Source organism: Streptomyces sp. NPDC002669 (assembly GCF_042889165.1).
Classification (GTDB): Bacteria; Actinomycetota; Actinomycetes; order Streptomycetales; family Streptomycetaceae; genus Streptomyces.
Genome location: NZ_JBIAQQ010000014.1, coordinates 57,672 through 170,079 on the forward strand (window position 1 = coordinate 57,672; position 112,408 = coordinate 170,079).

99 protein-coding genes, 1 pseudogene and 1 riboswitch (1 of these 101 running past the window's edge) are annotated in these 112,408 nt (G+C 72.1%); of the genes and pseudogenes, 42 read left to right on the forward strand and 58 right to left on the reverse strand.

What is annotated here, in order from left to right:
- Positions 1-623: 623 nt before the first annotated feature.
- Positions 624-1,091, reverse strand: coding sequence for a MarR family winged helix-turn-helix transcriptional regulator (locus ACFYW1_RS21410; RefSeq protein ID WP_388995234.1), 468 nt, complete (start codon positions 1,089-1,091; stop codon positions 624-626).
- Positions 1,092-1,254: 163 nt separating this feature from the next.
- On the opposite strand from ACFYW1_RS21410, the gene ACFYW1_RS21415 reads away from it, so the two are divergent.
- The 4 genes from ACFYW1_RS21415 to ACFYW1_RS21430 all read left to right on the forward strand — a co-directional run bounded on the left by ACFYW1_RS21415 (position 1,255) and on the right by ACFYW1_RS21430 (position 4,770).
- Positions 1,255-2,463: an MFS transporter gene (locus ACFYW1_RS21415; protein WP_388995237.1), complete on the forward strand. Its 1,209-nt coding sequence runs from the start codon at positions 1,255-1,257 to the stop codon at positions 2,461-2,463.
- Positions 2,464-2,539: 76 nt separating this feature from the next.
- The gene (locus ACFYW1_RS21420) at positions 2,540-2,959 is read left to right on the forward strand and encodes a heme-binding protein (RefSeq protein WP_388995240.1); all 420 of its coding nucleotides are present in this window, start codon (positions 2,540-2,542) and stop codon (positions 2,957-2,959) included.
- A gap of 92 nt (positions 2,960-3,051) precedes the next feature.
- Entirely contained in the window at positions 3,052-3,876 is an 825-nt protein-coding gene (locus ACFYW1_RS21425) for an aldo/keto reductase (protein ID WP_388995243.1), read from the forward strand.
- A gap of 99 nt (positions 3,877-3,975) precedes the next feature.
- A complete protein-coding gene (locus ACFYW1_RS21430) occupies positions 3,976-4,770 on the forward strand; it encodes an SDR family NAD(P)-dependent oxidoreductase (protein WP_388995246.1) in 795 nt (264 codons plus the stop codon).
- 265 nt (positions 4,771-5,035) lie between these two features.
- Here ACFYW1_RS21430 and ACFYW1_RS21435 read toward each other — a convergent pair whose 3' ends face one another.
- From ACFYW1_RS21435 to ACFYW1_RS21460, 6 genes are all read right to left on the reverse strand, one after another.
- Positions 5,036-6,148 carry an aromatic acid exporter family protein gene (locus ACFYW1_RS21435; protein ID WP_388995249.1) on the reverse strand — a complete coding sequence of 371 codons (1,113 nt, stop codon included), beginning with the start codon at positions 6,146-6,148 and terminating at the stop codon, positions 5,036-5,038.
- Between the two features lie 396 nt (positions 6,149-6,544).
- Entirely contained in the window at positions 6,545-8,020 is a 1,476-nt protein-coding gene (zwf, locus tag ACFYW1_RS21440) for a glucose-6-phosphate dehydrogenase (protein ID WP_388995252.1), read from the reverse strand.
- A gap of 39 nt (positions 8,021-8,059) precedes the next feature.
- Positions 8,060-9,520: a sugar porter family MFS transporter gene (locus tag ACFYW1_RS21445; RefSeq protein WP_388995255.1), complete on the reverse strand. Its 1,461-nt coding sequence runs from the start codon at positions 9,518-9,520 to the stop codon at positions 8,060-8,062.
- Between the two features lie 119 nt (positions 9,521-9,639).
- Positions 9,640-9,936, reverse strand: coding sequence for a hypothetical protein (locus tag ACFYW1_RS21450; protein WP_388995258.1), 297 nt, complete (start codon positions 9,934-9,936; stop codon positions 9,640-9,642).
- Between the two features lie 132 nt (positions 9,937-10,068).
- Positions 10,069-10,356: a hypothetical protein gene (locus ACFYW1_RS21455; protein WP_388995261.1), complete on the reverse strand. Its 288-nt coding sequence runs from the start codon at positions 10,354-10,356 to the stop codon at positions 10,069-10,071.
- A gap of 419 nt (positions 10,357-10,775) precedes the next feature.
- Positions 10,776-11,591: a ribonuclease activity regulator RraA gene (locus tag ACFYW1_RS21460; RefSeq protein ID WP_388995264.1), complete on the reverse strand. Its 816-nt coding sequence runs from the start codon at positions 11,589-11,591 to the stop codon at positions 10,776-10,778.
- An 87-nt stretch (positions 11,592-11,678) separates the two neighbouring features.
- Between ACFYW1_RS21460 and ACFYW1_RS21465 the strand changes: the two are divergent.
- From ACFYW1_RS21465 to ACFYW1_RS21485, 5 genes and pseudogenes are all read left to right on the forward strand, one after another.
- Positions 11,679-12,944, forward strand: a pseudogene (locus tag ACFYW1_RS21465) (alpha-L-fucosidase); the annotation flags it as partial.
- Between the two features lie 355 nt (positions 12,945-13,299).
- On the forward strand, positions 13,300-14,544 hold the full coding sequence (locus ACFYW1_RS21470; RefSeq protein ID WP_388995267.1) for an ABC transporter substrate-binding protein: 1,245 nt from the start codon (positions 13,300-13,302) through the stop codon (positions 14,542-14,544).
- Positions 14,523-15,449 carry a carbohydrate ABC transporter permease gene (locus ACFYW1_RS21475; RefSeq protein ID WP_388995271.1) on the forward strand — a complete coding sequence of 309 codons (927 nt, stop codon included), beginning with the start codon at positions 14,523-14,525 and terminating at the stop codon, positions 15,447-15,449. The genes ACFYW1_RS21470 and ACFYW1_RS21475 overlap by 22 nt, the downstream gene beginning before the upstream one ends.
- A gap of 9 nt (positions 15,450-15,458) precedes the next feature.
- Positions 15,459-16,370: a carbohydrate ABC transporter permease gene (locus ACFYW1_RS21480; RefSeq protein WP_388995274.1), complete on the forward strand. Its 912-nt coding sequence runs from the start codon at positions 15,459-15,461 to the stop codon at positions 16,368-16,370.
- A gap of 103 nt (positions 16,371-16,473) precedes the next feature.
- A complete protein-coding gene (locus ACFYW1_RS21485; protein WP_388995277.1) occupies positions 16,474-18,405 on the forward strand; it encodes a right-handed parallel beta-helix repeat-containing protein in 1,932 nt (643 codons plus the stop codon).
- Between the two features lie 98 nt (positions 18,406-18,503).
- On the opposite strand, the gene ACFYW1_RS21490 is transcribed toward ACFYW1_RS21485, so the two are convergent.
- A complete protein-coding gene (locus ACFYW1_RS21490; RefSeq protein ID WP_388995281.1) occupies positions 18,504-19,238 on the reverse strand; it encodes a GntR family transcriptional regulator in 735 nt (244 codons plus the stop codon).
- Between the two features lie 297 nt (positions 19,239-19,535).
- The gene (locus tag ACFYW1_RS21495) at positions 19,536-20,360 is read right to left on the reverse strand and encodes an amidohydrolase family protein (protein WP_388995284.1); all 825 of its coding nucleotides are present in this window, start codon (positions 20,358-20,360) and stop codon (positions 19,536-19,538) included.
- 183 nt (positions 20,361-20,543) lie between these two features.
- On the opposite strand from ACFYW1_RS21495, the gene ACFYW1_RS21500 reads away from it, so the two are divergent.
- Complete coding sequence (locus ACFYW1_RS21500; protein ID WP_388995287.1) at positions 20,544-22,418, forward strand: hypothetical protein; 1,875 nt, start codon at positions 20,544-20,546, stop codon at positions 22,416-22,418.
- Positions 22,415-23,371 (forward strand): aldo/keto reductase, encoded by a 957-nt coding sequence (locus ACFYW1_RS21505; protein WP_388995290.1) that lies wholly within the window; start codon positions 22,415-22,417, stop codon positions 23,369-23,371. Before ACFYW1_RS21500 ends, ACFYW1_RS21505 begins: the two co-directional genes overlap by 4 nt.
- A 66-nt stretch (positions 23,372-23,437) precedes the next feature.
- On the opposite strand, the gene ACFYW1_RS21510 is transcribed toward ACFYW1_RS21505, so the two are convergent.
- The 3 genes from ACFYW1_RS21510 to ACFYW1_RS21520 form a co-directional block, all read right to left on the reverse strand.
- Positions 23,438-23,764 carry a hypothetical protein gene (locus tag ACFYW1_RS21510; RefSeq protein WP_388995293.1) on the reverse strand — a complete coding sequence of 109 codons (327 nt, stop codon included), beginning with the start codon at positions 23,762-23,764 and terminating at the stop codon, positions 23,438-23,440.
- A gap of 226 nt (positions 23,765-23,990) precedes the next feature.
- Positions 23,991-24,686 (reverse strand): response regulator, encoded by a 696-nt coding sequence (locus tag ACFYW1_RS21515; protein ID WP_388995296.1) that lies wholly within the window; start codon positions 24,684-24,686, stop codon positions 23,991-23,993.
- Positions 24,658-25,896 carry a sensor histidine kinase gene (locus ACFYW1_RS21520; RefSeq protein WP_388995300.1) on the reverse strand — a complete coding sequence of 413 codons (1,239 nt, stop codon included), beginning with the start codon at positions 25,894-25,896 and terminating at the stop codon, positions 24,658-24,660. The genes ACFYW1_RS21515 and ACFYW1_RS21520 overlap by 29 nt, the downstream gene beginning before the upstream one ends.
- A 301-nt stretch (positions 25,897-26,197) precedes the next feature.
- On the opposite strand from ACFYW1_RS21520, the gene ACFYW1_RS21525 reads away from it, so the two are divergent.
- Together ACFYW1_RS21525 and ACFYW1_RS21530 are read left to right on the forward strand one after the other, a co-directional pair.
- Positions 26,198-27,259 (forward strand): ATP-binding protein, encoded by a 1,062-nt coding sequence (locus ACFYW1_RS21525; RefSeq protein WP_388995303.1) that lies wholly within the window; start codon positions 26,198-26,200, stop codon positions 27,257-27,259.
- Positions 27,260-27,321: 62 nt separating this feature from the next.
- The gene (locus tag ACFYW1_RS21530; RefSeq protein WP_388995615.1) at positions 27,322-29,055 is read left to right on the forward strand and encodes a hypothetical protein; all 1,734 of its coding nucleotides are present in this window, start codon (positions 27,322-27,324) and stop codon (positions 29,053-29,055) included.
- Here ACFYW1_RS21530 and ACFYW1_RS21535 read toward each other — a convergent pair.
- Both ACFYW1_RS21535 and ACFYW1_RS21540 read right to left on the reverse strand, forming a co-directional pair.
- Complete coding sequence (locus ACFYW1_RS21535) at positions 29,021-30,307, reverse strand: MFS transporter (RefSeq protein ID WP_388995306.1); 1,287 nt, start codon at positions 30,305-30,307, stop codon at positions 29,021-29,023. The genes ACFYW1_RS21530 and ACFYW1_RS21535 overlap by 35 nt on opposite strands.
- 68 nt (positions 30,308-30,375) lie before the next feature.
- On the reverse strand, positions 30,376-30,516 hold the full coding sequence (locus ACFYW1_RS21540; protein WP_388995309.1) for a hypothetical protein: 141 nt from the start codon (positions 30,514-30,516) through the stop codon (positions 30,376-30,378).
- Positions 30,517-30,674: 158 nt separating this feature from the next.
- Here ACFYW1_RS21540 and ACFYW1_RS21545 point away from each other — a divergent pair, with 158 nt between their 5' ends.
- The 5 genes from ACFYW1_RS21545 (at position 30,675) to ACFYW1_RS21565 (ending at position 34,987) form a co-directional block, all read left to right on the forward strand.
- The gene (locus ACFYW1_RS21545; RefSeq protein ID WP_388995312.1) at positions 30,675-31,136 is read left to right on the forward strand and encodes an SUKH-4 family immunity protein; all 462 of its coding nucleotides are present in this window, start codon (positions 30,675-30,677) and stop codon (positions 31,134-31,136) included.
- Positions 31,137-31,343: 207 nt separating this feature from the next.
- The gene (locus tag ACFYW1_RS21550) at positions 31,344-32,444 is read left to right on the forward strand and encodes a sensor histidine kinase (protein WP_388995315.1); all 1,101 of its coding nucleotides are present in this window, start codon (positions 31,344-31,346) and stop codon (positions 32,442-32,444) included.
- A complete protein-coding gene (locus tag ACFYW1_RS21555; protein WP_388995318.1) occupies positions 32,441-33,109 on the forward strand; it encodes a response regulator in 669 nt (222 codons plus the stop codon). The genes ACFYW1_RS21550 and ACFYW1_RS21555 overlap by 4 nt, the downstream gene beginning before the upstream one ends.
- Positions 33,106-33,963 carry a hypothetical protein gene (locus ACFYW1_RS21560; RefSeq protein ID WP_388995320.1) on the forward strand — a complete coding sequence of 286 codons (858 nt, stop codon included), beginning with the start codon at positions 33,106-33,108 and terminating at the stop codon, positions 33,961-33,963. Before ACFYW1_RS21555 ends, ACFYW1_RS21560 begins: the two co-directional genes overlap by 4 nt.
- 502 nt (positions 33,964-34,465) lie before the next feature.
- Entirely contained in the window at positions 34,466-34,987 is a 522-nt protein-coding gene (locus ACFYW1_RS21565) for an HAD domain-containing protein (RefSeq protein ID WP_388995322.1), read from the forward strand.
- A 196-nt stretch (positions 34,988-35,183) separates the two neighbouring features.
- On the opposite strand, the gene ACFYW1_RS21570 is transcribed toward ACFYW1_RS21565, so the two are convergent.
- Both ACFYW1_RS21570 and ACFYW1_RS21575 read right to left on the reverse strand, forming a co-directional pair.
- On the reverse strand, positions 35,184-35,525 hold the full coding sequence (locus ACFYW1_RS21570; RefSeq protein WP_388995325.1) for a GNAT family N-acetyltransferase: 342 nt from the start codon (positions 35,523-35,525) through the stop codon (positions 35,184-35,186).
- Positions 35,526-35,535: 10 nt separating this feature from the next.
- Positions 35,536-36,516: a pirin family protein gene (locus ACFYW1_RS21575; RefSeq protein ID WP_388995328.1), complete on the reverse strand. Its 981-nt coding sequence runs from the start codon at positions 36,514-36,516 to the stop codon at positions 35,536-35,538.
- Between the two features lie 120 nt (positions 36,517-36,636).
- Here ACFYW1_RS21575 and ACFYW1_RS21580 point away from each other — a divergent pair, with 120 nt between their 5' ends.
- Positions 36,637-37,125: a carboxymuconolactone decarboxylase family protein gene (locus ACFYW1_RS21580; protein ID WP_388995331.1), complete on the forward strand. Its 489-nt coding sequence runs from the start codon at positions 36,637-36,639 to the stop codon at positions 37,123-37,125.
- A 190-nt stretch (positions 37,126-37,315) separates the two neighbouring features.
- Here ACFYW1_RS21580 and ACFYW1_RS21585 read toward each other — a convergent pair whose 3' ends face one another.
- Positions 37,316-37,942 (reverse strand): TetR/AcrR family transcriptional regulator, encoded by a 627-nt coding sequence (locus ACFYW1_RS21585; protein ID WP_388995334.1) that lies wholly within the window; start codon positions 37,940-37,942, stop codon positions 37,316-37,318.
- 119 nt (positions 37,943-38,061) lie between these two features.
- Here ACFYW1_RS21585 and ACFYW1_RS21590 point away from each other — a divergent pair, with 119 nt between their 5' ends.
- Complete coding sequence (locus ACFYW1_RS21590; protein WP_388995337.1) at positions 38,062-39,084, forward strand: hypothetical protein; 1,023 nt, start codon at positions 38,062-38,064, stop codon at positions 39,082-39,084.
- 31 nt (positions 39,085-39,115) lie between these two features.
- On the opposite strand, the gene grpE is transcribed toward ACFYW1_RS21590, so the two are convergent.
- From grpE to ACFYW1_RS21605, 3 genes are read right to left on the reverse strand one after another with little or no spacing between them, the layout of a single operon-like run.
- Positions 39,116-39,754 (reverse strand): nucleotide exchange factor GrpE, encoded by a 639-nt coding sequence (gene grpE, locus ACFYW1_RS21595; protein WP_388995340.1) that lies wholly within the window; start codon positions 39,752-39,754, stop codon positions 39,116-39,118.
- Positions 39,751-39,888 carry a hypothetical protein gene (locus tag ACFYW1_RS21600; protein ID WP_388995343.1) on the reverse strand — a complete coding sequence of 46 codons (138 nt, stop codon included), beginning with the start codon at positions 39,886-39,888 and terminating at the stop codon, positions 39,751-39,753. The genes grpE and ACFYW1_RS21600 overlap by 4 nt, the downstream gene beginning before the upstream one ends.
- Positions 39,885-40,259, reverse strand: a complete 375-nt coding sequence (locus ACFYW1_RS21605) for a hypothetical protein (RefSeq protein WP_388995346.1) — start codon at positions 40,257-40,259, stop codon at positions 39,885-39,887. Before ACFYW1_RS21605 ends, ACFYW1_RS21600 begins: the two co-directional genes overlap by 4 nt.
- Before the next feature lie 585 nt (positions 40,260-40,844).
- Here ACFYW1_RS21605 and ACFYW1_RS21610 point away from each other — a divergent pair.
- Positions 40,845-41,618 (forward strand): VOC family protein, encoded by a 774-nt coding sequence (locus ACFYW1_RS21610; RefSeq protein ID WP_388995349.1) that lies wholly within the window; start codon positions 40,845-40,847, stop codon positions 41,616-41,618.
- A 166-nt stretch (positions 41,619-41,784) separates the two neighbouring features.
- On the opposite strand, the gene ACFYW1_RS21615 is transcribed toward ACFYW1_RS21610, so the two are convergent.
- Together ACFYW1_RS21615 and ACFYW1_RS21620 are read right to left on the reverse strand one after the other, a co-directional pair.
- Entirely contained in the window at positions 41,785-42,228 is a 444-nt protein-coding gene (locus ACFYW1_RS21615) for a Crp/Fnr family transcriptional regulator (protein ID WP_388995352.1), read from the reverse strand.
- 473 nt (positions 42,229-42,701) lie between these two features.
- Positions 42,702-44,810, reverse strand: a complete 2,109-nt coding sequence (locus ACFYW1_RS21620) for a PBS lyase (protein ID WP_388995355.1) — start codon at positions 44,808-44,810, stop codon at positions 42,702-42,704.
- A gap of 176 nt (positions 44,811-44,986) precedes the next feature.
- Here ACFYW1_RS21620 and ACFYW1_RS21625 point away from each other — a divergent pair, with 176 nt between their 5' ends.
- From ACFYW1_RS21625 to ACFYW1_RS21635, 3 genes are all read left to right on the forward strand, one after another.
- Complete coding sequence (locus ACFYW1_RS21625; RefSeq protein WP_388995618.1) at positions 44,987-46,018, forward strand: ArsR/SmtB family transcription factor; 1,032 nt, start codon at positions 44,987-44,989, stop codon at positions 46,016-46,018.
- 289 nt (positions 46,019-46,307) lie between these two features.
- Positions 46,308-47,000: a peptidoglycan-binding domain-containing protein gene (locus tag ACFYW1_RS21630; RefSeq protein WP_388995358.1), complete on the forward strand. Its 693-nt coding sequence runs from the start codon at positions 46,308-46,310 to the stop codon at positions 46,998-47,000.
- Between the two features lie 109 nt (positions 47,001-47,109).
- Positions 47,110-47,820, forward strand: coding sequence for a C39 family peptidase (locus ACFYW1_RS21635; RefSeq protein ID WP_388995360.1), 711 nt, complete (start codon positions 47,110-47,112; stop codon positions 47,818-47,820).
- A 170-nt stretch (positions 47,821-47,990) separates the two neighbouring features.
- Here ACFYW1_RS21635 and ACFYW1_RS21640 read toward each other — a convergent pair whose 3' ends face one another.
- Positions 47,991-48,470, reverse strand: a complete 480-nt coding sequence (locus ACFYW1_RS21640) for a hypothetical protein (protein WP_388995363.1) — start codon at positions 48,468-48,470, stop codon at positions 47,991-47,993.
- Positions 48,471-48,796: 326 nt separating this feature from the next.
- Here ACFYW1_RS21640 and ACFYW1_RS21645 point away from each other — a divergent pair, with 326 nt between their 5' ends.
- On the forward strand, positions 48,797-50,407 hold the full coding sequence (locus ACFYW1_RS21645; RefSeq protein ID WP_388995366.1) for an oleate hydratase: 1,611 nt from the start codon (positions 48,797-48,799) through the stop codon (positions 50,405-50,407).
- Between the two features lie 106 nt (positions 50,408-50,513).
- On the opposite strand, the gene ACFYW1_RS21650 is transcribed toward ACFYW1_RS21645, so the two are convergent.
- Positions 50,514-51,152: a sigma-70 family RNA polymerase sigma factor gene (locus tag ACFYW1_RS21650; RefSeq protein ID WP_388995369.1), complete on the reverse strand. Its 639-nt coding sequence runs from the start codon at positions 51,150-51,152 to the stop codon at positions 50,514-50,516.
- A 75-nt stretch (positions 51,153-51,227) separates the two neighbouring features.
- On the opposite strand from ACFYW1_RS21650, the gene ACFYW1_RS21655 reads away from it, so the two are divergent.
- The gene (locus tag ACFYW1_RS21655; RefSeq protein ID WP_388995371.1) at positions 51,228-52,073 is read left to right on the forward strand and encodes an alpha/beta fold hydrolase; all 846 of its coding nucleotides are present in this window, start codon (positions 51,228-51,230) and stop codon (positions 52,071-52,073) included.
- A gap of 29 nt (positions 52,074-52,102) precedes the next feature.
- On the opposite strand, the gene ACFYW1_RS21660 is transcribed toward ACFYW1_RS21655, so the two are convergent.
- Positions 52,103-52,753, reverse strand: coding sequence for a maleylpyruvate isomerase family mycothiol-dependent enzyme (locus ACFYW1_RS21660; RefSeq protein WP_388995374.1), 651 nt, complete (start codon positions 52,751-52,753; stop codon positions 52,103-52,105).
- Between the two features lie 71 nt (positions 52,754-52,824).
- On the opposite strand from ACFYW1_RS21660, the gene ACFYW1_RS21665 reads away from it, so the two are divergent.
- Positions 52,825-53,748: a LysR family transcriptional regulator gene (locus ACFYW1_RS21665; RefSeq protein ID WP_388995377.1), complete on the forward strand. Its 924-nt coding sequence runs from the start codon at positions 52,825-52,827 to the stop codon at positions 53,746-53,748.
- Between the two features lie 39 nt (positions 53,749-53,787).
- Here ACFYW1_RS21665 and ACFYW1_RS21670 read toward each other — a convergent pair whose 3' ends face one another.
- The 4 genes from ACFYW1_RS21670 to ACFYW1_RS21685 all read right to left on the reverse strand — a co-directional run bounded on the left by ACFYW1_RS21670 (position 53,788) and on the right by ACFYW1_RS21685 (position 59,449).
- Positions 53,788-54,963, reverse strand: coding sequence for a macrolide family glycosyltransferase (locus tag ACFYW1_RS21670; protein ID WP_388995381.1), 1,176 nt, complete (start codon positions 54,961-54,963; stop codon positions 53,788-53,790).
- A 251-nt stretch (positions 54,964-55,214) separates the two neighbouring features.
- Positions 55,215-57,035, reverse strand: a complete 1,821-nt coding sequence (locus ACFYW1_RS21675; RefSeq protein WP_388995384.1) for a hypothetical protein — start codon at positions 57,033-57,035, stop codon at positions 55,215-55,217.
- 98 nt (positions 57,036-57,133) lie between these two features.
- Positions 57,134-58,297 carry an abortive phage infection protein gene (locus ACFYW1_RS21680; protein WP_388995387.1) on the reverse strand — a complete coding sequence of 388 codons (1,164 nt, stop codon included), beginning with the start codon at positions 58,295-58,297 and terminating at the stop codon, positions 57,134-57,136.
- Between the two features lie 402 nt (positions 58,298-58,699).
- Positions 58,700-59,449 carry a class I SAM-dependent methyltransferase gene (locus tag ACFYW1_RS21685; protein ID WP_388995390.1) on the reverse strand — a complete coding sequence of 250 codons (750 nt, stop codon included), beginning with the start codon at positions 59,447-59,449 and terminating at the stop codon, positions 58,700-58,702.
- An 83-nt stretch (positions 59,450-59,532) separates the two neighbouring features.
- Between ACFYW1_RS21685 and ACFYW1_RS21690 the strand changes: the two genes are divergently transcribed.
- Positions 59,533-60,075, forward strand: a complete 543-nt coding sequence (locus tag ACFYW1_RS21690; protein ID WP_388995393.1) for a hypothetical protein — start codon at positions 59,533-59,535, stop codon at positions 60,073-60,075.
- 135 nt (positions 60,076-60,210) lie between these two features.
- Here the strand turns inward: ACFYW1_RS21690 and ACFYW1_RS21695 are convergent, their stop codons facing one another.
- The 6 genes from ACFYW1_RS21695 to ACFYW1_RS21720 all read right to left on the reverse strand — a co-directional run bounded on the left by ACFYW1_RS21695 (position 60,211) and on the right by ACFYW1_RS21720 (position 68,055).
- The gene (locus ACFYW1_RS21695) at positions 60,211-63,006 is read right to left on the reverse strand and encodes a hypothetical protein (protein ID WP_388995396.1); all 2,796 of its coding nucleotides are present in this window, start codon (positions 63,004-63,006) and stop codon (positions 60,211-60,213) included.
- Positions 63,003-64,115 carry an AAA family ATPase gene (locus tag ACFYW1_RS21700; protein WP_388995399.1) on the reverse strand — a complete coding sequence of 371 codons (1,113 nt, stop codon included), beginning with the start codon at positions 64,113-64,115 and terminating at the stop codon, positions 63,003-63,005. The genes ACFYW1_RS21695 and ACFYW1_RS21700 overlap by 4 nt, the downstream gene beginning before the upstream one ends.
- Before the next feature lie 14 nt (positions 64,116-64,129).
- Entirely contained in the window at positions 64,130-65,584 is a 1,455-nt protein-coding gene (locus ACFYW1_RS21705) for a VWA domain-containing protein (RefSeq protein WP_388995403.1), read from the reverse strand.
- The gene (locus ACFYW1_RS21710; RefSeq protein ID WP_388995406.1) at positions 65,581-66,999 is read right to left on the reverse strand and encodes a hypothetical protein; all 1,419 of its coding nucleotides are present in this window, start codon (positions 66,997-66,999) and stop codon (positions 65,581-65,583) included. Before ACFYW1_RS21710 ends, ACFYW1_RS21705 begins: the two co-directional genes overlap by 4 nt.
- The gene (locus ACFYW1_RS21715; protein ID WP_356931887.1) at positions 66,969-67,472 is read right to left on the reverse strand and encodes a hypothetical protein; all 504 of its coding nucleotides are present in this window, start codon (positions 67,470-67,472) and stop codon (positions 66,969-66,971) included. Before ACFYW1_RS21715 ends, ACFYW1_RS21710 begins: the two co-directional genes overlap by 31 nt.
- 304 nt (positions 67,473-67,776) lie before the next feature.
- The gene (locus tag ACFYW1_RS21720) at positions 67,777-68,055 is read right to left on the reverse strand and encodes a hypothetical protein (RefSeq protein WP_388995410.1); all 279 of its coding nucleotides are present in this window, start codon (positions 68,053-68,055) and stop codon (positions 67,777-67,779) included.
- Positions 68,056-68,255: 200 nt separating this feature from the next.
- A riboswitch (cobalamin riboswitch) is annotated at positions 68,256-68,407 on the forward strand.
- A gap of 38 nt (positions 68,408-68,445) precedes the next feature.
- Here ACFYW1_RS21720 and ACFYW1_RS21725 point away from each other — a divergent pair.
- From ACFYW1_RS21725 to ACFYW1_RS21735, 3 genes are read left to right on the forward strand one after another with little or no spacing between them, the layout of a single operon-like run.
- Positions 68,446-69,432, forward strand: coding sequence for an ABC transporter substrate-binding protein (locus ACFYW1_RS21725; RefSeq protein WP_388995413.1), 987 nt, complete (start codon positions 68,446-68,448; stop codon positions 69,430-69,432).
- A complete protein-coding gene (locus ACFYW1_RS21730; protein WP_388995416.1) occupies positions 69,429-70,484 on the forward strand; it encodes a FecCD family ABC transporter permease in 1,056 nt (351 codons plus the stop codon). The genes ACFYW1_RS21725 and ACFYW1_RS21730 overlap by 4 nt, the downstream gene beginning before the upstream one ends.
- Positions 70,481-71,269 (forward strand): ABC transporter ATP-binding protein, encoded by a 789-nt coding sequence (locus ACFYW1_RS21735; protein ID WP_388995419.1) that lies wholly within the window; start codon positions 70,481-70,483, stop codon positions 71,267-71,269. The genes ACFYW1_RS21730 and ACFYW1_RS21735 overlap by 4 nt, the downstream gene beginning before the upstream one ends.
- 131 nt (positions 71,270-71,400) lie before the next feature.
- On the opposite strand, the gene ACFYW1_RS21740 is transcribed toward ACFYW1_RS21735, so the two are convergent.
- Positions 71,401-73,923 (reverse strand): ATP-dependent Clp protease ATP-binding subunit, encoded by a 2,523-nt coding sequence (locus tag ACFYW1_RS21740; RefSeq protein WP_388995422.1) that lies wholly within the window; start codon positions 73,921-73,923, stop codon positions 71,401-71,403.
- Between the two features lie 366 nt (positions 73,924-74,289).
- On the opposite strand from ACFYW1_RS21740, the gene ACFYW1_RS21745 reads away from it, so the two are divergent.
- Both ACFYW1_RS21745 and ACFYW1_RS21750 read left to right on the forward strand, forming a co-directional pair.
- Complete coding sequence (locus ACFYW1_RS21745) at positions 74,290-75,060, forward strand: hypothetical protein (RefSeq protein ID WP_388995424.1); 771 nt, start codon at positions 74,290-74,292, stop codon at positions 75,058-75,060.
- Between the two features lie 395 nt (positions 75,061-75,455).
- Positions 75,456-76,148: a hypothetical protein gene (locus ACFYW1_RS21750; RefSeq protein ID WP_388995426.1), complete on the forward strand. Its 693-nt coding sequence runs from the start codon at positions 75,456-75,458 to the stop codon at positions 76,146-76,148.
- A 41-nt stretch (positions 76,149-76,189) separates the two neighbouring features.
- On the opposite strand, the gene ACFYW1_RS21755 is transcribed toward ACFYW1_RS21750, so the two are convergent.
- From ACFYW1_RS21755 to rpmG, 4 genes are all read right to left on the reverse strand, one after another.
- Positions 76,190-76,705, reverse strand: a complete 516-nt coding sequence (locus ACFYW1_RS21755; protein WP_388995621.1) for a DinB family protein — start codon at positions 76,703-76,705, stop codon at positions 76,190-76,192.
- Positions 76,706-76,747: 42 nt separating this feature from the next.
- Positions 76,748-77,524, reverse strand: a complete 777-nt coding sequence (locus ACFYW1_RS21760) for a DUF4389 domain-containing protein (RefSeq protein WP_388995428.1) — start codon at positions 77,522-77,524, stop codon at positions 76,748-76,750.
- Positions 77,525-77,837: 313 nt separating this feature from the next.
- Complete coding sequence (locus ACFYW1_RS21765) at positions 77,838-78,098, reverse strand: type B 50S ribosomal protein L31 (RefSeq protein WP_388995624.1); 261 nt, start codon at positions 78,096-78,098, stop codon at positions 77,838-77,840.
- Positions 78,099-78,190: 92 nt separating this feature from the next.
- Positions 78,191-78,355, reverse strand: a complete 165-nt coding sequence (gene rpmG, locus ACFYW1_RS21770; RefSeq protein WP_388995431.1) for a 50S ribosomal protein L33 — start codon at positions 78,353-78,355, stop codon at positions 78,191-78,193.
- Between the two features lie 458 nt (positions 78,356-78,813).
- Here rpmG and ACFYW1_RS21775 point away from each other — a divergent pair, with 458 nt between their 5' ends.
- A complete protein-coding gene (locus ACFYW1_RS21775; protein WP_388995434.1) occupies positions 78,814-80,259 on the forward strand; it encodes a PP2C family protein-serine/threonine phosphatase in 1,446 nt (481 codons plus the stop codon).
- Between the two features lie 220 nt (positions 80,260-80,479).
- On the opposite strand, the gene ACFYW1_RS21780 is transcribed toward ACFYW1_RS21775, so the two are convergent.
- Complete coding sequence (locus tag ACFYW1_RS21780; RefSeq protein WP_388995437.1) at positions 80,480-81,976, reverse strand: hypothetical protein; 1,497 nt, start codon at positions 81,974-81,976, stop codon at positions 80,480-80,482.
- Between the two features lie 242 nt (positions 81,977-82,218).
- Between ACFYW1_RS21780 and ACFYW1_RS21785 the strand changes: the two genes are divergently transcribed.
- A complete protein-coding gene (locus tag ACFYW1_RS21785) occupies positions 82,219-83,355 on the forward strand; it encodes an aminoglycoside phosphotransferase family protein (RefSeq protein WP_388995440.1) in 1,137 nt (378 codons plus the stop codon).
- 65 nt (positions 83,356-83,420) lie between these two features.
- Here ACFYW1_RS21785 and ACFYW1_RS21790 read toward each other — a convergent pair whose 3' ends face one another.
- Entirely contained in the window at positions 83,421-84,752 is a 1,332-nt protein-coding gene (locus ACFYW1_RS21790; RefSeq protein ID WP_388995443.1) for an N-acetylmuramoyl-L-alanine amidase, read from the reverse strand.
- Positions 84,753-85,158: 406 nt separating this feature from the next.
- Here ACFYW1_RS21790 and ACFYW1_RS21795 point away from each other — a divergent pair, with 406 nt between their 5' ends.
- Complete coding sequence (locus ACFYW1_RS21795; protein ID WP_388995446.1) at positions 85,159-87,384, forward strand: germacradienol/geosmin synthase; 2,226 nt, start codon at positions 85,159-85,161, stop codon at positions 87,382-87,384.
- Positions 87,385-87,445: 61 nt separating this feature from the next.
- On the opposite strand, the gene ACFYW1_RS21800 is transcribed toward ACFYW1_RS21795, so the two are convergent.
- From ACFYW1_RS21800 to ACFYW1_RS21820, 5 genes are all read right to left on the reverse strand, one after another.
- A complete protein-coding gene (locus ACFYW1_RS21800; protein WP_073789562.1) occupies positions 87,446-87,946 on the reverse strand; it encodes a hypothetical protein in 501 nt (166 codons plus the stop codon).
- Positions 87,947-88,210: 264 nt separating this feature from the next.
- Positions 88,211-89,377, reverse strand: a complete 1,167-nt coding sequence (locus tag ACFYW1_RS21805) for a thiolase domain-containing protein (RefSeq protein WP_388995449.1) — start codon at positions 89,375-89,377, stop codon at positions 88,211-88,213.
- Positions 89,367-90,422 carry a thiolase domain-containing protein gene (locus ACFYW1_RS21810; protein WP_388995451.1) on the reverse strand — a complete coding sequence of 352 codons (1,056 nt, stop codon included), beginning with the start codon at positions 90,420-90,422 and terminating at the stop codon, positions 89,367-89,369. Before ACFYW1_RS21810 ends, ACFYW1_RS21805 begins: the two co-directional genes overlap by 11 nt.
- Positions 90,423-91,367, reverse strand: coding sequence for a Zn-ribbon domain-containing OB-fold protein (locus ACFYW1_RS21815; protein ID WP_388995454.1), 945 nt, complete (start codon positions 91,365-91,367; stop codon positions 90,423-90,425).
- Positions 91,368-91,428: 61 nt separating this feature from the next.
- A complete protein-coding gene (locus ACFYW1_RS21820; protein WP_388995457.1) occupies positions 91,429-92,229 on the reverse strand; it encodes a crotonase/enoyl-CoA hydratase family protein in 801 nt (266 codons plus the stop codon).
- Between the two features lie 202 nt (positions 92,230-92,431).
- On the opposite strand from ACFYW1_RS21820, the gene ACFYW1_RS21825 reads away from it, so the two are divergent.
- From ACFYW1_RS21825 to ACFYW1_RS21835, 3 genes are all read left to right on the forward strand, one after another.
- Complete coding sequence (locus ACFYW1_RS21825) at positions 92,432-94,060, forward strand: acyl-CoA synthetase (protein ID WP_388995460.1); 1,629 nt, start codon at positions 92,432-92,434, stop codon at positions 94,058-94,060.
- A 156-nt stretch (positions 94,061-94,216) separates the two neighbouring features.
- Positions 94,217-95,308: a nitrous oxide reductase family maturation protein NosD gene (locus ACFYW1_RS21830; RefSeq protein WP_388995463.1), complete on the forward strand. Its 1,092-nt coding sequence runs from the start codon at positions 94,217-94,219 to the stop codon at positions 95,306-95,308.
- A gap of 35 nt (positions 95,309-95,343) precedes the next feature.
- Positions 95,344-96,420, forward strand: a complete 1,077-nt coding sequence (locus ACFYW1_RS21835) for a methyltransferase (RefSeq protein WP_388995466.1) — start codon at positions 95,344-95,346, stop codon at positions 96,418-96,420.
- 74 nt (positions 96,421-96,494) lie between these two features.
- On the opposite strand, the gene ACFYW1_RS21840 is transcribed toward ACFYW1_RS21835, so the two are convergent.
- From ACFYW1_RS21840 to ACFYW1_RS21870, 7 genes are all read right to left on the reverse strand, one after another.
- The gene (locus ACFYW1_RS21840) at positions 96,495-96,827 is read right to left on the reverse strand and encodes a TcmI family type II polyketide cyclase (protein ID WP_388995469.1); all 333 of its coding nucleotides are present in this window, start codon (positions 96,825-96,827) and stop codon (positions 96,495-96,497) included.
- Positions 96,828-96,902: 75 nt separating this feature from the next.
- Positions 96,903-97,382 carry an SRPBCC family protein gene (locus ACFYW1_RS21845; protein ID WP_148835996.1) on the reverse strand — a complete coding sequence of 160 codons (480 nt, stop codon included), beginning with the start codon at positions 97,380-97,382 and terminating at the stop codon, positions 96,903-96,905.
- A 1-nt stretch (position 97,383) separates the two neighbouring features.
- Positions 97,384-97,641, reverse strand: a complete 258-nt coding sequence (locus tag ACFYW1_RS21850) for an acyl carrier protein (protein ID WP_384229140.1) — start codon at positions 97,639-97,641, stop codon at positions 97,384-97,386.
- 15 nt (positions 97,642-97,656) lie between these two features.
- On the reverse strand, positions 97,657-98,907 hold the full coding sequence (locus ACFYW1_RS21855; protein ID WP_388995471.1) for a ketosynthase chain-length factor: 1,251 nt from the start codon (positions 98,905-98,907) through the stop codon (positions 97,657-97,659).
- A complete protein-coding gene (locus tag ACFYW1_RS21860; protein WP_356931913.1) occupies positions 98,904-100,172 on the reverse strand; it encodes a beta-ketoacyl-[acyl-carrier-protein] synthase family protein in 1,269 nt (422 codons plus the stop codon). The genes ACFYW1_RS21855 and ACFYW1_RS21860 overlap by 4 nt, the downstream gene beginning before the upstream one ends.
- A complete protein-coding gene (locus tag ACFYW1_RS21865; RefSeq protein ID WP_356931914.1) occupies positions 100,169-100,603 on the reverse strand; it encodes a cupin domain-containing protein in 435 nt (144 codons plus the stop codon). The genes ACFYW1_RS21860 and ACFYW1_RS21865 overlap by 4 nt, the downstream gene beginning before the upstream one ends.
- Positions 100,604-100,677: 74 nt before the next feature.
- Positions 100,678-101,799 (reverse strand): TcmI family type II polyketide cyclase, encoded by a 1,122-nt coding sequence (locus ACFYW1_RS21870; protein WP_388995474.1) that lies wholly within the window; start codon positions 101,797-101,799, stop codon positions 100,678-100,680.
- Between the two features lie 265 nt (positions 101,800-102,064).
- Here ACFYW1_RS21870 and ACFYW1_RS21875 point away from each other — a divergent pair, with 265 nt between their 5' ends.
- Both ACFYW1_RS21875 and paaK read left to right on the forward strand, forming a co-directional pair.
- Positions 102,065-103,693 carry an FAD-dependent oxidoreductase gene (locus tag ACFYW1_RS21875; RefSeq protein WP_388995477.1) on the forward strand — a complete coding sequence of 543 codons (1,629 nt, stop codon included), beginning with the start codon at positions 102,065-102,067 and terminating at the stop codon, positions 103,691-103,693.
- Positions 103,694-103,853: 160 nt separating this feature from the next.
- On the forward strand, positions 103,854-105,143 hold the full coding sequence (gene paaK / locus ACFYW1_RS21880) for a phenylacetate--CoA ligase PaaK (protein WP_388995481.1): 1,290 nt from the start codon (positions 103,854-103,856) through the stop codon (positions 105,141-105,143).
- A 51-nt stretch (positions 105,144-105,194) separates the two neighbouring features.
- Here the strand turns inward: paaK and ACFYW1_RS21885 are convergent, their stop codons facing one another.
- The 4 genes from ACFYW1_RS21885 to ACFYW1_RS21900 form a co-directional block, all read right to left on the reverse strand.
- The gene (locus ACFYW1_RS21885; RefSeq protein WP_388995484.1) at positions 105,195-106,712 is read right to left on the reverse strand and encodes an acyl-CoA synthetase; all 1,518 of its coding nucleotides are present in this window, start codon (positions 106,710-106,712) and stop codon (positions 105,195-105,197) included.
- Positions 106,713-107,014: 302 nt separating this feature from the next.
- Entirely contained in the window at positions 107,015-108,121 is a 1,107-nt protein-coding gene (locus ACFYW1_RS21890) for a calcium:proton antiporter (protein ID WP_388995487.1), read from the reverse strand.
- Between the two features lie 60 nt (positions 108,122-108,181).
- Positions 108,182-109,732 carry an acyl-CoA synthetase gene (locus tag ACFYW1_RS21895; protein ID WP_388995490.1) on the reverse strand — a complete coding sequence of 517 codons (1,551 nt, stop codon included), beginning with the start codon at positions 109,730-109,732 and terminating at the stop codon, positions 108,182-108,184.
- Positions 109,729-110,838, reverse strand: a complete 1,110-nt coding sequence (locus tag ACFYW1_RS21900) for an NAD(P)H-dependent flavin oxidoreductase (RefSeq protein WP_388995493.1) — start codon at positions 110,836-110,838, stop codon at positions 109,729-109,731. The genes ACFYW1_RS21895 and ACFYW1_RS21900 overlap by 4 nt, the downstream gene beginning before the upstream one ends.
- Positions 110,839-111,020: 182 nt before the next feature.
- Between ACFYW1_RS21900 and ACFYW1_RS21905 the strand changes: the two genes are divergently transcribed.
- A protein-coding gene (locus ACFYW1_RS21905) for a serine hydrolase (RefSeq protein ID WP_388995496.1) crosses the window boundary here: on the forward strand, positions 111,021-112,408 show its 5' portion. Its footprint extends 463 nt past the window's final position; the window shows 1,388 of its 1,851 coding nt (coding positions 1-1,388); it begins with the start codon at positions 111,021-111,023; the stop codon falls past the right edge of the window.

A 112,408-nucleotide genomic window follows, 5' to 3' on the forward strand; every position in this document is an offset into this window, starting at 1 on the left:
CGATGCTTCCGGGCCCGGTGTGCCTCGCGCCCCCGGCCGTGACGGTGCTCTTGCCCGGTACGAGGCGGTGGCCGCCGAGCGTGGCCGCGCTCGTGGTGATGCCGATGGCCTCGCCCCGGTCGCTGCGGCCCCGCGCGACGAGCGGGTGCCCCCGCGGGGTACGGGCCGCGCCGAACGTCGAGGGCGGCTTCGACGACGGGCCGATGCGTTCGTCGGCCACGCCCGGCTCGCCCGCACCGCGCTCCGGTTCGTACTGGCGTACGCCTTGCTCACCGGCGTCGGCCTCGACGTGGCCGAGCGCAGCACCGTCGCCGGCTCGGTTCCCCCGGGGTGACCTCGATCGTCTTCGCGGTCCTCGCGTACACCCGGCTGACGTTCGCCTTCCAGGACGGCCGCGACCGTCCTGCTCAGTGCGGTCCCGCACGGTGTGACGGCGGAGCCCGTCGCCCACGGGTTCGCGCGCCGCGACCGGCCCGGTGCGCGGCATGCCGCGGAAGGATCCGCCCGGTGAGCGGCGCGGTGGCGTCCGGTCGGCCGGGGGCACGTACCGGGCCCGCCGCGCCGGAGGACCCGTACGGCCCCGTCGACCGGCCGGGCGCGGCCGTGGCCCCGTGCCGGGTGGGTCAGACCGGCCGGACCTCGCTCTGCAGGTGCTGGACGGCCTGGACCAGGGGCGCCAGCGCGGGGTCGGCGGCCGCCTGGTCGAGTGCCTCGCGCAGGGCGGTGTTGTGGGTGGGGCGGGCCTCCTCCAGCAGGCGCAGGCCGTCGTCGGTGACGTCGGTGTAGATGCCCCGGCGGTCGGTGGGGCACAGGTAGCGCGAGAGCAGTCCGCGGTCCTCCAACCGGGTCACCAGCCGGGTGGTGGCGCTCTGGCTGAGGACGACGGAGTCGGCGACCTGCCGCATCTGCAGGTGTCCGCCCTCACCGTCGTGCTGGCGGCTCAGCACGTCCAGCAGCGAGTACTCGCGTGCGCTCAGCCGGTGTCCGGCCTGGAGCGCGCGTTCCACTCTGCTCTCGATGCGACCGTGCAGCAGCGAGAGCGCCGACCAGTTGTGTGCCAGTGCGGTCATCGCCGGATCGGTGGCGGTCATGAGCGGCTCCTCGGTCGGGTCGGGCGGGCGGGGCTTCGGCGCCCCGACGGCATATCACACAGTTCACTATACCCGCGTTTGCCATTAGCCCTCGTGTGCAACTATTGTCGGAGCACGTAAAGCGCTCACGCAATCCCTCCTCAGCATGTCAAAGGACCCTGTCATGCCACTCGCACTGCTGGCCCTGGCCATAGGGGCCTTCGGAATCGGCACCACGGAATTCGTGATCATGGGGCTGTTGCCCCAGGTCGGGGCGGACCTCGGCGTCTCCGTGCCGACAGCCGGTTTCCTGGTCACCGGATACGCCCTCGGCGTCATGATCGGCGCACCGATCATGACCGTCCTCGGCACCAGGATCTCCCGCAAGAACATGCTCATGCTGCTCATGGGCCTGTTCATCCTCGGCAACCTGATCTCCGCCGTCGCCCCGGTCTTCGCCGTCATGCTGATCGGCCGGGTGGTGGCCTCGCTGGCCCACGGTGCCTTCTTCGGCATCGGCTCCGTCGTCGCCGCCGAACTGGTGGCGCCGGAGAAGAAGGCCGGTGCCATCTCCATGATGTTCACCGGCCTGACCGTGGCCAACGTCGTCGGGGTGCCCCTGGGTACCTTCGTGGGCCAGAGCGCCGGCTGGCGCGTGACCTTCCTGATCGTCGCCGGACTCGGCGTCCTGGGCCTGGTGGGGGTCGCCAAGCTCGTGCCCGACGTACCCGCGCCGGAAGGGGTGCGGCTGCGGGACGAGGTCGCCGCCTTCAGGAACACCCAGGTCATCCTGGCCATGGCCATGACGGTCCTCGGCTTCGGAGGCGTGTTCGCCGCGATCACCTACATCGCACCGATGATGACCGAGGTCAGCGGCTTCGCGGAGTCCTCCGTGACCTGGCTGATGGTGGTCTTCGGGCTGGGCATGGTGGCGGGCAACCTCCTCGGCGGCCGTTTCGCGGACCGCAAGCTCATGCCGATGCTCTACACCGCCCTGGGCGGCCTGGCGCTGGTCCTGCTGCTGTTCACCTTCCTGGCCTCCGGCAAGGCCGCGTCCGTCGTGGCCGTCTTCCTCATCGGGGCCCTCGGCTTCGCCACCGTCCCGCCGCTGCAGAAGCGCGTCCTGGACCACGCCCACGGCGCCCCGACGCTGGCCTCGGCGGTCAACATCGGCGCCTTCAACCTGGGCAACGCCCTGTCCGCCTGGCTCGGCGGCCTGGTGATCTCCGCCGGTCTCGGCTACACCGCGCCCAACGCCGTCGGGGCCGTCCTGGCCGCCGCCGCCCTGGTGCTGGCAGTCGTCTCGCACCGGCTCGAACTGAGGCCGGCCCGTACCGCCGCGGCCCCAGCCGCGGTCCCCGCCGCCGCCCCGGCGGAAGCCGTCCGCTCCTGATTCACCCATACCCGCGCCGTACCGGCCGCGTGTCCCTCACCGTTCTCCCCTCCTCCCATCGATACAAGGAATGCTCATGAGCACCATCGCCCCCGTGGCCCCGCTGACCGCCGACGACGCGGAGACCCTCGTCCGCGCCGCCCGCCACGCCGCCGACGCGGCAGGCGTCCCCGTCAGCATCACCGTCCTCGACGCCGGCGGGAACCTGCTGGCCTTCCGCCGCGACGAGCGCGCCGTGCTCATCTCCGGCGAGACCAGCACGGCCAAGGCCCGCACCGCCCTGCAGCTGAACGCGGCGACGGCCGACCTGGTCGACCTGGTCAAGCCGGACGGCCCCTTCCACTCCCTGCCCACCGCGCTGGACCGGCCCCTGCTGTTCATCGCCGGCGGGATACCGGTCCACCGCGACGGACAGCTCATCGGCGCCCTCGGTCTCGGCGGCGGCGCCCCCGAGCAGGACCACTCCTTCGCCCGGGCCGCCCTCCGGGCCCTCTGAAACCCACCCCCGGCCAACGGGGCGGCGGCGGCCGGCACCGACGGACCGCCGCCCACTCCGGCCCGACCCACTCACCACGTAAGGACCCCCCGATGACCTCCGTACCGAACGTGACGCTCAACAACGGTGTGACCATGCCGCAACTGGGCTTCGGCGTCTTCCAGGTCCCCGACGAGGAGACCACCGCCGCGGTAGCCAGTGCCCTGGAGGCCGGCTACCGCAGCATCGACACCGCCGCGATCTACGGCAACGAGCGCGGTGTCGGCAAGGCCCTCGCCGCCTCCGGCATCCCCCGCGAGGAGCTGTTCGTCACGACCAAACTGTGGAACGAGGACCAGGGCTACGACCGGGCGTCGGCCGCGTTCGACGCCTCCCTGGACAAGCTCGGCCTCGACCACGTCGACCTCTACCTCGTCCACTGGCCCGCCCCGGACCGTGACCTGTACGTGCAGACCTACAAGGCGCTGGAGAAGATCCTCGCCGACGGACGGGCCCGTGCCATCGGCGTCTCGAACTTCCAGGTCTCCCACCTTCAGCGGCTCATGGAGCACACCGGCATCACCCCGGCGGTCAACCAGGTGGAACTGCACCCCGGCCTCCAGCAGAAGGCGCTGCGCGCCTTCCACGCCGAGCACGGCATCGCCACCGAGGCATGGAGCCCCCTGGCCCAGGGCGCGGTCCTCGATGACCAGGCGATCGTGGGAGTCGCCGAGGCACATGGCGTAACCCCGGCACAGGTCGTGCTGCGCTGGCACCTGCAGAGCGGCAACATCGTGATCCCCAAGTCCGTCACCCCCGCCCGTATCCGGCAGAACCTCGACGTCTTCGGCTTCCGGCTCACCGACGCCGACATGACCGCCGTCGCGGGCCTCGACCGGGACCTGCGCACCGGCCCGGACCCCGACACCTTCAACTGACCCCGAACCGCCCCCGCGGTGCCCGTCCACGTCGGACGGGCACCGCGGGGCGCCGTCGTCACCGCAGCCGCTCCACCGCCCCGACGAGGAGAACGCCCCATGCAGATCGATCTCTCCGGCCGCACCGCCCTGGTCACCGGTTCCACCCAGGGCATCGGCCACGCCATCGCCACCGGCCTGGCCCGCGCGGGAGCCCGCGTCGTCGTCAACGGCCGCGGCGAGGAGCGCGTCGCGCAGGCCGTCCGCACGGTGCGCGAGGGCTCCGGCAGCGACGACGTCACCGGCGCCGTGGGCGACCTGGCGACGGAGGAGGGCGCCGCCGCCGTGCTGGGGACCGTGCCCGACGTCGACATCCTCGTCAACAACCTCGGGATCTTCGGCTCCGTCCCCCCGCTGGAGATCGACGACGCCGAGTGGCGCCGCTACTTCGAGGTCAACGTCCTCGCCTCCGTCCGGCTCATCCGCGCGTACCTGCCCGGCATGAAGGAACGGGGCTGGGGACGCGTCCTCAACCTCGCCAGCGACTCGGCCGTGGTCACCCCCGCCGAAATGATCCACTACGGCATGACGAAGACCTCGCTGCTCGCCGTCAGCCGCGGGTTCGCCAAGGACGCCGCCGGCACCGGTGTCACCGTCAACTCCGTCATCGCCGGGCCGACCCACACCGGCGGCGTCGAGACCTTCGTCCGCGAGCTCGTCGGCGACGAGCTGCCCTGGGACCGGGCGCAGCGCGAGTTCATGGTCGCCCACCGCCCCCAGTCCCTGCTCCAGCGCCTCATCGAGCCCGAGGAGATCGCCAACATGGTCGTCTACCTCGCCTCGCCCCAGGCGTCGGCCACCACCGGCGGCGCCGTGCGCGTCGACGGCGGCTACATCGATTCCATCCTGCCCTGATCCCGGCGCCGGGGCGCCCTTCGTCCGATCATGCGCTCCGACCAAGGTGCCCTGACCGAGACGAAGGCCGTGAGGGCGGGCCTGCTGCCCGAACATCGACGTGGGCACGGAGCGATGTACGACGGCCTGAAGCACGGCCGCATCGACGTCGGTCGGCTGCGGCCGGTGCCGGCCGGGAACGAACGGCCGGCCGGGCCCGGCCGCGAAGAAACTCGCCGCCGCCTCAAGATCTCATCGGCCCGCTCCAGCTCGGCAATTTCCTTCCTCAGCGCCTTGAGCCGGGCCGATTCCTCCGTCGTCGCTTCAGGGATGACCAGGCGAGCGTGGGCGGTTTGGCGAGGGGGACATCGGCGGCCCGGTCGCGTACGGCCCGGCCGGCCGTTTCGGCGTCCGCTCCGGCGGCGACGAGAATGTCCTCGCCGACCTGCAGGGCGCTCGCCCACACCGGGTCGGGAAGATGGTTCGGCCGGTCATGGACGACGCCGAGCACCCGCCGGGTCGCGTCCAGCCGGCTGACGGAGCTGCCGGGTCCACCCGCCAACGTGCTGAGCGCCCCGGAAAGGCCACGCACCGTGGGGGCCACGGCGTGGCGGCCTCGTGCGTCGAGGCCCACCGTGGCGCGGATCAAGGTGAGGCAGCTGTTGCCCAGTAGGCCCAGGCAGCCCGCAGCGACGGCCTCCTGGCGTACGGGGGCTTGTCGCCTGGACCAGTGCGGGGTGCGCCGGGCCGCCGCGAGTGCGTCGTCACGGATGCGGTTCAGGTCGTGGATCGAGGTGTACACGGGGCGCAGTGCGTCCCACAGCTGGGCCGTCCACCGGCCCTCGTCGTCATACGCCTTCTGCAGGGACCCCGCCGTCAGATCGAGGACCTGGCCGAGGGCCCGCAGAGTATCGGCTTCGGCACGGTGCAGCAGGGCGAGTGGGTGAGCGGGGAAGAGGAGCTGGCTGAACACCAGGGCGACACCGGCGCCGAAAAGTGCGTCTTCCACCCGGTCGATGCCTGCCTGTTGCCCCGAGGCGACGGAGATGACGGCGCCGATGGCCGCCTGAGCCATCGTGATGCGCTCGCCGTCGAGAACGAGCGCGACCACGAGCGAGCACAGCACGGCCACGCCGACGGAGAAGATGCCGTCGCCGAGGAGGCGGAAGGCAAGCGCGCCGACGATGACGCCGGCGATCACGCCGGATACGACGCGCACCGCGTTGGTGCCCCGGCCTCCGAGGGGGGTGTTGAGGGCGACCAGCGTGGCCATCGGGGCGAACAGCGGAGTGTGGTGGTCGAAGATCTGCCGGGCCAGCCACCACGACAGCGCGGCGGCCACGGACTGCTGAAGCACGGGCCAGAGACCGCCCCTGACCCGCTGCCATGCGTTGCGCATGCGGGCAGTCTCGCGGCGCCGCAACAGGGGTGCAGAGGGGGTGCGTCCACCTGCCCCAATGTGTTCACCCGGGCCGGTACATCTCCGCGGCACGGCCTGTCCGTTCACCACCGCGGGTCCATGAAGGCTCCGTGACCCGTGAACATCACCGGTGAGCAGTTCACGATCGAGGCAGGCGACTACCGTGCCACCGTCACGGAGTGCGGAGCCGGGCTGCGCGAGCTAGAGCCGACGGCCCGATACCAGTCGCCGGCGACGGCTGCGAGCACCGTGAAGCCTACGGCGGGCACGTCCGCATCCCATGCGCAAGCGTCGGGTGAGCGACTCCCGGCGCGGCACCGAGGAGGGCCATCACGTCGTCACTCAGGTGGCTTTCGCACAGCACCTTGAGCTGCGTCATGAGCGTTGTCCGATGGGAGGTCGGCCGTCGCCGAAGAGGCGGGGATTCGGCTGGTGCCAACCCTGGGCGCCCGGTAGGTGCGCGGCCGGAGCCGGGCCCCAGCTTCCGCGTTCGTAGACGAGCGGCGCCCCGGACGTCGCCAGGACGGGGTCCACGATGCGCCAGCACTCCAGGATGGCGGGGTAGAAGGCGAAGCACTCGGGGTCACCGGCGACGGCTCCATGGAGGATGTTCTCGTACGGGAGAGGCACGCGTCCGAGCACGTCTGCGAAGTCGACACCGACGGGAACGGTCACGGGCGGGGCTCCGGTGTCGCCGCCCCGTACGAGGAGGTCGGCGCGGATACCGATGTCGCCGTCGATGCGGAACCTGACGACGTTGGCCGGGGCACCGGCCTCCTGCGGCCGGCCTGCGGTGTCCGCGGAATCGCTGCGGAACAGCTCCAGCGGGGGCTTGCGCAGCTCGACGACGACCTCGGTGGCCGACACGGCCAGTGCCTTGCCGCTTCGCAGGTAGAAGGGAACGCCGGACCAGCGCCAGTTGTCGATGTAGAGGCGGGTGGCGAAGTACGTCTCGGTGGTGGAGCCCGGCTTGACGCCGTCCACGTCGCGATAGCCCTCGTACTGCCCACGGATGGTGTCGGCCGGGTCCATGGCACGGACGGCGTGGAGCACGCGCCACTTCTCCAGTCCTTGTGCCAGCGCGCTGTTGGAGCTCGGTGGGTCCATGGCCAGGTAGGCGAGAACCTGCAGCAGGTGGTTCTGGACGACGTCGCGCAGGCAGCCGACGGCATCGTAGAAGGAGCCGCGGTCGGCGACGTCGAAGTCCTCGGCCAAGGTGATCTGCACGTTGTCGACGTAGTCGCGGTGCCACAGGGGGGCCAGGAGCGTGTTGGCGAACCGGGAGACCATCAGGCTCTCCACGGCCGCGTTGCCGAGGAAGTGGTCGACGCGCAGCAGGTGGTCCGCGTCGAAGTACGCACTGAGGTCGTCCTGGAGGGCGCGGGCCGAGTCGAGGTCGTGGCCGAAGGGTTTCTCCACGACCAGGCGGGCGTTGCGGTTGAGTCCGGCCTTGGCCAGTGCGGCGGCCACGGTCGTGAACAACGCCGGCGGGATGGCCAGGTAGTGCGTGACGAATCCGAACTTGCCCACGGAATCGCGGAGTCGGGTGAACAGATCTCCGTCGGTGAAGTCGCCGGTGACGATGGACAGACCGGCGGCGAAGCGCGCGAAGACCTGCTCGTCGATGTCGGCACCGGTGGCCAGCACGGCCTGTCGTGCGTGCTCCCGCAATGCCGCGTCGTCCCAGTCCGTCGCGGCGACACCGATGACCGGCACGCCGAGCTTGCCTGCCTCGGTGAGGCGGTACAGGGCGGGCAGCAGCATCTTCTTGGCGAGGTCGCCGGAGATGCCGAACAGTACGAGCGCGTCGGAGCGTTCGAGTTCGGGCGGGGTGAGGGGGATGTCGCTCACGGCGGGCGTCCTTTCGTGAAGCTGCGGCAGTCGGTGCTGTCACCGGGTCCTGGCGTGCTCGGAGTGCGTGGTCTCGGGCGTGTTCCCGAAGCGGGACTGCAGGGCTTCCTGGATCTGTTCGGCGTCGCGGCCGCGGGTCTCGGGGACGTAGCGGCCGACGAAGAAGAACGCCACGACGCAGATCGCGGCGAAGACCCAGAAGGTCTCGCCCTGGCCGAGGAGGCCGGCCAGCGGCAGGAAGGCAAGACTGACGACGAAGTTGGAGATCCAGTTGACAGCCGTGGAGGCGCTGGACCCCTCGGCACGGACGGACGGCGGGAAGATCTCGCCGATGAGCGTCCAGAAGACCGGACCGAGACCGCCAGCGAACGCGGCGATGTAGACCACCATGAACAGCAGGGTCAGGACCGAGTTCATGCCGACCACGAAGGCCAGGCCGAGCATGAAGACGGATACCGCCATCAGTCCCAGCGAGACGAGGACCATGGGACGGCGGCCCACCCGGTCGACCAGTCTGATCGCCACCAGGGTCATGACCAGGTTGATGACACCGATCGCGACCGAGTAGAAGATCGAGTTGGAGGCGCTGAGACCGGTCTGCTGAATGATCGTCGGCGCGTAGTAGATGATCGTGTTGATTCCGCCGAACTGCTGCACCGCGGCCAGGGTCAGTCCGACGATCAGGGCGGGCCGCACATCGGGGGCCGTCAGCCGCTTGCGTGCGTTCCCCTGGTCCGCCGCCGTTCTCTGCTGCTTGGCGCGTTCGTCCGCGATACGCTGCTCGGCGCGCTGGACCAGCCGGTCGGCGGTTGCGTCGTCGGTCACCGATGCGATTCCCTCGTGGGCCCTTTGCTTGCGCCCATGAGTGATCAGCCACTGCGGTGATTCCGGCAGCAGCCACACGGAGGCGATCACGAGCAGGGCGGCCGGGATCGCTCCAACGGCGAACATCGAGCGCCAGCTGCCGCTGCTCGCGAAGACGAGGTTGACGAGGTAGGCGACGAGGATGCCGGTCGTGATCAACAGCTGATTCAAGGTGAGCAGCCGGCCGCGGATCGATGTCGGCGAGATCTCCGACAGGTACACCGGGACCAGGGCCGATGCTGCGCCGACGGCGAGGCCGAGGACGATCCGGCCCGCAAGGAGCATCGGGTAGCCGTTCGCGGCCGTCACGATGATCGTGCCGACGATGAACACCGCACCGATCAGCCCGAGGCTCGGCCGCCGTCCGATCCTCTCCGCCAGCTTGCCGGAGGTCATGGCGCCGATCACGGCACCGATGAGCAGGACGCTCACCACACTTCCCTGCTCGAAGGAGTTGAGGTCGAAGTCCTTCCGGATGTAGAGCAGAGCACCGGAGACCACGCCGGTGTCGAACCCGAACAGGAACCCGCCCATGGCGATGGCACCTGCCCACATCCTGATTTTCCGCAGGCCCGCCGGGGGCACCTCGATCAAGGGCCCGTGGGTTCCCGGCTCCCTGGAAAATCCTTGGACCATGTCGCGTCCTTCCCTGGTGACCCCCGGCACATCCTCGATGACCTGCGGAGACACGGACACCGGACAGGTACATTCGGGTGACGGACACCGCGGCCTCGGGTCGGAGTCAGGAAGGCATGTCAGGTCTTGGGCCGGAAGGCGAGCATGGCGGTGTCGTCACGGCCGTCCGAAAGGTCCTGAAGTCGGCAGTGGCTTCGTTCGCCTTCAAACGGCAGCGTTCGTTCAGCAGTCCGGTGGGCATTTGGTGATCGACTGGCCCGCTGATGTTCACGAGAAAAGAGTCGGTCCGAGGCCCAGGCGCCCGGGACCACGGCGTACCACTCGGTGCTGTCGGCCACCACCGCCCCGCACAGGTCGCACAGCTCGGGCAGGGCCTCGTCCTCGTCGCCGGCATCCGGCTCACCGCGGTCCGTCACAGCATCCGTCTGTCGCCCGAGGCGATCGTCGTCGTCCCGATGCTCCGGGCTTTCGCGGCTTCCGGCCGATCGGCCGGAAGCCGCGACTCGCCGACCTGCACCGACTCGCGGCCGACGTTCAAAAACACCGGCTCAAGTCAGCATCATGACCAGGGCCTGCATGACGAACAGCGCGCACGTGAGAACCGCGAGCACGCCGAAGGACATCTGAATCCAACCGCGGGCCCCGTAGAAGGTGACGAAGGAGCTGAGCACCCCGGCCGCGCCCAGGAGCACCCCGAGCCAGAACACCGGTCCCGCGGAGAAGCGGGACAGCACGCCCAGCGCGGCCATCACGGTCAATATGGTTCCGACCTGCCCCGAGGTCGGGGCACGGCGCGGCGTACGAGAGGCGGGCGTACGGGGCTGGTTCGAGCGCATGTGTCCTCCTCGGGGACGGAAGCGGAATCCTCACGGGCGTGCCGGTGCCAGGACACGTCTGCGGCAAGGACGGCGACCGGGCCGTGAGGGGTTCCGTCCGTTTCCGGCACGGGGTTCGACAGGCACCGCCGCCCCGGTGAGGAGGACCGGGCGCGCTCTCCGCCGCCTCGGGCCCGGCGGAAACGCCCGACCGGTGGTGACGGGCCAGCACCACGCTGCCCGCGTCGCCCCCGGCCCGGTGGCCGGGGACCCGGACCGGTGGACAGCCGTCGCGCCCGTCGGTTCGGGCCGGGGCACCCGGCCGGGGCGCGCCGCCGGTCCGGTGACCGCGGTGCCCGCGCGAACGGGCCGGGGCGGGGCGGGGAGGCCGTGGTCCGGCCCGGTCCGTTCGCGCGGGTGGTTCGCGGCGCTCCGGTGCCTCAGTCGGCGGAGCGGCTCGCCAGGTACTCGGCCATGCCCGCGCCGGTGAGCGGGTAGTAGTCGGACAACCGGGCGCCCTCGTCGAGGCGTTGCCGTGCGAACGCCTCGCGGTCCTGGTGCAGCAGGGCGTCCTCGGCCAGGGGGACGGCGCTGTGCTGCGGCACCACCACGGCGCCGTCCTCGTCGGCCACGATGAGGTCCCCGGGGGTGACCAGGGTGCCGCCGACACCGACCGGGACGTTGAACGCGGAGGGGAAGAGCTCCGTCTGCGAGGCGTAGTGCGGTGTCACGCCGGTGCACCACACGGGCACGCCCAGCGCGCGGATGCGTGCGGCGTCGCGCACCCTTCCGTCCACCACGATGCCCGCGCCGCCGCGCAGTTTGAAGTAACGCACCAGCATGTCCCCGAGGCAGCCCGTGAAGTGGCTCGCGTACGCCGAGACGACCAGCACGTCGCCGGGACGGATGGATTCCAGCACACCCCACAACGCGGTCTTGCGTTCGATGTCCTCCTGCTCCGCGCCGGAGAACACGTCCTCGCGCTGTGGCAGGAACTGCAGGGTCACGGCACCACCGGTGATCTTGACGTCCGGCTCCCGGTGCAGGGGCACGGGGCCGTCGATGAAGGTGCGGGTGATGCCCATCTGGTGCAGTTTCGCGCAGGCGGTGGCGGCGCTCACGTCCGCGAGTGCCTCCACCATGCGCGCGGTCGGCCGCACGAAGGACGAGGTGTGGACCGGAGCCCGCATCGATGCGTAGGTCTCGGCCTCCCCCGTCGACGCCGTTTCTCGGTCCCCGGTCGGGTTCATTCGCATGCCTCTCCGCGTACTCCGCCGCACGCAACGCCAGTGACATTATCGCCTATCGATGGTAGATAACAGCCGACCAATGAGAACTGTCAACAGCGGCAGGAGAGTTCAGTGCCCCCAGCATCCGTCGGTTGGTTCGACGCCGCGCGCTTCGGACTGTTCGTCCATTTCGGCCTGTACAGCCTCGCCGCGCGGCACGAGTGGGTCCGCGGCCGGGAGGCCATGTCCCAGTCGGAGTACGACCGTTACCTGCGGAAATTCGATCCGGACCTGTTCGACGCGAGGGAACTGGCCCGCGCGGCCCGGAAAGCCGGGATGCGTTACGCCGTACTGACCGCCAAACACCACGACGGGTTCTGCCTGTTCGACTCGGCCCTGACCGACTACACCTCGGTGCGTGCCGCGGGCCGGGACCTGGTGGCCGAGTTCGTGGAGGCCATGCGTGCCGAGGGGCTGCGGGTGGGGCTGTACTACTCGCTGCTCGACTGGCACCATCCGGACTTCACCGTCGACCAGCACCATCCGCTGCGCGGCATGGACGCGGCCGACGAGCCCCGGGACATGGCGCGCTACCGCACGTATCTGCACGGCCAGGTACGCGAGTTGCTGACCGGTTACGGCCCGGTCGACCTGCTCTTCCTCGACTTCGCCTATCCCGGCAAGGGGCCGGCCGAGTGGGGTGCGGAGGAACTGATGTCCATGGTCCGCGAGTTGCAGCCGGGCATCCTCGTCAACGACCGGCTCGGCGTCCCGGGCGACTACGTGACGCCCGAGCAGTACCAACCCGACCGCCCGCTGGAACGGGACGGTGCGCCGGTGCGGTGGGAGGCGTGCCACACGCTCAACGGCTCCTGGGGGTACGACCGGGACAACCACGAGTACAAGGACCCGGCGATGCTCGTGCGGATGCTGGTGCAGTCCGTCGCCTGCGGGGGCAATCTGCTGCTCAACGTCGGTCCCACCGGCCGGGGTTCGCTGGATCCTCGGGCCCGGGAGACGCTGCGGGCCGTCGGCCGGTGGATGGTTCCGCACGCGCGGGCCGTGCACGGCGCCGGACCGAGCAGCTTCGAGGCGCCGCCGAACACCCTCTGCACGCAGTCCGGCCGGAATCTCTATCTGCATCTGCTCTCGTGGCCCCTCAAGCACCTCCATCTGCCCGGTCTCGCCGGGCGGGTGCGTTACGCGCAACTGCTGCACGACGGTTCGGAGATCAGGTTCCACGAACTGGACGGGGCGCAGCACGAGCACGTCAACATGGCCCCGCCCGGCCGTGCTCCGGGCACGCTCACGCTGACGCTCCCGATCGTCCGGCCGGACGTGCTGCTCCCGGTGATCGAGCTCGAACTGGACGACGAGTGAGGGCGTCACGGCCTCTTCCCGCAGGTGGCCGACGCCGGTCGCCGGTCCGCGCACCGGCGACCGGCTCCGATCCGGGACCGTTCGGCGGGGCCGCGGGGATCCGGGCGGACGGATTGGCTGCAGCACCCTTGAACATGCCGGGGTGCCACCCATAGCATCAGTAATCGATAGACGATAGTTCTCCCGAGTGAGACCCCAAGGTGCCGGGCCATCCCCGGCCCCGCCCTCACCACGTGTCAGCGAGTCCCCGTGCCACCCCGGCAGCTCGCCCGCCCTCCCCTGCCTGCGGAGCCGCAAGCCGACAGGGAGAGCCGACTATCGATCACTTACGACTACGCAAGGGAGCGTGTCTCGAATGAGAACTACCTGGCGCCGGGCCTGTGCTTTCGCCGTGGCTCCGCTGGTGATGGCCTCCGCCGTCGCCTGCGGCGGCGGCTCCGGAGACGACGCGGAGGGCACGACCCTGCGCGTCATCGTGAACATCTCTCCGAACCTCACGGAGAAGTACTGGAACGACCTCTTCGCGCAGTACGAGAAGAAGCACCCCGGCGTGAAGGTGAAACTGGAGCTGACCGGCACGATATCGGCGAACGCCAAGCTGACCCAGGACCTGGCGGCGGGCGACCCGCCGGACGTCGCCCAGCAGATCACGCCGACGCCGGAGAACGCCTCCCTGTTCGCCGACCTGTCGGACCAGCCCTGGGCCGCCGACACCCCGCTGGCCGAGCAGTACGCCATCGACGGCAAGCGCTACGTGGTGGGGGTCGGCGAGCAGATCCAGTCGCTCGTCTTCTACAACAAGGCCGCCTTCACCAAGGCCGGGCTCGACGCGACGAAGATCCGGACCATCGATCAGTTCACCGATGCCATGGGGAAGCTGAAGTCCGCCGGCTACAAACCGTTGCAGACCTCCGGCCAGTGGGTGACGGGCGCCCAGTTCTCCATGATGGCGGACGCCGGTGTCCTCACCGAGGACCCGAAGTGGACGGCCAAGCGCAACGACGGCAAGGTCTCCTTCGCCGACAGCGGCTACCTGCCCTACCTGGAGCACTACAAGGAGTGGATCGACACCGGCCACCTCGACAAGAGCGCCCTCGGTCTCACCTACGCGGACGGCCAGACCGCCTTCCTGAACGGCAAGTCCGCGATGTACATCATGGGTTCGTACTTCGTGCCCGCCGCGGACGCCGCGAAGAAGAGCGACGACATCGGCGTGTTCACCATGCCGACCGACGGGGCCTACCCGTCGGGCCAGTTCGGCAACATGTCCAACCCGTACGTCGTGGTGAACAAGTCGCGGCACCGGGCCGAGGCGATCGACTTCGTGAAGTGGCTGGTCACCGACCCGGCCGCGATCAAGAGCCAGCTGGCCGCCGACGGCAATCTGCGGGAGGGGTTCAGCTACCCGATGTCCAGCCTCGGCACCTCGGTGCAGAAGATCCTGGACGGGGCGCCGTCGGTGATCGTCAAGTCGGGCCCCTCCCAGCCGATCGCCGGTTTCAGCGACGAACTCAACAAGCAGGTCCAGTCCCTGTACACGGGTGCCTCCGCCCAGGACGCCGCCGAAGGATTGGACCAGTGGTGGAACTCGCAGAGCTGACCCGGCGGGAGCACACCGCCGCCCGGCGGCGGGTGCGGCTGCGGGAGGCCGCCGTCTCCCTGGGCCTCATGGGGCCGGCCGTCCTGCTCTACACCGTGATGACCGTGATTCCGGTGGGCGTCGCGGTGTATCTCAGCCTGACGGACTGGGACGGCTTCTCGCCGTCCCGGTTCATCGGCCTCGACAACTACCGGCATCTGTTCGACGACCCGAGTTCGGGCGACGCCTGGTACGTGACCGCGCTCATCGCCGGGGCCGGCACCGTGCTCATGGTCGGCGCGGGCCTGCTGTACGCACTGGTGCTCAAGGGACGGTCGCGCGCGAACTCGTTCTTCCGGGCCGTGGCCTACTTCCCGCACGTGATCAGCGCGCTGATCCTCGGATACCTGTGGGCGGCGATCCTCGGCACCAACGGCGCCGTCAACAACACCCTCGCCAAGTTCGGCATGGAACCCGTCGGGTTCCTCTTCGACGAGAAGCTCGCGCTCATCACCCTGATCGGGGTCATCGTGTGGGCCGGGTTCGGGTTCAACGTCGTGCTGTTCGTGGCGGCGTTGCAGACGGTGCCGAAGGAACTGCTGGAGGCCGCCGCGATGGACGGCGCCACCCGGCGGCAGACCAATCTGCGCATCGTGGTCCCGATGATCGCGCCGGTGGTGACCGTGGCGACGGTGCTCAACCTGGTGGGCCTGATCCGGGCCTACGACATCGTGGTGAGCCTGACCGGCGGCGGCCCCGCCGGCTCCACGCAGACGTTCACCTATCTCATCCTCGCCCGTTCCTTCGAGGGCACCAAGGTCGGTTATGCAACAGCTCAGGCGGTTTTCCTGATGGTCGTGTCCGCCGCGCTCGCCCTCCTCGTGACGGCGCTGCGCAACCGTCAAGATCAAGCCGCGGCTGGTTAGGAGCAGGTGGTGGTCGTAACCGAGGCGAAGGTCCGCGAGGAGCGGACGGCACCGCCGGTGCCCGGCCCCCGGGCCGGGCACGAGCGGCGGCGCGAGCCCCGCTCGCCCCTGCGCCGGGTACTGCTGGGCGTGTTGTTCGTCGTCATGATCGTGCCGGTGTACCTGCTCGTCGTGAACGCGTTCAAGTCGCAGGAGGAGATCCTCGACAGCCCGTTCTCGCTGCCGCTCGGCGGTCTGACGCTGGAGCACCTCTCCGCGGCCGTCAGCAGTCCCCAGTACAACGTGATCGGCGGCTACGGGTTCACCCTCTTCCTGGTCGTGGTCGTGGACGTGCTGTGCATCCTGCTGGCCGGGCCGGCCGCGTACGCGATCGCGCGCAGTCTCAGGCGCCGTACCCGACTGGTGCTGCTGTACTTCCTGGCCGGCACCTTCATCCCCGGCGCCGCCGTGATCATTCCGGTGATCTACGTGCTGCGCGAGATCGGTCTCGCGAACACCGTGACCGGTCTGGTCGCGCACGACGTGGCGACGACCCTGCCGGTGAGCATCTTCCTGTTCGTCGGCTTCATCCGCACCATTCCGGTGGACATCGACCACGCGGCGACCATCGACGGGGCGGGCAGGTACCGGACCTTCTGGACCATCATCTTCCCGCTGATGCGTCCGGCGGTCGTGACGGTGCTGATCCTCAACTCCATAGGAATCTGGAACGACTTCGTCAGCCCGCAGATCCTGCTCAGCCCGTCGTCCGGGCACTACACCGTGACGACGGCGATCTACGCCGGGATCAGTCAGTACTCGACCGATCTGACCAAGGTGTTCCCCAATCTGCTGCTCGCGGTCGCGCCCGTGATCATCTTCTTCATCTACATGCAGCGCCACATCATCAGCGGCCTCACGGTCGGTGCGGTGAAGGGATGATCCGGGCCCGCCGTTCGCGGACCGTCCGTCGTAGGAGAAAGGACATGCTGTGCTGAGAAAATGGTGGTCACGGTCCCGTCGGGGCCCGTGGTCCGCGGGCGCCGTGCTCGCGTCCCTGTCCGTGGTGGCGGCCGCCGTACCGGCCACCGCCGTGCAGACCGAGGAGGGCCGGACCTACTACGTGGCGCCGTCGGGCCGGGACACGGCGGACGGCCGCACGGCCCGGACCCCGTTCCGGCACATCCAGCGGTGCGCCGACGTGATGGGGCCGGGCGACACCTGCCTGATCATGTCCGGCACCTACCAGGAGACGGTCGTGCCGGCCCGGTCGGGCACCCCCGGGCGGCCGATCACCTACCGTGCCGCCGAGGGCGCGCAGGTGACCATGAACGGCGCCGACCGTGTCCGGGGCTGGTCGAAGGTCACCGGCCGGGACGTCGCCGAGATCGCCCGGACCGACCCGTACGCGGCGGCCTCGCCGTTCGGCGAGGCCGTGAAGGCGGGGCGGATCCACAGCACCCGCGTGGACCTCGGCTCCGACGTGACCACCGTGCAGGTGTTCACGGACGGGAAGATGAACGTCGAGGCCCAGTGGCCCGACCCGGGCTCCGACCTGCTCGCCCCGACCCTCCAGTACGCCGGCGCGGGCAGCGCGGAAGCCACCATCGCCGACCCGGCGCTGACCCGGCCGGCCGGGTACTGGGACGGCGCGCGTGCGCTGACCGGCTACTGGTACGTGTCGGCGACGGGGAAGGTGAAGAGTTCCGCCGTCGGATCGGTGACGCTGGACGCGGCGCCGCCGTGCGTGCACAAGGTCGTGCCGAAGGAGACCCGCTACGCCCTGGCCGGGAAGATCGGTGAACTGGCCCACCCGGGCATGTGGTTCTACGACCCCGCGGCCAAGCGCCTGTACCTCTACAGCGAGGACGACCCCGGCCGGCACACGATCGAGGCGAAGTCGCGCACCCTGGCCTTCGACCTGACCGGCGCCAGTCACACCTCGGTCGTCGGGATCGGCCTGTTCGCCTCGACGATCACCACGGGCGACTCCAGCACGGGCATCACCCTGAACCGCATCACCGGCAAGTACCTGTCGCACTACACCGACATCACCCGGGGTGCGACGGACTGCGGCTCCACGGTGACCCGCGGCGTCGCCGACACCGGCATCGTCCTGAACGGCACCGGCAACAGGATCGTCGGCAGCGACCTGTCGTTCAGCGCCGGGAACGGGATCGCCCTGCGCGGCCAGAACAACACCGCGACCGACAACATCATCCACGACGTGGACTACATGGGGACGTACGCGGCGGGCATCGCGGTCCAGGGCAACAGCCAGACCGTCATGAACAACACCATCTCCCGGGTCGGCCGCAGCGGCATCAACCTGCAGTGGAACACCGTCGACGGCCTCGCCCCGGGCCCGGACCGGATCGCGTACAACGACATCTCCGGGTACGCCCGGCTGAGCCTGGACGTCGCCGCGATCTACACCTGCTGCAGCGCCTGGATGATGGGCTCATCCCTCGACCACAACGTGCTGCACGACCCCGCGCCGGCCACCACGCTCACCACGTTCGGGATCTCCGGCATCTACGCGGACAACGGCCAGAGCGACCTGGTCATCGCGAACAACGTGGGCTGGGGGAACCGCGAGGGCACGGTCATGCTCAACGGTCTGGGCACCGGCTCGCACGACAACGGCGTGTACAACAACACCGGCGGGATGACGATGTTCTACGTCAAGGAACCGGGGCAGTCCACCGGAACGAAGATCTACAACAACGTCGGCCCCATCCGCGGCCTGGACGGTGCCACGGACGGCGGGCTGGTGCTGTCCGCCAACCTGCCGGCCGAGGTCGATCCGCTGTTCGTCGACGCGGCGCGGCACGACTACCGCCTGTCGGAGGGGTCCCCCGCGCGCAACCGGGGGATCGCGCTGCCGGGCATCAACGACGGGTCCACGGACCCGGCCCCCAGCCTCGGCGCCTATCAGTACGGGGCGCCGAAGTGGACGGCGGGCGCCCGCCGTTAGACCGGGTACGAGAGGGGCCCGAGCCGGATCTCCGGCTCGGGCCCCTGCCGTCGCGCCATCGCCCTGCGGGGAGCACGACGGTCTCCGCAGGGCGCGCCCTAACTCTTCTTGGCCGCGGTGGACTTGCGCGGCTTCTTCGCCGCCCGCGCGTCCGGCACCGGGCCGCGCCCCGCGGCGTGGTCGGCGAACGCGGCGGCCGCCTTGTCGGCGTCGCCGTCGCGCAGCAGGTTGACCAGGCGGCCGTGCTCGTCGGCCATCGCCTGCCGGTCCCCCTCGAAAAGGGGGTCGGAGATGGCGCGCAGGGCGCGCAGGCTCGGTTCGAGGACTTCCCACATGCGGGTCAGGAAGGGGTTGCCCGAGATCCGGCCGACCGTGGTGTGGAACTCTATGTCGGCGTCCCGGAAACGGCTGACGTCGTTGTCGGCCGCCGCGGCGCGCATCCGCTCCACCAGGCCGTCCAGCTCGGCCAGGTGTTCCTCGGTGAGGTTCTCGGTGGCGAGCCGTGCGGCCAGCCGCTCCAGGGGTTCTCGTACCTGACGGGCGTACTCCGCGTCCTTCGAGGAGATCTCGACGACGAAGTGGCCGCGACGCGGGATGTGCATGAGCAGGCCCTCCCGGGCCAGCTGTTTCACCGCTTCCCGTACCGGGGCCTGACTCACCCCCAGACGCCGGGCGATTTCCGATTCGACCACTCGGTCGTTCGGCGCGAGGTCGCCCTCGACGATGGCCTGACGGAGCAGTTCGTAGACCTGGTCGGAGATCAGGGTTTTACGGAACCGGTCCTTGTTGGTGGCCAGCGTGGAGACGAACCCAGCCGACGCGTTCGATGCCATGAGATCCCAATCCTGCAATGTTGGGTAGCCGGTTGCGTCATGATACGCGGTCATCGTCTATCGATGACCGAATCCCGCAGATCGGCTGATTCGTTGACGGGGCCGCGCACGCCGCGCACCCCGGGATGCCTGTCCGGCCATGGGAAGGCGCCCCTCCGGCCCGCCCGGAGGGGGTGAGGAGGAAGGAGCCGCCCAGGGACTTCACGAGGGCCGGGACCGGCCCGGTCGAGCGACAGTATTTCATCCACCACCTATCGCCTATCGATCAATGATCGAAGCAGTGCGATCCGAGCACTGTCAACCGCGCAGCCCGTACACGCGCACGGCCGTCGTGTGCAGCACCTCTTGCCGCCCGCCCTCGGACAGATGGGCGATGCCCCGCCGGACCGTCGCCAGGGAGTCGGCCCGGGAGCCTCGGGGCAGGCAGATCGGCCAGTCCGAGCCGACGAGGCACCGGGCCGGGCCGAAGGCGTCGGTCACGTGCCGGACCAGGCGGTCGACCCGGTCGGCCGGGACACCGTGCTGCTGGGTGAGCAGGCCGGAGATCTTCACCACCACGTTCGGCGGCGCGGCGGCGCGTTCGGCGTCCCGGTACCAGTCGCCGGGATCCCCCGCCCGAAGGTTCGGCGGGTTGCCGAGGTGGTCGACGACCACGGTCAGCCCGGGGTGCCGGGCGGCGACCTCGGCGGCCGTCCGCAAGGCACCGACGCCGAGGTTGAGTTCGAGCACCACACCCGCTCCGGCCAGCACCGGAACGAGTGCGCGGGCCGATTCCGGGGTCTGTTCCCACGCCGGTCCGCTCAGCCGCATCCCGTTGGGCCGCGCGTCGCCCGACTCGTCCAGGAGGGCCCGCAGGCGATGTGGTCCGGCCTCCCCGTGGACCTGGAGATTCGCCACGTACCCGGCGACCGGACCGGGGTGGCGCAGGCGCAGTTCGCGCAGCGCGAGCGTCTCTCCGGCATCGCCACGGCCCGCCTCGACCAGGACGGTTCCGGCCGGTTCGCATCCGGCGCCGGACTCCGCCAGGTCATGGACCGAGAACGCCCGGTGGTGCGCCGAGTCCGGACGGATCCAGTCGAACCCCTCCCCCGGGTTCCACAGATGGGCATGGCAGTCGATCACGGACATCACCCTCCACGGGAGCGTCGCCGACGTATTGACACGTCGGCCCCTGCCCATGAGTCTAGCCATCGGTAATCGATGGGCGATTATGAAGGGCCGGGTGTTCTTGGTGCTCACGACCGGGCGAAGCGAAGGCAACTCCACGACGGGGGCGGGCCGGTGAGGGCCGGGGAAGCCGTGCGGATGCCGGAGCTGAGGGCGAGCCGCCGGGTCACCGACGTGCCGCGGTGGGCCGTGCTCGAACGGGAACTGTTCGCCGCCCAGGACAAGGCGTGGCGGACGTTCGCCGACCGTTACACCGAGCGGGACGGCCGACTGGTCTTCCGCGACTCGCTGGGACACGGCCTGGACGGCCGGGACGGCGTGGACGACTTCTACGAACCGTTCTTCAACTGGCCGACGCTGTACCTGCTGGGCGGCAGCGCGGACCTGCTGACCGCCTCCCGGCGGCACTGGCGCGGGGTCACCGCCCAGCTCACGGAGATGGGCATGCTGGAGAGCGGCCTGGAGCGCGGCTACGACTGGTTCCACCAGGGCGAGGGCATGCTGCTGTTCTACGGGCTGTGCCTCGCCGATCCGGGCGACGCGGAACTGCGGGAACTCGCCTGCCGGTTCGCCGACTTCTACCTGCCGGGCGGGCCCAACTACGACCCCGCGCACCGGGTGATCCGCGCGCCGCACAACGGCTCCGCGGGCCCCCGTCCGGGTTTCAGCGACCACGACACGTACTTCCCGTGGAGTGCCGCCCTTCGCCCCTACGGCCTGCCGCTCAGCTGGATCGACGCCGCCGCGCCCTTCGACGAGCTGGCCGCTTCCCCCGAGCGGGCCCGGGCCTACGGCCGGCAGATGTGGGGCCGGATGGGGCGCGGGGACACGATCGTCAACCTCGCCGCGACCGGTCTCGCCGTCAACGCCCATCTGATCGGCGGCGAGCAGCGCTACGCGGACTGGGTCGCCGAGTACGTCGGCGCGTGGCAGGAGCGGCTGGAGGGCCGCGACGTCGTGCCCGACAACGCCGGTCTGAACGGTGTGGTGGGCGAGTACCTGGACGGGCGCTGGTACGGCGGGCACTACGGGTGGACCTGGCCGCACGGGCTCTCCCCCGTGGGATCGGCCACGATCATCGGGGCGTCCAACGCGACGCTGCTCACCGGCGACCGGGGTTTCCTGGACCTGGCCCGCAACCCGCTGGACGCGGTGCTGCGGCACGCCGAGCGGCGCGGCGTCGAGGGGATGGGCACCCTCGGCAGGCGCTGGCAGCCGCACCTGCGCGCGACCCCCGGCGGGCGCACCCTCATGGTGCCCCAGCGGTACGACGACTCCGGCTGGTTCGACTACACCATCATGCCGACCCAACTCCCCGTGTCGCTCTGGCACTTCAGCCGGGACGCGGTGGACCTGGAACGCATCGAGCAGCTCCGTTCCACCTCGGAGTGGGACTGGGCGACGGTGCACACGCAGCGCATCAAGGACGAGGCCGGTCACGAGGAGCCGTGGTACGAGTACCTGGCCGGCCACAACCCGGACTTCCCCGAGCGGATGCTGCGCAGCGCCCTGGACGTCTGCGCCGAGCGGGTCGCCTCGATCGAGAACGACCCGGTGGACCCGGCCGTCGGCCCGGACGCCCTGGGGATCCATCACTGGCAGGACCGCAATCCGGTGCTCACCGAGGCGTTGTTGCAGCTGACCACCGGTTCCCCGCAGGTGCTCTACAACGGCGGTCTGGCGCAGCTGCACCTGCGCTACCACGACGCGGCCGGACGGCGGCCGGGACTGCCCGAGGACGTCGCCGCGCTCGTGTCCGACGTGCGGCCCGACCACACCGTGGTGGAGCTGGTGAACCTCGGCGACGCCCCGCGTTCGGTGGTCGTGCAGGCCGGTTCGTTCGCCGAGCACCTCGTGCACACCGTCCGGCTCGACGACGGCCCCGCGCACGACGTCGGGGGGCACTGCTGCACCGTCGAACTGCCCGGCCGGACACGGGCACGGCTCACCCTGACGATGACGCTGCGGGCGGGCCGGCCGAGCTACCGGTCCCCGTGGGAGGTGGCACGATGACCGGTTCGCCGACGTCCGGGGCGCCGCTGCGGCTGCCCTTCGACCTGCCCCGGCTCGGGATCGGCACCGCCCCGCTGGGCGGGCTGTTCCAGGAGGTGACCGAGCGGGAGGCGGCCGCGACGCTGGAGGCGGCGGCCCGTGCGGGCATCCGGTACTTCGACACGGCGCCGCGCTACGGCCACGGCCGGGCCGAGGAGCGGCTGGGCCGGCTGCTCGCCCCCGCCGGGGTCGACGGGCCGGTGATCTCCACGAAGACCGGGTGGCTGCTGCGGCCCGGGGCGGACGGGGCGCCGGGAGAGGTGGTGACCGACTGGACGGAGGCCGGTATCCGGGCGTCGCTGGAGTCGAGCCTGGAGCGGCTGGGGCGCTCGTCGGTCGACATCCTGTACCTGCACGACCCGGACGACTATCCGGAGGAGGTCCGGCGCACCGCGTATCCGGCAGTGCGCCGGCTCCGGGAGGAGGGGCTGGTCCGGGCGATCGGTTTCGGCATGAACCACAGTGGTCCGCTCGCCGCGTACGTGGCGGAGTTCGACGTGGACGTCGTGCTCGTGGCGGGCCGGTTCTCCCTGCTCGACCACGACGCGCTGGAGACCCTGCTGCCGCTGTGCGCGAGGACCGGCACGGCCGTGGTCGTGGGCGGGGTCTTCAACACCGGGCTGCTCGCCGATCCCTCCCCCGATGCCATGTTCAACTACCGACCGGTACCCGCTCGGGAGCTGGCCCGTGCGCGGCGGTGCGGTGAGATCTGCGCCGGGTTCGGGGTGCCGCTGTCCGCGGCCGCGATCCAGTTCCCGTTCCTGCATCCGGCGGTCACCTCGGTGGTCGTCGGCTGCCGGTCCGCGGCCGAGGTGACGTCGAACGCCGCCGCGTACCGGTTCCCGGTCCCGGAGCAGCTGTGGGTCCGGCTCGCGGAGGAGGGTTTCGTGCCCGAGGGGCTGGTGGCGGGGTGATCCGGGCGGTGCCCGGTCCGGACCGCCGGGTCCGGACCGGGCACCGATGCACCGTCTCGGGGGGGGTCAGCCGGTGGTCGTCCGCGCGTCGCCGGCCGCCCCGATCCGCGCGGTCCGGCCGACCCACTGGGCCAGGGTGAGCTGCCTGGAGCCGGACGGGCGCGGGGCCGTGGCCGCGGCCCGGTTCCGGCCGTCGGCGTTCCGGGCCAGGGCCTCGTGGAGGAGGGACAGGTGGGCGGGCAGGGCGGTACGGCGGTCGTTCCCGGGGCGGTGGGCGGGTTGCGTCGGGTGGATTCCCATCATGACCGCCTCCTCGGCTGCGGGGGACGTGCGGGCGTGGTCGTCGGCCGGTCGTGCACCGGTCGTGCTGCGCTGCGTGGTCGCGGTGAGCATGAGGCGGGTCCTTCCTGTGCTGCGGGGCCGGTCGCGGGGGCCGTGCCGGTGGGACGGGGACCTACGGGTCCGTGTGCCGCCCCGTTGCTCCCACCGGGCGCTTCTTCGGGGGCTCGATACCAGCTTTCCCCTGCGCGGCCCCTCGCACGTCGTCCCTCCGCAGCGTTTTCCGGCTACCACGGCTGCGGTATCCGCTGCCGCCCCCTGCGACCGGGCGGGCCGGCGGCTACACGGGGGTCCGCGACGGCCCCGGCTCGGCCGCCGGGCTGACCAGGCCGCACTGGTAGGCGATGACGACGAGCTGGGCCCGGTCCCGGGCCGCCAGCTTGGTCATGGCCCGGTTGACGTGGGTCTTGGCGGTCAGCGGGCTGACGACCAGCCGCTCCGCGATCTCGTCGTTCGACAGTCCGAGCGCCACCAGCCCCACCACGTCGCGTTCCCGCGGCGTCAGGCACTCCAGCCGCTCGTGCACGCCCGCCGCGCACGGTTCCGGCTGCGCGAGGAAGCGTTCGATCAGCACCCGGGTCGCCGACGGGGACAGCAGGGCCTCACCGGCCGCGACGGTGCGTACGGCGTCGAGGAGCTCATCGGGGCGGGCCCCCTTGCCCAGGAAGCCGCTCGCCCCGGCGCGCAGGGCCTCGGCGACGTGCTCGTCGTCCTCGAAGGTGGTCAGGACGAGCACCCTCACCCCGGCGAGGTCCTCGGACTCGCTGATGTGCCGGGTGGCGTCCAGGCCGTCCATCCCCGGCATCCGGATGTCCATCAGGACCACGTCGGGGCGCTGCTCGCGGGCCAGTTCCAGCGCTTCGCGCCCGTCGGCCGCCTCCCCCACCGTCTCCATGTCGTCCGTGGAGTCGAACAGCATCCTGAAGGTGCCCCGCAGCAGGGCCTGGTCATCGGCAAGCAGTACGCGGATCGTCATGCCCGTCTCTCCTCGGTGGTTCGGCCAGGGCCAGGCCGGGGCGCAGGGGCAGTTCGGCCGTCACGGTGAAGCCGCCCTCCGGGCGTGCTCCCGCGTACAGCCGGCCGCCGACCGTGGAGGCCCTTTCGCGCATCCCGATCAGTCCGTGCCCCGTCCCCGGGCCGGTGTGCCGTCCGCCGTGTCCGTCGTCCTCGACGGTGATCGTCAGCCGTTCGGGGTGGTAGTGCAGGAACAGCCGGGCGTGGTCGGCCCCGGCGTGCTTGTGCACGTTGGTCAGGGCTTCCTGCACGATGCGGTACGCGGCCAGGTCGATGGCCGGGGCCAGTGGTTCCGCGGTGCCCAGCCGGGTGTGGCTCACGGACAGACCGGCGTACTCGAACGAGGCCAGGAGCTCCGGTACCCGGGCGAGGCCGGGCATCGGATCGCGCGGCGCCACCGGATCGCCGGACTGCCGCAGCAGCCCCACGGTCACCCGTAGTTCGTCCAGGGCCGAGCGGCTGGTGTCCCGGATGTCCTCCAGCGCGGCCAGGATCCGTTCCGGGCGCCGTTCCACCAGGTGGGCGGCGACCCCGGCCTGGGCGTTGATCAGGGCGATGTGGTGCGCGACGATGTCGTGCAGTTCGCGGGCGATGCGCACCCGTTCGGCCGCCACCCGCTGCTGCGCCTCCTGCTCGCGCGTCCGCTCCGCGTGTTCCGCCCGTTCCTCCACCGCCGCGACGTAGGCGCGGCGCGAGCGCACGCCGTCCCCGACGGCCGCCGGCAGGGCGGTCCACGCCAGCATCGCCGCGTTGTCGGGGGCCAGCCACGAGTGGGGGTCGCAGAGCACGGCCGCGCCCACCAGGACGGCGGCCGAGACCGATGCCGCGGTCCAGGTGACGCGCCGGTCGGTGAGCACGCCGACGGTGTAGACCGACACCAGCACGGAGTTGATCACCAGTGGGCTCTCGCGGAAGCCGAGCACCTGGAAGGCCACTCCGCAGCCGACCGCGACGGCCAGTACGCCGACCGGGTGGCGGTACCGCCACAGCAGCGCCGAGCAGCCCACTGCCGCGAGCACCACGGCGGACCAGCGCAGGGAGAAGTGGCGCTCGTGCGGGACGATGGACGCGGCCCCGACCGACAGCACGAACAGGACCGTCACACCCAGCACGTCCAGCGCGCCGTTGCGGCCCCGGTCCCGTCGCCGCCATCCGCTGATCACCACCGCCATGCCACCACCGTAGGGTCGGCGGCCGGGTCGGGCATCGCGTCGAAGGGCGGCCGGCCCGCGTCCGGCGGCCCCGTGCCGCCCGCCCGGTGCGCGGACCGGCCCGGTACGCGCGAACGGCGATCCGGGCCGTTCGGGCGGCGGTTCGGGCCGTTCGGGTGCCGGGGCGGCGGTCCGGTGCACCGCCGGGACGCGGGAGGGGCCGGTTATTCGGATGCGTCGTCCGGCTCGCGGCGCCCACACTGTCCGCGTACGTCGAACGGTCCGTACGCCCCGGACCACGCCCGTCCCAGGAGTGTTCAGCTTGCAGGCAGCCGTCACCGTCACGCCCGCCCGTGTCCCCGAACTGCTGCTCGGCCTCGCCACCGTGCGCCCCGTCTTCCTGTGGGGTGCGCCCGGAATCGGCAAGTCGTCGCTGGTCCGGAACTTCGCCGAGTCGCTGGGGCTCGAATGCGTCAGTCTGCTCGGTACGCAGCTGGCGCCCGAGGACCTCATCGGGGTGCCGCAGATCCGTGACGGCAGGTCCGTGTTCTGCCCGCCCGAGGCCATCGCCAGGGACGAGCCGTACTGCCTCTTCCTCGACGAGCTGAACGCCGCGACGCCCGATGTGCAGAAGGCGTTCTACTCCCTGATCCTCGACCGGCGCATCGGTTCCTACGAGCTTCCCGCCGGGTCGATCGTCATCGGCGCCGGGAACCGTGCGACCGACAACGCGCTGGCCCGGCCGATCGCCTCCGCGCTGGTCAACCGCCTCACCCATGTCCACCTGCGCGCTTCCGCCACGGACTGGCTCGTGTGGGCGGGTGAGAACGGCATCCACCCGTGGGTCGTCGACCACCTCACCGACCGGCCCGACCACCTCTGGTCGCAGCCGCCCAAGACCGAGGAGCCGTTCTCCACCCCGCGTTCCTGGCACATGCTCTCCGACGCCCTGCACTCCTTCGGGCCGACGCTGGACGAGGAGACGCTCAAGGTGGTCGCGCACGGCACGCTCACTCCGGCGCACGCCGTCGCCTTCTGCGGCTACGTCAAGATCGTGCGGCATGCCCACGGCATCGACGCGATCATCAAGGGCGACGCGTCCTGGCCCCGCCGGATCGAGGACCGCGACCTGCTCTACTACCTGGCCGACGCGTTCCGGGGCCGGCTCGTCAAGGAACTGCCCGCCGCCAAGGAGCAGGTCTCGCCCGTCCTGCGGCAGACCGCCCACCGGGCCAAGTCGCTGCTCGTCCAGCTCGCCGAGATCTCCGTCGAGGTCGCCCAGACCGTGATCCGGGACGACGAGGACGGACAGCCCGTGCTGCCCGCCTGGTTCCTCGTCGAGGCCGCCCGCGACATGCCGCGCCTGGTCGAGGCCCGCCGGTGAGCCGTGCGTCGCACGGGAAGAAGGCCCGCAACGACGCGGCGGCCGAGGCGTTCCTCGCCGGCATGGCCGTCGTCGGGCGCAATCCGGCCCTCGCCTCGCTGGAGGCCGACGTCTGCCGAGGCCGCGACTGCGACCTGAGCCCGCGCCACGGTCTGGCCCGCGTCGACTCCAACGGCAGGATCCATGTCCACCCCGACCGCCGCGCCGAGCCGGCCGAGTGGGCCTGGGCCGTCGCCCACTGCCTCGTCCACCTCGGCTTCGGTCACGTCCCCGCGGACAAGGGCCCGCGCCCGCAGCCCGACCGGTTCGACCTCGCCGCCCGCTGCGTCGTCGTCAACCGTTTCCTGCTCACCTTTCCCGTCGGCCGCACCCCCGACCACCTGCCGGACTCCTATCCCGACGGCGACGAGGAGCAGATCGCCGCCCGGTGGCGCCGCGACGGCATTCCCGCCGCGTACGAGCACTGCGGTACGGGCGGGGACGCGGCCGACCAGGTCCTGGTGCCGTGGCCGCGGTGGCACACCGAGCCGGACTGGCAGCTCGCCTTCGCCCATGCCCTGACCCGCACCATGTCCGCCGCCATGGACCTCGCGGGCGGCCGGCGCGACACGCTCACCGGCGAACGGCTGCCCGAGCGGCCCTGGAACCGGGCGTTCAGCTGGTTCATCTCCTCCTATCCCCTGCTCGGCGGCATCGCGGCGGGCATGAAGGTCGTCGCCGACGCCGAACTCGCCCGTGCCCACGGCATCGCGATCGCCGCCGTGGACGCCTCGTTCGGGGAGATCTACGTCAACCCGCTGCGCCGGTACGACGACGAGGAATGGCGGTTCGTCCTCGCGCACGAGATGCTGCACGCCGCCCTGCGCCACGGCGACCGGTGCGGGGGCCGCGACCCGTACCTCTTCAACGTCGCCGCCGATTACGTGATCAACGGCTGGCTCGTCGAGATGGACGTCGGCACCATGCCCGAAGGGCTGCTGCACGACCCGGAGCTGAAGGGGCTGTCGACGGAGGAGGTGTACGACCGGATCGTCACCGACACGCGCCGCATGCGGCGGCTGGCGACCCTGCGGGGCAAAGGGGTCGGCGACATCCTCGGGGAATCGCTCGACGGCCTTCGCCACGACTGGGTCGATCTCGACGAGTTCTACCGGCGGGGCCTGGCCCAGGGGCTCGATCTGCACACCGGCGGCGACCGGGGGCTGCTGCCCGCCGGGCTCGTCCAGGAGATCCGGGCGCTGACCCATCCCCCGGTGCCGTGGGACGCCAGACTGGCCCGCTGGTTCGACGAGTTCGTGCCCCGGCCGGAGCCCGTGCGCAGCTACGCGCGGCCCGCCCGCCGACAGGCGTCCACCCCCGAAATTCCGCGGGCCGGGCGGTACTTTCCTCCCGAGGAGGTCGCCCGCTGCACCTTCGGCGTCGTCCTGGACACCTCCGGCTCCATGAACACGCGCCTGCTCGGCAAGGCGCTCGGTGCCATCGCCTCCTACGCCGAGGCCCGCGACGTCCCGGCCGCCCGGGTGGTGTTCTGCGACGCCGCCGCGTACGACGCGGGTTATCTCCCGCCGTCGGAGATCGCCGGCCGGGTCCGGGTCCGCGGACGCGGCGGCACCGTCCTCCAGCCGGGGATCGACCTGCTGCGGCGTGCGGAGGACTTCCCTCCGACGGCGCCCGTCCTCATCATCACGGACGGCGCCTGCGACGTGCTCCGCGTCCGTACCGAGCACGCCTATCTCGTCCCCGAGGGCGCTCCGCTCCCCTTCACTCCCCGGGGCCCGGTGTTCCGCCTGCGCTAGAGCCCGTCGTTCGGATCATGCCGGGCTCACCTGCCCCGGTACGGCGGCGGGGGATCGCCCATGCGACGCCGACGAGCGCGGTGACCAGGGCGAGGACGGCGTACGCGACCGCATAGGAGAAAGAGGCGGCGACCGCGCCGGCCGCGAGGGCGCCGAGCCCCGTGCCCGCGTCGAAGCCGACGTTCCACGCCGTGCCGACGGCCGGTCGTTCCTCCTCCCCCGCTACGGCGAAGGCGTGCACGAGGGTCAGGTTCTGCAGGCCGCCGTACGCGACGCCCACGACGAGCATGCCGCCGATCAGCAGGGCCCTGCCGGTCGTGCCGGGGCCGTCGGCCGCCCCCACGCCGATGGCGGCGAGGCCGGCGCCGCCGAGGAGGAGGAGCGGGGCGATCGCCGGGGCGGCGCCCCTGCGGTCCGCGAAGCCCCCGAAGGCCCAACGGCACAGGGCCGAGGTTCCGGTGAACACCAGGAGCGCCAGGTACACCGTGGTCGGGTCGGGGTCCAGCCCCGGTGTGAACGTGAGCACGGCGCCGCCGGCCGAGGTGATCGCGAGCAGCGCGGCGATCGGCCCGGTCAGGGCGCGGCGGAGGGCGGCGGTGTCGCGCCGCCCGGCGGCCCCGGCGGGGCCTTCGGCGGGCCGGTCGAAGGCGCGCAGGGCGCGGGCCACGGGCGGGGCGAGCGGGATCGCGAGCAGGGGGACGGCGGCGAGCACGAACACCGGTCCGTACCCGGCCCGTTCGGCGAGCCAGGGAGCGACGGGGACGAGCAGGAACTGCGGGGCGGCGATCGCCAGGCCGTAGGCCCCGACCGCGCGGCCGCGACGCGCGGGCTCGACGAGCACGGCGACTCCCATGGCGCCGCAGACGGTGATGATCCCGAAGCCGAGGCCGCGCACCGCCGCGAGCGCCGTCACCGCCCACACGTCGTCGGTGAGCAGGTGCACCGGCGCGGGGGCCCCGAGCAGGCACGCCCCGAGCATGAGCGTGCGGCGCCAGCCGAGGCGTTGGAGTGTTTTGCCCACGAGCAGTTGGGCGATCACCGTGCAGAGCATCATCACGGCGTTGACCGTGCCCGCGCCCAGTTCGTCGGCCCCGCCGTCGAGCACCCGGAGCGGGGCGACCGGCATCAGCAGGGCGACGCCCGCGAAACCGAGCGCGGTCGAACCGAGCAGGGCCGGCATGCCCGGCGCCCGCCAGACCGACGGGGCGCCGTCGGCGCGGCCCCGCGCATCGTTGGTCCGTCCATCCAGCATTCGGCAGATGGTATACCAGGGCGTCGGTGCGGTACGGACCCCTCGGCCGGGCACGGCCCGCCGCCGGATCAGCCGCCGGACGCGTCCGGGGAGTCGGACGACGACGGGGCGGCGGTGAGGGCTGCCGCGATCAGCGGTCCCAGCCGCTCGGGCAGACCGTCCGGCGGGGCGTGCTGGAGGTGCAGCAGGGCGAAGACCGGGCCGGTCACCAGGGCGTGGACGGTCGAGGCGTCCGTGCGGAACGACAGCTCGCCGCGGGCGCCGCCGGGGCCCCGGCCCGGTCGTCCCGTTCCTGAGGTGCCCGTCGGTGCCGGGCCCGTGGGAGCCGGGCGGGGCAGGTGTCAGTGGCACGGGCTAGGTTCTCGGCATGGACGACACCGAACTCGCCTCGCTCCTGGCCGGATGCACCCGCTTCCCCCACCCCGGCGCCTGGCAGGAACCTCCCTTCGTGGAACGCGCGGCCGACGGTGCGCGATATGCCCTGGTCGCGATCGATCCGGGAGCGGGCGCGCTCGGCCTGCGCCGCGACGACGGGTCGCTGTGGAGCCTGCCCGAGGGCGCCGATGCCCATCTGGTGAACTCCGGGGTGGCGGCGTTCGTCGCCTTCAACCGCGCCTACGAGGAGGCCGCCGACGAGGCCGCCGCGTACGAGGGGCCCGGCGAGGAAGTCGACGACGACAAGGCCGTGGAGCTGGCCGAGGAGGCCGCCGACGCGCTCGCCGACGCGCTGCTGGAGCGGTTCGAGGAGCTCGACGCCGACGCCGTCGCCGACGAGAACTCCTTCTGGTGCGTCGCCGCCGAGGAACTGGGCTACGGCATGAGCGTGTGACCGGGCGGAGCCCGCAGCACCGGGACGCACCCGGGCACGCTCCCGCGACGGCCGCCGGGTGGCGCCCTTCGGGTGAACGCCCCTCCTGTCGAAGGGAGTTGCGCGAAGGCATCGGGGCCGATGAGCACGGCGGCGAGGGCGGGCCCGCACCGGACGGCCCCGCCCTCGCCGAGGGACGGAACGACCACGGGGGAAACGAGACCGGCCATGACAAGCGTGATACTCGGCGGCCTTCCGGCGCTCGCGGCGGCGGCGACCGTCACCTGGGCCCTGATCCGTCGCCGCCCCTCCGGCCTGGCCCGCCCCACGGCGGTCTGCGCCTTGCTGTCCCTGACGACCACCGCGACCGCCACCACGGGCCCCGGCTCCTTCTGGAAGCTCCCCGAGGCCGCCCTGCTGATGCTCCTCATCGCGGCGGTGACGCGCTGGTCGCCCGTGCGGGAGCTGCGCGTCGCGGTCCCCCTCGCGGTCCTCGCGGTGGCCCTCTGGCCCGCGCCGCTGGTCGACGGCGGTTTCCTGGAACGTACGGGCGCGGCGTCGTTCTGGCTGCTCCCCGCGCTCGGTGCGGCGGCGATCGGGGCCTATCCGCGCCGCATGGACCTGCGTCGGCGCGCCGCGGTCGGGGAGGCGCGGCGCACCCAGCGCCTGCAGCTCTCGCGCGATCTGCACGACTTCGTGGCGCACGACGTCAGCGGCATCGTCGTGCAGGCCCAGGCGGCCCGCTTCGTGGCGGCGACCGATCCGGGCCAGGCGGTGGCGGCCCTGGAGCGGATCGAGAAGGCGGGCCTGAACGCCCTGGAGACGATGGACCGGACGATACGCATGCTGGACGAGGAGGAGCTGCCGGACGCATCGATCCAGCCGCCAGAGGTACACCAACTCGCCTCCCTGGTGGACGACTTCACGAAATCGAACGGCACCGCGACCCGGCTCCTCCTGCCGCCGGACGTCCTGGAGTCCTTCGCCCGCGCGCGGGAGGCGGGCGCGGTGGCGTACCGCATCGTGGTCGAGGCGCTCACGAACATCCGCAGGCACGCTCCCCGGGCCCCTCGCGCGGAGGTCCGCTTCGTCCCCGTCCCCGGGGGCGTGGAACTGCACGTGACCAACGAGGCGTCGCGCACGTCTCCCGGCCCCCGCACCGATCCGCTGGGCCGGGGCGGCGGGCGCGGTCTCCCCGCGCTCGCCGAACGCGCCGAGGCGCTGGGCGGCACGCTCAGCGCGGGCCTGTACGAGAAGGACGGCTGGCGCCTCGTGGCGGTCCTCCCGTTGCGAACGACCGGCACAACCCCTGCGAAGGAACCGAAGTGACCATTGCCCCGACGGGCGCGTGCGCGCCCACCCGCATCCTCCTGGCAGACGACCAGGAGGCCGTACGCGGCGGATTCCGGCTGATCCTCGACTCCCAACCGGACATGACGGTCGTGGGCGAGGCGGCGGACGGTGCCGCAGCCGTCGAGCTGGCCCGCGGGCTCCGCCCCGACCTGGTCGTCGCGGACATCCGCATGCCGGTCCTCGACGGTCTGGAGGTGACCCGGCAACTGGCGGGCCCGGACGTGCCCGACCCGCTCCGCGTCCTCGTGGTCACCACCTTCGACCACGACGACTACGTCCGCACGGCCCTGCGGGACGGCGCCTGCGGCTTCCTCCTCAAGCGCTCGGGCCCCGGCCTGCTGATCGAGGGGGTGCGGGCCGCCATGGCCGGCGACGTCCTCATCAGCCCCCAGATCACGGTCCGTCTCCTCCGGTCCATGGCGGCTCCCGTTCCTCCGGCCCCACGCGGGCCCTCACCCCTCACCTCCCGCGAGGAGGAGATCGCCCGCCTCGTCGCAAAGGGGCTGACGAACGCCGAGATAGGCGCGCGCCTGTTCATCTCCCCCGGCACGGCGAAGACCCACATCGCCAACATCCAGGCCAAGTTGAAGGTGCGCAACCGCGTGGGCATCGCGGCCTGGTCCTGGGAGGCGCTCTCGTGACCGGCAGCCCGACCTCCCCGGACCGCGCCCCGCGACGGATTCCGGACGGGGACGACCTGGAACCGTTGATGCGCTGCTACGGGTACCGCTTCACCCGGACCGGGACGGTCAAGGGAACCGAACCGTCCGGCGACCCCGCGGACCTCGGCGCGGCCCGTCGCGCGGGATGGCCGGTGCGCGAGCCCGAGCGGTGGAGCGCGGCCGAGATCGTCGAACGCGCCGTCGCCGCGGCCGCCGCGCTGCACGAGGACGCGGTGCTCGCGGCGTTCGTCGCCGGGCTGGGCAGCGCCCCGCGCGGCCGGCAGACGGTGATCTCCCACGGCTGGGCACGGTTCCTCGACACCGCTCCGCGGGACGGGGACGGGGTTCCCGACTGCGGTCTGGGGCCGGAGTCCGAGGTCGACGTCACCGAGAAGCTGTTGCGCCTCGCACTCGGCTGGGCGTGGAACGAGATCCCGGAGCATTACCTGCCGGACCTGGAGGCCGCGGTGGCGCAGGGGCTGCCCCGGCCGCAGGAGGAGGACCGCGAACGGCTGCGCGCGCTGCTCGACGTGATCCGTTCGGTACCGGCGGGGACCCGCCCGGGCGAACTGGAGAAGGCGGTCGCACGGGCGAGGATCGTGCCCGGCACCGACAAGTACCAGCGCTACGGCATCCTCATCGGGCTCGCCGAGACCGGGGTGCTCCCCTGTCCGGTCCTGCCGCCGATGTGGGACCGGTTCGTGCCCACCGCCGAGCGGCACGCCGCGTCCCGCGCGCTGCGCGGCGCACCTCGTTCGGACATCACCCTGCCGCTGGCGGGCTGGCGCGGCGGTCTCGACGAGCGGCGTGCCGCACGGCTGCTGGAGGTGTGACGGCGCCCGCCCCGGAGGATCACGCGCGGTGCGGGGCGCGGGCGTTCGGCCGCCGGGCGAGCAGACGGCGCGGCCGGGCCCAGGCGCCGCGAGGGGGCCGAGCCGTTTCACCTCGTCCGCCTCCAGCTCTCCGCGCCCCGCCGGGGCCGCCGTGGCGTCGAGGACCGCTCGCGGCACGGTGCGGTCCAGGCGGGGGTGTTCCGTCGGCGGCCGCAGGAGCCGGTTGTCGTTCCAGTCGCTGTCGCGGGCCGCGCTCAGCTCCAGGAGGGCGGGGTGTGGGGGCCGGCCGCCGACGTCTGCCGGACGAAGGGGTACGGGCTTCGCACGAGCCGGTGCGGGGCCGGGCCGTCGTCCCCGGTGCGCGCCGGTTCGAGACGGTCGGCGGGCGTGTGGACGCGAGATCGCCTCTCGGGATGGCCGGAGCGGGTGGGCACGGCTTCCGCGGTGCCTGCCGGGCAGTGGGCCGCGGGCGCGGCTCCGGGCCGGGCGTTATCGTGCCGCCGTGACCGACCCCGCGCAGCGTCCGCTGCTGTTCCTCGACGTCGACGGCCCGCTCATCCCGTTCGGCGCGCCGGCGCACCGCCACCCGACCCACCCGGTGGATCCCGCGCTCCTCCGTGCCGCCGCGAACCCGCTCCTGACCAGGATCGATCCCGGGCACGGCCCCCGGTTGGCCGCGCTCCCCCGCGAGATCGTCTGGGCCACGACGTGGATGGGCGACGCGAACGAGTACGTCGCTCCCCTGCTGGGTCTGCCACGGCTGGCCGTGGTGGACTGGCCGGAGCCGTCCGACGTCGACGCCCGGGACGAGCGCGACGGACTGCACTGGAAGACCCGGGCCCTCGTCGACCGCGCGGCGGGACGCCCGTTCGTCTGGGTCGACGACGAGATCACCGGCACCGACCGGTCCTGGGCAGCCGCCCATCATCCGGGCCGCGCCCTGCTCCATCGGGTCGACCCCCGCCGCGGTCTGGCCGACGGCGACTACGCGGCTCTCGACGCCTGGCTGCGGCAGCCGTCCTGACGCCCGGCGCGTTGGTACCGGGACGGTCGAAGCACTCCGTCCGGGATCCGCACCGGGTCTTCGAGGGCGAGGGAACGGCGGTCGGACCGCCGATTCAGCGGCGTCGTCCGGAGGGGTGCGCACGCGGGTCGGCCCGGGCGCCGTCCCGGCCGGACCCCGCCCGTGCGGGGCGGGCGGGCCGGGACGGCGGGAGCGGTCAGTGCGCCAGCACGCCCTTCAGCCACTTCAGGACCTCGGGGGTCACCGGGTCGGTGATGTCGGCGAACTCCTCGTTCTTCTTGAGGAACTTCGCCACATAGGGGCAGACCGGCACGACGCGCTTCCCCGAGGCGCGTACGTCCTCCAGCGCCTGCCGCACGAGTACCGAGGCCAGGCCCTGTCCCGCAAAGGCCTCGCCCGTCTCGGTGTGGTAGAAGACGCGCTGTTCGTCGCGGTCGCGGTACTCGGTGAGGCCGGCGGTCACGCCGTCGACCAGGATCTCGTAACGGTGCTCGGAGTCCACTCGCTGGACGACCGGAGCGGCGGCGGGCTGTGTCATCGTGGGCCTCTCAGTGATGCGCCGGGTTGCGGCGCGGTGCGATGCGGATGTTGGGAAGTACGGGTGCGGGCAGGCGGTCGCCGTCGTAGCCGTCGACCTCGCCGAAACGGTCGGACGCGTGCTGCCACGCCTCCCTGGCCTCGACGATGTCCTCGTGGCTCCGGCCGATGAAGTTCCACCACATGACGATCCGCTCCTCGAAGGGGGTTCCCCCGAGCAGGATGACCCGCGCGACGGAGTCCGTCCCGTTCGTCAGGGTCAGCGTGTCGTTCCCCGTGCCGAGGTATCCCAGCTCCGCCGGGCGCAGGGTGGTCCCGGCGACGTGCACGTCCCCGCGGTCGACGAGGACGCCGTGCTCGAAGCGGGTGTCGACGGCGAGTTCGGTCGTCGAGTGCGGATCGAGGAGGAGTTCGGCGCCGAGCAGCGGGGTGAAGGTGCGCACCGGGGAGGTGTCCCCCGCCAGTGTCCCCAGGAACACCCTGATCTCGGCCCCGCCGGCCCGGACCGGGGTGGGGACGTGGTGCTGGAAGTCGCGTCCGGTGTCGCGGTGTTCCTCGGGGAGCACCACCCACAGCTGGACGCCGTGCAGGGTCGTGGTGCGGGCGGTGGAGACCTCCGAGTGGCTGATGCCGTGGCCGCCCGTCATGAGGTTCAGCTCGCCGGGTCTCACGAAGGCGTGGTTGCCCATGCTGTCCCGGTGCTCGATCTCCCCGCTGAACAGCCAGCTCACCGTCTGCAGACCGATGTGGGGGTGGGGCGCGACGTCCATGCCGCCGGTGTCGGCGACGTCGTCGGGGCCGTAGTGGTCGGCGAAGCACCAGGCGCCGATCGTCGTCCGGGCCCGTTGCGGCAGTGTGCGCCGTACCGTCATCGCCCTCGGGCCGCCCAGCGGGACGTCCCTCGCTCCGAGCACCTCGATCACCGGCGGGTGTTCACCGTGGTCGATGGCCGCTCGGGGCGGTCCTGCGAGCCCCTTCTCGGCGTCGTTCATCACACGCCCCTCCCAAAAATGGTTTCATGTTCAATAATCATGCCTGATGGTAGGCCGCCGCTCCGTCGGGCGCACGGCGAAACGAGCGAGGATCGGGCAGGTCCGGTGAAGGAGTCCAGGGTGAGTGACACGGCGGCGGGCACCGCGAGCGAGCGGGTGTTCGTGGACAAGCAGAGTCCGAGCGCGTACCGCGCCCTGGTCGAGACGTCCGGCGCGGTCCGCGCGGTCGCCGCCGACGCGGGGCTGGACCGGGTACTGGTGGAGCTGGTCAACCTCCGCGTGTCGCAGATCAACAACTGCGCCTACTGCCTCGACGTGCACACCCGGGCCGCGCTGCGCGCGGGCGAGACCACCCGGCGCCTGGGCGTACTGGCCGCCTGGCGCGACACCGCACTGTTCACGGGGCGTGAGCGCGCGGCGCTCGCCCTGGCGGAGGCGACCACCGAGCCCGCGAACGCCCTCGCGCAGGAGAACGCCTACGCCGAGGCCCGCCGGGCGCTCACCGACGACGAGATCTCCGCGGTGATATGGGTGGCGATCACCATCAACGCCTTCAACCGGGTCTCCATCCTGAGCAAGCACCCGGTGCGCGAGGCCCCTCAGCGCTGAGCGGGGGCGCCCGCTCCGGAGCCGGGAGGGCGGTCCGGCTCACGCCCCGGGGCGCCGGGGGCCGAGAGCCGACGGGTGACCGCGTCGACCAGCCCGGTCACCACCGTCAGCGCCGGCATGAGCGGCGCCGGCGGGCCGTGCCGGTGGCGCGGCCCCGGCGGGCCGGAGCGCCCGGCCCGAACGGCGGCGCTCAGGCCGGTGGTTCACCCCGGCCGCGCACCAACGGCAGGTACACCTCGTCGACGATCTCGACGAGGACCTCGTCGGGTGCGGCGGGCACCGCGCGTACGACAAATTCGTTGCGCAGCAGGACCATGGCCACGGTGGCGACCCTGGGGTGGAGCGCCTCGGGGGGAGCCTCGCCGCGGGCGACGGCGCGGCCCAGGATGGTCAGCCAGGGGGCGGCCGCGGCGTCCGCGGAGTTCTCCTGGAGCCGTGCCAGGAGTTCCGGGGTCCCGCCGGCGGCGGCGAGCAGTTCGCGCAGGATCGCGCCGAGCGGGGAGCTCCAGTAGCGATTCGCCTGGCGCAGCCACTCCAGGACGTCGCCGCGGAGCGTGCCGGTGTCGGGTGGCTGGACCGTCGTGGCCAGGTGCTTGTAGGCGGCGACGCCGAGCGCGAGGCGGTTCGGCCAACGGCGGTAGAGGGCGTTCTTGTTGGTGCCGGCGCGGGCGGCGACCCGGTCCATCGTCAGCCCGGCGTACCCGGAGCCGGTGAGCTCGTCCGCGGCGGCGCGCAGGATGGCCTCCTCCAGGGCGGCCCCGCGTCGCCGCGTCCGCCCGGCCTCCGCCCGCACCCGCCCCTTCGGCTCCTCCGCCATGGCACCTTCCCGCGCTCGATACCGCCCGTACCTTCCCATTCTCGCCGCCGCCCACGCCCCATCAAAAATAAGGTACGGTCCGTACCGTAAAAGTTTCCGTGCGGAGAGGACCCGACGACATGCGTGCCAGAGGCATCAGTTACGACACCGGCTTCGTCCACGGCGGAACCGTCGGGCGCGGCGGCTTCGATCCGGAGCTGGTCGGGCGCGAGCTGCGCGTCATCCGCGACGACCTGCACTGCAACGCGGTCCGGATCATGGGCGGCGATCCGGACCGGATCGAGATCGCGGCGGAACTCGCCGCCGGTCTCGGCCTGGAGGTCTGGTTCTCCCCCTACCCGCTCGAACTGACCACCGACCAGATGCTGTCGCTGTTCGCCGACTGCGCCGGACGCGCGGAGCGGCTCAGGCGCCGGGGGGCCGAGGTCGTCCTCGTCACCGGCGCCGAACTGAGCCTGATGAACAAGGGGTTCCTGCCCGGCGACGGGGTGGACGAGCGGGTCGCACTGCTGGCCGACCCGCAGCACGTGCGCGAGCACGTCGCCCGGGCCGGTGCCCGGGTCAACGAGTTCCTCGCCGAGGCCGTCCCCCTCGTCCGCGAGCGCTTCGGCGGGAGGGTCACCTACGCCGCCGTACCGCTCGAAGGCGTCGACTGGTCCCTCTTCGACATCGTGTCCCTGGACCTCTACCGGTCGGCCGAGACCGCCGACCGGTTCGCCGAGGGCGTCCACGGCCTGGTCGCGCCGGGAAAACCGGTCGCGATCACCGAGTTCGGCTCGGCCTGCTACCGGGGCGCCGGTGACAGGGGCGCCCGCGGTCTGGAGATCGTCGAGCACGACGAGGACACCCGTGCGCCGCTTCGGCTGACCGGGGAGTACGAGCGTGACGAGGCCGGACAGGCCGCGTACATACGCGAGTCGCTCGAAGCGTTCGACGCCGGGGGCGTCGACAGCACCTTCGTGTTCACCTTCGCGCTCCGCGACTACCCGCACCGCCCCGACGGCGGCCCCGGCGAGGACCTGGACCTGGCCGGCTACGGCATCGTGAAGGTCTTCGAGGACCGTGCCGGGACCACCTACCCCGACATGCCGTGGGAGCCCAAGGCCGCGTTCACCGCCCTCGCCGACTTCTACCGCGGCTGAGCCGCGCGGAAGACCCCCGGCCCCGGGGCGTTCAGATGTCTCGTGGGGTGCGTACCCGTCCGGGGCCGGGAACCGTGTCGGCCGTGCCGTACGCGGCCCGCCGGGCGGGGGCGGGGCCTGTCACCTCCACCTGGGCGGGGCGCAGGAGATGGCCGCCGACCCGGTAGCCGTACCGCAGCACTTCGGTGCACACGGCCGCAGGGGCCGCGTCGGAGGCGCGGAAGGCAACCGCCTCGTGGGCACGGGGGTCGAAGGGCTCGCCCACCGCGCCGACGGTGCGCAGACCGAGTGCCGCCAACTGGTTCTCGATCACCCCGGCGAGGGCCGCCGCGCCACGGTCCTCGCCCCGTCGGCGGATCTCCTCCACGACGTCCAGGACCGGCAGCAGGCCGGTGAGGACGTTGGCCGCCGCGATCTCCCTGATCGCCAGGCGGTCGCGGCGCACCTGCTTGCGGTAGTTGTCGTACTCGGCCTTCACCCGTTGCAGGTCCTCGGTCAGTTCCGCGATCCGTTCGCGCGGTTCCGTCCCGTCCTTCGGCTCCGTCCGGCCGGCCCCCGCCGCGTTCCGGCGGTACCGGGGCGGGAGCCCGGCCGGGGCGGTCCCGCGCCAGTCGCGCACCGGTACGAGCGAGCGCTCGCCCTGTCGGCCGGGGTGCGGGTTCTCACTCATCCGGCCTCTCCCTTCCGCTCCTCGTCGACGATCTCCGTCCGGGCGCCTTCGTCGTCACCGGTGGCCGCGCCCCGCTCGTGTCGTTGCCGGCGTTCCCGCCGCTCCGGCCCGGGGCCGCGGAAGCGTTCGGTCACTTCACCCCCAGCCGGTCCCGCGGGGCCAGCGGCACCAGGGCGCCCCTCGTCTCCTCGGGGTCGGGGACGAAGACCGCCAGCCGGCTGTACGGGGAGCCCCGGCGCAGCTCCACGCACAGCACCGGCCTGCCCTCCCGTATCAGCACGAAGTCCCGCCCCTCCTGGAGCGGGCGGACACCCGCGTACAGCCGTCCGGGGATCCAGGTGCCCCGGCCGCGCTCGCCGCGCAGCGCCCGCCACCAGTCGGGCTCGACCCTGGGCAGTCGCAGTGCCGTGACCGGGACGCGTATGTCGCGGTGGCGTGCCATCGCCTTCTCCCACCAGGACAGGCGCACGACGATGTCGGCGCCCTCGACCACCACCCGTGCCATGTCCGCTCCCTCGTCGTCGCACCGGCGTGCCGGGCGCGGACCGGTCCGGGCGGGCCCGGGCCCGGGTCGCGGCCGGGCGGCCGGTGGAGGGCACAGCCGCGCGGGGAGGGGCCTTCGCCGAAGCCGCGGGAGTGCGGTCCTCCGGCGCACGGCGGCGTTCCCTCACTTCCATTGTCCTCGCCCGGCGGGCGGACCGGATCGCCCTCGGGGCTCCGGGCCGGAGCCGTGACCAGCACGGACACGGACGGACGCGGGACGGGGTGGTGCGGGATCGGGCGCGGGCGTCGTGGTGTTGATGTGCGGTGGGGTGTGATCGGCGCCAGGGTGGGGGCATGGGCCCGATACGGCGGTGGCGCGGCCATGACGCTCCCGGTCCGCCGCGGCACGCCGGATGAGCCGTCCGCGCCGGGCGCGGGCCGGCGCGAGCCCGCTCGTCGGGGCGCCCCGCCCGTATCCCGACGGCAGGTGGGCGCCCGCGCACGGTGCGGCGCCCATACCGGCACCGGAATCAGCGGTCCGGGCCGGCAACGGTCCGGACCCCGCTGCCCGGCACGTCCGGGCCCCACGCATCCGAAGGAGTTCCGCATGACGACCTCCGACAAGATCATGCCGGTGCTCGGCGCGCCCTGCTGGGTGAACCTGCTGACGCAGGACCTGCGTGCGGCGCAGACCTTCTACGCCGAGGTCATGGGGTGGAAGTTCAGGGACAGCGACCTGGGCGACGACTTCTCGGTGGCGCTGGCACGGGGCGAGCCGGTCGCCGGCATCGGGTGCTGTCCGGGTGGGAACCATCCGGCCGTCTGGACCCCGTACTTCGCCGTCGAGGACGCGGACCGGACGGCGGGCCGGATCAACGAGCGCGGTGCCACGCTCGCCGTCGGCCCCCTCCCGCTGGGCGACGGCCGGGCCGGGATCGCCGCCGACCGGGACGGGGCCGTGTTCGGGTTCTGGGAGGGCCCGGCCCTGTCCTGGCCGGTGGGGCGGTGCGGCGCCCCGGTCCGGCTGGACCTGCGGACCCGCGACGCGTTCGACGCCGCCATCTTCTACGCGGAGGTCTTCGACTGGGCCCGTCCGCCCGGCGGCTGCACGGTCGACTACGCCCAGGACCACATCCTCGTCCAGGCGTCGGGGCGCACCGTCGCCACCCTGCGCGGCGGGAGCGTCGAGGACGCTCCCGATCCGAAGGTCCGGCCCCGCTGGAACGTCGACTTCCATGTGCGGGACAGCGGGCGGGCAGCAGCGGCCGCCGTCGCGGCCGGGGGCGAATCATCACCGGTTCCCTCACTCACCGGTGCCCCGGAGGACGCCTGCGTCATCCGCGACTCCGACGGCGCCCTCTTCACCGTGTCCGGCGTCTGAATCACCGTGTCCGGCGTCCGACGGCAGCCACCTCGTCCAGGGTACTCATGTCGCCCGTGTGGGCCGGGCGGGTGCGTGCCCGTCCGCAAGCGGGCAGACGTGAGCCGCGCCGGTCGCCGGAGGGTCCGGCGACCGGGGCTCGGGCGGGGCGGCCCGGTGGGCGGTCTCAGGTCCGGGCGACGGATTCGTAGAGGTCGAGCAGCCGGCCACGGGTCGCGTGCAGCCGCCGGGTGAGCACCATGCCCACCCACTGGCTGATCTCGAATCCGAACTCGGGGTCCGACCGGCACAGGGCCCGTACCCGGGCCGCGTCGAATTCGTGGGCCCGGACGGGGCTCAGCGTCTCGGCGCCCAGTTCCCACTCGTAGGGCGGGAAGAGCCAGGACAGCCCGACCAGCTCGCCCGGACCCAGGGTCTCGATCTCCGCGCGGCGCCGGTTGGGCAGCTGTGAGTCGAGGGTCACCGCCCCGGTCTTCAGTACCCAGAAGCGGTCGGCGACGGTGTGTTCCTCGAAGAGCCGCCGTGCTGCGGGGAAACGGACGTCCTCGGCAAGGCTCAGGAGGTGGTCACGGCGTGCGGGTGGCAAAGACGTGATCTTGAGTGTGGTCATCGGAGTACTCCTGCGAGGAGCGGCTCTCCGCGGCGGGCAGGGCCCTCGGGTCACCCCACGGAGCCGTTCCGTCACCGCGGCGCCCGGCTCCCGGGAGATGGCGTACGAGGAGGTGCCCACGCGCGTCGCCCGTGCGGTCACGAGGTTCTGGCGACCTCTCGTAGAAGGGTTTTTCCCCGGTCGGGGCAGAAGTACGCAGCCGAGGACGTGCCTCCGTGTGCGATCACGCCCCGCCCGCGTGAGGATCGGAGCACGGGCGGTGGTCCGGTGGCACCCCGGTCCCTTCGTGGGACCGGCCCCCTTCCCCGGTGCTCCGGTCCGCTACCCCACCCGTGCCCCGCCCCCGCCGCGTCGCCCGCCGGAACCGGGTGCCCGGAACCGTTCCCGTTCCGCGGTCCGCCCCGGCCCGTGGCGGCGCCCGCCGCACCGTGCGGCGGACGGGGACGTGCCGTGTGCGGACCGTGCGGGACCGGTCAGGACTCGACCGCTGCGATCACCGCACGGCCGTGCCGCAGCAGTCGCTCGTCCTCGGCGCAGCGGTAGCGGTTCCGGCCCCGGCCGCCCGTGTTGTCGTGGCGCCGGGCGGAGGCGAGTTCCCGGCGGAGCAGCGGGACGGCGGGGGCCGCGGCGGACCCCATCCGCGCCCACGCCCCGGCCGCCTCGGGACGGTTGTCCCGGTGTTCCGACCACGCGTGCAGCAGGGCTGGCACGGATTCGTCCGGATCCCTTCCCACCTGCCACAACGCCACCGCGAGGGCGCCCGCGACCCAGCCGCCGCTCTTCTCGGACGACCGCCGCAGCCCGCGCAGGGCGGGCAGCAGCCCGGCCGCCCCGGGGCCCATGCGGGCGATCGTCCGCAGCGCGTCGTACCGCTGGAACCAGCGCTCGCCCGCGAGTCCCTCGGCCAGCACGGACAGCACGAGGTCCTGCTCGCCCCCGGCCGCCCACAGTGCCGCGGCCACGTCGACGCGGTGGCCCGGGTCCTTGTCCCGGGCCAGTCGCCGCAGCTCCGGCAGTGCCTCCCGGGCCGTCGCGCCGAGCCGTGCCAGGGCCTCCACCGCGGCGCCCCGCAGCCCGGGAACCCGCAGGAGGCGCAGGACCGGCTCCACCACCTCGTCCGGCCGGGCGGCGGCCACCGCCTCCAGCAGGAACCGGGTGCGCCCGGGCCGCTCCCGGGGGTCGATCGCGGACAGCCGCCGGAGCAGTACGGGCAGCAGCGCGGCAACCCCGTCCGGGTCCATCCGGTCGATCCAGCCGCCCAGGTCCTCCGGTACGTGCCCGAACCGCAGCACCTCGACGAGCCCGGGGACGGCGCGTGCGTCGCCCTGTGCCGCGAGCGCGCACAGGGCCGCCCCGTAGGAGGTCTCGTTCCACCGCGCCTGGGGAGCGGTGCCCGGTCCGGCCGCCACCCGTTCGGCCAGGGCCCCGGTCGCCGGGCCGCCGATGGCGTACAGCCGCTCCAGTTCCTTGGCCGCCCACCGGACGATGCGGGGGTCGGCCTCCCGGAGCTGCTCGCCCAGGAGCCGTACGGACTCCTCGTGCGGGCCCCGCCAGCCCGTCAGGAGCAGACCGCCCATGTCGATCGCCTCGCGCCGCTGGCCCCAGTCGGGGCTGCGCAACTGGTCCTCCAGCAGTGCGAAGCGTTCGGCGACCCGGTCGTCCAGGGCGTAGTGCAGTTCCACGAGCAGGTCGGTCGCCCAGGAGGCCCGCACCGTGCCCCGTTGCGACGCCCTGAGCCGACGCAGGTACGAGATCATCGTCGGTGTCCCGAGGGCGGATGCCGTCTCCGCACCCGCCGTATCCGCCGTGTCGCCCGCGTCCTCCGGGCCCTCCCTGGCCTCCCTGGCCTCCCGCATCGCGTCGACGGCCGTCTTCACGGTCCGCTCCGGCAGCCGGCCGGGGGCGCAGCGCGCGAGCTGTACCAGGGCCGCCAGCCGCAGTCCGGGCTCGGTCCGGCCGGTGGCGGGGAGGGCGAGGGCGGTCAGGGCCTCTTCGACCCGCCGTGCGAACTCCGGGTTGCGGACGCCCAGTTCGCCCAGTGCCGTGGCCGTCGCCCGCAGCACGCGTGCGTCCTGTTCCGTCGCGAGCCGTCGGCACAGCGCCGCGAGCACCGTCGCGGGGTCGTCGTGCAACTGCACCAGCGCGCCCGGAAGTTCCTGCCGCAGGCCGGCGTCCGGGTCGTCGAGGAGGTCCAGCAGCAGTCCGCCGCGGGCCCGGGTGGCCGACTCCGCACCGGCGAGGTTGCGGACCCAGGCGTCGTACTCCTCCTCGTCGTCGCACCCGAAGTCCATCTCCTCCACGTCGCGGCCGTCGCCGTCGATGCTGCGGAGCAGGCCGACGATCCCGCCCCGCCCCGGCAGACCGGCCGTCGCGACCAGCTCGAACAGGAACGGGATGCACGCGACCGTGCTGTCGTACACGTCCCCCTGGTGGTGCACCGCGCCGTGCATGCCGTCGAGCGCGGCCTCCCGTTCGTCCGGATCGGCGGACGCCAGCCCCCGCAGCAGCTCCGGCACGTCGGAGGCGTCGCCGTACGCATGGTGCATGGACGCCCAGTCGACGTCGTCGATCCCCGTGAACATGATCGGAAGTCTGCCGTACGCCACCGACAGGAGGCGGGCGGCCCCGGTCCGCCCCTTCCCGCAAGCGGGGCGGACGGGTGTCTTGACAGGAGCCGCCGGACGGGGATCGGCTGGGGCTCCGCTCCGTCCCGGTACGGAGTTCGTCCATGGAGTCGGGTAACGGGGGTCGACTGACCGTGCTGCGGGTGCACTTCACGTCCGAGGACCTGGGGCGGGTGCGCGTCGCCTCGGGGCCGGACCATCTGTGGGAGATCAGCAACAGCGTGCAGACCCTCCAACGGCGCGACGGGGAGGGGGTGTTCGGCGAATGGCGCCGGTGGGTGCGGCCGCGCCTCTCGGACAGTTGCAGATTCCTGTCGCCGCTGCTGCCGCCCCACGGCTGTTCCCCGGACTTCCTCACGCCCACCCGCGGCGGCGGCGAGACGTTCCAGGCGGCGGTGGACACCCTGGTGCGCACCCCCGGGCCGCGGCTGCGCAGGGATCTGGCGCGGGTGGCCGCCTCGCGCCGCCTCCCCGGCTGGACGGACGCGCTGGCGGGCGGGGACGGCGCCACCCTCCTGCGACTGGGGCACGCCCTGCACACGTACCACCAGGAGGCGCTGGCACCGTTCTGGCCGCGCATCCACGCCCACATCGACGCGGACCGCATCGCCCGGCTGCACAACCTCCTGGACGGCGGGACGGAAGGTCTGCTGGCCGCTCTCGGACCGCGGCTCCGCTGGCGGCCGCCGGTGCTGGAGGCCGACTATCCCGTGGACCACCACCTCCATCTCGACGGTCGCGGGCTGACTCTCCAGCCCTCGTTCTTCTGCTGGCCCACGCCCATCACGCTCGCCGACGGGGACCTTCCCCCCGTTCTGGTGTACCCGATCGACCACGCGCTGGACTGGGTCCGGCCCACGCCCCCGGAACGGACCGGCGGCGACGCGCTGGGGGCGCTGCTCGGGCACACGCGCGCCGCGGTCCTCCGGGCCGTTCGCACCGGCTCCTCCACCGTCGGCCTGGCCCGGCTCCTCGGGGTGACGCATCCGGCGATCAGCCAGCACATGAAGGTGCTGCGCGCGGCCGGTCTGGTGACCACGGTCCGCCGGGACGGGCGGTCGTTGCACGTCGCGACCGCGGAGGGGCGTGCGCTGCTGCGCAGTTGCGGGCGCGGGGAGGCGACCGGTCCGGCGGGGTGGGCGGCACCGCCCGGCGCCGCGCGGTAAGTCTGGGCTTTCGGAGCTTGCGCCTGTCATGGGCACGCAAGGATGCTGGGGGAACTGTCGCGCGCGCATCCCCCACCCCCCACAGTCCCTCCCCACCGCCTCTCCCCACGCCCTGTCACCACCGTCCGTACTCGGCCCGGTTGTCCCACGACGCGCCCCGAGCGCTTCTCGGGGCCCGGGCCGGAACGGGCATGCCGCGCGACGCGCACGACAGCAGGGCCACGGAAGCGACAGCCCCGTGCACGAGGCGGACGGGCGGGGTGACGTCCCGTACGAAGGAGATGAAGCAGTGGCATTACGCACTGCCCTCGCCCGCACCGCGGCCGCGGCCGCGTCGCTCGCCGTCGCCGGCACCCTGTTCGCCGCCCCCGGCGTGGCCCGGGCGTCCTCGTTCCGCACCCCGGCCGCCGACGCCGGAAGGACGGGCCCGGGCCACGGTGTGGCGTGGTTCCAGGAACGGCACGGGCTGCCCGCGACCGGCCGGGTCGACGGCGCGACCGCCGACGTCCTGCGGCACGCCTCCAATGCCGAGTTGCTCCGCACGTTCCGTACCGCGGCCGACCTCGGCCCCGAGGAACTCGCCAACGCACGCACCGTCATCGGTGTCGGCAAGGGGGCGGGCATTCCCGAACAGGGCCAGGTCATCGCACTGATGACGGCCATGCAGGAGTCGAAGTTCGTCAACTATCTGGTCCCGGTGGACCACGACTCGCTGGGCATCTTCCAGCAGCGTCCCAGCACCGGCTGGGGCACCCCCGAGCAGATCACCGACGTCGCCACGTCGTCGAAGTCCTTCTACGGCGTGGCCCCCTTCGGCAGCAATCCCGGGCTGATCCAGATCGACAACTGGCAGACGATGCCGCCGGGCGAGGTCTGCCAGGCCGTACAGGTCTCGGCGTACCCCGACCGCTACGCGCAGTGGGAGCCGTTCGCCCGCGACCTGCTCGCCCGGGAGAGCCCCACCGTGCCCCCGATCCCCTGATCCCGCACCGACCCGCATCCGCCCCGCGCCCACGTTCCGGGCCACACGCACCCGCACCGACGGTCGTGCCTTCTTCTCCATCTCTCCCCCACTTCACCCAGGAGCCCGTATGCGCAAGAGATTCCTTTCCGCGGCGGTCGTCGTGGCCGCCCTCGGCGCACTCGTCGCCCCGGCTTCGGCCCGGGCCGAAGCCGCCCGCCCCGGCCCGGTGTCGGTGCTCGCCCACGGCTCGAAGGCCGGAACCGCCGTCGTCAGCGGACACAACGAGCCGGGCACCCGGCTGCGGGTCGGCGGTGTGAACACGGCGAGCGCGCACACCCTGCAGATCGACTACCAGGTGCAGCAGACGGGTTACTGGTGCGGCCCCGCCGCGACCCGCATCGCACTGTCGGCACGCATCGCCCCGCCCGGCCAGGCGGACCTGGCCCGGCAGCTCGGCACGACCGAGGCCGGCACCGACCACATCAGCCAGGTCACCGGGGTCCTCAACGCGAACCTCGGCACCGGCTGGTACGAGACCAAGGAGATGCCGAACGATCCGCCCACCCAGGCCCAGCGGGACCTGTTGTGGAGGGACATCGTCCTGGACATCGACAACAACTACCCTCTGGTGGCGAACATCGTCGCCCCGCCGGGCAACCAGCCGCCCGGCTACCCGTCGGACCAGACGATCTACCACTACTTCACGGTCATCGGGTACGACGACGCGAACCGCACCGTCCTCATCGCCGACCCGGCCTCCTTCGGCGGCAACCAGATCTACTGGCTCTCCTTCGACCAACTCGCCACGCTGATACCCCCGAAGGGCTACTCCGCCTGACCCACGGGCGCCTCGGCGCACGAGGCGTACAAGGCACACAGAGCGGGCGACAGCGCGGACCGGCCGCCTGTCGCCCGTGTGCGGGGCGGTACGCCGGCACCGTGAGGCCGCCGCCGTACCGCCGGCGGTCCGTCGCCCCGCTCCCGCTCACCCGCTCCGCAGCACATGGGCTACGTCGGCCAGACGACCAGGCCGTCCTTCACTTCGAGCACGTCCGGCATCAAGTCCTCGTAGAACCTCAGGTACCCCAGCCGGACCGTCGTGTCGTCCGGGAGGCGGTGGCTGTCGTGCGCGCGGGCGGCGAGCCAGCCGAGCAGCTCGCCCAGCTTCTCGAATTCGTCCGGATGGACCTCCTGCCGGGAGGTCAGCGCCCAGCCCTTCCGGGGCGGCTCGTCGCGGACGACGAGTGCCGAGCAGAGCGCGCCGCCGATCCGCCAGGCACCGCCGTCCACGGCCAGCAGCGGGGACGGATCGTCCTCGACCACCCACTCCCCCGATTCGTCCTCGGTCATGAAGGGGAAGTCGGTCACGATGGACAGCTGCTCGGGCTGCGGCCCGGCTCCCACATGCCAGCGCAGCTCGGCGACTTCCTGCTCGGAGAGCTCGTCGCGCAGGTCGACCGCGAGCACCAGCTCGTAGATGTCACTCACGCGACGCACCCTACAGAAGGGGTCCGACAGGGCCTGCCGTCCCGTTGCCGCCGCTCCGGAGCCGGGGGAGCAGGGGGCGGGAGCCTCCCGCCCCGGGCCCGCACGCAGCCGGGCGACGGGTCTCCGGGGAGGCGGCAGCCACCGTGCGCCCTCGCACGGAACTGGGCCGATCGGGTGGAACGGGGCGGCGGGGCCCGGTGCCGACGGGCTTCCGTTCGCGGGGCGGGCGGGGCCGGGAGAGGCTCGGAAGGACCGGGGCGACCGGTGTGGTGGTCCGTCGGGCCTCCGGTCGCCCGCCAGCCCGGCCCGACGAACCGGAGGACCCCATGCCGGCATCGCCGAACTCCAAGGTCTACCTGGTGGGCGGAGGCATCGCCTCGCTCGCCGCCGCCGCTTTCCTGGTGCGCGACGCGGGACTGCCCGGGGAGAACGTGCACATCCTCGAACAGCTGCACATCGCGGGCGGTTCGATGGACGGCGCCCCCGCCCCCACCCCGGAGGGCGGCTACGTGACCCGCGGCGGGCGGATGTTCGAGGAGGAGCACTACGTCTGCCTCTGGAACCTGCTGGAGTCGATCCCGACCCTGGACGATCCGGCGGTCTCGGTCAGGCAGGAGTTCCTGGCGTTCAACATCGAGCACCCCACCCACGCCAGGGCGCGGATCATCAACGGCGACCGCTCGATCGCCGACGCCTCGCAACTGGGCCTGGACGCCCGCGACCGGGCGGACATGACCCGGCTGCTGGCCCTGCCCGAACGGGTCATCGGTGCCCGGCGCATCGACGACTTCTTCCAGCCGCACTTCTTCACCACCAACTTCTGGTGCATGTGGCGGACCACCTTCGCCTTCCAGACCTGGCACTCGGCGATCGAGCTGAAGCGGTACTTCCTCGCCTTCGTGCAGGAATTCGACCGCATCCACACGCTGTCCGGGGTGCGCCGGAGCAAGTACAACCAGTACGACTCGGTGATCCGGCCGATCCAGGAGTGGCTGACCGCCCAGGGGGTGCGGACCGAGTTCGGGGTGACCGTCGAGGGCGTCGACTTCTCCGGACCGGATGCCCGCCGGGTGTCACGGCTGCACGTGGCACGGCCGGCCTCCGATCCGGACTCCGGTGCCGGTACCGGCACCATCGAGCTGGGCCCCGACGACTTCGCCTTCCTGACCCTCGGCTCGATGACCGCGGACACCACGTACGGCGACCGCACCACGGTCCCCGAGCTGATCCGGGACAAGCGGGACGGTTCCTGGCGGCTGTGGGAGTCCATCGCCAGAAAGGCCCCGGACTTCGGCCGCCCCACGGCGTTCTGCGGCAACATCGACGAGACCAAGTGGGAGTCGTTCACGCTGACCATGAACGGGCGCGTCCTGCTCGACCGGATCCAGGCGTACACCGGCAACGTGCCCGGCGAGGGCGCGCTGATGACCTGGAAGGACTCCCGCTGGCTGCTGTCGATCGTGGTGCCGGCGCAACCGCACTTCCGGGACCAGCCGAAGGACATCCACACGCTGTGGGGCTACGCGCTGTTCGGCGACGTCCCGGGCGACCACGTGCCGAAGAAGATGGACGACTGCACGGGCGCCGAGATCCTGGACGAGCTGCTCGGGCACCTGGGGTTCGACGACATCGCGGACGAGGTCCGGGCCACCACCAAGGTCACCACGGTCCAGATGCCCTACATCGACGCCCAGTTCCAGCGGCGTGTGGTGGCCGACCGGCCGCTGGTCGTGCCGGACGGGGCGCAGAACTTCGCCTTCCTCGGGCAGTTCGTGGAAATCCCGGAGGACGTGGTCTTCACGGTCGAGTACTCGGTGCGGTCGGCCATGAAGGCGGTCTACCACCACTTCGGCGTGGAGAAGGCGATCCCGGCGGTCTACCACGGTCTCGCCGACCCCCGGATCGCCTGGTCCGCCCTCCGCACCGCCTTCTCCTGACCCGGGCCCCGCCGCCCGGACCCGCGTCCGCCCGAGCGCGGGTCCGGGCCGGGCTCCGGAGCGGCCAGGTCCCTGGGCCGGCGGGGTCCGCGACGGCCGGGCACGGTCAGTCCTCGTGCGGTGCGCGGGCGGGGGCGGGCGGCCGGGCGGCCGTCCCGAGCCGGTCGCGCTGGAGCCGGTGGGCGAGGGTGCGGCGCACGGAGGCCGACGCGGTGGCGGTGACCTCGGCGGGCACGTCGAGGCCCCGGCTGATCCGGTCGTACGCCTCCCGGTAACCGGCGGGCAGCTGTTCCCGGTGCGCCCCGAGGTCCTCCTCGACCAGGCGCCGCAGCTCGTCGACGTTCCGGGGGGTGAAGCGTTTCCGCCCCCGGGCCAGGGCGTTCACGCAGCGCGTGCAGCGGGCGGTGTCGGGAAATGCCTCGGAGATCTCCTCGGCCAGGCCCCACAGCCGCCCTTCGAGCCAGGGCGCGTCGCCCTGGTCGAGGGAGAGCTCCGTCATGGGCGGCGGTTCGTCCGCCCCGCCCTTCGCCACCTGTTTGGACACCGCGGGCTGACTCATGCCGGCGAGCCGGGCGATCCTGTCCTGGGTCCAGCCCAGGCCGACGAACAGTTTGATCATCTCGGCCCGCAGCTTCCGCATCTCCTCCCCCGCGCGGATGACCTCGTTCATGTCGGCGAGCATGCGCCCGGCCTGTTCTTCGGTCAGTTCCCCGAGGGGTCGGGGGGTGTCCTCTTCGCCTGCCACAGCTCGGTTATACACCCTGACGGACTCCCCATAACCTGGTTGTACAACTGGGTTATGAATGGCAGGCTTCGCGCCATGCCCACTTTCTCCGCACCTGACGGAACCCGGCTCGCCTACCACGTGCACGGCGACGGCCCCGCGCTCGTCTGCGTTCCGGGAGGCCCCGCCGACTCCCGCTACCTCGGCGATCTCGGCGGTCTGGCCGCGCATCGCCGGACGATCGTCCCCGACCTGCGCGGAACGGGCCGGTCCGCGATTCCCGCCGATGTCTCCTCCTACCGCTGCGACCGCCTGGTCGACGACATCGAGGCCCTGCGCGACCATCTCGGTCTCGCCCGGATCGATCTGCTCGGCCACTCCGCCGGTACGAACATCGCGGTGCGGTACGCCGCCGAGTACCCGGACCGGGTCGGCGGGCTCGTCCTGATCGGCCCCAGTGTCCGGGCCGTCGGCCTGACGGTGACCGGGCAGACGCGACGCGAGGCGGCGCTGCTGCGGAAGGACGAGCCGTGGTTCCCCCCGGCCTTCGCGGCCCTGGAGGCACTCCTCGCAGGAACGGGAACGGGAACGGGCGCGGGTGGCGATGGAGAGGCCATCGCCCCATTCCTCTACGGCCGTTGGGACGCCGCGGCGCGGCGCCATCACGCGGACGGGCGGCCGGACAACGAGGAGGCCGTCGCCCGCTTCGGGGCCGACGGCGCGTTCGACCCGGAGGCGACCCGCGCGGCTCTCGCCTCCTTCGGCGCGCCGGTCCTGCTGCTCACCGGCGAGTTCGACCTGAACAGCCCGCCCCGGTCGACGGCCGAGTACGCGGAACTGTTCCCCGCCGCCTCGTTCGTGGTGCAGCCGGGGGCGGGCCACTTCCCCTGGCTCGACGACGCCGACCGGTTCGTGGCGACCGTCACGGATTTCCTGGGCTGAGCCGCATGCCCGGCCCGGGGGCGCCGGCGTCAGACCCCGGTGAAGCGGCCGCTCGGCCCGCCCCGCAGCCGGCCGGCCGGGAGCTTGCGGCCGAACGTGACCAGCAGGAGGTCCTGGGCCGCGCCGTACACGGGCGTACCGGTCCCGAAGGACCAGTCCAGGTCGTCGGCGCACAGCCGCACCCCGTCGATGTCCGCCCCGAAGAACTTGAGGCCCCGGGGGCGGGTCGCGTCGAGCAGGACGCGCAGCCGGTCCTCGGGGACCCGCCGGTCGAGGCCGAGGGCGACGGTGACGTCCAGTCCGTGCACCACGTCGTGGCCGAGCGCCGCCGTGAGTCCGCCGACCGGCGGCTTCCACGGGTGGTGCGCGTTGTCCCGCAGGAAATCGGCGAGTTCGGCGGTGGAGTGGACACCCGCGTCGCGGCGGGCGAGCCGGTCGGTCATCCGGTGGAGCCCGCCGCGCGCCTTCACGAGTTCGGCGACGGTCGCGGGCAGCGAGTACCGGAATCCCATCGACATGTGGGCCGCGACCTCGCGCACCCGCCACCCCGCGCAGAGGCTCGGCTCGTCCCACCGGTCGGCCCGCAGATCGTCGAACAGGTCCGCCAGTTCCCGGCGTTCCGCCGCGATCATGGCCCTGATGTCGGTCCCGTTCCCCGTGTGTTCGGTCGTCTTCCCCATGTGTTCAAGGGTGCTGAGGGCTCATTCATAAGTCCAATACCTGGTTATGCTTCGATCTAGAATCATTGATTATGGAACTTCGGCAGCTCCGGTACTTCGTCGCCGTCGTGGAGGAGGGCGGTTTCACCCGTGCCGCCGCCCGGCTGCATCTCGCCCAGCCCGGGCTGAGCGCCCAGATCCGCAGTCTGGAAAGGGAGTTGGGGCAGTCGCTGCTGGACCGCTCCGGCCGGTCGGTGACGCCGACCGAGGTGGGAAGGGCCGTACTGCCGTACGCGCGGGCCGCCCTGGCCGCCACGGAAGGGGTGCGGCAGACGGCGGACGAGTTCGGCGGGCTGCTGCGCGGCCGGGTCGCGATCGGGCTCGTCTCCGGCGCCATCGGCCACTCCTTCGACGTGGCCTCGTTGTTCGCCGACTTCCACGACGCCCACCCCGGGGTGGAGATAGCGCTCAGCGAGGCCACCTCGGAGCAGATGCAGAGCTCGCTCCTGGCCGGGGAGCTGGACATCGCCCTCCTCGGGCGGACCGAGGAGGGCCCCTCGGCCGGCCTCTCCTTCCAGACCGTGATCGACGAGGTGCTGGTCGCCGCCGTCGCTCACGGCGACCCGCTCCTCGCCCGAGGCGACCGCTCAGAGGTTCCGCTGGCCGATCTCCGGGACCGGCCGCTGATCTGCCTGCCGCGCGGCACCGGGGTGCGCGCGGTCTTCGAACACGCCTGTTCCCGGGCCGGGTTCCGGCCCCGGATCTCCTTCGAGGCGGCGGCCCCGGCCATGCTCGCGCAGCTAGCCGCCCGGGGGCTCGGGGTCGCCGTGCTGCCCGCCGGTGAGGAGCCGGCCGACGGGCCGTTGCGCACGCTGCGGATCGTCCGGCCCGAGCTGCGCGGCCGGGTCGTCCTCGCCTGGCGGTCGCCCGGACCGGCGGGGCCTGCCGCCCGGGCGCTCCTCGCCCGGCTGCGCGAGGCACTTCCGGACCTGCCGGACCGCCCGCAGGGGTGGTGAAGGGCCGGGCTCCGGTTCACCACCCCGCGGCGGAACGGGTCAGCCCAGCGCCTCCTCGATGAGGTCTGCGGCCCGTGCGGTGCCGCCCTCGGCGCGCGCTGCGGACCGGAGCCCGGCCGAACGGCGCCGCACCTCCGGGTCGGTGACCAGCTCGTTCAGCGCGGTGCGCAGCGCCTCGGGGGTGGCCTCCTCGGTGTCGATGCGACGGGCCACACCGAGTTCCACGAGCCGGTCGGCGTTGAAGAACTGTTCGGCGCCCTGCGGGACGGCGATCATCGGCACACCGGCCATCAGCCCTTCCCCGCTGCTGCCCATGCCCGCGTGGGTGACGAAGGCGTCGGCCCGCTCCAGGATCGCCGGCTGGGGCACCCAGGAGTGGACCTCGACGTTGGCCGGGATGTCGCCGAGTTCCTCCGGGTCGGTGTACTTCCCGATCTGGAGCACCACGTGCCAGCCGGGCAGGTCGCCGTAGGCCGCCAGGCACCGGCGGTAGAACTCCGGCCGGCGGGTGTACGCCGATCCCAGGGAGATCAGCAGGACCTTCTCGGCCCCGGCGGGGCGGGTCCAGGTCCTCTCGTCCTCGCGGGGGCCGGGGCACAGTCCGACGAAGGTCACCGTGTTCGTGTCGACCCGGTCGGCGTACGGCTGCATCGCGCGGGGGATCAGGGCCAGGGCCCGCGAGGGGCGGCCGGAGAAGGTGTCCACGTCGGTGGTGGACGCCCCGCAGCCGGCGAGCCAGCGTGCGAACTTCGCCCGGTACGCGTCGGCGCCGGGCAGTTGCCACTGCTCCGTGCCGATCTCCTGCTCGTAACCCTGCCAGGCCACGAACGTCGGGGAGAGCTGCATCAGGGGGCGGCCCTGGATCTCGGCGAGGGCGCGGGCGGCGTAGGCGCCGATGTCGTACAGGTAGAGGTCCGCGGGGTCGTGGTCGTAAGCGGCGCGCAGTGGGCCGAGGGACTGGACGGCGTTGTCGAGGAAGAGCTCCATCGCGGCGACGGGGTCGTCCGGCCAGTTGTTGTCGGCGACCGGGAGGGTGGAGGCGCAGGGGACGAACTCGGCGCCGGTGGCCTCGATCCGTTCGGCCATGACGGGGTCGTTGGCGTAGGTCACCCGGTGGCCGCGGGCCACCAGTTCCCGGATGACGTGGATGCTGGGCAGGACGTGGCTGACGGCGGGGATACCGATCATCGCGACATGGGCGCGGCGACGGGACATGGGGGAATCACTCGTTTCAGGTCTGCGGCGAAAAGGGAACGGCGCATCGGTGCGCCGCGGTCGCAGGAAGAAGTCCTGGCCGTGGGGCGCACGGGGATGTGCCGGACGGGAACGGGGCGCTGCCCCGTCCGCGTCAGCCGTAGATCTGGTAGAGGTTCATGGCGAGACCATACCTTCGCGCCGTGCGGCGCGTTCCTGATTTTCCGGCGCCGAGGTACCCGCGGCGCCGGAGCGGGAAGGTGGCGGAGGGGTCAGTCGCCGGGGTCCTCTCCGTCGCGCGACGACCGCCACGCCTCGGTGAACAGCTCCGGCAGGGTGCCCGGCAGCCCGGGCAGGTGCACGACCTTTCCGTCCTCGCTGCCGCCGGTCAGCCGCGCCCCCAGCATCCGCGCCTTTCCGCACTCCATCGGCGGCAGCGGCTTCGCGGCGTGCGCCCACGGGCCGGGCAGGAAGACACCGCGGCCGGCGCGCGGTCGCTTGTCCTCCACCACCAGGCCGTGCTCCACCAGTTGGGCCGCGGCCTGCTTGTGGCGGGCCGGGGTCCATCCGTTCCAGCGGCGCACATTGCGGTCGGACGGGACGGCGAGCGTCAGCAGCTGGAGGTACAGCGCGGCCGGGTCCTCGGGCAGGCCCAGGGTCTGCGCCACCTCATCGACCAGTTCCGGTACGCAGGCGCGCGGATCGGACTCGTAGCGGCCGGGCGGCAGGTCGGCGGCGGTGATCCGGGCCATCATCCGGTCGCAGGTGCCGTCCGTCAGCCAGTCCCACCGCCACGAAACGGTCCGGCCCTCCAGCACCCTGGTCTCCAGCACACCGGTCCTCAGCACCCCGGCCGGGGAGTCGCCGCCGGCCAGCACCTTGCGCAGCACGCGGACGACCTCCGGCGCCCCGTCCCGCACCGGGTCCCCGGCCGGAAGGTCGGCGTACGCCCAGGGCAGGCCGGTGAAGACCGCGTCGACGAGGCTGTCGGCGTCGGGGAAGCCCATGACGTCCCAGATCGTGCGCAGTCTGCGGTACCGCTCCGGGCAGGGCCATGCCCGGAGGTAGAAGCCGGGCGGCAGGGGTGCCCGCTCCGGGTCCAGGAAGAGGTGGCACAGATCGGTCGCCGGTATCCGGGTGTCCAGCGCCAGAGCGGCCTGCCAGGTCCGCTCCGGCGGCCGGGGCCGTTTGCCGTGCTGGGTGTTCCATGCCTCGGCGGTGCGTGCCGCGACCCGGCCGAGGCCGCCGGGCTCCCACAGGTCGGCGGGGTCCTCGGGGAGCACGTCCGCGAGCAGAGCCATCCGGCCCATGTCCCGCAGAACACCCAACTCCGCGCGTCCGGCTTCGAGTTCAGCCGCCTTGAAACCGAGGGTCGTGCGCTCGTCGGCGTCGAGATAGGGAACGTAGTAGCTGCCGGCACCGGGGTTGCCCGCGAGGACGAGTGCGGCCGCCGGCCGGCTCGTCCCGGCGGCATCGCTCAGTTCGACGACCGCGGCCGGGTCCCAGGGCATCGGCCCGCGCTCGCGGATCAGGGAGACCAGGCGGCACAGTTGGTCCCGGCTGCCCCAGCCGCGGGGGCAGTCCTCGGCGTACCGCAGCTCATGGTGGGGCGGCCGGACGCACCCGGGCGGAAGGGCCTCCAGGTAGGGGCGGTCCTTCCGGGCCGGCAACCACCGGGCGAACGCGGAACCGTGTTCGTCGCGAACGGTGAACGAGCCCTCCCCCTCCAACCGCCCCAGGCGGAAGCGGTAGTCGGGATCGACGAAGGGGGTCTGCGCCCACATCTCCAGGAAATTCAGCAGCACCTCGCGCCGCTCCGGCAGGGTGACGGGCGAGGCGGCCCGCAGCGCGACCACTCCCACCTGCCCGATGAGGTGGATCCAGCTGGCGTCCCCGGCCAGTGCCGGTCCGCTCTCACCTTCCTCCGGCGACCAGGTCCCCGCGATGTAGCGGCCCACGCGCTCGATGCTCACCAACTCGTCGTCGTACCAGGATCCGCTGCCGCCGACGAGGCCCTGGAGGGCTGAGATGATTCTGACGCTCTTCCACTTCCGGGCGACCCACGGAGCGGTGTTCGAATCGGTGCTGTGCATGGTCACCATCATGTCCGGCCCCACTGACACACCCGCGGACCGGCCCCGCCCCCCGCGCGGGGCCGGTCCGGGCTTCTTCCGTCCGGCTCCGGCGGCGATCAGCGGCGCCGGGCCCGGCCGTAGCACTGGGCCAGTGCGTGAAATGCCTGCTTGGGTTCCCAGTGCCAGTCGGACTCCGGGTCGTCGAACCGGTCCTTGACGGGTTTGACGATCGCGTAGCCGACCATGTCCAGGTCGAGGTGGGGGTCGGTGGAGTACGGGGCGTCGGCGGTGACGAACTCGAAGGCCATCGCCGCGTAGAGGTCCAACGACTCGAAGACGCCGAGGAGTTCGGTGAGATAGGCGGCCTGGGTCCGTTCACTGCGTACCAGGTCCTCCTTGATCCGGGGCGGTTTCTGGGTGTAGTCGACCACGTCCCACCCCATCCCGCCCGCGTCGGGCGCCCCCACGTACGCGCACGTGCCGAACTCCGTGATGGCCAGCGGCTTTCCCCAGCGCAGGTACTTCCGCAGCTCACGGATGTGGTCCGCGCGGTTCGGGTAGGACGAGTAGTAGTCGATGCCCACGATGTCGAACAGGTTCCAGTCGACCTCGTCGTCCTGCGCGGCGGCGTACGACAGGCTGCCGCCGAAGACCGAGCGTCCGACCGCCGCCGCCCGTCGGGTGAAGGCGTCCAGGCGGCGCATCATCAGTTCGGGGTCGTAGGTGCCGGCCATGAGGTTGCGAATGCGTTCCTGCGCGTTGTCGCCGGGGACGATGCCCGGTACGAACAGCCAGAACTCGCATCCCACGCTCAGGTCCGCGCGGGCCCCCTGCCGGCGCAGCCGTTCCAGGTGACGGCCCGTCTCGGCGAGGTGGTCGAGGATCTCGTGGGCGGGCCGGTCGCCCAGGGTCGGCTGGAGCCAGACGTGCAGTCCCCGTTCCGCGGCCTCCGACGCGGTGGCGTTGAGCCGTTCGACGTCGTCGCCCGTGACCTCGATCGATGTGGCGTGCAGGTCCTCGGCGATGGCGCGGACGTCCGCGCGCATGCGGGTGGTGCTCCACGCGGTGGCCGGTGTCTCGCCCGCGCCGACCGTGTAGCACACCCCCCGGTGCCGCAGGCCGCGGCCGCCCTCGCGCTTCCCGCTCCGGCTGCCCGGTGCGGCCGCCCTCGCGGGTGCGCCGGCCAGGAGGCCCCCGGTCGCCGCCGCGGCCCCGATCGCCCCCGCCCCGGCCAGGAACCGGTTGCGGCTGATGCCTCGGCCGTGTTCGTCGCGATGCACTGTTTGCTCCCTCTCGGTGGGCGGTCCGTGTGTCGCTGTCAGTCTGTTCGGCGGGGCCGGTGGCACGGATCGGCCGAAAGTCTGCGGACGGCCGACCAAGGGATGAACCCATGGGGCCTCATGGCGACGAAAGGCTGCCCGGGGCAGGGGCTCGACGGGCCAGGAGGGCGGTTCCAGGGCCGTGCGTCCGTGGCACCGCGCCGTTTCCCCGGCGAAGGCACGGGGTGCGGTGCGCGGGCGAGCATGTGACGGAGCGGCGCATTCCGTCCGGTTGCCGGCAAACGGCACGCGCGGCTTGTTCGTCGTACGCGGCGCTCGCCCGGGTGCGGCGGAGGCGGACACCCGCACCGCTGCGGCAGCCGACGGGTCCCGCCCCCGGGCAGCCGTGGCGAGCCGTACCGGCTACGGGGCGGGCTCCCGGTCCGGGTCGGGGCGCCGGGCGAGGAAGACGAACTCGCGGCCCGGCCGGTCGGGGGCGTCGCGCACGTCCTCCACCACGTATCCCTGCGCGGTCAGGTCGGCCTCGATCTCCTGCCGTTCGCGGAAGCGCAACGTCGAGTCCGACGTCAGCACCCGCCCGTCCGCCGCGAACGCGTAAGTCCAGCGGAACGTCACCAACGGACCGCTGACATCGATGAGTTGGACCCAGGTCTCGACCTCGCCGATCCCCGGGACGTCCGTGACCCGATACGATTCCCGGCGGTTCCACTCCTCCCAGGCGCGCCGGGCCGGGTCCCGCGTCTCGAACACGAGGAGGCCGCCGGGCCGCAGCGCCTCGTGGGCCCCCCGCAGGGTCAGCCGCCACGCCTCGGGGCCGACGACGGCCTGGGCGACGTTCGCCGTCATCGTCGCGAGGTCGGCCGAAAGGGGCGGCAGCGCCGTCGCGTCGCCGTGGATCCAGCGCACCCGTTCGCTGCCGGGCTTGCCCCGGGCCACGTCGAGGGAGGCCCCGGCCGGATCGACGCCCACGACCTCGATCCCCCGGTCGGCCAGCAGGAGTGCGAACACCCCGGTCCCGCACCCGATGTCGAGCACGCTCCGCGCCCCGGACTCCTCCGCGATGCGCACATACGCGTCGAGATCGCCGCGGTCGGGGTCGAGCACGTCGTAGATCGCGGCGAGCCGCGGATTCCCGAAGCATTCGTCGGCCATGCGGCCCACCGTATGCCGGGAAGCGCGCGGACGGCCGGCGGATTGCGTTTCCGGGGTTCCTCCCCCGGCGGTAGTGTCTCGGCATGTACTCACCGATTCCCGAGCTGAACCTTCTCAAGGAGTTCGAGGAGGCCGTGTCCAGCTGGTACGCCCCCGGCTTCGAGCTGCAGACCTTCGGCGAGGACGACGGCGGATACCCCGGCACCGCCGACCGTCTTCGTACCTTCGCGCTCGCCACGGGTTCCGGCTCGGTCTACGCGATCTGGCTGCTCGACGAGCGTCCCGATCTCGCCGCGCTGCCCGTCGTGTTCCTGGGGGACGAGGGCGGCATCAACCTCGTCGCCCGCGACCTGCGGGAGTTCTTCCGCGTCCTGGCCTCCGGCTGGACCCCCATGGGCAGCTGGGAGAAGGTCGAGTACGCCGACGAGCGGGAGGAGGACGAGGACCACGACCCCTGCCCCGACAACGAACGGTTCCGGGCGTGGCTGCGCGAGCACTTCGGGCTGGAGGCCGTCGAGGACCCCAACGACGTCGTCGAGGCGACCGAGGCCGAGCTGTGGGACCGTTTCGCCGCGTGGATCGGCCCGCTCCACCCGGACGTGGTGAACTCGCGCACGACGCCCTGATGAGCCTGCCCGGTGCGTGACCGGTGCCGGGCGGTGGCGGTACGGGTGAGGGGGCCGGGCCCCCTCGTGGCGCCCGCTACGGACCCGGCCACCGTCGGCGGCCGGGTCCGTAGCGGGGCGCCTCACCCGCCGGGTTCACGCACCGGCCAGCAGCGCCTCCAGCGCCCGGGCCGTTTCCGGGTGGCGTCCGAGCAGTTCCGCGCCCGAGGGGCCGGGGTCCGTCGACTGCCACGTCCCTTCGCAGCCCAGCAGCTCCGCCACCGCGTCGCACGTCGCGGGGTGTGCGGCCAGCAGTGCGGAGCCCCGTCCGCCCCCCGCGGACCGGGCCGGCCGTGCGACCGGTTCCGGCTGTGCCAGCCACGGCGGTACCCACTCGTCCAGTGCCGCGAGCCTGCCGGGGAAGGTCCGGCCGGCCTCGCGGATCAGCAGGGGTGCCAGCTCGGAACCCGACCGCAGGGTGGTGATCAGGGTGGGCAGCCACGGCAGCAGCACCGGGTCCGGCAACCGGGCGAACGCGTTCGACACCGCTTCCACGACGAAGTCGGTGAGGCTCGGCACCGGGCCCAGCGCGTGCAGGAAGCCGCTGAGGTAACGCGGGTAGGAGGGAACCGTCAGCGGGTTGCCCAGCAGCTCGTCGCACCTCGCCCGCAGGTCCGCGCGGGAGAGGTTCCCGAGGTGGACCTGGGCCGCCCACAGCAGCGCCGTCCTCGACGACTCCTCGGGGTGGGACTGGGCGACCGCCAGTTCCAGCTGTGCCCGGTCGCAGCCCAGCGACAGTGCCAGGCCCTCCATGCCGAACAGGAAGCCCAGCATCGCCGCCACCTGGCGGACGGTGGCGTCCTCGTCGGTGAACGCCGTCGGCAGCAGGGTACAGTAGTGCGCGTAACCGGCCTTGACGAAGGATTCGATCCAGGACGGCAGCACCGGCTCGCTGGTGCGGTAGTACGCCAGCAGCCGCCGCACCCGGCGCAGCACCTCCGGTGCCCCGTCGACGCTGCGCTCGGCCGCCAGGACCTCCAGCGCGTGGGTGCCCAGCTCGTCCGCGAGACGGCGGCTGCGCAGGTACAGCGTCGCGTCCTCGACGGCCTCCAGGACGGTCGCCGCGGTGGCCTGCCGGTCGTACGCCCTGCGGCGCAGGCGCTGTTCGAGGACCTGTTCGATGCTGACGCCCTCGTAGCCGAGCTCGATGAGTGCCCGCTGGTGGGTGCCGAGGGACAGATCCCACGACTCCTGGATCGACCGCTCCCCCAGTTTCCGCTCGCCCATGATCGGCCGGACGGCCTGCTGCGGCATCAGTCTGCGCAGCATCCACAGCACGTCGGAGCAGCGTTCCAGCTCCGGCCGGCCGGCTATGTCCAGCAGGGCCCGCTGCACCCCCGACTGCTGGAGTTTCAGGTTCAGGGGCGCGAGCCGGTCGTGGACGTCGCGGGCCAGGGGCGGCAGTGCGTCGTAGCCGACCTGTCCGACGCGGTCACCGCCCATCATGATCTCCACGAGCCGGCGCACGTCGCGCCGGCCCGGGACGGTGTCCTTCTCGATGCAGGTGACGGCCGCGTCCTGGAAGTCGTACGGCGTGGGCTTGGCCCGGTCCCGCATCCCGGCCAGCAGGATCGACGACTCGAACACCGCGATGGCGTCGGCCGTGGAGGACAGGTAGCCGTTGCGGCGCGCGGCGCGCACGATCTCCACCGACCAGCCGAGCAGTTCGGCCTCGTCCAGCCGGTCCAGGACGGGCGGCTGTCGCAGGAAGCCGGTGAGCCTGTCCGAGGGCGGGAGCGCCGGTACGGGGGCCGGCGCGGCCGCGGTCTTCTTGGCTCTCGACTTCTTCGTCCCTGTCTGTCCCTCCAGGCGGTAGGGTTGCACACGGGTCCGCTTGAGGTTCTTCGCCCAGACGGTCGCGGCGATCGACACCGAGCCCGCGGCGAGGCCGAACTGCGCCTCGATCGCCGCGTGGCTGGACGGGATCAGGCCGTGCTGCCACTTGGTGGCGCTGCGCGGGGAGATCTCGAAGGTGTCGGTGCCGTGGACGCCGAACTCCGCGACGCGGCTGGCCGCGTGGAACGCCCCGCAGACGTAGAGGCAGTCCTCGGGGTCGGTGCCGGTCGCGGCCAGGTGCTCGCGCATCCTGGTCCACATGTAGCGTTCGCGGTCCTCGTCGACCCGTACCCGGTGGGGGTCGCCGGGGGCCAGGCGCCGGAAGAGGCTTCCGATCAGGAGCATCACCTGGCGGTAGGTGTCGTGGTCGCTGTCGCCGAGCGGCAGCTCGACGTACTGGTGCCACCACTCCGACCAGTGCCGCACCTTGCCGTGGCGCAGCAGGTGTTCCTCCAGCTCCGCGAAGCGGGGCCGCAGGTCCCCGATCTCCACGCCGACCGCGTCGCCGTGCAGGGCGGCCTCCTCCTCGGCGGGCGGCGCGTCCGGGTCGGCGGCCCCGTCGGTGTGTTCCCCGCGCGCGTCCCACTGGAAGACATGGTCCGAGGAACGGTCGACGAGGACGAGTTCGACGCCGGGGGTGTCGAGCGCGTAGGCGATCGCCTGGTACTCGGCCGACGCCTCGGTGATCGGGGCGACCACCGACAGCGGGGACCAGTCGGCGGGGAAGCCGTCGACCTCGGAGGCGAACGCCTGGACCGCCACCGGGAGCTTGCAGTTGCGCAGCTCGGTCAGCAGCGGCGCCATGTCCTCGCACAGTTCCAGGTACACGACCTTGGGCTGCTTCTGGCGCAGCCGGCGTGCCATCGCGGTGGCCGACGCGGGCGAGTGGTGGCAGACGGGGAAGATCTCCAGCGGCTCGCGCACCGCGTGGTCGACGTCGTCGACGATGCCGAGGAGGATGCCCTCCAGGGCGTCGGGTCCGTCCGCGAACTCCGCGGCGGCCTCCTGCAGTTGCGCGCGCAGTCCTTCGAAGGTCCCCTCGTGCGCGCCGCTCATGACAGGGTGGCGATCGCGTCGCGGCCGCCCTCCAGGAACTCCGGCCAGGAGCCGCCCTCCTCCTTGCTGCGCGGCTCGACGACGCCGTGCAGGTACTTGTTGAGTATGGCCAGGTCCTCGGGCTCGCGCCGGGCCAGGGAGCCGACGAGCGAGGACGCCAGGGTGCGCGCGGTCAGGGTGGACTCGCCGAAGAAGTTGCTGTGCAGGACCGCGTCCTCCAGCACGCCGATCTGTTCGGCCGTGGACAGCGCGGACTCCAGCTTCTCGTCGTCGCTGCCGGCCGCGGCCGCGGAGGCCCGCAGGTCGGCGAAGCTCTGCAGCAGCACGTCGAGCAGGGTCGGCGGCACGTCCAGGTCGATCTGGTGGCGGCGCAGCAGTTCCTCGGTGCGGAAGCGGACGATCTCGACCTCGCTCTTCTTGTTCGTCACCACCGGGATGCGGACGAAGTTGAAGCGGCGCTTGAGGGCCGAGGACAGGTCGTTGACGCCCCGGTCGCGGCTGTTGGCGGTGGCGATGACGGAGAAGCCGGGCTTGGCGAAGACGATGCCGTCGCTGTCCAGTTCGGGAACCGAGATGTATTTCTCGGACAGGATCGAGATCAGCGCGTCCTGGACGTCGCTGGTGGAGCGGGTGAGCTCCTCGAACCGGCCGATCGCGCCGGCCTCCATCGCCGTCATGATCGGTGAGGGGATCATCGACTCGCGGGACTGGCCCTTGGCGATGACCATCGACACGTTCCAGGAGTACTTGATGTGGTCCTCGGTGGTACCGGCCGTGCCCTGCACCACCAGGGTGGAGTTGCGGCAGATCGCGGCGGACAGCAGCTCGGCCAGCCAGCTCTTGCCGGTGCCGGGGTCACCGATGAGCAGCAGGCCGCGGTCGGAGGCCAGGGTGACGATCGAGCGCTCGACGAAACTGCGGTCGCCGTACCACTTCTGCGAGATCTCCCGGTCCAGGCCGTCGGAACGCTCGGAACCGAGGATGAACAGGCGGACCATCTTCGGGGACAGGCGCCAGGAGAAGGGCTTGGGGTTGTCGTCGATGGACTCCAGCCACTCCAGTTCCTCGGCGTACTTGATCTCGGCGGGGGCGCGCAACAGGTCGGACATTTTTCGGGGCCTTTCTAGGCGAGGAACGTCTTGAGCTCGTGGACGAGCTTGCGGATGTGACCGGAGAGCACCGGTGCGCCGAGGTCCTTGAAGCGCTCGCGGAACCACGGGTTGACACTGCCGCGGCCGGAGCTGGTGACCGATCCGACCGGGATGAACTTGGCTCCCGAGCGGTGGATGGCGGCCATGCTCTCGAACAGCGGCTCGGAACGCCATTCGTAGAAGTCGGAGATCCACACCACGACGGTGTTGCGGGGCTCGGCGATCTTCGGCTGGGCCAGTGCCATGGCGACCGTGCCGTCGGTGCCGCCCCCGAGGTTGGTGCGCAGCAGGGTCTCGAAGGGGTCGTGCACCCAGGGCGTGAGGTCGAGTGCCTGGGTGTCGTACGCGATCAGGTGGACGTCCACCTTCGGCAGTCCGGCGAAGATCGAGGCCAGGATGGTGCAGTTCACCATCGAGTCGACCATGGAGCCCGACTGGTCCACGACGACGATCAGCCGCTGGGGTGTCGTCTTGCGGACGGTGTGCCGGTAGTAGAGGCGGTCGACGTACAGCCGCTCCTCCTCCGGGCTCCAGTTGGTGAGGTTCTTCCAGATCGTGCGGTCGAGGTCGAGGTTGCGGAACACCCGCTTGGGCGGCACGGAGCGGTCCAGGGCCCCGACCGTTGCCTTCTCCACCTGGGTGCGGAGCACTTCGGCGACCTCGTCGACGAAGCGGCGGATCAGTGCCTTGGCGTTGGCCAGGGCCACGCCCGAGAGGTTGTCCTTGTCCCGCAGCAGCTGCTCGATCAGCGACATGCTCGGGGTCAGTTGCGCGGCGAGCTGGGGGTCGGCCAGCACTTCGCGCAGGTGCATCCGCTTGACGAGGTCGGCCTCGATGGCGCCGAGTTCGGGGCCGATCGCCGGAATCAGCCGGCTGAGGTCGGGGCTCGTGCCCCGGCCGCCGGTGCCGGTCGGGCTGACGCCCCGGCCCGCCGCCGCTCCCCCGGCCCGGCCGCCGCGCAGCTCGCCGGGCTTGCAGCCGAGCGCGCGTTCCAGCCAGCCGGCGTCGGACTGCCAGCGGGCCAGTTGTCCGGCGGTGACCGTGCCGGAGCCGGAGGCGAAGACGTTGAGCAGGACCTTCGAGACCAGTGCCGCGCGCCGTACCTCGGCGGCCCGGTCGCGTGCGGTGTCCTCGTCCTCGTCCTCGTCGGGGTCGGGTGCCATCAGGCCGTCGAACTCGGCGGCCAGTTCCGGGTGGCGCTGCACGATGGAGTCGACGGACGCCTGCGGGTCCAGCAGCGCGGTCGGCAGGCCGATGTCCTCGACGACGCCGAGGCTGGCGGATTCCAGGGCGGCCTGCTCCTCGGGGTCGAAGAGGCGGGCGAGCAGTCGCCAGTACAGGACCTGGCGGCGGTTGTCGTGGGGATCGGGCCCGGGGGTCGGTGAAGTCGTCTGTCCGGCGGGCCGGTCGGTCGTCCGGTCCGTCATTTCCGCAGCAGCTTTCCGGCGCGCTCCCGCAGCACCGCGACGGCGTCGGTGGCGGCCTTCTCCGCCTTGACACCGGCCTTGTCGGTGGTGCCCCCGGCCCATTCCCCGGCGTGGATCGCGACCGTCTTCTTCCGTACGGTCCTCTCGACGGCCAGGGGCTGGAGGCGATGGGCCCCGGCGTCCCAGCGGAGCAGTCCGATGCACGCCCCGGACGCCGCTACGGCCTCGGGGGTCAGCGGTCCGGCGGCCGGAGCGCGGTCGGCGTCGACGGCGAGCGGGTGTCCGGCGACGGTGAACGTCAGTGCGTCGTCGTCCTGCTGAACGGTGTAGCCCTCCAGGAACACCGGGACCGCGATGCGTGCCGGGTGCCGGTCCAGGGGGGCGGTCACCGCGTCGGCGGCGGTGGGCAGGGCGACCCGGGCGGTGACGAACGCGTCGGCGGGCTCACCGGAGCGGGCGTGGGCGTCGTCCCAGATCAGGTCGTTCTCGCAGGTGATCGGCATGTCGGTGAGTTCCATGGCGCGGCCCTCGCCGACGGCGGCCAGGAGCGACATGTGCGGGCGCAGCAGTTGCCAGAGGCCGGCGCCGACGACCGTGTCGGGCTTGGGCGCCGACACACCGGCGCGCACCAGGCGGGGCGCGGAGCCGTCCGCGGGCTCGAACACCGCGTGGACCTGGGCCTGTACGGCGGTCGCGTGTTCGTGCACGTCGATACCGAGGGGCAGGAGACGGCCGGTGGCCGTGCCGGTCGGGGGGACGTGGGCGGCGCCGGGCAGGGTCAGCAGCATCGCGCGTGACCAGAGGTCGGCCCAGCGGCGTGCCGGTACGCGTTCCATCGAGGCGCCGGGACAGGACGCGGCGAGTTCGGCGGCGAAGCCGTCGAGGAGCGTCGCCAGTCGGCGCAGCGCCGGGTCCGGGAGCATCGCGGAGACGACCTGCGCCGCTCCGGAGACCACGTCGTGGTCGATGCCCTGCCAGCCGGAGCGGGCCAGGTCGGACAGCCAGGAGCGGGCGGCGGCCAGGAGGTTCGCCGCTTGCTGCTCGCCGGGTTCGGCGGTGGCCGACTCGCCGTCGGGGCGGCCGACCGCTTCCCGTATGCGAGCCGTCAGCGCGTCGTGGACGGAGCCGAGCAGTGCGGTGCGGGCGGCGGCGAGGGCGACGAAGTGGTCCTCGTCCGCGGCTCCGCCCGCCGCCTTCTCCGCGGCCTCGGCGACCCGGTCCGCCAGGGGCGTGCCCGCGAGGGCCTCGGCGAACTCGGCCAGGTCCGCGGCCCGGTCGGGCCGGGGGCGGAGCAGTCCGGCCACCAGCGCCCGGTCGAAGGCGTCGACGGCCGACAGTGCCTCGTCGAGTCCGGCGACGGGTTCGTGGAGCAGGTCGGTGCGCATCACGCCACCGCCCTGGTCGGCGGGAACCACTGCATCTCCGGCAACGGGGCGGTGGTCGGGGCGAGTTCCAGGTAGGCGAGGTGGCGCAGGAACCGGCTGAAGACGGGCGCGGCGGCCGCGGTGTCCCCCTGCGGCGGGCGGGTGCCGGTCATCTGGGCGGTGATGACCGGTGCGCTCGACGCGCCCTCCGCGATGTCGACCTTCAGGTAGCGGGCGACGCGCTCGGCTCCGTACTGCAGCACCGCCTCGCCGATGAGGGCCTGGATGTGTTTGCAGAACGATCCCCGCGCGCCGCCGCAGGGCCGGTTGTTGTTGGTGCTGCAGGCGAAGGCGTAGGTGCCGACCGCGACCGACGAGACGTAGACCCGTCCGATGTCCGAGCCGCTGGACACCACTCCTTGCAGGCGCCCGTCGGCCAGTTCGACGAACGGTACTTTGGCGAGCTTCCGCGGCCGTGCGGGTGCCGTCACCCGTGCCGTGCTCGACCTCTCCCAATCCGACAACGCACCACTCCTATGCAACAAAAAGGGGACGTCCTCGCCACACCGGCTGGACACGAACCGAACATACCTGCGCCCACTGACAACGCCCCGAACACGGCGGGACTGCTCAGGATGTGGGCGCGGGGATCCGGTGTACGGACCGGGTGTTGTCGGTGGTGCGGGCGGTTTCCTGTGGTGTGGACGGTGCGGAGTGCGTGCCGTGGGAGATGTGCCGTGGAGTGAGCGGCGCGGTGGTGCCCGTGCCGGTGCCCCGCCGTGCGGTCACGGACGTGGCCGGACCGCGCGGCAGGGCACCGGAGTTGTGTCAGGGGGCTGGGTTCGGGCCCTGTGCGGCCATGACCTCCTCGTACGGGGTCAGCGGGTAGTACGGGAGGATGTGGAGCAGGTCGTACTGGGGGCACGGCGCCTTGATGCACTGCTTGGGCGACGGCACGCAGATCTGGCCGACGGGCACCACGACGGCGGCGCACGGGCTCACCTGCGGCACGAGGGGGCCCTCGTCCGCGAGTGCCGGGGCCGCCGGGGTGAGGGACAGGGCGGTGAGAGCGGCCACCGTGGCGGCACGCAGCAGGTTCTCGATCACAACCAGCAGAGATAGCCCCACTTCCGGGTGACGCCGCACCACCGTCGAGAACAATCACCCGTACGCGTCATGGAGTTCACTCCGTGAACGTTCGTTCCTTGCCGCGCTCCGGCGCGGGGCGACCGTGCGGGAGCGCGGAGCGGCAGCGGTTGGGGCCGGAAGTGGTGAACACCGGCCATCGGCCGCCGGTACCGGGGCCATGACCTGCCGGAATACGCGGTCTGCCAGAATGGCCCCGAGAATCAGGGCGACGCGCGTCAGGAAACCGGTGTGAATCCGGTACGGTCCCGCCACTGTGACCGGGCTGCGACGGCCCGGAAGCCAGATACTGGCCGCGCCGCCTTCCCAGACGACCCAGGGGACGAGGACATCCCCCGGAAAGGGCCGGCCATGCCACGGATCCGCCGTGTACCGCTCGTACTCATACCGCTGCTCCTGCTGCCGCTCACCGGCTGCGGCTCCGACACCGGCGGCAAGGACGGGGCGGGGGCCGCGCCGGCCGCCGAGGGCTTCCCCTACACGGTCACCAACTGCGGTGTGAAAACGACCTTCGACGCCCCGCCGGAACGGGTCGTCACCATGAACCAGCACGTCACCGAGATCATGCTGGCCCTCGGACTCCGGGACCGGCTGGTCGGGACGGCCTACCTGGACGACAGCGTCCTGCCGGAGTACCGCTCCGCGTACGACCGGACCAAGGTGCTCGCGAAGGAGTACCCCTCCAAGGAGGTGCTGCTCGGCGCCAACCCCGACTTCGTCTACGGCGGGTACGACAGCGCCTTCGACGGGGCCAGGGGCCAGGACCGGGCGGAGCTCCGGAAGAACGGCATCGACACCCGGCTGAACATCGAGAACTGCACCGAGGGCGGGGTCGGCCTCGATCAGCTGGCCACCGAGATCACCCAGGTCGCCAGGACCTTCGGCGTACCGGAGCGCGGCAGCAGGCTGATCGCCCGGGAACAGCGGAAGGTCGCGGCGGTCGGGGCGGGCCTCAAGGGCTCCTCGCCCCGCTCGGTGTTCGTGTACGACTCCGGCGACAGCTCCGCGTTCACGGCGGGCGGCAAGGGCATCGGCAACGAGATCGTCGAGCTCGCCGGTGGCAGGAACGTCTTCGCGGACCTCGACGCCACCTTCGGCGACGTGTCCTGGGAAGAGGTCATCAAGCGCAGGCCCGAGGTGGTCGTGATCTACGACTACGGAGGCACCACGGTCGCGGCCAAGAAGAAGCGGCTGCTGAACGATCCGGCACTCGCGGACGTGCCGGCGATCAGGAACGAGAGGTTCGCGGTGCTCCCGCTGTCCTCGGCCGTGCTCGGGGTCCGGGTCGCCGACGCCGTACAGGACCTGGCCGGGCAGCTCCACCCCGGCACCCCGTGAGCGCGGGGTCCGCCCGCCCCGGCCCGAAGTCCGCCCTGCGCTCGGCCCCCGTCGTGATCGGCGTGCTCACGGTGCTGCTGCTCGCGGCGGCGGTGGCCGGTCTGGCGCTCGGTCCGGTACGGATTCCGCCGGGCGAGGTGCTGGGTGCGCTCCTGGGCGGTGAACGCACCGGTGCGTATCCGACGATCGTGTGGGAGGTGCGGCTGCCCAGGGTGCTGCTCGGGGCGGTGGTCGGCGCCGGGCTGGCCCTGTCGGGCGCGGTGCTCCAGGCGCTGGTACGCAACCCGTTGGCCGATCCGTTCCTGCTGGGCGCCTCGTCCGGGGCGTCGGCGGGCGCCGCCTCGGTCGTCGTGCTGGGGGTCGGCGCCGGGGTGGCCACCGATGTGGCGCTGCCCGTCGCGGCGTTCGCCGGGTCCATGGCCGCGCTGGTCGCGGTCTACGCGATGGCCCGGCGCGGCGGCACCATGACGACGGGCCGGCTGGTCCTGTCCGGGGTGGCGATCCAGTACGTGCTGTCCGCGTTCACCAGTCTGATCCTGGTGCTGTCCTCCCGGGCCGAGCACGTGCGGGCGATCCTGTTCTGGACCCTGGGCGGTCTGGGGGGTGCCCGCTGGGACCAACTGGTGCTGCCCGCCGTGGTCCTGGGCGCCGGGGCCGTGCTCCTGATCTGTCTGGCCCGCCCGCTGGACCTGCTGCTGACCGGCGAGGAGGGGGCCCGCAGTCTCGGGCTGGACCCCGGGCGCTTCCGGGGCTGGGCCTTCGTGCTGGTGTCGCTGATCGTCGGCGTGCTGGTCGCCTACAGCGGGGCGATCGGCTTCGTCGGTCTGATGGTTCCGCACGCCGCCCGGCTGGTCGTGGGCGCGTCCCACCGCAGGCTGCTGCCGGTGACCGCGCTCGGCGGGGCCGTCTTCCTGCTGCTGGCCGATCTGCTGGCGCGGACCGTCGCGGCCCCGGAGGAGATTCCCGCCGGGGTGGTCACCGCCCTGGTCGGCGGCCCGTTCTTCCTCTGGCTGCTGCGCCGCTCCAGCCGTACCGAAGGGATCACCGGATGAACCCGGCACCGTCCCCGACGGCGCTCGTCGCCGACGGAATCGGCTACGGGGTGGCCGGCCGCACCCTGCTCGACGCGATCACACTGGACGCCGCCCCCGGGGAGACGGTCGGCCTGGTCGGGCCGAACGGCAGCGGCAAGACCACCTTCCTGCGCTGTGTGTACGGCGCCCTGCGTCCCGCGACGGGCCGGATCCTGCTGGACGGAGTGGACGCCGCGGCCCTCGGCGTGAAGGAACGGGCCCGCCGCGTCGCCGTCGTGCCGCAGGACAGTCCCGGCACCTTCGGCCTGACCGTGCGCCAGGTGGTGGCGATGGGCCGGAGCCCGCACAAACGGTTCTGGGAGCAGGACGACGCCGACGACGCCCGCCGCATCGACCGGGCCCTGCGGCGCGTCGGCGCGGCGTCCCTGGCCGACCGGCGGTTCGAGGAACTGTCCGGCGGGGAACGGCAGCGGGCCCTGATCGCCCGCGCCCTGGTCCAGGAACCGGGACTGCTGGCGCTCGACGAGCCCACGAACCATCTGGACATCCGCTACCAGTTGGAGATCCTCGGCCTGGTGCGGACGCTGGGCACCACCAACCTGCTGGTGCTGCACGACCTCAACCTGGCCGCCTCGTACTGCGACCGGCTGTTCGTCCTCGGCGCCGGACGGCTGGTGGCGTCCGGCACCCCGCACGAGGTGCTGACGGAGGAGCTGCTCGCCGAGGTCTACGGGATACGGACCCGGATCGGCGTCCATCCGGTCACCGGCTCCCCCAACGTCGTCTACCTCCCGCCCTCATGAGCGACGGCGCCTTCCCCACCGGGCACGGGCCCTGCGGAGCCCGGTTCCGGCCGTCGGGGCACAGGACGTGAACGGCTCCTGCCGCACGGCTTTCAGAACCGTGCGGCAGGGATCCGCGGGCCTCCCCGGGATCAACCGGCCCCGACGGCCTCGGCGACGGGTCCGCCGGAGGGTTCGGGACGGCTGATCGTGCAGACCAGGGCGTCGTCCCGGACGTCGGCGACGACGGTGTCGCCCGGCTCCGCCTCGCCGCTCAGCAGCAGGGACGCGATGCGGTTGTCGAGCTCGGTCTGGATGGTGCGGCGCAGCGGGCGGGCCCCGAACTCCGGCTGGTGGCCGTGCGCGACGAGGAGGGTCTTCGCCGCCTCGGTGATCTCCAGCTCCAGTCCCTGGGCGCGGACGCGGCGCCTGCTGCCGTCCAGCATGAGGTCGACGATCCGGCCGAGGTCGTCCCTGTCCAGGCCGTGGAAGATGATCGTCTCGTCGACGCGGTTGAGGAACTCCGGCGGGAAGTGGCCCCGCAGGTCTCCCATGAGGTCGTCCCGGATCTCGGAGACGTCCCCCTTGTGGGCGAGGATGCGCTGGGCCCCGATGTTGGAGGTCATGATGACGACGGTGTTGCGGAAGTCCACCGTCCGCCCCTGCCCGTCGGTGAGGCGTCCGTCGTCGAGGACCTGGAGCAGCGCGTTGAAGATGTCGGGGTGGGCCTTCTCCACCTCGTCGAAGAGGAGCACGCTGTACGGCTGGCGGCGCACCTTCTCCGTGAGCTGGCCGGCCTCCTCGTGGCCGACGTATCCGGGAGGCGCGCCGACGAGCCGCGAGATGGTGTGCTTCTCCTGGAACTCGCTCATGTCGAAGCGGACCATGCGGTTCTCGTCGCCGAACAGCAGGTCCGCCAGCGCCTTGGCGAGTTCGGTCTTGCCCACGCCGGTGGGGCCGAGGAAGAGGAAGGAGCCGACCGGCCGTTTCGGGTCGCCCATGCCCGCGCGGTTGCGGCGCACCGCCTCCGCGATCGCGGTGACCGCCTCGTCCTGGCCGACCACGCGGGAGTGCAGCGCGTCCTCCAGCTTGAGCAGCTTCTCCTTCTCGCTGGCGGTGAGCTGTGCGACCGGGATGCCGGTGCGGCGGGAGACGACATCGGCGATGTCGGCGGTGATGACGTCCATGACGCCCTCGCGCCGTTCCGCGATCCCGGCGAGTTCGGCCTCGGTCTCGGCGATCTCGTCCTTCAGCCCGGACGCCTTCTCGAAGTCCTCGGCCGCCACCGCCTCGTCCTTCTCCCGCCTCAGCTCGGCGAGCCGGTCCTCGCGGGAGACGACCTCGGTGGACTTGCCGAGCGACCGCAGCCGCACCCTGGCACCCGCCTGGTCCATGAGGTCGATGGCCTTGTCCGGCAGGAAGCGGTCGCTGATGTAGCGGTCGGAGAGCTCGGCCGCCGCAACCAGCGCGTCGTCGGCGAAGCGGACCTGGTGGTGGGCCTCGTAGGAGTCCCGCAGGCCCTCCAGGATCTGGATGGTCTCGTCGACCGTCGGCTCGGGCACCATGACGGGCTGGAAGCGGCGCTCCAGGGCGGCGTCCTTCTCCACGTACTTGCGGTACTCGTCGATGGTCGTCGCGCCGATGACGTGCAGTTCGCCCCGGGACAGGGCGGGCTTGAGGATGTTGCCCGCGTCCATCGCGCCCTCGCCGGACGCCCCCGCGCCGACCACCGTGTGCAGCTCGTCGATGAACAGGATCGTCGAGTCCGAGGCGGCCTTGACCTCGTCGATGACGTTCTTCAGCCGCTCCTCGAACTGGCCCCGGTACTGGGCCCCGGCCACCAGGCCGGAGAGGTCGAGGGTGATCACCCGCTTGTCCTTGAGCGTCCGGGGGACGTCCCCGGACACGATGCGCTGGGCGATGCCCTCGACGATCGCGGTCTTGCCGACACCGGGCTCGCCGATGAGCACCGGGTTGTTCTTCGAGCGCCGCGAGAGGACCTCCACGGTCTGCTCGATCTCGTCGGCCCGGCCGACCACGGGGTCGAGCTTCCCGGCCTTCGCCGCCTCGGTCAGGTCCCGTCCGTACTCGTCGAGCGTGGGGGTGTCGCTGGTGCCGGTCGCCGGGGTGCCCTCGGCCCTCGCCGCGCTGTCCGCCTCGCGACGCAGCCGGTCGGTGTCCGTGCCGTAGGCGCCGAGCAGTCTGGCCGCGCCGGACTCCCGGGTGTCCAGGAGCGCGCCGAGGATGTGCTCGGGCCCGATGTAGGAGACGCCGGCCGCCTGCGAGCGCTCGTACGCCTGGAGCAGCACGCGCTTGGCGGCGGGCGTCAGGCTCGGTTCCGCGGACGGTGTGGCGCTCTCCCCGGGCAGGACGTCCTCGATCTGTTTGGCCAGTTGTTCGGGGTCGGCCCCGGCCCGTGCGAGCAGGGTGCGGGCCGGTTCCACCTGGGTGGCGGCCCACAGCAGGTGCTCGGTGTCCAGGTCCCGGCTGCCGTCACCGGTCGCGCGCGTGGTCGCGCGGCCTATCAGCTCGCGGGCCGACTCCGTCAGCAGCCGCCCGATGGGGACCCGCTGCACCTGAGGGGGCGAGGAGGCGGGAGACATCCCGAAGAAGCGGTTGAGCAGTTCGGAGAACGGGTCCGGGCCGCCGAAGGAGCCGAAGGAGGACATGGTCATGATCACCGTCCGGGGTGTGCGGGGCGGGGAGAGGGCGCGAGGGGCCGCCGGCCCGGACCTCCGTGCGCCGGGTCCGGGGCTCATCGGTCGTCGAGGTCTCCTCGCGGCCCCCATGGGCAGGTGTTTTCACTAGACCAACGCGGACGGGGTCCCGCAACGGCGGGGAGGGCCGCCCGCCGCCCCCTGTTGGCGTTCGTCACCGCGTCATGGACGTTCCGGCCGGGTGGCGGGCCGGCCGGGACGCCGCCGATCGGGTGATGTGCGGCCGGTCTTTCGGCCATCCGCGCCGTCCCCGTACCGCCCGTCGCGCGCCGGGGGCCGCCCGCCGCCTGGCCGGGTTCCGGGCCCCCGCCAAGACTTGGGGTCATGAGCGACAGCGAAAAGTCGGAGGACCTGCACGGCGGCCCCGGACACCTCGTGCTGCTGGCGGTGGTCTTCGCCGTGCCCGTCCTCAAACTGGCCTGGACGCTGGGCAGCGGCGGCGCGGCGAGCGAGGCGCTCGTCGCCATGGAACCGGCCAACTGGCCCAACGTCCTGATCGGCATGCTCCTCAACGACGCGCCGCTCACCACGGTGCTCGCCGTCGTGGTCTCGCGCATCACGTACGCCTACTTCGTCGCCCGGAGCAGCGCCCGCGTACGGGCCGACGCCCCGCTCCTCCGGTCGTTGCTGTCGGCCGCCGTCGTCCCGGCAGCCTTCGCGCTGGTCGTCGGGGCGTTCCACGGGCTGTGGTGGGGGGCCGCCACCGGTCTCGCCTCGTACGCGCTGCGCCTCGGGGTGATCGCCGAGTACCGCACCGGCCGCCGCGAGCGCGGCAGCGGGCGGCGTGTCGGCACCGCTCCCTCCGGCTGGCGCGAACGCGCCGCGGACGCCTCGTGGGCGTTCGCCATGCTGCTGGCCGTGGGGGTGCTCCCGGCGCTCGCCCTGGCCGGGGCGCTGGACGGCCGGTCCTGGTCCGGCGTCGTGGAGTGCGACATCGACACCGGGCACGGGAACGAGCGGGCGCGTCTGGTGGAGCTGGGCCGTCAGGGCAACGGTGTCGTCGGCTGGGACATCGAGGCCGACGAGGTGGTCAACGGTCTCAACTGCGGGGCCTCCAGGAGCGATGTGGTCCGTGCGCCGTGGTGGCGCTCCTGAGGGATGTACCGCCGCTGTCCGAGGCGCTCCCAGGAGCGTTATCGGTGGTCGAAGCCATGAAGAACGTATGGTTTCGGACAGTCGAACGAGGGTCCCGGTGTCTCATGAAGCGGGCGTCCGCCCCCGTGCGCCGGCGCCGTCGCGGCGCGGGCCCGGCAGCCCGCACCCGGTGTCCTCGGGGTGGGTCGTACGCACTGCCGGTACGGCCTCGCACCGGTCGGCCCCGGTCGGTCGCCGACCGGTGCGGGGCCGTCGGCCGGCCTCCGCCGGGCCCTCCCGTCCGCCCTGCCGCGGCCCTCAGCTTTGGCGCATTCCATTTCCGGATTTCTACGTGCTTGTCGGTGCGGTACGCCACGCTGGTCCCATACCGCCCAACACCGGCTTGGAGGCCAGTAGTGGACGCCCAGGACCTCGCGCAGCTCGCCGACAAGGAGTTCGAGCAGATGCTCACCTCGAACATCCATCCGCCCACCCGTGACGCGACGACGTGGGAGGCGATCACCCACCCCGACAATCTGCCGCGGGCCCGGAAGATCCTCACCCACGTCCACGAGCGGACCGCGAGTGTCCTGCGCCGCCGCAAGACCGAGCGGGAGGAGTTCCACGCCCAGTGCCTCGCCCGGGGCGAGGCCGGCAAGCGCGAATGGTTCGCGACGCGCGCCGAGTTCGAGTCGCTGCGCCGCCGCACCGCCAACTTCCACCAGCGGGTCCAGCGGGCCATCTCCGAACTGGGCGAGGAGCAGCGGAACGTGAACCGCGCGCAGAGCCACAGCTCGGGCCAGCAGAGCCGGGAGACGCTCCGCGAACTGGCGCTGGCCGTCCAGCGCCACCAGGCGGCCCACGCCCGGGACGGCGGCGGTGCCGAGCAGACGGACCACGAGCTGTGGCGGCACCTCGACCGGCTGACCGTGCCCACGGGTCCCGCCCAGGAACCGACGACCCTGCGCACGATGCTCGACATCTACTGGACCGACGTGCGCCCGCCCCGGTCCCAGGAGCGGCACACCGCCCCCGACTCCCCGCCCCCGGGCCGTCCCGGTGTCCCGCAGGCCCGTCGCGCGCCCGCTCCGGACGGCCTCGCGACGTAGTGGGGTCCCGCGCGGGGGTCGTGGCCGCTCTCAGGGGCGCCTCACCCTCCCGTCACCCCGTCGAGACGCTCGCGCACCAGGTCGGCGTGGCCGATGTGGCGCGCGTACCCGGAGATCATGTGCAGGTGGATCACGCGCAGCGAGTACTCCTCGCCCGCGTGGATGAAGGTGTCGTCCAGCGAGGCACCGGCGACGGTCTCGTCCGCCAGCCGCCATTCCTCGACGAGGCGGGCGTGGTCCTCGGCGGCGCGGGCCGGGTCGAGGTCCTCGAAGTCCGCGTCCTTGCCCTTCTCCGGGGCATACATCGGATCGAATGTCCGGCCCGCGAACCGCTCCCGGAACCAGGTGCGTTCGGCCTTCGCCATGTGGCGGATCAGCCCCAGGAGCGTGAGGTTGGACGGCTCGACGGTCTGTTCGGCGAGTTGTTCCCCGGTCGGCCCCGCGCACTTGTGCAGGAGGGTGTTGCGGAACCACGCGAGATAGCCCGTGAGCATCTCCCGCTCATCGGCCACGAGCGAGCCGGACTTGCGTGTCACTTCGGGGGCTGTCCATGTCAGCGCATGATGATGCCCCGCACGCGAGGGAGCGGGCCAGGGATTTCACCTGCCGTCGTCGTCCTCGACCGTCCAGGTGCTCGTGGTGGAGCCGGTGAGGGAGGTGACCGCGCCGAGCACCAGGAACAGGGCGAGCAGCGCCTTGCCCGCGCCGCTCATGACGAGCGGCCGGGTGGCGGAACGCGCCTGCTGCGGCGGTACGGAGAGGTCGTCGTCGCCGAAGAAGCCCTTGGGGTACGCCGGGGTGAGCATCAGGAAGTACGCGTAGAAGCGCATCGTGTAGCGGAGCACGGCGGCCGTGGCCTCGAAGAGGGGGCGCGGCATGCGGCCCAGGATCAGGGTGATCAGCCACCACACGACCCCCACCGCCCACCAGCCGGACGCGGCGAGGCCCTGCACGATCGCCGCCGGGATCATCAGGATCAGGCGGAAGAGGACGGCCAGCCGGTTGAGCGTGGTGGGGACGACCTCGATGCGGGCCGGGTAGTCCGGTGCCGGACCGAGGGTGAACGGCGGGTAGCGGTCCACGAGCAGCAGGCTGCTCGCCCCGACCCGTACCTGGTAGCCGAGGTATCCGGCGAGGAAGCGGAAGAACGGTCCGGGCAGTCGCCCCAGGAACAGCGCGGCGAACCAGCCGAGGACGACCGTCACCACGGCGGCGATGTGCAGGAAGAACAGCACGACGAAGTGCGGGATCAGGAGCAGCAGCCGTACCAGGACGGTGAGTCGGCGCTGGCGCGGCGGCTCGATGACGTCCAGCAGGGGCAGCTGTTCCTCGGCGGTCCATGTCCTGGGGCGCGGACTCCACTGGACGTCAGCCATGTCGCTCCTCGTCGGGGGGTGGTCCGTACGCCATCGGCACACACGACGTCACCCCACGCTGGGGCGGACGGGGAGGTCCCGCAATCGGTCATGGGCCGATCGGGTGGCCCTGCCGGGCCCGGGGGCGTTCGGGCACGGACGGGGGTCGAGGAGAAGCCCCGGCCGGATCGGGGGAATCCAGCCGGGGTGGCTTTTGTGGGCGCGATACGCGGCATCCACATATAGGTGAACGATAAACCACCACGCTCCGTTCCCGGAAACCCGCCCCCGCACTGTGACTCACGGCACTGGGCGCGGGATCCGGCGAAGCGGCTCAGCCGGCGGCGGGCGCCTCGGAGCCGTAGCGGCGACGGAAGCGCTCGATACGGCCGGCCGTGTCGAACACCCGGCCGCTCCCGGTCCAGAACGGGTGGCTCGCCGACGAGGTCTCCACGTCGATCACCGGGTAAATCCGGCCGTCCTCCCAGGTCACCCGCTCGTCCGCGGTCGCGGTCGTACGGATCAGGAAGGCCGCTCCCGCGGCCCGGTCGCGGAAGACCACCGGACGGGAGACGGGGTGGATGCGGGACTTCATGCTCATTGCCTCCTCAGGCTGCTGCGGGAGCGCCGCTCCGTGAAGCGGCGCGGGACGGGCCGGCGCGGAACGGGGAGGACGACCCTCTCCGGTCAGCGCTCCTCCCGGAACGACACGTGCCGCCCCACGACGGGGTCGAACTTGCGCAGGACCAGCCGGTCGGGATCGTTCCGGCGGCTCTTGCGGGTCACGTAGCTCCACCCCGTTCCGGCCGTCGACCGGAGCGTCACTACGGGACGGGTCTCACTGCGGGCCATGGGCACCTCCGGGCTCCTTCTCCACCGAACCCCCTCCCCTCATGGGAATGGGTTTCGTTTTCGTTCTGGTGTCGTAACGCGACACCCCCCGGTCGCATTCCCGCCCGCGCACCCCGGGCGGGAACGAGACGGAACCTTGCGCTCCGGAGTCGCGCACACGCGGTCCGCGACAGCACGGAGTACCCCTCTTCGCATTCGCCACGTTCCGCCCCAGCGCACGAACCGCAGGAAGACGCGCGGGCGCGCGACCGTCCGCACGCGCCGGATCACTTGCGCCAACGTCCGCCGCCAGCAAGGCTGTTCGACGGATCGACGCAGCGCGCAGCCTGTGACATATGCCAGAAGCAACAACCCATCGAGTGTTGCCAAATCCCTTACGGGCTCCCCCGGCCTGTGCGACAGTCGTCTTCGGTCCACCATTCAGACCTGGTAGCGCCGCGCCTGTATCGGAGTACGAGATGCCGTCCCCGCTGTCCGCGGACCGCCCCGCCCCTCACCCGCCCGAGCACGATGCCGTGGCCACCCTGATCGACCGGACCCGGCGGCTGCGCGGCGACGTGAATGCCGTGCGGCGCGAAACGGTGCCGGTCGACGATGAGGACCCGCAGGCGCGGTGGCAGCGGGCGCTCTGCGACCTGGCGGTCAGCCATCTCGACAACCTCGGTGCGCATCTGGGACAGCTGAGGGACGGCCTGCGGCCGCAGGTGCCGGAGCAGCTCAGGGACACACCGCCGCAGGACACTGCGGCAAGGGCCGCCGAGGAGCCGCGGCAGGGGTCGCTGATCGGCCGGGTGGGCAGCGCGGAGTGGAATCTGCTCACCGACGAGGTCAGCTGGTCCGAGGAGCTGTTCCAGATCTTCGGCAGGTCCCCCGAGGCCGGTCCGCTCTCGCTGGACGAACTCCCCTCCGTACTCGTCCCGGAGGACCAGCCCCTGCTCACCGCGCTGGTGACGGGCTGCCTGGTGGACGGGAAGCCGATAGACGGCGAGTTCCGCATCGTACGGCCCGACCGCCGGACCCGCACGCTCCACATGATGGGCGAGCCCGTCCTCGACACGGACGGCTGCACCGCCTCCATGTGGGCCGTCCTGCGTGACGTCAGCGAACTGCGACGGAGCCAGCAGACGGTACGGCGGAGCCACGACACGCTCCGCCGCCGCCAGGACAGGGCACGGACCGAGCACCGCATGGCCGTCGAACTCCAGCAGGCCGTGCTCCCCCCGTGGCGGGGTTCGTCACGGTCCCCCTCGCGGGGAGCCGGCGCACTGGACGTGGCGGCCCACTACCTCCCTTCGGAGTCGAGTTCGCTCATCGGCGGCGACTGGTACGACGCACTGGACCTGCCGGACGGCAGGACCGTGCTCACGGTCGGTGACCTGACCGGCCACGGCATCCCGGCCACCTCGGCGATGGCGATGCTGCTGGGAGCGCTGCGCGGAATGGCCGTGGCAGGCATCGAGCCGGGCGCCCTCATGGGGCATCTCAACCAGTTGCTGGAGACCTCCGTCCAACCCGCTCTGGGCAGTGCGTTGTGCTGCCGTTTCGATCCGACGACCGGCGTCCTGGCCTGGGCCCAGGCGGGACACCCCGCGCCGCTGCTGTTCCGCGCCGGGAAGGGGCGCCCGCTGCCCCCACCGGACGGGGTCCTCCTCGGCGCGGCCTCCGGGGTCACGTACGAGCAGGACGAGGTGCACCTGCTGCCGGGCGACGTGCTGGTGCTGCACACCGACGGGCTGAACGGTCACGACGGCCGGGGTGCGGACCCGGACGCGCTGCTCGCTCTGGCACCGCGCTTCGCACGGGCCGGTTCGGCACAGGAGTGCCTGCGGACCGTCCTGACGGAGTTCGGTGGCACCGAGCGCCTGGACGACGCGTGCGTGCTCGTCGCCCGCCTCGAGGCGTAGAACGGCACGACGGCACCCGTGACGGAAGGCATGGACACCCGCGACACCGGGCACGGCGCGGGACACGGCAGCACGAAGCCGCCTGCCCACGGAGCAGTGCCCGAACGGCCGGTGGCCGGACGGTGACGGACCGGACCGCTGCGATCGGCCGGCACGAGGTCAGCCGGACCGTGGCGTCCGGACGATCGACGGGCGGCGCCCCTCGTCGTGGCGCCCCCGGTCAGATCTCCGCGGAACGCCTGGGCTGTTTGATGATGGACTGCGGCATGGAGAGCTTGATCTCCTCGCGCAGTTCCGCGATCTTCGCGTAGCCCGCGAACTGGCCGGTGAGCCGGTACATTTCGCGCAGCCGGTCCCAGGTGCGGTGCGAGGAGGTCTCCCCCATCGTCACCAGGGCGAGTCGCGCGTAGCGGTCCGCCTGTTCGGGATCGTCGGCGATGAAGCACGCCGAGGCGAGCGAGATGTAGTCGAAGATCTTGGACCGCTGGCGGCCGTTGACCCGGAGCTCCAGCGCCTGTTTGGCGTGGCGCTGGGCCACGATCGCCGCCGACGGATCGTGCTCGGCGAGGGTGCGGAACGCCAGGGCCTGCATGCCGTGCAGGTCCGCCTCGTCGAACATCTGCATCCAACTGGGCGGCGGCACATCGCTCTTGTCCGAGACGAAGAGCTCTTCGGCCTTGCCGAGCGTGCGTCGCATCGCCTGGCCCCGGCCCATGGAAGCCTGGGCCCACGCCTCGATGGTGTACAGCATCGCCCGGGTGCGGGGCAGCACCTCGTCCCCCGAACCGGACTTGGCGAGTTTCATCAGGTCCAGGGCGTCGTCGGGACGGCCGAGGTGGACCATCTGCCGGGCCGCTCTGGAGAGCGCCTCGCCCGCCCGCGGGCGGTCCCCGCCCTCGCGCGCCGCGTGGGCCGCGATGACGAAGTACTTCTGGGCGGTCGGTTCGAGTCCGATGTCGTGCGACATCCATCCCGCGAGCACCGCCAGGTTGGCCGCCACGCCCCACAGCCGGCGTTGCAGGTGTTCGGGGTGGCGGTAGGCGAGCATGCCGCCCACCTCGTTGAGCTGGCCCACCACGGCCTTGCGCTGGAGTCCGCCGCCCCGGGACGCGTCCCAGGCGCGGAACACCTCGACGGACCGTTCGAGCGCTTCGATCTCCTCCGACCCGATGGGCGCGGCCTCGTACCGGTCGAAACCGGCCTGCTCCGCGTGCAAGGAGTCGTTGATCCGTGGGACTTCGGCCGCCAGCACGGGGTCCGTGTGCAGCCAGTCGTGCATGGGGCCGGTGATGGTCGATCCTGCGGCGAGCGCGGCGCCCGCGCTCACCAAGCCGCGTCGGTTGAGCATGAGGTCCATTCCCGTGAATTCGGTGAGGACCGCTGCCGTCCGCTCGGGCGCCCACGGCAGCCCGTCGGGATTGTTCTGCGTCCCGACGCCCCGCCGTTTGCCTGCACGCCCGCGTCGGCCGAACCCGAGGTCCTCGATGGTCACGACACGACCGAGCCGCTCGGTGAACAGGGCAGCCAGCACCTCGGGCACGGGATCGCGGGGTGACTCCCCCATGTCGATCCAACGCCGCACCCGCGAGGTGTCGGTGGCCAGTTGCGGATGGCCCATGGCCGCCGCCTGCCTGTTCACCATTCTCGCGAGTTCGCCCTTGGACCAGCCGGCGAGGCCGAACAGGTCGGACAGGCGGGTGTTGGGTTCTCCGGTCACGTCAAGCCCCCAGGTTCTCGGCTGTGTTGACAGTAACCCCCTGAACCCCCTGTCAGATGCCCTGCGACTATTCGCCATGGTTCGCCAGGGCACGCCACATGGTCTGCCACCCGGAGTCCGGTGTCAGGTAGGAAAGCGCCACCCCCGCCCGGCAGCCCTAGGTACTCCCCAGGGTGCCGAACGGTCGCCGGGCCGGGGCGGCGCACGCAACTTGTCGGCGCACGAAGGGATCTGTCTCGCTCATGTACACAGCATCGTCCTCCGTGACCGCCCCGCCCCGGCCGCTCCGCCCCCTGGGGGCGGGCGGCGGACCGTATCTCACCCCGCACGCCGCTCCGTCGGTGCCCGGCACGGTCCGCCCGCGTCGGCCCGCGGTTCCCGGCGGTCCGGCGCTCAGCGGACGGCTGGACCTGTCCGGTCCGCAGGGCGCGCAGCTGAGGATGGTGATCACCTCGGTGCAGCGGATCTGTCCCGAGTTCAATCCCGTCCAGGTGCTGCGCCGCAGCGGCCGTTCGGTCCTGCTCGTCGGCTCCACCGGGCGGACGACCGCGGTGGCCAAGTGCTTACTGGACCACTCGCCCGCGTGGTCGGAGCGGTTCCGGCACGAAATAGCTGCATACCGTGCGTTCGTCCGGCACCGTCCCCCGGTGCGGGTGCCGCGTCTCATCGCGGCCGATCCGGAGAACTGCACGCTGGTGATCGAGCGGATGCCGGGACGGGTGGCGGCGCTGACCAGGCACCCGTCGGAGGCTCCGCCCCGCGCCGATGTGCGGGCCGTGCTCGGTGCGATCAGCCGGGTCAACGAGTGGCGGCCGGCCCCGGGGCTCTTCGACGCCCCGCTGGACTACGCCTCCCGGATCTCCCGCTACCACGAGCTGGGTCTGTTCACCGACCGGGACCTGGGCGACCTGCAGAAGCTGCTGCACGGTCTGGCGCACGCGGGCGGACGTCAGGGCATGGGGCAGTTCTGCCACGGTGACGCGCTGCTCTCCAACATCCTGCTGTCGCCCACGGGGCCGGTGCTGGTCGACTGGGAGCACGCGGGCTGGTACCTGCCGGGCTACGACCTGGCGACGCTCTGGACGGTCCTGGGGGACGCGCCCGCGGCGCGGCGCCAGATCAGCCAGCTCGCCCAGGCCAAGGGGCCCGCGGCGCGTGACGCGTTCCTGGTGAACCTCATGCTGGTCCTGACCCGGGAGATCCGCACGTACGAGACCGCCGTCCAGCGGGCCATGCGTGATCCGATGCCCGCCGGAGCCGGTCAGGACCGGCCCGGGGCCCTGTCGTCGAGCGAGGAGCAGCGACTGCTGCTGCGCCGGCTGCACGACGACTGCGCCATGGCCCGCAGAGCCGTACGAGCCGCGGTCGGCACTCGCTGACCTGCCCAGGGGGACGCGCCGCGGGCCCGGTGCCGACACACCGGGTCCGCGCGCGTCGTGGTGGTTCAGCGCGTGCGGACGATGTCCACGTCGGACGCCTTCACGAAGGCGATCCGGTGGCCGATCTGCACCGTCACGTACTTCTCCCCGCCACTGAAGTACGTGTGGTCGAAGGGGGCCGAGGAGTCGATCGTCGGCGCGTAGAAGTAACCCGTGGGCGCCTCGCCGCCGCCGGGGTACGACTGGCCCGCCCCGATCGTGTACGGGAGCGGCGAGCCCACCCGCTTGTCCCCGAAGTCCGCGGGGTACTCGGACTTCTCCGGATACGCCACCCCGTACACCGGGACGTCGGTGCGGCCGGCCTTCGCCCTGACCACGTAGCCGGAGGTGGGTGTGGTGCTCCGGGTGTGGGCCGGGGTCCGGAACCACGCCTTCTTGCCGTACCACCAGATCGCCGTCCAGCCGGGGGCGTGGTCCGCGACGACCGCCTGCTGGGTGGCGCTGATCTTGCTGCCCCAGTCGGCGGCGCAGTTCGTGCCGGGCGAGCCGTCGGGGTGCAGGCCGGGGTCGGAGAAGAGGGGCGCGTCGGCGGAGGGCGCGGTGTGCAGCGGGACGGCACTGGAGCCCTGGGCCGGCAGGTCCGCGCCCTTCTCGCAGTCGCGGAAGACCTGCTGGTTCTTCTTGAAGTCCGGGCTGATGGTGACGAGTTCGCTGCTGCGGGGTGCGGTCGGCACCGTGGGCTTGCCGAGCAGCTTCATGAAGCGGTTCCAGTCCCAGTACGGGCCCGGGTCCCAGTGCATGTTCCTGGTTCCGGCCGCGGTGGTGGGCGGCACCCCGTCGTGGCCGATGATGTGCTGGCGGTCGAGCGGGATGTCGTACTTGGCGGCGAGGTAGCGCACCAGCTTGGCGGTGGAGCGGTACATCTCGGGGGTGTACCACTTGGCGCCGTCGACGGCGACGCCCTCCTGCTCGATGCCGATGGAGTGGCTGTTGACGTACCAGTTGCCCGCCTGCCAGGCCACGTCCTTGTTCTTTACCATCTGGGTGACGTGGCCGTCGGCCGAACGCACCACGTAGTGGGCGGACGCCTGCTTCAGCGGGTTCTGGAAGATCTTCAGCGTGGTGTCGTAGTCCTCCTCGGTGTCGTGCAGGACGATGAAGCGGATCTTGTTGGTGTTCGGCCGGTCCGCGGTGTCGTAGTTCCCGTACGTCTCCTTGTCGGCGGGGTCGCCCGTCTGTCGGTAGGCCGCCGGAACCCAGTCGCACGCGAGGCCGCGCGGGCATTCCGGCCGCACCTCGTCCGCTCCGGCCTGGGTCACGGGACTGAGCAGTGCCATGCTCAGTGCGCCGACGCCGGTGAGCGCGAGTGCGAGTCCGGTCCTCTGCTTGGACGTCATGACAACCCTTCTTTGGAGCCGTGCGTGTCGAGCCGGGCGTGCTGAGCGGGCCGAGCCCGCGTGATCCGTTCCGCTGATCCGCTGTGCGCGCACACTCTCCGACCTGACATGACAACGAGTCAAGGGATCGGCCGAGGTCGCGGGCCGAGCCAGTGGCCCAGACCTCTGAAAGGGTCTTTGACCTGCACCCGGAAAGATTCAACCGGCCTTCGGCGACGGTCCGTTGCCGGGCTCCCGCGGAGCGGGCGCCCGGCATCGGGCACACCCCGGGCACCACCCACAGGCATGCTTTTTATCTGACTAATCCGGAATATGAGTACCTCGAACGGCCGAAGGGTAGTGCTCGCGCGGAAATGATCGAGGCCGCTCGACAGCCGTGCGGCGCCCCTGGAAAGGCCGAACGTACATGCCTCAGCCCTTCACCCTGCCGGATTTCTATGTTCCGCATCCGGCGCGGCTCAACGCCCATGTCGAGGAGGCCCGGGCGCACACCAAGGAATGGGCCCGCAGCATGGGGATGGTGGAGGGTTCGGGCATCTGGGACGAGAAGGACCTCGACTCCCACGACTACGCGCTGCTGTGCGCGTACACCCATCCCGACTGCTCGGCCGAGGCCCTCTCACTGGTCACCGACTGGTACGTGTGGGTCTTCTTCTTCGACGACCACTTCCTGGAACTGTTCAAGCGCACCCTGGACCGGGAGGGCGGCAAGCGGTATCTGGACCGGCTGCCCGCGTTCATGCCGATGGAGCGCGGGGCCCCGGTGCCGGAGCCCGTGAATCCGGTCGAGGCGGGGCTGGCCGACCTGTGGGCGCGGACGGTGCCGGGCATGTCCGACGCCTGGCGGGCCAGGTTCGCCGAGGCGACGGAGAACCTGCTCAACGAGTCGCTGTGGGAGCTGGCCAACATCGACGAGGGGCGCATCGCGAACCCCGTCGAGTACATCGAGATGCGCCGCAAGGTGGGCGGTGCGCCGTGGTCGGCGGGGCTCGTGGAGTACGCGGCCGGTGCGGAGGTGCCCGAACAGGTGGCCGGGGAGCGGGCGCTGCGGGTGCTGCGGGACGCCTTCTCCGACGCCGTGCATCTGCGCAACGACCTCTTCTCGTACCAGCGGGAGGTGGAGGAGGAGGGCGAGAACAGCAACGGCGTACTGGTCCTCGAACGCTTCCTCGGCTGTTCCACGCAGGAGGCCGCCGAGGCGGTGAACGATCTGCTGACGTCCCGGCTGCAGCAGTTCGAGAACACCGTCCTGACCGAACTCGGCCCGCTCTGCGCACAGAAGGGCCTGGATCCCGCGCGAACCGCGTCGGTCCTCGCGTACGTCAAGGGTCTGCAGGACTGGCAGTCCGGCGGTCACGAGTGGCACCTGCGTTCCAGCCGCTACATGAACGACGGCGCGGTCGAGGCGGGCACGGCCGAGGTGGGCTCGACCGGCTTCGGCATGGCCGCGGCCTCGCTCCGGTTCACCGCCCGCTCGGAGTCGGCCCGGCTGCGCAGCCACACCCATGTGCCCCACCGGCGGGTCGGCCCGTCCCTGCTGCCCGACTTCGAGCTGCCCTTCGGCACGACGCTCAGCCCCCATCTGGGCGGGGCGCGGCTGCGGGTCGTCGACTGGGCGGACCGCATGGGCCTCCTGAAGTCGCAGCCGGGGGTGCCCGGTTCACAGATCTGGGACGAGCAGCGGCTCGTCGCGATCGATCTGCCGCTGTGCGCGGCGGGGCTGTTCCCGGACGCGACGCCGGAGGAGCTCGATCTGGCGTCGCAGTGGCTGACCTGGGGGACGTACGGGGACGACTGGTTCCCGGTGGTGCACGGACGGCCCCGCGACCTGGCGGGGGCCGCGCTCGCCAACGAGCGGCTGTCGGCGTTCATGCCGCTGGACGGGGCCGCGACGCCCGAACCGGTCAACGCGCTGGAGCGGGGGCTCGCCGACCTCTGGGCGAGGACCTCGGCCCCGATGGACGCGGGCGGGCGGCGGACGTTCCGCAAGGCGGTCGAGGACATGACCGCGAGCTGGCTGTGGGAGCTGGCGAACCAGGCGCAGAACCGTATCCCCGATCCGGTGGACTACATCGAGATGCGGCGGATGACCTTCGGGTCCGACCTCACGATGAGTCTGTGCAGGCTGGGACACGGCAGGAAGGTTCCGCCGGAGATCTACCGCAGCGGGCCGATGCGTTCCCTGGAGAACGCGGCGGCGGACTACGCGTGTCTGCTCAACGACCTGTTCTCGTACCAGAAGGAGATCGAGTACGAGGGAGAGGTGCACAACGGTGTCCTGGTCGTGCAGAACTTCTTCGGGGTGGACTACCCGACCGGGGTGGCGATCGTGCACGATCTGATGGAGTCGCGGCTGCGGCAGTTCCTGCACGTCGCCGAGCGGGAACTCCCGGTGCTCTGCGACGACTTCGGGCTGGACGCGGAGGCGCGGGGGGTTCTGGCCGGGTACGTGCGGGAACTCGAGCAGTGGCTCGCGGGCATCCTGATCTGGCACCGGGGCTGCCGGCGCTACCGCGAGCAGGACCTCCGGCGGGACGGCGCGCCGTGGCACATCGGCGGTCCCACCGGGATCGGCGTCTCGGCGGCGCGGGTGACCTCGCGGTTCGCACGGACCTCGGCGAGCGGCGGGTAGCGGGCGGGGCCGGCATGCGTGTGGCCGCCCGCGGGAAGCGGGCGGCCACCGGAGAGACGTTTCAGCCCTGCTGGAACAGCTCGGCGGGCAGCGGCTTCAGGAGGGTGTACAGGTCGTCGGTGATCGGCCGGTCCCAGCTGGCGATGGTGACGAGCACACCGTCGCTGCGGTCGAACTGCACGCAGGAGATGCGGCTTTCGGAGAGCTTGATCCGGCGGACGATCAGCAGGTTGTCGCCCTGCATGACGGGCATGTCCTCGGTGCCGGTGACCTCGACCGGCTCGTCGTTCTCCAGCGCGAGCAGCAGCTGGGCGACCTCGAACGGGACCTGGCCCTCCTCGGTCTCGCGGGCGGGCGATCCCTCCGGGAGGTTGCCGATGATCATCGCGGGGCCGCGGCCGCCGAACAGGTCGTAGCGCAGGAAGACGCCCTGGCAGCTCCCGTCGGGGGCGGGCAGCAGGCCGGCGCCGAGATTTCCGGGCCAGTCCCCCGGGTCCATGGCCAGGACGTCGAAGTCGGGGCCCGCGGGTGTGGCGGCGCTACGGCGGCGGAGGAAGGACATGCAGACATGGTACGTGTCCGGGCTCACGTTGCAGAGTCGGGTCCGTGCAGGCCGGGGCGCCGACGGGCCCGCCGGCCGGTCCCCGGCGGGTCCCGTGGGCGGACCCCGGCGGGTCCCGTGGGCGGACCCCGGCGGGTCCCGTGGGCGGACCCGGCCGGGGCCATGGCGAGGGGGCCGGTCACATCCGGTGTCCGGGGGACACGGAGGGTGATCCGACCCCCCGGCGCGGTCGCGGTCCGGCCCCCTCCCGCGCGGGGGCCGGGGTCAGCCGGTGGGGGGTTCGGATCCGACCAGCCACATGGAGAAGAACTGCGCCCCGCCGCCGTACGCGTGGCCGAGCGCCTTTCGGGCCCCCGCCACCTGGTGCTCGCCCGCCCGGCCCCGTACCTGGAGGGCCGCCTCGGCGAAGCGGATCATGCCGGAGGCCCCGATGGGGTTGGTGGAGAGCACTCCGCCCGAGGGGTTCACGGGCAGGCCGCCGTCGATCTCGGTGACGCCGGATTCGGTGAGCTTCCAGCCCTCGCCCTCCTCGGCGAAGCCGAGGTTCTCCAGCCACATCGGCTCGTACCAGGAGAACGGCACGTACAGCTCGGCGGCGTCGATCTCCCGTCGCGGGTCGCTGATCCCCGCCTGCCGGTACACGTCGGCCGCGCAGTCCCGGCCCGCCCGGGGGGAGACGAAGTCCTTGCCGGCGAAGAGCGTCGGCTCGCTGCGCATCGCACCGCCGTGCACCCACGCGGGCGGGTGCGGCGAGCGGTCCGCCCCGGCCCGGTCGGTGAGGACCATCGCGCAGGCCCCGTCGGAGGACGGGCAGGTCTCCGAGTAGCGGATCGGGTCCCAGAGCATCGGCGCGGCCCGTACCTTCTCCAGGGTGATGCCGGGGTCACGGACGTGGGCGTACGGGTTCCTGAGCGCGTTGCGCCGGTCCTTGTACGCGACGAGGGAGCCGATCTCGTCGGGGGCCCCGGTGCGCCGCATGTAGGCCCGCACGTGCGGGGCGAAGAAGCCGCCCGCGCCGGCCAGCAGCGGCTGCTGGAACGGGATGGGCAGCGAGAGGCCCCACATGGCGTTGGACTCGGACTGCTTCTCGAAGGCGAGCGTCAGGACGGTGCGGTGCACCCGCGCGGAGACCAGGTTGGCGGCGACGAGTGCGGTGGAACCGCCGACGGAGCCCGCGGTGTGCACCCGGAGCATGGGTTTGCCGACGGCGCCGAGGGCGTCGGCGAGGTAGAGCTCCGGCATCATCAGGCCCTCGAAGAAGTCGGGGGCCTTGCCGATGACGACGGCGTCGATGTCCGGCCAGGTCAGACCGGCGTCGTCCAGGGCGCGGACGGCGGCCTCGCGGACCAGTCCGGCGATGGAGACGTCCCGGCGGGCGGAGACGTGTGCGGTCTGGCCGATGCCGACGACGGCCACGGGTTCAGCGGACATGAGCGCTCTCCCCTTCGAGGACGGCGACCAGGTTCTGTTGCAGGCAGGGCCCGGAGGTGGCGTGGGCCAGTGCCCGGTCGGACTCGCCCCGGTGGATGCGGGCGGCGGCCTCGCCGAGCCGGATCAGTCCGGCGGCCATGACCGGGTTGGCGGCGAGCGCGCCGCCGGACGGGTTGACGGCCACGTCGTCGGCGAGTTCGAGCGCCTTGCGCAGCACCACCTCCTGGGAGGTGAACGGGGCGTGCAACTCGGCGGTGTCCACGGGGCGTTCGAAGAACCCGGCCCGGGTCGCGGCGAGCCGGGTGGACGGTGATTCGGTCAGTTCGCGGACGCCGAGGCCGTGTGCCTCGATGCGGTGGTCGATGCCGCGGATCCAGGCGGGGCGGGGGCACAGTCGCCGGGCGGTGTCCCCGGCGGCGAGGATCACGGCGGCCGCCCCGTCGCCGATCGGTGCGCAGTCGCCGGTGCGCAGCGGTCGTACGACGTAGTCCCCGGCCGGGACCCGGCCGGCGAGCTGGGCGTGCGGGTTGTCCGCGGCGGCGGCGCGGTTGCGGGCGGCGATCTCGGCGAGGGCCGCCTCGTCCGTGTCGCCCGCGTCGATCAGCGCCCGGGCCTGGAGCGCGGCGAGGGCGACGGAGTCCGGCCAGAGCGGGCCGAGGTAGTACGGGTCGAGCTGGCGGGTGAGGACGTCGCGGAGCTCCCCGGGCGAGGACTTGCCGTAGGAGTAGACGAGCGCGGTGTCGGCCTGGCCCGTGCGGATCTTCACCCATGCCTCGTACAGGGCCCAGGCGCCGTCCATCTCCACGTGGGACTCGGAGATCGGCGGGTGGGCGCCGACGCCGTCGAGCGCCATGGTGAAGGAGAAGGCGCGGCCGGCCAGGTAGTCGCTGGAGCCGGAACAGGTGAAGCCGATGTCGCCGGCCCGCAGGCCGGTCGCGTCGAGGACCCGGTGGAGCACCGGCATCAGCATCTCGACCTCGGAGAGTTCGTCGGTGCGCCGCAGGTGGTCCGTCTGCGCGAAGGCGACGATCGCCACGTCTCGCATCTAGAGCAGCTCCTTGTACGCGTCGTAGTCGGCGTCCGGCTCGCCGGTGGGCCGGTAGTGGTCGGGGTGGCGGGCGCCCTCGGTCCAGACGGGTTCGACGCGCAGTCCCATGCGCACCTGGTCGTACGGGATGCCGCCGATCCGGGCGTGCAGGGCGAGGTCCGCGCCGTCGAGTGCGATGTGGGCGTAGACGTAGGGGACCTCGATGTCCAGGTTCTTCGCCTTGATGTTGACGACGCAGTACGTGGTCACGGTGCCGCGCGGGCCGACCTCGACCTGTTCCGCGGTGGCGACGCCGCAGGTGGGGCAGGCGCCGCGGGGCGGCACGTACACCTTGGCGCAGGACGGGCAGCGTTCGCCGACGATGCGCCGCTCGGACAGGGCCTGGATGTAGGCGCTCTGGGCCCGGCCGGGGGTGTACCGGTAGTCGAGCCGGGCGGGGGTGACGATGCCGGTGACGGGGTCGGGGAACGCCCCGTCGTGCGGGGCGGGTTCTCCGCCCGCGTCGCCCTCGTACGGTTCGAAGCAGGCGATGTCCGTGATCGCGCCGGTCCGTTCGGCGGCCCAGCGGATCCGGACCCGCATGCCGGTGCGCACGGCGTGCGGGCCGGGCGCGGCCAGGGCGTGCAGGAGGGCGGTGTCGGCCCCGTCGAGCCGGACGAGGGCCCAGGCGAAGGGGGTGTCGAGGGGCTGCCCGCGGCGCGGCGCGGGGTTCCAGGCCCAGGTGGTGACGGTGCCGGTGGGGGCGACCTCGACGAGTTCCCGGATCTCCTTCGCGGTGACGGGGTCGTACTCGACGGGCGGGACCAGGATCCTTCCCCCGTCGGTGCGGACGCCGAGCACGGTGCGTTCGCGCAGTCCGGTGAGGAAGGCGCTCTGGACCGGGCCCAGGGAGCGGGTGAAGGGGAATTCGACCACGAGTGGTGCGCTGAGGATGTCGGGCACGGTTGCCTCCTGGGCTCGGGGCCCGTCGGGTGCGCCCGGTCGGAGGCCACCCGGCGGGTTCTCAGGCGCGGCGGTAGACGGGCGGGCGTTTCTCGGCGAAGGCGCGGGCGCCCTCGTGGGCGTCTGCGGTGGCGAAGATCGGCCGGCCGCGTTCCAGTTCGGCGGCGAGGCCCTCGCTCTCGGTCAGTTCGGCGCTCTCGTACACGGACGCCTTGACGGCCTCGACGGCGAGCGGTCCGCAGGCGTTGATCCGCTCGGCGACGGCGAGGGCCTCCTCCAGCGCGGTGCCGTCGGGGACGACCCGGCCGATGAGCCCGATGGCGGCGGCCTCGGCGGCGCTGTAGGGGCGGCCGGTGAGGAGCATTTCGAGGGCGTGGGTGCGGGGGATCTGGCGGGGCAGCCGTACGGTGGACCCGCCGATGGGGAAGAGGCCGCGCCGGACCTCGAAGAGGCCGAAGGTGGCGCCCGCCCCGGCGATCCGGATGTCGGTGCCCTGGAGGATCTCGGTCCCGCCCGCCACGCAGTGGCCCTCGACCGCGGCGACGACCGGTTTGCGGGGGCGGTGGTGGCGCAGCATCGCCTTCCAGTGCAGGTCGGGATCGGCGGCCATCCGGTGGCGGTACTGCTCCCCCTCCATGCCCTTTCCGGCCAGGGCCTTGAGGTCCATGCCGGCACAGAAGCAGCCGCCCGCCCCGGTGAGGACGACCGAGCGGACCGTGTCGTCCTCGTCGGCCGCCAGCCAGCCGTCGTGGAGTCCGACCAGCATCGGCAGCGAGAGGGCGTTCTTCGCCTCCGGCCTGTTCAGGGTGAGCACCAGTGTGGCGCCCTCGCGGCGCACGGTGAGGTGTTCCGTACCGCCCATTGCCTGCCTCCCGTCTCGGGACCCGGGGCTGCCGGGTCGGTGCTGCCGGTCGCGGCACTGGAACAGGTTGCAGTAGGCGGGGGCCCAGTTCAATAGTTTTCTGACAGTCAGTCAGTTTTCTTCGTCCGGGCCCCTTCCCACTTGTGGCTCCCGGCGCTCTAATGACCGCCGAGCCAGTCAGCTTCCGGGGTCAGGAGGAACGGTGGAGTACAACCTTGCCGACCTGTTCGAATCGGTCGTCGACGCGGTCCCGGAACGCGAGGCGCTCGTCTACCTCGACCACCCCGGCACCGGTGCGGAGCGCCGGCTCACGTACGCGGAGCTGGACACGGCCGCCAACCGCCTCGCCCACCACCTGATCGACGCGGGCATCGCCCCCGGCGAGCACCTCGGGCTGCACCTGTACAACGGGGTGGAGTACCTGCAGACCGTGCTGGCCTGCCTCAAGGCGCGGATCGTGCCCGTCAATGTGAACTACCGCTACGTGGAAGAGGAGTTGACCTATCTCTACCGGGACGCCGACCTGGCCGCCCTGGTCTTCGACGCGGAGTTCGACGAGCGGGTGGCGGCGGCCGCGCCGAAGGCCCCGCTGCTGCGCCACCTCGTCCGGGTGGGCACCCCGGCGGCGGGTGTCCGGGGCCCGGAGGCGGTCGCGTTCACGGAGGCGGAGGCGGGCGGGGACCCGGAGCGCGGTTTCGCGCCGCGCTCGGCCGACGACCAGTTCATCATCTACACCGGTGGCACCACCGGGATGCCCAAGGGGGTGATGTGGCGCCAGGAGGACCTGTTCTTCTCCGGGCTCGGCGGGGGCGCGCCGACCGGTGAGCCGGTGAAATCCCCGCAGGAACTGGCCGAGCGGGTGGCGGCGGGCGGGGACGGGATCACCTTCTTCCCCACTCCCCCGCTGATGCACGGCACCTCGACCCTCACCGCGTTCATCGGCTTCAACTTCGGGCAGCGGGTCGTGCTCCATCGCAGGTTCGACCCGGAGGCGGTGCTCCGCACCGTCGAGAAGGAGAAGGTCACCAGCATGTCGCTGGTCGGCGACGCGATGCTGCGACCGCTGATCGACGCGTTGAAGGGCCCGCTGAAGGGCACCGACTGCTCGTCGATGTTCTCCGTCTCCAGTTCGGGGGCGATCATGTCGGACTCGGTGCGCGCGGAGTTCCAGGCGCTCGTGCCGACGGTGATGTTACTGAACAACTTCGGCTCCTCGGAGTCCGGTTTCAACGGCACGGCGACGGACGACTCGGGCCCGGAGAACGGCTTCCGGCTCCGGGTCAACTCCCGTACGGAGGTGGTCGATCCGGCCACCCACGAGCCGGTGGCCCCGGGCGAGCCGGGCCGGATCGCCCAGCGCGGGCACGTACCCCTCGGCTACTACAACGACCCGGCCAAGACCGCGCAGACGTTCTTCCGCCGGGGCGAGGAGCGGTGGGTGCTGCTCGGCGACATGGCGACGGTCGACGCGGACGGCATCGTCACGGTCCTCGGCCGGGGCTCGCAGTGCATCAACACCGGGGGCGAGAAGGTGTACCCCGAGGAGGTCGAGCAGGCCCTCAAGGCCCATCCGGACGTGTACGACGCACTGGTCGCCGGGGCGCCCGACGCGCGCTGGGGCAACCGCGTCGCGGCGGTGGTGCAGCTGCGCGAGGGGGCGCCCGAGCCCTCGCTCGACGACATCCAGGCACACTGCAGGACGCGGCTGGCGGGCTACAAGATCCCGCGCCGGCTGGTGATCACCGGGCGGATCCGGCGCTCGCCGAGCGGCAAGGCCGACTACCGGTGGGCCCGCTCGGTCGTCGCACCCCCGCGCGAGCCCGGCGACTGAGCCGTCCGGCCCACCGGCACGACACCGACACGGTCGCCGGGGCGGGCCCGCCCCGGCGACCGTGCGGCGCAGCCCGCGTAACCCATTCGGGCACCCCCCGCACCCATCCGCTCACCCTATGTGGCAAGGGGGCGGGATCGCCCATAGCTTCGGCTCATGAGGAAACGAAACATCAAGATCCTTGTGCCGGTCGTGGTCCTCTCCGCCGCGGGGCTCGGGGCGGCCGTCTCGGGGTTCGGTGCGGCCACTCCGTCCGCCTCCACCGCGAGCGCGCACGTGGTCCACCCCGGCGAGTCGATCCAGAAGGCGGTGGACGCCGCCCGATCGGGCGACACCGTCGTCGTCCTGCCCGGCACGTACCGCGAGAGCGTCCTGATCACCACGCCCGGCCTGACCCTGCGCGGTTCCGGCGGGCGGACCGTGATCCGGCCGGCGGAAGCGGGCGCGCGGGCCTCCGACGCCTGTGCGCGGGCCGGCAACGGCATCTGCGTACAGGGCAGCGCGGACCGGACCGTGGAGAAGGTGAGCATCGACGGGCTGACCGTCTCCGGCTTCAAGAAGAACGGCGTCTGGGCCTCCCGGACCGACCGGCTGACCGTCCAGGGGGTGACCTCCGAACACAACGGTGTCTGGGGCATCGCCCAGGAACGCTCCACCCGCGGTGTGTTCGCGCGCAACGTCGCCCGCGCCAACGGTGACGCGGGCATCTTCGTCGCGAACACCGTCGACGAGGAGGGCGGTGCCATCGACACCCGGGGCACCGAGCTCCGGCACAACACACTGGCGGACAACCGGATCGGCTTCACCGCCCGGCGGGTACGGAACCTGACGGTCCGCGACAACAGCGTCACCGGCAACTGCAGCGGTGTGTTCGTCGTGGGCGACGAAGGAAAGCCGCAGGCCGGGGCCATGACGATCGAGTCCAACCGGGTCACCGGCAACAACAAGTCCTGTCCCGCGACCGAACGGCTGTCGGCCCTCCAGGGTTCCGGCATCGTGCTCACCGGCGCCGCGGACACCCGGGTGCGCTCGAACACGATCCGCGACAACGCGGGCGACACGCCCATGTCCGGCGGCATCGTGCTGTTCAAGAGCTTCGTGGGAACGAAGAACACCGGCCACACCATCAGCGACAACGTCGTGCTCGACAACAAGCCGGCCGACCTCGCCAACGGGGACACCGCCGGAAAGAACAACACCTTCACCGACAACGTCTGCGCGAAGTCCACACCTGCCGGGATGTGCTGACCGCCGCACCCCCGCCCGAGGAGAAGCGAAACAGTATGACCACTGTCAGTCCCACCCCCACGCCCGCCTCCGTCCACGCCGCGCTCCCCCACCCCGTCGCTCCCCCGCAGCCGGCCATGCAGCTGCGCGAACTCGTCTTCGGCGCCGCCAGGGCCGCCGCCGTGCGTGCCGCCGCCCGGCTGCGCGTCGCCGACGCGCTGGACGAGACGCCCGCCACCGCGCAGGAGCTCGCGGAGCTGGTGGGGACCGAGGCCGTGCCGCTGCGGCGGCTGCTGCGCGCCCTGTCCTGCTACGGGATCTTCGCCGAGACCGCGGACGGGCGGTTCGCCCACACCGAGATGTCCCGCCTGCTGCGCGAGGACGACCCCCACAGCCTGCGCGACATCTCGCTGTGGTGCACCGAGCCCTGGACCTGGGACGTGTGGCCGCGCCTCGACGACGCGGTGCGCACCGGCAGGAGCGTCTTCCAGGACGTGCACGGCAAGGGGTTCTTCGACTACCTGCACCAGGACGCCCACGAGTCCGCGCAGATCTTCAACCGGGCGATGACCACCTCCAGCGTGCAGTCCGCGCTGGACGTGGCCGAACTCCTCGACCTCACCGGGGTGTCCTCGGTCGCCGACATCGGCGGCGGCCAGGGGCACGTGCTGGCGAGCCTGCTGGAGAAGCACCCCTCGCTCCACGGCACCCTGATGGACCTGCCGGGCGTGGTGGCGCGGGCCGACGCCCGGCTGCGGGACGAGGGCGCGCTGGTCGACCGGACCCGGATCGTGGCCGGTGACTGCCGCGAGGCCATCCCCGTCGGGGCCGACCTCTACATCATCAAGAACATCCTGGAGTGGGACGACGACAGCACCCGCAGGACCCTGCGCAACATCGTCGCCGCGGCCCGCCCGGGGGCCAGGGTCGTCGTCATCGAGAACCTCGTCGACGACACCCCCTCGATGCGTTTCACCACCGCGATGGACCTGCTGCTGCTCCTCAACGTCGGCGGCGCGAAGCACACCAGGGAGAGCCTGGTCACCCGGATCTCGGACGCCGGGCTGCTGATCGGCGACGTCGTCCCGGTCAACGCCTATCTGCACGCGTTCGAGTGCGTGGTCCCCGACTGACCGTCCCCTTCCCGGCACGGCATGGAAACGCCCCGGGCCCGGCCTCTCGGCCGGGCCCGGGGCGTTCGTCCGTCTCAGCCGGTGGCGTCGCGCTCCCACCGGTAGAACTCGTGGGCCATGGCGTCCTTGGGGCTGCGCCAGGTCTGCGGGTCGTAGGCGCTGACGTAGGCGGTGAGCTTCTCACTGATGTCCTTGAACTGCGGGTGCCCGGTCACCTTCGCGATCTCGGGGCCCGGCGGGCGCTCCGACTCGATCAGGTGCAGGTACACGTCGCCGAACTGGAAGAGCTTGCGCCTGGTGACGCCGACGAGGTGCGGCAGTTCGGTGCTGTCGGAGGCGGCGAACAGATCGGCGATGTCCGGCGCCGATCCCGGTGCCATCCGGGCGACAATCAGGGCGTGGTGCATCGGGGGATGCCTTTCTGGTTCCCGGCCCGGCACCCGGCCGGACGGCCGGGTGCCGGGCCTCGGGCGGACGGCGGGTCAGCGGGCGCCGGCCGGAGCCGTACGGCGCTCCCGGTCGCGCTGCTCGATCTTGTCCCGGATGAGTTCCATCTGGATCTTGGAGTTGCGGTTGATGTTGTCGGTCATCCACGCGTCGTCGACGGGCGCGTCGGGCCGCATCGCGAAGTCCTGGGTCCAGTGCATCTTCGTCCCGCCGGGGACCTCCGAGTACTGCCACCGGATGTCCATGTGCTGGAACGGGCCGGGCTCGACACGACGGGCGCGGACCGTACGACCGGCACGGTCCACGGTCCGCTCGGAGACCCAGCTCCACACCTTGTCGTTCTCGTCGGGGTGCATCGTCAGCCGGAAGGTGGTGCTGTCCCCGTCCCGTTCGATGATCTCGACCGCGGCGTACTCGCTGAAGAGCCGCGGCCAGTTCTCCAGGTCGTTCGTGACGTCCCAGACCAGGTCCAGGGGGGCGGCGATGGTGATCTCGTTCTCGGTGTGTCCTGGCATGTCAGGCTCCTGTCATGAGGCTGTTGTTGACGAGGGCGAGGAATTCCTGCGGGGTTTTGCAGCGGTCCGCGTCGGCCGGCAGCGCGCGGCCGTGCCGGTTCTCCAGCACGCCCACGATGCCGAGGAGGCCCAGCGAGTCCAGGCCGAACTCGTCGAAGGCCGAGCCGGGGCGCTTCTCCATGTCGTGCGGGTCGACGGTGAGACCGGCACCCTTCTTCATCAGGGCGGCGAGCTCCGTGTAGGTCAGTCGGTCGGTCATGAGGATTTCTCCTTCTCACGTTTGGGTGTCGGGGGAGCCCCGCAGCACCATGGCCGCGTTCGAGCCCATCAGCCCGCGGCTGAGCACCAGCGCCGTCCGCAGTTCGGCGGGGCGGGCGCAGCCGGTGACCACGTCGAGGTCGTGGCACACCTCGAAGACGTTCGGGGTCGGCGGTATGAGCGCGTTCTCCATGGAGAGCACGGCGGCGGCCGCGTCCAGCACCGGTGCGCCGCAGTACGCGCGTCCGGTGCCGGTCTTGGGTGCCGTCACCGGTACCCGGGTGCCGTGCGCGCCGAGCGCGTCCGCGATCGCGAGCGCTTCGGCCCGGTCGGCGGCGGGCACCCCGAGGGCGTCCGCGAAGACGACGTCGATCTCGTCGGGGGCGCAGTCGGCCTCCCGCAGCGCTCCGATGATCGCCTGGGCGAGCCCCTCCCGGGACTCCTCCCACCTGGCCGCCCCGGTGAACGTGGCGGCGTGTCCGGCGAGTTCGGCCCGCACCTTGGCGCCGCGCCGGCGGGCCGACCGCTCCTCCTCGACCACCAGCATCGCCCCGCCCTCGGCGGGCACGAAGCCGCAGGCGCCCGAGGTGAACGGCCGGTAGGCGCGGAGCGGGTCGTCGACGGTGCTCAGGTCCGCGTACCCGAGCTGGCAGACGACCGAGTAGGGCGCCAGCGGGGCCTCGGCCGCGCCGACCACCACCGCCTCGGCGCCGCCGCGGATCGAACGGGCGGCGTGGGCCAGCGCGTCCAGGCCGCCCGCCTCGTCACTGGCCACGACCGCGCAGGGGCCCTTGAAGCCGCCGCGGATCGAGATCTGGCCGGTGCTGGCCGCGTAGAACCAGGCGATGGACTGGTAGGGGCCCACGTAGGTGGAGCCCTGTCCCCACAGCCGCTGGAGTTCACGCTGGCCGAACTCGCCGCCGCCGGAGCCGGCCGCGGTGACCACGCCGACGTCGAACGGCGAGTTCTCGTAGTCGGCGCGGCCCAGCCGGGCGTCGTCCAGCGCGATGTCGGCGGCGGCCATCGCGAAGTGCGTGAACCGGTCGGTCTGGACGAGGTAGCGCTCCTCGATCAGTTCGGCCGGCTCAAAACCGCGCACCTCCCCCGCGACCTTGAGCGGCAGGTGCTCGCACCCCTCGCGGGTGACCCGGTCCAGGACGCTCATTCCCTCGTGCGTCCGCTTCCAGAAGGCTTCGGTGTTGGTGCCGTTGGGGGCGACGACACCGATGCCGGTGACGACGGTGCGCCGGGCTTTTCGGTTCCTCATGGTGTCCTCCCGCCTGTCCGGGTCAGAGCCACCGCGGACTGGAAGCCGCCGAACCCGCTGCCCACCGAGAGCACGCTGCGCAGCTTGAGGGGGCGTGCGGTGCGCGGCACGTAGTCGAGGTCGCACTCGGGGTCGGGGTTCTCGTAGTTCGCGGTCGGCGGCACCGTCTGGTGGACCAGGGCGAGCACGCAGGCCGCGATCTCTATCGCCCCGATGGCCCCCAGCGAGTGGCCGACCATCGACTTGATCGAGCTCATCGGGATCTCGTGGGCGTGCGCGCCGAGTGCCCGCTTCACGGCCGCCGTCTCGTGCCGGTCGTTCTGCTTGGTGCCCGAGCCGTGCGCGTTGACGTAGTCGATCTGCGAGCCGTCCATCCGGGCGTGGGCCAGGGCCCGGTTGATCGCCTCGGCCATCTCCAGTCCCTCGGGCGTCAGACCGGTCATGTGGTAGGCGTTGCCGAAGGTGGCGTAGCCCGAGATCTCGCAGTAGACGGTGGCGCCGCGGGCCCGTGCGTGTTCCAGCTCCTCCAGGACGAGGACGGCGCCGCCCTCGCCCATGACGAAGCCGTCGCGGCGGGCGTCGAACGGCCGGGAGGCGTGCTCCGGGTCGTCGTTGTTCGCCGACGTGGCCTTGATCGCGTCGAAGCACGCCACGGTGATCGGGGTGATCGGTGAGTCCGACGCCCCGGCCACGCACACGTCGACGCGGCCCTCCTCGATGGAGTGGAAGGCGTAGCCGATCGCGTCGAGGCCCGAGGTGCAGCCGGTGGAGACGGTCTGCACCGGGCCGTGCGCGCCGACCTGTTCGGCCACCGCCGAGGCGAGGGAGCTGGGCGAGAAGGCCCGCTCCAGGTGCGGGCCCGCCGGGCGGTGGTCGACGTCCCAGCGGGCCCCGCTCCCGCTGACGGCGACGTAGTCGTGCTCCAGCCGGGTGGTGCCACCGACCGCGGTGCCCAGCGACACCCCCATGCGCCAGGGGTCCACCTTCTCCGGGTCCAGGCCCGCGTCGTCGAGGGCCTCCCTGGCGGCCACCATCGCGAACTGGATGTAGCGGTCCGAGCGGGCGATCGTGTCCGCGTCCAGCCCGTGCGCCGCCGGGTCGAAGTCGCACTCGGCGGCGATGCGGGACCGGAAGCCGGCCGGGTCGAAGAGCGTGATGCCCCTGGTCGCGGTGCGCCCGTTCGCGAGGAGGTCCCAGAAGGCCGGCGTGCCGATGCCGCCGGGGGCGACGACACCGATGCCGGTGACCGCGACACGGCGGGTCACGAGGCCGCCTCGGTTCGTTCCGGCGGGGTGACGCGCTCGGCGGATTCCGTCTCCTCGGTGTCGACGTGGCCGAGTTCCGGGCGCGGGGCGAGCGGACCGAGGTGGAAGACCATGCGGGCCTCGACATCGCCCACGTTGCGGAATCGGTGGCGTACATGGGGCGGGATCAGCAGCCCCTGGTCGGACTTCATCCGGTACGGCTCGCCGTCCAGGTCCACTTCCAGCAGACCGTCCACGACGTACACGAACTCCTCGGAGTACGGGTGGTAGTGCTCGCCGATGCGGTCGCCGGGCTGAACGATGGCGAGTCCCATGAAGCCGCTGGTGGCTCCCACCGCGGTCGGCGTGAGCATGGCGCGAAGGTCGCCTCCTCGCCTGCGGTTGGGCTGCGTCTCGCTGAGGTCCACGATGCGTGGCCGGTGCATGGTCATGACTGTTTCCTCCTGGCGCATTGCGCGTTGTTTCGACGGGTTGAGCGAGAACCCCCCAGGGGGCGGATGCGCGGTCAGGACTCCTTGGCCCGCCGGTCCGTGATCAGGGTCATCTCGGACCGCGCGAGGAAGTCCGAGATCCCCGGTTCGTTCGCGGGAACGGTGTTCGTGCGGTCGTCGAGGAGACGTCCGAGCCTGGCCACCTTGCCGGGGCCGTCGATGCCGACCGCCTGGGCGGCCTGTGCGTCGATCGGTTCCACCGCTTCGAGGAGGCGCACGACGACGTCGTCGCGCTGGAAGATGGTGCTGCTGTCGATGATGCTCGCCGGGTCGTCGGCCGCCTCCTCGTCGTGCTCGGCGAGGAGCCGGGCCAGTGCCATGCCGCAGCCCTCCTTGGCCTGGTAGAAGAGGGCGTGCCTGCGCACGTCCTCGGCCTTGTGGCGGCCGGCGGTCACGTGGTGGACGGTCGGGAGCGCCGCCCGGGTGAAGAACATCCGGGCGGAGTCCGGGTCGGTGAGGTCCCGGTGCTGCTCCAGGTAGGGGTTGATGGCCTCCTCGACGGCCCGGACCTCGGGCTGGCGGGAGACGTGGCGCAGGGCGGCGAGCAGGTCGCCCTCGACCTCGATGGCCCGCACGACCCGGTTCCCGTGCATGAACAGCGAGGTGCGGCGCAGCCTGGTGTCCTCGTCGACCCGCGCGTTCGGGGAGTCGTAGTCGGCCAGGATCTTCGCCACGACGTCCTCGGTGCCCGGCCTGACGGTGAAGGTGAGCGCGTGGCGCACCACTCCGTCGCCCAGGCGCGGGGAGGACTGGAGGCCCGCCTTGGCCGACTCGGGTGCCAGCTCGAAGGCCCTTCCGGTCTCCCGCAGGACGCTGAAGCGCAGCGAACGGGTGTCGCGGACGCAGTTGTGCAGCGGCTGCACCGTCGCGACGTGCTCCTCGCTGTTCACCCAGGCGAGGAACGGCGGCGCGCTGTCCCACTCGCTGGTGATCAGCCACTGCGAGGGGTTCTCGATGGACTGGCACAGCTGGTCGCTGATGTGTCCGGGTACGGACGCCACCTGGTTGCGCAGGTGCTCGTACGCCTCCAGGAACTGCTGCTGGGCCCCGTCGTACAGGTCCAGCAGCAGTACGACGCGCAGCCGGGAGCCGTCGAAGGCGGACTGGGAGATCCGCTCCGAGAGGGTGGTGGTCATCTGTCGGTCTCCTTCGGGACGGTTCCGGGCCGGCCTGGTGGCGTGCCGCGGACCGTGGGTTGGCGAGCGGGTTTTCGGAGCGGTGACTCTCTGTCGGGTGCGGACGGTCCGTCCGGGTACCGCGGGTGTCGTCTCCGTGACCGATCGTTAAACGCTGGTCCGGGTGGCGCGAGATTTATGAACCGTTCAGGTGAGCAGGCGTCCGAACCGCTCTCGCCAGGGCATTGAACAATTCATCCGAACGTCGTCCGAGCTGGAGCAGCTGATGAACGAGAACGTCGACATCCGTGTGCCGGTCCTCATCGTGGGCGGCTCCCTGGTGGGGCTGTCCACGTCCCTCTTCCTCGGTCGGCTCGGCATCGAGCACCTGCTGGTCGAGAAACACCGGTCCACCTCGACCCATCCGCGCGGGCGCGGCAACAACGTGCGCACGATGGAGGTGTTCCGCACGGCGGGGGCCGAGGCGGGCATCCGGCGAGCGGCCTCGGTCCTCGCCGACAACCACGGCATCCTGCAGGCCGGTTCGCTGACCGGGGACGACCAGGAATGGCTGTTCAGGGAGATCGACCCGGGAGGCGGGATCGCCCGCTTCAGCCCGACCGGCTGGTGCCTGTGCAGCCAGAACGACCTGGAGCCGGTACTGGTGGAGCTGGCCCGCAAACAGGGCGGCGACCTGCGGTTCTCCACCGAGATGCAGAGCTTCGACCAGGACCCGTCGGGGGTGGACGCGGCGCTCAAGAACCGGGAGACCGGGGAGCACATCAGTGTCCGGGCGGACTACCTCGTCGCGGCCGACGGACCGCGCAGCCCGATCCGCGAGCAGCTGCGCATCGACCGTACGGGGCCCGGCGACCTCTTCCACAACGTGAGCATCACCTTCCGCTCCCGGCAGCTCGCCGATGTGCTGGGCGACCGGCGTTTCATCGTCTGCTACCTGACCAATCCCGCCGCGGACGGTGCCCTGTTGCCGGTGGACAACAAGAAGGACTGGGTGTTCCACGCGCCGTGGCAGCCCCAACTCGGGGAAACCCTGGAGGACTTCACCGACGAGCGGTGTGCCGAGCACATCCGTACGGCGGTCGGCGCGCCGGGCATCGACATCGAGATCACCGGCAAGGCGCCGTGGCACGCCGCGGAGCGGGTCGCCGAGCGGTACTCGTCCGGCCGGGTCTTCCTCGCCGGTGACTCCGCCCACGAGATGTCCCCCACCGGGGCGTTCGGTTCCAACACCGGCATCCAGGACGCGCACAACCTGGCATGGAAGCTGGCCGCCGTGCTGCGGGGCGAGGCGGGTCCCGGGCTGCTGGACACCTACGGGGCGGAGCGGCTCCCGGTGGCGCGGGCGACGAGCTCGCGGGCCTCGGCGCGCTCCAGCGAGCACAGCCACCCGGGGTACTCCGCGGCGCCGGGCGTGGGCGGCGGGAAGCAGGGCGGGATGCTCGCCGTGGCGCTGGGCTACCGCTACGTCCGCGGTGCCGTGCTCGGCGTCGACCCGCAGGATCCGGTGGTGCCGCAGGGCATGCAGCTGGACGGCCGGCCCGGCAGCCGCGCCCCGCATCTGTGGGTGCGTCAGGACGGTGATCGCAAGTCCACGCTGGATCTGTACGAGCGTACGTTGGTGCTGCTCACCGACGGTACGGACACGGTGTGGCGCCGGGCGGCGGGACGGGTCGCCAGGCGGCTCTCGGTGCGGCTCCAGGTGTACGGCCTCGGTCCGGGCGCCGAGCTGGAGCCGGAGGACGGGGCCGACTGGGCCGCGGCGCACGGGACGACGGCCCGGGGCGCCGTGCTGGTGCGCCCCGACGGCTTCGTCGCCTGGCGTTCGACGGGGCCGGCCGATGACGCCGAGGCCACTTTGCACGAGGTCCTGACCACCTTGCTGCACCGGTCCTGACCTCCGGCGCCGCCGGAGCGGCGGGCAGGGAGCGACAGCACGGAGGGGCGACGCGGATCGGCCGCGTCGCCCCTCTTGCCATGGGGTGCGGTGGCCTGAATTACTGCTGTCGAAAGATCGACCGAATGATCGGTCGCCTGCTCGGAAGAGGGAGATCCGGATGACGGCTCTGCTGGACGAGGCGGAACGACTGGGCCGGGGCGAGCTGGAAGCACTCCAGCTGGAGCGGCTGCGGGCCACGCTGCGCCACGTGTACGAGAACGTCGGCCACTACCGGGCCGGGTTCGACGCGGCCGGGCTGCGGCCGGACGACTGCCGCTCGCTCGCCGACCTCGCGCGCTTCCCCTTCACGACCAAGGCCGACCTGCGGGACAACTACCCCTTCGGCATGTTCGCCGTCCCCGAGGAGCGGGTGCGGCGCATCCACGCGTCCAGCGGGACCACGGGCCGCCCGACCGTCGTCGGCTACACCCAGCGGGATCTGGACACCTGGGCCGACGTGGTCGCGCGCTCGATCCGGGCGGCGGGCGGGCGCCCCGGGCAGAAGGTCCACGTGGCGTACGGGTACGGGCTGTTCACCGGCGGACTCGGCGCGCACTACGGGGCGGAGCGGCTCGGCTGCACGGTGATCCCCGCCTCCGGGGGCATGACGGCCCGGCAGGTCCAGCTGATCCAGGACTTCCGTCCCGAGATCATCATGGTGACCCCGTCGTACATGCTGACGCTCCTCGACGAGTTCGAGCGGCAGGGCGTCGATCCGCGGTCGACCTCGCTGCGGACCGGGATCTTCGGGGCCGAGCCGTGGACGCAGGAGATGCGGCGCGAGATCGAGGAGCGGTTCGGCATCGACGCGGTGGACATCTACGGGCTCTCGGAGGTGATGGGGCCCGGGGTCGCGCAGGAGTGCGTCGAGACGAAGGACGGGCTGCACATCTGGGAGGACCACTTCTATCCCGAGGTGGTCGATCCGCTGACCGGCGAGGTGCTGCCCGAGGGCGAGGAGGGCGAGCTGGTCCTCACCTCGCTCACCAAGGAGGCCATGCCGGTGATCCGTTACCGGACGCGGGACCTGACCCGGCTGCTGCCGGGCACGGCCCGGGTGTTCCGCCGGATGGAGAAGGTGACCGGGCGCAGCGACGACCTGGTGATCCTGCGCGGGGTGAACCTCTTCCCGACGCAGATCGAGGAGATCGTGCTGCGCACCCCGGGGGTGGCTCCGCACTTCCAGCTGAGGCTGACCCGCGAGGGCCGTCTGGACGTGCTGACGGTCCGGGCGGAGGCACGGGCGGGGGCCACTCCGGAGCAGCGGACGGCCGCCGCGGAGTCGATCACGACGGCCGTCAAGGACGGCATCGGGGTGTCGGTCGGGGTCGAGATCGTCGACCCGGAGACGCTGGAGCGGTCGGTCGGCAAGTTCCGGCGGATCGTGGACGAGCGCGGGACGGAATAACGCCCCGGGGCCTGTGGGGCGGCCTCCGGCCGGAGGCCGCCCCACAGGCCCTCAGGAAGCGGACGGGCCCTGGGCGAACCGGTCCCGCAGCTCCCGCTTGAGGATCTTCCCGCTGGCGTTGCGCGGCAGCTCGTCCACGAAGAGGACCTTCTTGGGGGCCTTGAAGTGGGCGATCCGCTCCCGGGCGTGTGCGATGAGCTCGTCCGCCGTGGCGTCCCCGCGCAGTACGACGACGGCGGTGACGGCCTCGATCCAGCGTTCGTCGGGCAGTCCGACGACGGCGGCCTCGGCGACGGCGGGGTGGGTGTAGAGGGCGTCCTCGACCTGCCGGGAGGCGACGAGGACACCGCCGGAGTTGATGACGTCCTTCACCCGGTCGACGACGGTGAAGTAGCCCTGCGCGTCGCGCACCGCGAGGTCGCCGGAGTGGAACCAGCCGTCGCGGAATGCCTCCGCGGTCTCCTCGGGCTTGTCCCAGTAGCCCTCGCACAGCTGGGGCGAGCGGTAGACCACCTCGCCGGCCGTGCCGTCGGGGACCTCCTTGCCGTTCTCGTCGACGACCTTGGCCTCCACGAAGAGGACGGGCCTGCCGCAGGAGTCCATCCGGCCCTCGTGCTCGTCCGGCCCGAGGACGGTGGCGAGCGGGCCGATCTCGCTCTGCCCGAAGCAGTTGTAGAAGGCCAGGCCGGGCAGTCGTTCGCGGAGCCGTTCCAGGACGGGCACGGGCATGATCGACGCGCCGTAGTACGCCTTGCGCAGGCCACCGAGATCGCGGGTGGCGAAGCCGGGGTGCTGGGAGAGGCCGATCCAGACGGTCGGCGGGGCGAAGACGCTGTCGGCCCGCCCCGTCTCGACGAGGTCGAAGATCCGGTCCACGTCGGGTGCGTCCAGGATGGTGTTCTGCGCGCCGACCGCGAGGTAGGGCAGCAGGAACACGTGCATCTGCGCGGAGTGGTAGAGCGGCAGGGAATGGACGGGCCGGTCGGTGGCGCGCAGGTCGAGCGCCGTGATCGCGCTGACGTACTCGTGCACGAGGGCGCCGTGCGTCATCATCGCGCCCTTGGGCAGGGCGGTGGTGCCCGAGGTGTAGAGGAGCTGGACGAGGTCTCCCGCGGCCGGTTCGTGTTCGGGCGCGAAGGGGCGCGGGGCGGCGATGGCGTCGAGGAAGGAGTCCGGCGCGTCGCGCAGCGGGCGCACGGGGAACCCGGCGGGGACCCGGTCGGCGAGGTCGGGGTCGGTGAGGACGAGGGCGCTGCCCGACTGGCCCAGGATGTACGCGAGGTCGTCGCCGGTGAGGTTCTGGTTGACCGGTACGTGGACCAGGCCCGCGCGGGCGCAGGCGAGGTAGCCGATCAGGTAGGCGTCGGAGTTGTGCGCGTAGGAGGCGACCCGGTCGCCGGGGCGCAGCCCGTGTTCGCCGGTGAGGACGGCCGCAGCGGTGCTGACGGCCGTGTCGAGCTCCGCGTAGCTCCACGACCTGTCCGCGTACCGCACGGCGGTGCGTTCGGGGGTGCGCCGGGCACTGCGGGCCACGACTCCGTCGACTGTGCTGCTCCGTACACCTGTCATGGCGTGATCCTGGGCGGCCGGAACCCGATGGTCAAGGGTCCGGATGCCGGTGGGGTCGTCGACAGGGGTGCGGGGGTGCCGGCCGAGTGGCGCGTGGCGACCCGAAACCCCGGGCAACCGCCTTCGTACCGGCAACAGTCGGGAGGGCCGTTGCCGCTCCGCAACCGCCTGCGGCTCCTTGTGACATCCGGCCTCGCACTGTTCAAGGACATCACGCGTTCGCCCGCGCTGCGGGTGGTGCGGGTCCACGAGTGCCGGTGGTCCCTCGGGGTACGGTCGGCCCACGGCCGTCCCCGGGCCGGTCAGGGGCTGATCGCGAGGAAGACGAACGCGGCGAAGACCGACAGGTGGACGCCGCCCTGGAGCAGGGTGGCCCGTCCGGGCACGACGGTCAGCGCGCCGACGAGCATGGTGAGCGCGAGCAGCACCATGTGGGTGGCGCCGAGGCCGAGGTGGAGCGGTCCGTCGAGCCAGATCGAGGCGAGGGCGATGGCCGGGATGGTCAGGCCGATGCTGGCCATCGCCGAGCCGAGGGCGAGGTTGAGGCTGGTCTGGACACGTTCGCGGCGGGCCGCCCGGACCGCCGCCAGGGTCTCCGGCAGCAGCACCAGCAGGGCGATGACGACGCCCACCACGGCCTGGGGCATCCCGGCCGCCTCCACCCCGGCCTCGATGGCCGGGGAGACGGACTTGGCGTCCCCGACGACCGCGACGAGCGCGACCAGCAGCATCGTCAGGCTCAGGGCGGTGGCGCCCCGGCCCGGCAGCGGTGCGTGCTGTTCGTCCTCCTTGAGCGTGCCCTCCTGGGTGAGCGGGAGGAAGTACTCGCGGTGGCGCACCGTCTGCACGGCGACGAACAGCCCGTACAGGAAGAGCGAGGCGACGGCGGCGAAGGCCAGCTGGGCGGTGGAGAACTCGGGGCCGGGTCTGCCGATGGTGAAGGTCGGCAGCACCAGGCTGAGGGTGGCGAGCGTGGCGACGGTCGCGAGGGCGCCGCCCGATCCCTCGGCGTTGAAGACGGCGACGCGGGTGCGGACGGCCCCCACGAGCAGGGACAGTCCGACGATGCCGTTGCAGGTGATCATCACGGCGGCGAACACGGTGTCGCGCGCCAGCGCGGCGGCCTTGGGGCCGCCGCCCACCATCAGGGTGACGATCAGGGCCACTTCGATCACGGTCACGGCGACGGCCAGCACCAGTGAGCCGAACGGTTCGCCGACCCGGTGGGCGATCACCTCGGCGTGGTGCACGGCGGCCAGGACCGCGCCCGCGAGGCAGAGGGCGACCACGCCGACGGCGAACGCCGGCAGCTCCCGCCCCCAGCTGAACACCAGCGCGAGTGCGGCGACGAGCGGCACGACCACCGTCCACCGGGTCGCCAGGGACCGGATCGTCGTGCGCGTGTTCATGGGCCATACGCTGCCAGAACCCGGCCCGCGGCGCGCGTCGGGCGACGGCCGGACGGCGGTTCACAACGCCCTGGGATGCCCCTCCCAGTACGGGTCGCGCAGCCTGCGCTTGTACAGCTTGCCGTTCGGGTCGCGGGGCATCTCCTCGGTGAAGTCGATGCTCCTGGGGCGTTTGTACCCGGCGAGCCGGTCCTCGCAGTGGCGCAGGATCGCGGCGGCGAGTTCCTCGCCCGCCTCGTGTCCGGCGGCGGGTTCGACGACCGCCTTGACCTCCTCGCCCCAGTCGGGGTGCGGGATGCCGAAGACGGCGGCGTCGGCGACGGCGGGGTGGCCGAGGAGGACGCCCTCGATCTCGGCGGGATAGATGTTGACCCCGCCGGAGATGATCATGTCGATCTTGCGGTCGCGGAGGAAGAGATAGCCGTCCTCGTCGAGGACGCCGAGGTCGCCGACGGTGAAGAAGTCGCCGACCCGGTTCTTCCGCGTCTTGCCCTCGTCCTTGTGGTAGCTGAAGCCGCCGGTGTTCATCTTCATGTAGACGGTGCCGAGCTCGCCCGGCGGCAGCCGGTTGCCGTCGTCGTCGAGGACGGCGAGTTCGCTGATCGGCCAGGCCCTGCCGACGGTGCCCGGTTTCTTCAGCCAGTCCTCGGCGGTGGCGAAGGCGCCGCCGCCCTCGCTGGCCGCGTAGTACTCCTCGACGCACCGCCCCCACCAGTCGATCATGGCCCGTTTGACGTGGTCGGGGCAGGGGGCGGCGCCGTGCACGGCGTGGCGCATGGAGGTGACGTCGTAGCGGCTCCGGACCTCTTCGGGGAGGGCGAGGAGGCGGTGGAACTGGGTGGGGACCATGTGGGTGTGGGTGCAGCGGTGGGTGTCGATGAGGCGCAGCATCTCCTCGGGGGTCCACCGGTCCATCAGGACCAGCGGGTGGCCGATGTGCAGGGACGCGCCCGCGAACTGGAGGACGGCCGTGTGGTACAGCGGCGAGCAGACCAGGTGCGTGTTGCCGTCGAACGGCCGGATGCCGAAGATGCCGAGGAATCCTCCGAGGTGGCTCTCCTCGGGGAGTCTGCCGGACAGCGGGCGGCGGATGCCGCGCGGGCGGCCGGTGGTGCCGGAGGTGTAGTTCATGACCCAGCCGAGGGTGCGTTCCTCCGGCGGTGTCCCGGGCCGGCCTTCGAGCAGTGCGGAGCAGGGGCGGAAGCCCTCGATGGTGCCGACGGCGTAGCGGTGGGTGGCGGGCAGGCCGGCCTCGTCGGCGGCCGCGGTCACGGCCGGGGCGAACCGTTCGTGGGCGATGAGCACCTTGGCGCCGGAGTCGGAGACGATCCAGGCGATCTCGGGGCCGACGAAGTGGTGGTTGACGGGGACGAGGTAGAACCCGGCCTGCACGGCGGCGAGGTAGGCGGTGAAGAATTCGGCGCCGTTGGGCAGGACGACCGCGAAGGCGTCGCCGCGCTCCAGTCCGGCCGCGCGCAGTCCGTGGACCATGCGGTTGGCGGCGGTGTGCAGCCGGCCGGCCGTCCAGCTCTCGCCGTCGGGGGCGATCAGGACCGTGCGGTCGGGGTCGGCGGTGGCCTGGGCCCAGAAGCCGTTGGGCGGCGGGGTCATGAGGTGCTCCGTCCGGCGATGCGGTTGATCCGGTCCACGGCGCGTTCGAAACCGCGGGTCAGGTCGTCGAAGACGGCCCGCACGCTGCGTTCGCTGTTCATCCGGCCGACGATCTGTCCGACGGGGGTGCCGAGCAGTGCGCCGGTCTCGTACTTCTGGATGCGGGAGACGGCCTCGGCCACCAGCAGTCCCTGGAGCGGCATGGGCAGCGGTCCGGGGCCCGCCGGGTCGTCCCAGGCGTCGGTCCAGGCGGTACGGAGCTGGCGGGCGGGTTTGCCGGTGAGGGCGCGGGAGCGGACGGTGTCGCCGGAGCCGGCGGCGAGGAGCTTGCGGGTCAGCGCGCGGGAGTGGAGGTCGGCCTCCTCGGTGGTCAGCCAGAGGGAGCCGAGCCAGACGCCCTGGGCGCCGAGGGCGAGCCCGGCGGCGATCTGCTCGCCGCTGCCGATGCCGCCGGCGGCGAGCACGGGCAGCGGTCCGACGGCGTCGACCACGTCGGGCACCAGGACCATGGAGGCGATCTCGCCGGTGTGGCCGCCCGCCTCGTACCCCTGGGCGACGACGATGTCGATGCCCGCGTCGGCGTGGTGGCGGGCGTGCTTGGCGCTTCCGGCGAGGGCGGCGACGAGCACGCCTTGGTCGTGGGCGCGCCGGACGACGTCGGCGGGCGGGGAGCCGAGGGCGTTGGCGAGGAGCTTGATGGGGTAGTCGAAGGCGACGTCGAGCTGGTTGCGGGCGACCTCCTCCATCCAGCCGGTGATGCGCCAGCCGGACGCCTCGCCCTCGTCGAGTTCCGGGACGCCGTGCTCGGCCAGGGTGTCCCGGACGAACTTCCGGTGCCCGGCCGGGATCATCGCCTCGACGTCGGCCTCGGTGACCCCTTCCACCTTCTTGGCGGGCATGACGACGTCGAGGCCGTACGGCTTGCCGTCGGTGTGCTCCTGCATCCAGTCGAGGTCGCGCGCGAGGTCGTCGGGGGCGGTGTAGCGGACCGCGCCGAGCACGCCGAATCCTCCGGCCCGGGTGATGGCCGCGGCCACCGCGGGGAACGGCGTGAAGCCGAAGATGGCGTGCTCGACTCCCAGTTTCTTGCTCAGCTCCGTCTCCATGGGGCGCAGGATGCCGCAGTCCGCCGACCGAGGGAAGAGAGTTTCTGATGCTTCGTCAGATTCTTTGTGACGCAGGGGGCCTCCGTGACGGCCGGGGCGGCAGTACTCTCTGCCTCGGCAGGAAGTTTCACTTCCGGAAGAGAGTTCGAAAGTTACTTTCAGGCGGTAGGAAGGGGTTCCGGATGACCGAGGACGTGGCCGGCCGGGGAATCAGCCGACGGAGGCTGGGCGGTGGGATGCTGGCCCTGGGCGGAGCGCTCGCCCTGGCGCCGATTCCGTTCGCGGAGCGGGCGTCGGCCATGGAGTCGGGGACGAAGGCGTCGGACATGAACGCGGGGACCGGGACGGGCGGGGCGCCGGGCAACGGCCGGCCCACGCTGCGGCGCGGAACGGCCGAACGCGCCGGGCTGTTGCAAGAACCCCTGGACCAACTGGTCACCGACGCCGAGAAGTTCCTCGAAGCCTCCCCCAAGCACCCCTGGTACGCGGGGGCGGTGCTGCTCGCCGGACGGGGCGGCACGGTGGCCCTGCACCGGCCCATCGGCAAGGCCGTGCGCTACTCGGCGTACGACGAGAAGACCGACACCGGCGTGGAGTTCCCGCCCGACCGGCAGATCCCCATGGCCGAGGACACCGTCTTCGACCTGGCCTCGGTCTCCAAGCTGTTCACCTCGATCCTGGCGGTGCAGCAGATCGAGCGCGGGACGCTGGAGCTGGAGGCGAAGGTCGCCTCGTACCTCCCCGACTTCGCCGGGGGCGGCAAGCAGGACATCACGATCCGTCAGCTGCTCACCCACACCTCCGGTTTCCGAGCCTGGATCCCGCTGTACAAGGCGCCGACCCGGGAGGGGAAGCTGCGGCTCCTGTGGGACGAGGTGCCCGCCAACCCGCCGGGCACGGTGTACCTCTACTCCGACCTCAACCTGATCTCGCTGCAACTGGTCCTGGAGAAGATCACCGGCCGCACGCAGGACGTCCTGCTCCGCGAGCAGATCACCGCTCCGCTCGGGATGCACCGCACCCGGTACAACCCACCGGCCTCCTGGAAGCCGAAGATCGCCGCGACCGAGGACGCCCGGCTCCCCTGGTCCGGGCTGGAGCGCGGCCTGGTCTGGGGCGAGGTGCACGACGAGAACGCGTACAGCCTGGACGGAGTGGCGGGGCACGCCGGGGTCTTCTCCTGCGCCTGGGACCTCGCGATCCTCGCCCGCACCCTGCTCAACGGCGGGGTGTACGGCCGGGCCCGCATCCTCTCCCCCGCCTCGGTCGACCTGCTGTTCACCGACTTCAACACCGCCTTCCCCGGTGACGCGCACGGGCTCGGCTTCGAGCTCTACCAGCACTGGTACATGGGTGCGATGGCCACGCCCCGCACGGCCGGCCACACCGGTTTCACCGGCACCAGCCTGGTCCTGGACCCGACGACCGACTCGTTCCTGATCGTTCTCGGCAACTCCGTTCACCCCGTGCGCAGTTGGCGTTCGGGCAGTGCACCGCGCGTGGCCACCGCCAACCGGATGGCACGCGCGGTCGCGGTCCGCCCGGTCCGGGGGCGCACGGCGTGGTTCTC

What these genes read in the sequence shown, in the direction of transcription:
- ACFYW1_RS21415 (WP_388995237.1), top strand. Translation starts at nt 1,255, where the DNA reads ATGCCACTCGCACTGCTGGCCCTGGCCATAGGGGCCTTCGGAATCGGC.
- ACFYW1_RS21615 (WP_388995352.1), bottom strand. Translation starts at nt 42,228, where the DNA reads ATGACCACACTCAAGATCACGTCTTTGCCACCCGCACGCCGTGACCAC.
- ACFYW1_RS21425 (WP_388995243.1), top strand. Translation starts at nt 3,052, where the DNA reads ATGACCTCCGTACCGAACGTGACGCTCAACAACGGTGTGACCATGCCG.
- ACFYW1_RS21655 (WP_388995371.1), top strand. Translation starts at nt 51,228, where the DNA reads ATGCCCACTTTCTCCGCACCTGACGGAACCCGGCTCGCCTACCACGTG.
- ACFYW1_RS21685 (WP_388995390.1), bottom strand. Translation starts at nt 59,449, where the DNA reads ATGGCCGACGAATGCTTCGGGAATCCGCGGCTCGCCGCGATCTACGAC.
- ACFYW1_RS21855 (WP_388995471.1), bottom strand. Translation starts at nt 98,907, where the DNA reads ATGAGGAACCGAAAAGCCCGGCGCACCGTCGTCACCGGCATCGGTGTC.
- ACFYW1_RS21445 (WP_388995255.1), bottom strand. Translation starts at nt 9,520, where the DNA reads ATGGTCCAAGGATTTTCCAGGGAGCCGGGAACCCACGGGCCCTTGATC.
- ACFYW1_RS21895 (WP_388995490.1), bottom strand. Translation starts at nt 109,732, where the DNA reads ATGACCCCGCCGCCCAACGGCTTCTGGGCCCAGGCCACCGCCGACCCC.
- ACFYW1_RS21875 (WP_388995477.1), top strand. Translation starts at nt 102,065, where the DNA reads ATGAACGAGAACGTCGACATCCGTGTGCCGGTCCTCATCGTGGGCGGC.
- grpE (WP_388995340.1), bottom strand. Translation starts at nt 39,754, where the DNA reads ATGAGTGAGAACCCGCACCCCGGCCGACAGGGCGAGCGCTCGCTCGTA.
- ACFYW1_RS21690 (WP_388995393.1), top strand. Translation starts at nt 59,533, where the DNA reads ATGTACTCACCGATTCCCGAGCTGAACCTTCTCAAGGAGTTCGAGGAG.
- ACFYW1_RS21890 (WP_388995487.1), bottom strand. Translation starts at nt 108,121, where the DNA reads ATGAACACGCGCACGACGATCCGGTCCCTGGCGACCCGGTGGACGGTG.
- ACFYW1_RS21610 (WP_388995349.1), top strand. Translation starts at nt 40,845, where the DNA reads ATGACGACCTCCGACAAGATCATGCCGGTGCTCGGCGCGCCCTGCTGG.
- ACFYW1_RS21530 (WP_388995615.1), top strand. Translation starts at nt 27,322, where the DNA reads ATGGCCGTCGTCGGGCGCAATCCGGCCCTCGCCTCGCTGGAGGCCGAC.
- ACFYW1_RS21505 (WP_388995290.1), top strand. Translation starts at nt 22,415, where the DNA reads ATGACCGGTTCGCCGACGTCCGGGGCGCCGCTGCGGCTGCCCTTCGAC.
- ACFYW1_RS21620 (WP_388995355.1), bottom strand. Translation starts at nt 44,810, where the DNA reads ATGTTCACGGGGATCGACGACGTCGACTGGGCGTCCATGCACCATGCG.
- ACFYW1_RS21605 (WP_388995346.1), bottom strand. Translation starts at nt 40,259, where the DNA reads ATGGCACGGGTGGTGGTCGAGGGCGCCGACATCGTCGTGCGCCTGTCC.
- ACFYW1_RS21455 (WP_388995261.1), bottom strand. Translation starts at nt 10,356, where the DNA reads ATGCGCTCGAACCAGCCCCGTACGCCCGCCTCTCGTACGCCGCGCCGT.
- ACFYW1_RS21735 (WP_388995419.1), top strand. Translation starts at nt 70,481, where the DNA reads ATGAACCCGGCACCGTCCCCGACGGCGCTCGTCGCCGACGGAATCGGC.
- paaK (WP_388995481.1), top strand. Translation starts at nt 103,854, where the DNA reads ATGACGGCTCTGCTGGACGAGGCGGAACGACTGGGCCGGGGCGAGCTG.
- ACFYW1_RS21670 (WP_388995381.1), bottom strand. Translation starts at nt 54,963, where the DNA reads ATGTCCCGTCGCCGCGCCCATGTCGCGATGATCGGTATCCCCGCCGTC.
- ACFYW1_RS21850 (WP_384229140.1), bottom strand. Translation starts at nt 97,641, where the DNA reads ATGACCGACCGACTGACCTACACGGAGCTCGCCGCCCTGATGAAGAAG.
- ACFYW1_RS21545 (WP_388995312.1), top strand. Translation starts at nt 30,675, where the DNA reads ATGGACGACACCGAACTCGCCTCGCTCCTGGCCGGATGCACCCGCTTC.
- ACFYW1_RS21805 (WP_388995449.1), bottom strand. Translation starts at nt 89,377, where the DNA reads ATGTCCGCTGAACCCGTGGCCGTCGTCGGCATCGGCCAGACCGCACAC.
- ACFYW1_RS21725 (WP_388995413.1), top strand. Translation starts at nt 68,446, where the DNA reads ATGCCACGGATCCGCCGTGTACCGCTCGTACTCATACCGCTGCTCCTG.
- ACFYW1_RS21490 (WP_388995281.1), bottom strand. Translation starts at nt 19,238, where the DNA reads ATGGCATCGAACGCGTCGGCTGGGTTCGTCTCCACGCTGGCCACCAAC.
- ACFYW1_RS21460 (WP_388995264.1), bottom strand. Translation starts at nt 11,591, where the DNA reads ATGCGAATGAACCCGACCGGGGACCGAGAAACGGCGTCGACGGGGGAG.
- rpmG (WP_388995431.1), bottom strand. Translation starts at nt 78,355, where the DNA reads ATGGCCCGCAGTGAGACCCGTCCCGTAGTGACGCTCCGGTCGACGGCC.
- ACFYW1_RS21745 (WP_388995424.1), top strand. Translation starts at nt 74,290, where the DNA reads ATGAGCGACAGCGAAAAGTCGGAGGACCTGCACGGCGGCCCCGGACAC.
- ACFYW1_RS21820 (WP_388995457.1), bottom strand. Translation starts at nt 92,229, where the DNA reads ATGGGCGGTACGGAACACCTCACCGTGCGCCGCGAGGGCGCCACACTG.
- ACFYW1_RS21700 (WP_388995399.1), bottom strand. Translation starts at nt 64,115, where the DNA reads ATGTCCGACCTGTTGCGCGCCCCCGCCGAGATCAAGTACGCCGAGGAA.
- ACFYW1_RS21865 (WP_356931914.1), bottom strand. Translation starts at nt 100,603, where the DNA reads ATGACCATGCACCGGCCACGCATCGTGGACCTCAGCGAGACGCAGCCC.
- ACFYW1_RS21435 (WP_388995249.1), bottom strand. Translation starts at nt 6,148, where the DNA reads ATGCGCAACGCATGGCAGCGGGTCAGGGGCGGTCTCTGGCCCGTGCTT.
- ACFYW1_RS21430 (WP_388995246.1), top strand. Translation starts at nt 3,976, where the DNA reads ATGCAGATCGATCTCTCCGGCCGCACCGCCCTGGTCACCGGTTCCACC.
- ACFYW1_RS21635 (WP_388995360.1), top strand. Translation starts at nt 47,110, where the DNA reads ATGCGCAAGAGATTCCTTTCCGCGGCGGTCGTCGTGGCCGCCCTCGGC.
- ACFYW1_RS21675 (WP_388995384.1), bottom strand. Translation starts at nt 57,035, where the DNA reads ATGCACAGCACCGATTCGAACACCGCTCCGTGGGTCGCCCGGAAGTGG.
- ACFYW1_RS21420 (WP_388995240.1), top strand. Translation starts at nt 2,540, where the DNA reads ATGAGCACCATCGCCCCCGTGGCCCCGCTGACCGCCGACGACGCGGAG.
- ACFYW1_RS21885 (WP_388995484.1), bottom strand. Translation starts at nt 106,712, where the DNA reads ATGACAGGTGTACGGAGCAGCACAGTCGACGGAGTCGTGGCCCGCAGT.
- ACFYW1_RS21645 (WP_388995366.1), top strand. Translation starts at nt 48,797, where the DNA reads ATGCCGGCATCGCCGAACTCCAAGGTCTACCTGGTGGGCGGAGGCATC.
- ACFYW1_RS21550 (WP_388995315.1), top strand. Translation starts at nt 31,344, where the DNA reads ATGACAAGCGTGATACTCGGCGGCCTTCCGGCGCTCGCGGCGGCGGCG.
- ACFYW1_RS21785 (WP_388995440.1), top strand. Translation starts at nt 82,219, where the DNA reads ATGTACACAGCATCGTCCTCCGTGACCGCCCCGCCCCGGCCGCTCCGC.
- ACFYW1_RS21570 (WP_388995325.1), bottom strand. Translation starts at nt 35,525, where the DNA reads ATGACACAGCCCGCCGCCGCTCCGGTCGTCCAGCGAGTGGACTCCGAG.
- ACFYW1_RS21800 (WP_073789562.1), bottom strand. Translation starts at nt 87,946, where the DNA reads ATGTCCTTCCTCCGCCGCCGTAGCGCCGCCACACCCGCGGGCCCCGAC.
- ACFYW1_RS21845 (WP_148835996.1), bottom strand. Translation starts at nt 97,382, where the DNA reads ATGCCAGGACACACCGAGAACGAGATCACCATCGCCGCCCCCCTGGAC.
- ACFYW1_RS21795 (WP_388995446.1), top strand. Translation starts at nt 85,159, where the DNA reads ATGCCTCAGCCCTTCACCCTGCCGGATTTCTATGTTCCGCATCCGGCG.
- ACFYW1_RS21760 (WP_388995428.1), bottom strand. Translation starts at nt 77,524, where the DNA reads ATGGCTGACGTCCAGTGGAGTCCGCGCCCCAGGACATGGACCGCCGAG.
- ACFYW1_RS21470 (WP_388995267.1), top strand. Translation starts at nt 13,300, where the DNA reads ATGAGAACTACCTGGCGCCGGGCCTGTGCTTTCGCCGTGGCTCCGCTG.
- ACFYW1_RS21900 (WP_388995493.1), bottom strand. Translation starts at nt 110,838, where the DNA reads ATGGAGACGGAGCTGAGCAAGAAACTGGGAGTCGAGCACGCCATCTTC.
- ACFYW1_RS21520 (WP_388995300.1), bottom strand. Translation starts at nt 25,896, where the DNA reads ATGGCGGTGGTGATCAGCGGATGGCGGCGACGGGACCGGGGCCGCAAC.
- ACFYW1_RS21660 (WP_388995374.1), bottom strand. Translation starts at nt 52,753, where the DNA reads ATGGGGAAGACGACCGAACACACGGGGAACGGGACCGACATCAGGGCC.
- ACFYW1_RS21665 (WP_388995377.1), top strand. Translation starts at nt 52,825, where the DNA reads ATGGAACTTCGGCAGCTCCGGTACTTCGTCGCCGTCGTGGAGGAGGGC.
- ACFYW1_RS21870 (WP_388995474.1), bottom strand. Translation starts at nt 101,799, where the DNA reads ATGACCACCACCCTCTCGGAGCGGATCTCCCAGTCCGCCTTCGACGGC.
- ACFYW1_RS21510 (WP_388995293.1), bottom strand. Translation starts at nt 23,764, where the DNA reads ATGCTCACCGCGACCACGCAGCGCAGCACGACCGGTGCACGACCGGCC.
- ACFYW1_RS21575 (WP_388995328.1), bottom strand. Translation starts at nt 36,516, where the DNA reads ATGAACGACGCCGAGAAGGGGCTCGCAGGACCGCCCCGAGCGGCCATC.
- ACFYW1_RS21765 (WP_388995624.1), bottom strand. Translation starts at nt 78,098, where the DNA reads ATGAAGTCCCGCATCCACCCCGTCTCCCGTCCGGTGGTCTTCCGCGAC.
- ACFYW1_RS21515 (WP_388995296.1), bottom strand. Translation starts at nt 24,686, where the DNA reads ATGACGATCCGCGTACTGCTTGCCGATGACCAGGCCCTGCTGCGGGGC.
- ACFYW1_RS21590 (WP_388995337.1), top strand. Translation starts at nt 38,062, where the DNA reads ATGCGTGCCAGAGGCATCAGTTACGACACCGGCTTCGTCCACGGCGGA.
- ACFYW1_RS21740 (WP_388995422.1), bottom strand. Translation starts at nt 73,923, where the DNA reads ATGACCATGTCCTCCTTCGGCTCCTTCGGCGGCCCGGACCCGTTCTCC.
- ACFYW1_RS21835 (WP_388995466.1), top strand. Translation starts at nt 95,344, where the DNA reads ATGACCACTGTCAGTCCCACCCCCACGCCCGCCTCCGTCCACGCCGCG.
- ACFYW1_RS21705 (WP_388995403.1), bottom strand. Translation starts at nt 65,584, where the DNA reads ATGACGGACCGGACGACCGACCGGCCCGCCGGACAGACGACTTCACCG.
- ACFYW1_RS21810 (WP_388995451.1), bottom strand. Translation starts at nt 90,422, where the DNA reads ATGCGAGACGTGGCGATCGTCGCCTTCGCGCAGACGGACCACCTGCGG.
- ACFYW1_RS21585 (WP_388995334.1), bottom strand. Translation starts at nt 37,942, where the DNA reads ATGGCGGAGGAGCCGAAGGGGCGGGTGCGGGCGGAGGCCGGGCGGACG.
- ACFYW1_RS21695 (WP_388995396.1), bottom strand. Translation starts at nt 63,006, where the DNA reads ATGAGCGGCGCGCACGAGGGGACCTTCGAAGGACTGCGCGCGCAACTG.
- ACFYW1_RS21410 (WP_388995234.1), bottom strand. Translation starts at nt 1,091, where the DNA reads ATGACCGCCACCGATCCGGCGATGACCGCACTGGCACACAACTGGTCG.
- ACFYW1_RS21790 (WP_388995443.1), bottom strand. Translation starts at nt 84,752, where the DNA reads ATGACGTCCAAGCAGAGGACCGGACTCGCACTCGCGCTCACCGGCGTC.
- ACFYW1_RS21775 (WP_388995434.1), top strand. Translation starts at nt 78,814, where the DNA reads ATGCCGTCCCCGCTGTCCGCGGACCGCCCCGCCCCTCACCCGCCCGAG.
- ACFYW1_RS21840 (WP_388995469.1), bottom strand. Translation starts at nt 96,827, where the DNA reads ATGCACCACGCCCTGATTGTCGCCCGGATGGCACCGGGATCGGCGCCG.
- ACFYW1_RS21500 (WP_388995287.1), top strand. Translation starts at nt 20,544, where the DNA reads ATGCCGGAGCTGAGGGCGAGCCGCCGGGTCACCGACGTGCCGCGGTGG.
- ACFYW1_RS21535 (WP_388995306.1), bottom strand. Translation starts at nt 30,307, where the DNA reads ATGCTGGATGGACGGACCAACGATGCGCGGGGCCGCGCCGACGGCGCC.
- ACFYW1_RS21830 (WP_388995463.1), top strand. Translation starts at nt 94,217, where the DNA reads ATGAGGAAACGAAACATCAAGATCCTTGTGCCGGTCGTGGTCCTCTCC.